General features: G+C 33.8%; 96 protein-coding genes and 2 riboswitches (1 of these 98 only partly in view). Of the genes, 41 read left to right on the plus strand and 55 right to left on the minus strand.

Annotated features, from left to right (window positions below):
* Both BB050_RS05345 and BB050_RS05350 read left to right on the plus strand, forming a co-directional pair.
* Positions 1-308: the 3' portion of a hypothetical protein gene (locus BB050_RS05345; RefSeq protein ID WP_066032868.1), read on the plus strand. It extends 481 nt beyond the left edge of the window; the window shows 308 of its 789 coding nt (coding positions 482-789); its start codon lies beyond the left edge, outside the window; it ends in the stop codon at positions 306-308.
* Between the two features lie 12 nt (positions 309-320).
* Positions 321-1,085, plus strand: a complete 765-nt coding sequence (locus BB050_RS05350; protein ID WP_066032869.1) for a hypothetical protein — start codon at positions 321-323, stop codon at positions 1,083-1,085.
* A 2-nt stretch (positions 1,086-1,087) separates the two neighbouring features.
* Here BB050_RS05350 and pbpC read toward each other — a convergent pair whose 3' ends face one another.
* The 4 genes from pbpC to BB050_RS05370 all read right to left on the minus strand — a co-directional run bounded on the left by pbpC (position 1,088) and on the right by BB050_RS05370 (position 10,664).
* The gene (gene pbpC / locus BB050_RS05355) at positions 1,088-3,463 is read right to left on the minus strand and encodes a penicillin-binding protein 1C (RefSeq protein WP_066032870.1); all 2,376 of its coding nucleotides are present in this window, start codon (positions 3,461-3,463) and stop codon (positions 1,088-1,090) included.
* Between the two features lie 249 nt (positions 3,464-3,712).
* Positions 3,713-9,400, minus strand: a complete 5,688-nt coding sequence (locus BB050_RS05360) for an alpha-2-macroglobulin family protein (protein WP_066032871.1) — start codon at positions 9,398-9,400, stop codon at positions 3,713-3,715.
* Positions 9,401-9,576: 176 nt separating this feature from the next.
* Positions 9,577-10,209 carry a hypothetical protein gene (locus BB050_RS05365; protein ID WP_066032872.1) on the minus strand — a complete coding sequence of 211 codons (633 nt, stop codon included), beginning with the start codon at positions 10,207-10,209 and terminating at the stop codon, positions 9,577-9,579.
* A gap of 11 nt (positions 10,210-10,220) precedes the next feature.
* Positions 10,221-10,664 (minus strand): nucleoside deaminase, encoded by a 444-nt coding sequence (locus BB050_RS05370; RefSeq protein ID WP_008466631.1) that lies wholly within the window; start codon positions 10,662-10,664, stop codon positions 10,221-10,223.
* Positions 10,665-10,725: 61 nt separating this feature from the next.
* Here BB050_RS05370 and BB050_RS05375 point away from each other — a divergent pair, with 61 nt between their 5' ends.
* The 3 genes from BB050_RS05375 to BB050_RS05385 are packed head-to-tail and all read left to right on the plus strand — an operon-like array spanning position 10,726 to position 14,234.
* Positions 10,726-11,361: an energy transducer TonB gene (locus BB050_RS05375; protein WP_066032873.1), complete on the plus strand. Its 636-nt coding sequence runs from the start codon at positions 10,726-10,728 to the stop codon at positions 11,359-11,361.
* A 51-nt stretch (positions 11,362-11,412) separates the two neighbouring features.
* Positions 11,413-13,200 (plus strand): 1-deoxy-D-xylulose-5-phosphate synthase, encoded by a 1,788-nt coding sequence (locus tag BB050_RS05380; protein WP_066032874.1) that lies wholly within the window; start codon positions 11,413-11,415, stop codon positions 13,198-13,200.
* A 32-nt stretch (positions 13,201-13,232) separates the two neighbouring features.
* Positions 13,233-14,234 (plus strand): DUF3078 domain-containing protein, encoded by a 1,002-nt coding sequence (locus BB050_RS05385; RefSeq protein ID WP_008466626.1) that lies wholly within the window; start codon positions 13,233-13,235, stop codon positions 14,232-14,234.
* Between the two features lie 75 nt (positions 14,235-14,309).
* Here the strand turns inward: BB050_RS05385 and BB050_RS05390 are convergent, their stop codons facing one another.
* The 3 genes from BB050_RS05390 to BB050_RS05400 form a co-directional block, all read right to left on the minus strand.
* Positions 14,310-15,656, minus strand: a complete 1,347-nt coding sequence (locus BB050_RS05390) for a deoxyguanosinetriphosphate triphosphohydrolase (protein WP_066032875.1) — start codon at positions 15,654-15,656, stop codon at positions 14,310-14,312.
* Between the two features lie 208 nt (positions 15,657-15,864).
* A complete protein-coding gene (locus tag BB050_RS05395; RefSeq protein WP_066032876.1) occupies positions 15,865-16,458 on the minus strand; it encodes an outer membrane beta-barrel protein in 594 nt (197 codons plus the stop codon).
* A 191-nt stretch (positions 16,459-16,649) separates the two neighbouring features.
* On the minus strand, positions 16,650-17,228 hold the full coding sequence (locus tag BB050_RS05400; protein WP_066032877.1) for an outer membrane beta-barrel protein: 579 nt from the start codon (positions 17,226-17,228) through the stop codon (positions 16,650-16,652).
* Between the two features lie 148 nt (positions 17,229-17,376).
* Between BB050_RS05400 and gldA the strand changes: the two genes are divergently transcribed.
* Positions 17,377-18,273 carry a gliding motility-associated ABC transporter ATP-binding subunit GldA gene (gene gldA, locus BB050_RS05405; RefSeq protein ID WP_066032878.1) on the plus strand — a complete coding sequence of 299 codons (897 nt, stop codon included), beginning with the start codon at positions 17,377-17,379 and terminating at the stop codon, positions 18,271-18,273.
* Positions 18,274-18,586: 313 nt separating this feature from the next.
* Here the strand turns inward: gldA and BB050_RS05410 are convergent, their stop codons facing one another.
* The 18 genes from BB050_RS05410 to BB050_RS05490 form a co-directional block, all read right to left on the minus strand.
* Entirely contained in the window at positions 18,587-19,987 is a 1,401-nt protein-coding gene (locus BB050_RS05410; RefSeq protein WP_066032879.1) for a pyridoxal phosphate-dependent decarboxylase family protein, read from the minus strand.
* A gap of 80 nt (positions 19,988-20,067) precedes the next feature.
* Positions 20,068-21,291 (minus strand): dicarboxylate/amino acid:cation symporter, encoded by a 1,224-nt coding sequence (locus BB050_RS05415; protein ID WP_066032880.1) that lies wholly within the window; start codon positions 21,289-21,291, stop codon positions 20,068-20,070.
* Between the two features lie 175 nt (positions 21,292-21,466).
* Positions 21,467-22,120: a class I SAM-dependent methyltransferase gene (locus BB050_RS05420; protein ID WP_066032881.1), complete on the minus strand. Its 654-nt coding sequence runs from the start codon at positions 22,118-22,120 to the stop codon at positions 21,467-21,469.
* A gap of 132 nt (positions 22,121-22,252) precedes the next feature.
* Positions 22,253-23,209, minus strand: coding sequence for a methylenetetrahydrofolate reductase [NAD(P)H] (metF, locus tag BB050_RS05425; protein ID WP_066032882.1), 957 nt, complete (start codon positions 23,207-23,209; stop codon positions 22,253-22,255).
* Between the two features lie 69 nt (positions 23,210-23,278).
* Positions 23,279-23,635, minus strand: coding sequence for a four helix bundle protein (locus BB050_RS05430; protein ID WP_066032883.1), 357 nt, complete (start codon positions 23,633-23,635; stop codon positions 23,279-23,281).
* Between the two features lie 87 nt (positions 23,636-23,722).
* Positions 23,723-26,398 carry a methionine synthase gene (gene metH, locus BB050_RS05435; RefSeq protein ID WP_083219810.1) on the minus strand — a complete coding sequence of 892 codons (2,676 nt, stop codon included), beginning with the start codon at positions 26,396-26,398 and terminating at the stop codon, positions 23,723-23,725.
* A 245-nt stretch (positions 26,399-26,643) separates the two neighbouring features.
* Positions 26,644-27,057, minus strand: a complete 414-nt coding sequence (locus BB050_RS05440) for a hypothetical protein (RefSeq protein ID WP_066032884.1) — start codon at positions 27,055-27,057, stop codon at positions 26,644-26,646.
* A 41-nt stretch (positions 27,058-27,098) separates the two neighbouring features.
* Positions 27,099-28,103, minus strand: a complete 1,005-nt coding sequence (locus tag BB050_RS05445; protein WP_066032885.1) for a homocysteine S-methyltransferase family protein — start codon at positions 28,101-28,103, stop codon at positions 27,099-27,101.
* A gap of 325 nt (positions 28,104-28,428) precedes the next feature.
* Positions 28,429-28,544, minus strand: a riboswitch (SAM riboswitch).
* Positions 28,545-28,677: 133 nt separating this feature from the next.
* On the minus strand, positions 28,678-28,803 hold the full coding sequence (locus BB050_RS22210; RefSeq protein WP_257784749.1) for a hypothetical protein: 126 nt from the start codon (positions 28,801-28,803) through the stop codon (positions 28,678-28,680).
* A 6-nt stretch (positions 28,804-28,809) separates the two neighbouring features.
* The gene (locus tag BB050_RS05450) at positions 28,810-29,628 is read right to left on the minus strand and encodes a hypothetical protein (protein ID WP_066032886.1); all 819 of its coding nucleotides are present in this window, start codon (positions 29,626-29,628) and stop codon (positions 28,810-28,812) included.
* 122 nt (positions 29,629-29,750) lie between these two features.
* Positions 29,751-30,803: an NAD(P)/FAD-dependent oxidoreductase gene (locus tag BB050_RS05455; protein ID WP_066032887.1), complete on the minus strand. Its 1,053-nt coding sequence runs from the start codon at positions 30,801-30,803 to the stop codon at positions 29,751-29,753.
* Positions 30,804-30,899: 96 nt separating this feature from the next.
* Complete coding sequence (locus BB050_RS05460; protein WP_066032888.1) at positions 30,900-31,481, minus strand: precorrin-2 dehydrogenase/sirohydrochlorin ferrochelatase family protein; 582 nt, start codon at positions 31,479-31,481, stop codon at positions 30,900-30,902.
* Between the two features lie 109 nt (positions 31,482-31,590).
* Entirely contained in the window at positions 31,591-32,364 is a 774-nt protein-coding gene (gene cobA / locus BB050_RS05465) for a uroporphyrinogen-III C-methyltransferase (protein WP_066032889.1), read from the minus strand.
* Positions 32,357-34,447, minus strand: coding sequence for a HEPN domain-containing protein (locus tag BB050_RS05470; RefSeq protein WP_066032890.1), 2,091 nt, complete (start codon positions 34,445-34,447; stop codon positions 32,357-32,359). Before BB050_RS05470 ends, cobA begins: the two co-directional genes overlap by 8 nt.
* Positions 34,448-34,527: 80 nt before the next feature.
* Positions 34,528-35,772 carry a sulfate adenylyltransferase subunit 1 gene (locus BB050_RS05475; RefSeq protein ID WP_066032891.1) on the minus strand — a complete coding sequence of 415 codons (1,245 nt, stop codon included), beginning with the start codon at positions 35,770-35,772 and terminating at the stop codon, positions 34,528-34,530.
* Positions 35,773-35,892: 120 nt separating this feature from the next.
* Positions 35,893-36,792 carry a sulfate adenylyltransferase subunit CysD gene (gene cysD, locus BB050_RS05480; RefSeq protein ID WP_008466601.1) on the minus strand — a complete coding sequence of 300 codons (900 nt, stop codon included), beginning with the start codon at positions 36,790-36,792 and terminating at the stop codon, positions 35,893-35,895.
* A gap of 163 nt (positions 36,793-36,955) precedes the next feature.
* The gene (locus BB050_RS05485) at positions 36,956-37,666 is read right to left on the minus strand and encodes a phosphoadenylyl-sulfate reductase (RefSeq protein ID WP_066032892.1); all 711 of its coding nucleotides are present in this window, start codon (positions 37,664-37,666) and stop codon (positions 36,956-36,958) included.
* 26 nt (positions 37,667-37,692) lie between these two features.
* Positions 37,693-38,580: a sulfite exporter TauE/SafE family protein gene (locus BB050_RS05490; RefSeq protein WP_123906987.1), complete on the minus strand. Its 888-nt coding sequence runs from the start codon at positions 38,578-38,580 to the stop codon at positions 37,693-37,695.
* 311 nt (positions 38,581-38,891) lie between these two features.
* On the opposite strand from BB050_RS05490, the gene BB050_RS05495 reads away from it, so the two are divergent.
* On the plus strand, positions 38,892-39,674 hold the full coding sequence (locus tag BB050_RS05495) for a sulfite exporter TauE/SafE family protein (RefSeq protein ID WP_066032893.1): 783 nt from the start codon (positions 38,892-38,894) through the stop codon (positions 39,672-39,674).
* Positions 39,675-39,766: 92 nt separating this feature from the next.
* Here the strand turns inward: BB050_RS05495 and BB050_RS05500 are convergent, their stop codons facing one another.
* The 12 genes from BB050_RS05500 to BB050_RS05550 all read right to left on the minus strand — a co-directional run bounded on the left by BB050_RS05500 (position 39,767) and on the right by BB050_RS05550 (position 53,994).
* The gene (locus tag BB050_RS05500) at positions 39,767-40,177 is read right to left on the minus strand and encodes an RrF2 family transcriptional regulator (protein ID WP_008466594.1); all 411 of its coding nucleotides are present in this window, start codon (positions 40,175-40,177) and stop codon (positions 39,767-39,769) included.
* Between the two features lie 134 nt (positions 40,178-40,311).
* The gene (locus BB050_RS05505) at positions 40,312-40,812 is read right to left on the minus strand and encodes an RDD family protein (protein ID WP_008466591.1); all 501 of its coding nucleotides are present in this window, start codon (positions 40,810-40,812) and stop codon (positions 40,312-40,314) included.
* Positions 40,813-40,839: 27 nt separating this feature from the next.
* Positions 40,840-41,343 carry an RDD family protein gene (locus BB050_RS05510; protein ID WP_066032894.1) on the minus strand — a complete coding sequence of 168 codons (504 nt, stop codon included), beginning with the start codon at positions 41,341-41,343 and terminating at the stop codon, positions 40,840-40,842.
* A gap of 159 nt (positions 41,344-41,502) precedes the next feature.
* Complete coding sequence (locus BB050_RS05515) at positions 41,503-42,675, minus strand: trans-sulfuration enzyme family protein (protein WP_066035102.1); 1,173 nt, start codon at positions 42,673-42,675, stop codon at positions 41,503-41,505.
* A gap of 164 nt (positions 42,676-42,839) precedes the next feature.
* Positions 42,840-43,265 (minus strand): OsmC family protein, encoded by a 426-nt coding sequence (locus BB050_RS05520; RefSeq protein WP_066035103.1) that lies wholly within the window; start codon positions 43,263-43,265, stop codon positions 42,840-42,842.
* Between the two features lie 76 nt (positions 43,266-43,341).
* On the minus strand, positions 43,342-45,756 hold the full coding sequence (gene thrA, locus BB050_RS05525) for a bifunctional aspartate kinase/homoserine dehydrogenase I (protein ID WP_066032895.1): 2,415 nt from the start codon (positions 45,754-45,756) through the stop codon (positions 43,342-43,344).
* Between the two features lie 2 nt (positions 45,757-45,758).
* Positions 45,759-46,748: an alpha/beta fold hydrolase gene (locus tag BB050_RS05530; protein WP_066032896.1), complete on the minus strand. Its 990-nt coding sequence runs from the start codon at positions 46,746-46,748 to the stop codon at positions 45,759-45,761.
* A gap of 72 nt (positions 46,749-46,820) precedes the next feature.
* A riboswitch (SAM riboswitch) is annotated at positions 46,821-46,928 on the minus strand.
* 190 nt (positions 46,929-47,118) lie between these two features.
* Positions 47,119-47,334, minus strand: a complete 216-nt coding sequence (locus tag BB050_RS05535) for a hypothetical protein (protein WP_066032897.1) — start codon at positions 47,332-47,334, stop codon at positions 47,119-47,121.
* A gap of 635 nt (positions 47,335-47,969) precedes the next feature.
* Complete coding sequence (locus BB050_RS05540; protein ID WP_066032898.1) at positions 47,970-49,058, minus strand: homoserine dehydrogenase family protein; 1,089 nt, start codon at positions 49,056-49,058, stop codon at positions 47,970-47,972.
* Between the two features lie 205 nt (positions 49,059-49,263).
* Entirely contained in the window at positions 49,264-50,568 is a 1,305-nt protein-coding gene (locus tag BB050_RS05545) for an O-acetylhomoserine aminocarboxypropyltransferase/cysteine synthase family protein (RefSeq protein ID WP_066032899.1), read from the minus strand.
* Between the two features lie 63 nt (positions 50,569-50,631).
* Positions 50,632-50,808: a hypothetical protein gene (locus BB050_RS21810; protein ID WP_164085576.1), complete on the minus strand. Its 177-nt coding sequence runs from the start codon at positions 50,806-50,808 to the stop codon at positions 50,632-50,634.
* Positions 50,809-51,147: 339 nt separating this feature from the next.
* On the minus strand, positions 51,148-53,994 hold the full coding sequence (locus tag BB050_RS05550; RefSeq protein ID WP_066032900.1) for a TonB-dependent receptor plug domain-containing protein: 2,847 nt from the start codon (positions 53,992-53,994) through the stop codon (positions 51,148-51,150).
* Positions 53,995-54,545: 551 nt separating this feature from the next.
* On the opposite strand from BB050_RS05550, the gene metK reads away from it, so the two are divergent.
* Positions 54,546-55,796, plus strand: coding sequence for a methionine adenosyltransferase (gene metK, locus BB050_RS05555; RefSeq protein WP_008466577.1), 1,251 nt, complete (start codon positions 54,546-54,548; stop codon positions 55,794-55,796).
* Positions 55,797-55,921: 125 nt separating this feature from the next.
* Here metK and BB050_RS05560 read toward each other — a convergent pair whose 3' ends face one another.
* From BB050_RS05560 to BB050_RS05570, 3 genes are all read right to left on the minus strand, one after another.
* Positions 55,922-58,189: a hypothetical protein gene (locus BB050_RS05560; protein ID WP_066032901.1), complete on the minus strand. Its 2,268-nt coding sequence runs from the start codon at positions 58,187-58,189 to the stop codon at positions 55,922-55,924.
* A gap of 93 nt (positions 58,190-58,282) precedes the next feature.
* Complete coding sequence (locus tag BB050_RS05565) at positions 58,283-60,970, minus strand: carboxypeptidase-like regulatory domain-containing protein (protein WP_066032902.1); 2,688 nt, start codon at positions 60,968-60,970, stop codon at positions 58,283-58,285.
* Positions 60,971-61,061: 91 nt separating this feature from the next.
* A complete protein-coding gene (locus BB050_RS05570; RefSeq protein WP_066032903.1) occupies positions 61,062-61,949 on the minus strand; it encodes a GLPGLI family protein in 888 nt (295 codons plus the stop codon).
* Between the two features lie 212 nt (positions 61,950-62,161).
* Between BB050_RS05570 and BB050_RS05575 the strand changes: the two genes are divergently transcribed.
* From BB050_RS05575 to BB050_RS05590, 4 genes are all read left to right on the plus strand, one after another.
* The gene (locus BB050_RS05575) at positions 62,162-62,977 is read left to right on the plus strand and encodes a hypothetical protein (RefSeq protein ID WP_066032904.1); all 816 of its coding nucleotides are present in this window, start codon (positions 62,162-62,164) and stop codon (positions 62,975-62,977) included.
* Entirely contained in the window at positions 62,977-63,591 is a 615-nt protein-coding gene (locus tag BB050_RS05580; protein ID WP_008466572.1) for a deoxynucleoside kinase, read from the plus strand. Before BB050_RS05575 ends, BB050_RS05580 begins: the two co-directional genes overlap by 1 nt.
* A 139-nt stretch (positions 63,592-63,730) precedes the next feature.
* Positions 63,731-64,027: a type II toxin-antitoxin system HigB family toxin gene (locus BB050_RS05585; protein ID WP_008466570.1), complete on the plus strand. Its 297-nt coding sequence runs from the start codon at positions 63,731-63,733 to the stop codon at positions 64,025-64,027.
* Between the two features lie 3 nt (positions 64,028-64,030).
* The gene (locus BB050_RS05590; protein ID WP_066032905.1) at positions 64,031-64,399 is read left to right on the plus strand and encodes a helix-turn-helix domain-containing protein; all 369 of its coding nucleotides are present in this window, start codon (positions 64,031-64,033) and stop codon (positions 64,397-64,399) included.
* Between the two features lie 54 nt (positions 64,400-64,453).
* Here the strand turns inward: BB050_RS05590 and BB050_RS05595 are convergent, their stop codons facing one another.
* The 5 genes from BB050_RS05595 to BB050_RS05620 form a co-directional block, all read right to left on the minus strand.
* A complete protein-coding gene (locus BB050_RS05595) occupies positions 64,454-66,973 on the minus strand; it encodes a sodium-translocating pyrophosphatase (RefSeq protein WP_066032906.1) in 2,520 nt (839 codons plus the stop codon).
* Between the two features lie 112 nt (positions 66,974-67,085).
* Positions 67,086-67,616 (minus strand): inorganic diphosphatase, encoded by a 531-nt coding sequence (locus BB050_RS05600; protein ID WP_066032907.1) that lies wholly within the window; start codon positions 67,614-67,616, stop codon positions 67,086-67,088.
* A gap of 111 nt (positions 67,617-67,727) precedes the next feature.
* Positions 67,728-68,327: a DNA-3-methyladenine glycosylase family protein gene (locus BB050_RS05605; protein WP_008466563.1), complete on the minus strand. Its 600-nt coding sequence runs from the start codon at positions 68,325-68,327 to the stop codon at positions 67,728-67,730.
* A 216-nt stretch (positions 68,328-68,543) separates the two neighbouring features.
* Positions 68,544-71,045, minus strand: coding sequence for a DUF5686 and carboxypeptidase-like regulatory domain-containing protein (locus BB050_RS05615; RefSeq protein WP_008466561.1), 2,502 nt, complete (start codon positions 71,043-71,045; stop codon positions 68,544-68,546).
* Between the two features lie 69 nt (positions 71,046-71,114).
* Positions 71,115-72,092 carry a pyruvate dehydrogenase complex E1 component subunit beta gene (locus BB050_RS05620; protein ID WP_008466560.1) on the minus strand — a complete coding sequence of 326 codons (978 nt, stop codon included), beginning with the start codon at positions 72,090-72,092 and terminating at the stop codon, positions 71,115-71,117.
* Positions 72,093-72,593: 501 nt separating this feature from the next.
* On the opposite strand from BB050_RS05620, the gene BB050_RS05625 reads away from it, so the two are divergent.
* From BB050_RS05625 to BB050_RS05640, 4 genes are all read left to right on the plus strand, one after another.
* Positions 72,594-73,340, plus strand: coding sequence for an electron transfer flavoprotein subunit beta/FixA family protein (locus BB050_RS05625; RefSeq protein WP_008466558.1), 747 nt, complete (start codon positions 72,594-72,596; stop codon positions 73,338-73,340).
* A gap of 74 nt (positions 73,341-73,414) precedes the next feature.
* Positions 73,415-74,383 (plus strand): electron transfer flavoprotein subunit alpha/FixB family protein, encoded by a 969-nt coding sequence (locus BB050_RS05630; protein ID WP_008466557.1) that lies wholly within the window; start codon positions 73,415-73,417, stop codon positions 74,381-74,383.
* A 165-nt stretch (positions 74,384-74,548) separates the two neighbouring features.
* Positions 74,549-75,172 carry a bifunctional nuclease family protein gene (locus BB050_RS05635; RefSeq protein ID WP_008466556.1) on the plus strand — a complete coding sequence of 208 codons (624 nt, stop codon included), beginning with the start codon at positions 74,549-74,551 and terminating at the stop codon, positions 75,170-75,172.
* 73 nt (positions 75,173-75,245) lie between these two features.
* On the plus strand, positions 75,246-76,097 hold the full coding sequence (locus tag BB050_RS05640) for a thymidylate synthase (RefSeq protein ID WP_008466555.1): 852 nt from the start codon (positions 75,246-75,248) through the stop codon (positions 76,095-76,097).
* A 38-nt stretch (positions 76,098-76,135) separates the two neighbouring features.
* Here BB050_RS05640 and BB050_RS05645 read toward each other — a convergent pair whose 3' ends face one another.
* Positions 76,136-76,432 carry an isoamylase early set domain-containing protein gene (locus BB050_RS05645; protein ID WP_008466554.1) on the minus strand — a complete coding sequence of 99 codons (297 nt, stop codon included), beginning with the start codon at positions 76,430-76,432 and terminating at the stop codon, positions 76,136-76,138.
* A gap of 239 nt (positions 76,433-76,671) precedes the next feature.
* On the opposite strand from BB050_RS05645, the gene BB050_RS05650 reads away from it, so the two are divergent.
* The 4 genes from BB050_RS05650 to porT all read left to right on the plus strand — a co-directional run bounded on the left by BB050_RS05650 (position 76,672) and on the right by porT (position 79,533).
* Complete coding sequence (locus BB050_RS05650; RefSeq protein WP_066032909.1) at positions 76,672-77,016, plus strand: 2TM domain-containing protein; 345 nt, start codon at positions 76,672-76,674, stop codon at positions 77,014-77,016.
* Between the two features lie 11 nt (positions 77,017-77,027).
* Positions 77,028-77,510: a dihydrofolate reductase gene (locus BB050_RS05655; protein WP_066032910.1), complete on the plus strand. Its 483-nt coding sequence runs from the start codon at positions 77,028-77,030 to the stop codon at positions 77,508-77,510.
* Between the two features lie 579 nt (positions 77,511-78,089).
* Positions 78,090-78,821, plus strand: a complete 732-nt coding sequence (gene ubiE / locus BB050_RS05660) for a bifunctional demethylmenaquinone methyltransferase/2-methoxy-6-polyprenyl-1,4-benzoquinol methylase UbiE (RefSeq protein ID WP_008466549.1) — start codon at positions 78,090-78,092, stop codon at positions 78,819-78,821.
* 1 nt (position 78,822) lies between these two features.
* Positions 78,823-79,533, plus strand: coding sequence for a type IX secretion/gliding motility protein PorT/SprT (gene porT, locus BB050_RS05665; RefSeq protein WP_008466547.1), 711 nt, complete (start codon positions 78,823-78,825; stop codon positions 79,531-79,533).
* Between the two features lie 9 nt (positions 79,534-79,542).
* Here porT and BB050_RS05670 read toward each other — a convergent pair whose 3' ends face one another.
* Positions 79,543-80,271 carry an RNA methyltransferase gene (locus tag BB050_RS05670; RefSeq protein ID WP_066032911.1) on the minus strand — a complete coding sequence of 243 codons (729 nt, stop codon included), beginning with the start codon at positions 80,269-80,271 and terminating at the stop codon, positions 79,543-79,545.
* A 37-nt stretch (positions 80,272-80,308) separates the two neighbouring features.
* Between BB050_RS05670 and tamL the strand changes: the two genes are divergently transcribed.
* The 3 genes from tamL (at position 80,309) to accD (ending at position 84,979) form a co-directional block, all read left to right on the plus strand.
* Positions 80,309-82,882 (plus strand): translocation and assembly module lipoprotein TamL, encoded by a 2,574-nt coding sequence (gene tamL / locus BB050_RS05675; protein ID WP_008466542.1) that lies wholly within the window; start codon positions 80,309-80,311, stop codon positions 82,880-82,882.
* 60 nt (positions 82,883-82,942) lie between these two features.
* The gene (fbaA, locus tag BB050_RS05680; RefSeq protein ID WP_008466540.1) at positions 82,943-84,010 is read left to right on the plus strand and encodes a class II fructose-bisphosphate aldolase; all 1,068 of its coding nucleotides are present in this window, start codon (positions 82,943-82,945) and stop codon (positions 84,008-84,010) included.
* A 111-nt stretch (positions 84,011-84,121) separates the two neighbouring features.
* Positions 84,122-84,979, plus strand: a complete 858-nt coding sequence (gene accD, locus BB050_RS05685) for an acetyl-CoA carboxylase, carboxyltransferase subunit beta (RefSeq protein ID WP_008466538.1) — start codon at positions 84,122-84,124, stop codon at positions 84,977-84,979.
* Between the two features lie 131 nt (positions 84,980-85,110).
* Here the strand turns inward: accD and BB050_RS05690 are convergent, their stop codons facing one another.
* Together BB050_RS05690 and BB050_RS05695 are read right to left on the minus strand one after the other, a co-directional pair.
* Positions 85,111-85,998, minus strand: coding sequence for a cupin-like domain-containing protein (locus BB050_RS05690; RefSeq protein WP_066032912.1), 888 nt, complete (start codon positions 85,996-85,998; stop codon positions 85,111-85,113).
* A gap of 90 nt (positions 85,999-86,088) precedes the next feature.
* The gene (locus BB050_RS05695) at positions 86,089-87,336 is read right to left on the minus strand and encodes an ABC transporter permease (RefSeq protein WP_066032913.1); all 1,248 of its coding nucleotides are present in this window, start codon (positions 87,334-87,336) and stop codon (positions 86,089-86,091) included.
* Between the two features lie 165 nt (positions 87,337-87,501).
* Between BB050_RS05695 and purH the strand changes: the two genes are divergently transcribed.
* The 6 genes from purH (at position 87,502) to rodA (ending at position 94,769) form a co-directional block, all read left to right on the plus strand.
* On the plus strand, positions 87,502-89,028 hold the full coding sequence (gene purH, locus BB050_RS05700; RefSeq protein ID WP_066032914.1) for a bifunctional phosphoribosylaminoimidazolecarboxamide formyltransferase/IMP cyclohydrolase: 1,527 nt from the start codon (positions 87,502-87,504) through the stop codon (positions 89,026-89,028).
* 56 nt (positions 89,029-89,084) lie between these two features.
* Positions 89,085-90,113 carry a rod shape-determining protein gene (locus tag BB050_RS05705; protein ID WP_008466528.1) on the plus strand — a complete coding sequence of 343 codons (1,029 nt, stop codon included), beginning with the start codon at positions 89,085-89,087 and terminating at the stop codon, positions 90,111-90,113.
* A gap of 111 nt (positions 90,114-90,224) precedes the next feature.
* Complete coding sequence (gene mreC / locus BB050_RS05710) at positions 90,225-91,049, plus strand: rod shape-determining protein MreC (protein WP_008466526.1); 825 nt, start codon at positions 90,225-90,227, stop codon at positions 91,047-91,049.
* The gene (locus tag BB050_RS22030) at positions 91,042-91,548 is read left to right on the plus strand and encodes a hypothetical protein (protein ID WP_008466524.1); all 507 of its coding nucleotides are present in this window, start codon (positions 91,042-91,044) and stop codon (positions 91,546-91,548) included. The genes mreC and BB050_RS22030 overlap by 8 nt, the downstream gene beginning before the upstream one ends.
* On the plus strand, positions 91,545-93,518 hold the full coding sequence (mrdA, locus tag BB050_RS05720; protein ID WP_066032915.1) for a penicillin-binding protein 2: 1,974 nt from the start codon (positions 91,545-91,547) through the stop codon (positions 93,516-93,518). The genes BB050_RS22030 and mrdA overlap by 4 nt, the downstream gene beginning before the upstream one ends.
* Positions 93,519-93,533: 15 nt before the next feature.
* Complete coding sequence (gene rodA / locus BB050_RS05725) at positions 93,534-94,769, plus strand: rod shape-determining protein RodA (protein WP_008466520.1); 1,236 nt, start codon at positions 93,534-93,536, stop codon at positions 94,767-94,769.
* 263 nt (positions 94,770-95,032) lie between these two features.
* On the opposite strand, the gene BB050_RS05730 is transcribed toward rodA, so the two are convergent.
* The 6 genes from BB050_RS05730 to xrtF all read right to left on the minus strand — a co-directional run bounded on the left by BB050_RS05730 (position 95,033) and on the right by xrtF (position 99,763).
* Positions 95,033-95,713, minus strand: a complete 681-nt coding sequence (locus BB050_RS05730) for a DedA family protein (protein ID WP_008466518.1) — start codon at positions 95,711-95,713, stop codon at positions 95,033-95,035.
* 133 nt (positions 95,714-95,846) lie between these two features.
* Complete coding sequence (locus BB050_RS05735; RefSeq protein WP_066032916.1) at positions 95,847-96,188, minus strand: heavy-metal-associated domain-containing protein; 342 nt, start codon at positions 96,186-96,188, stop codon at positions 95,847-95,849.
* A 30-nt stretch (positions 96,189-96,218) separates the two neighbouring features.
* Complete coding sequence (locus BB050_RS05740) at positions 96,219-98,225, minus strand: TonB-dependent receptor plug domain-containing protein (protein ID WP_066032917.1); 2,007 nt, start codon at positions 98,223-98,225, stop codon at positions 96,219-96,221.
* 120 nt (positions 98,226-98,345) lie between these two features.
* Positions 98,346-98,744 carry an HYC_CC_PP family protein gene (locus BB050_RS05745; RefSeq protein ID WP_066032918.1) on the minus strand — a complete coding sequence of 133 codons (399 nt, stop codon included), beginning with the start codon at positions 98,742-98,744 and terminating at the stop codon, positions 98,346-98,348.
* Between the two features lie 46 nt (positions 98,745-98,790).
* The gene (locus BB050_RS05750; RefSeq protein WP_066035104.1) at positions 98,791-99,237 is read right to left on the minus strand and encodes an exosortase F system-associated membrane protein; all 447 of its coding nucleotides are present in this window, start codon (positions 99,235-99,237) and stop codon (positions 98,791-98,793) included.
* Complete coding sequence (gene xrtF, locus BB050_RS05755; RefSeq protein ID WP_066032919.1) at positions 99,227-99,763, minus strand: exosortase family protein XrtF; 537 nt, start codon at positions 99,761-99,763, stop codon at positions 99,227-99,229. Before xrtF ends, BB050_RS05750 begins: the two co-directional genes overlap by 11 nt.
* A gap of 70 nt (positions 99,764-99,833) precedes the next feature.
* Here xrtF and BB050_RS05760 point away from each other — a divergent pair, with 70 nt between their 5' ends.
* From BB050_RS05760 to BB050_RS05815, 12 genes are all read left to right on the plus strand, one after another.
* A complete protein-coding gene (locus tag BB050_RS05760; protein ID WP_066032920.1) occupies positions 99,834-100,289 on the plus strand; it encodes a GAF domain-containing protein in 456 nt (151 codons plus the stop codon).
* Positions 100,290-100,320: 31 nt separating this feature from the next.
* Positions 100,321-101,016 carry a toxin-antitoxin system YwqK family antitoxin gene (locus BB050_RS05765; protein WP_066032921.1) on the plus strand — a complete coding sequence of 232 codons (696 nt, stop codon included), beginning with the start codon at positions 100,321-100,323 and terminating at the stop codon, positions 101,014-101,016.
* Between the two features lie 177 nt (positions 101,017-101,193).
* The gene (gene rpsO, locus BB050_RS05770; protein ID WP_008466503.1) at positions 101,194-101,460 is read left to right on the plus strand and encodes a 30S ribosomal protein S15; all 267 of its coding nucleotides are present in this window, start codon (positions 101,194-101,196) and stop codon (positions 101,458-101,460) included.
* Positions 101,461-101,638: 178 nt separating this feature from the next.
* Positions 101,639-103,783 carry a polyribonucleotide nucleotidyltransferase gene (locus BB050_RS05775; protein ID WP_066032922.1) on the plus strand — a complete coding sequence of 715 codons (2,145 nt, stop codon included), beginning with the start codon at positions 101,639-101,641 and terminating at the stop codon, positions 103,781-103,783.
* A 262-nt stretch (positions 103,784-104,045) separates the two neighbouring features.
* Positions 104,046-104,789, plus strand: coding sequence for a hypothetical protein (locus BB050_RS05780; protein ID WP_066032923.1), 744 nt, complete (start codon positions 104,046-104,048; stop codon positions 104,787-104,789).
* Positions 104,790-107,573 (plus strand): TonB-dependent receptor, encoded by a 2,784-nt coding sequence (locus tag BB050_RS05785; RefSeq protein WP_066032924.1) that lies wholly within the window; start codon positions 104,790-104,792, stop codon positions 107,571-107,573.
* A 4-nt stretch (positions 107,574-107,577) separates the two neighbouring features.
* On the plus strand, positions 107,578-108,804 hold the full coding sequence (locus BB050_RS05790; RefSeq protein WP_066032925.1) for a DUF4249 domain-containing protein: 1,227 nt from the start codon (positions 107,578-107,580) through the stop codon (positions 108,802-108,804).
* 81 nt (positions 108,805-108,885) lie between these two features.
* Positions 108,886-110,613, plus strand: a complete 1,728-nt coding sequence (locus tag BB050_RS05795) for a hypothetical protein (RefSeq protein ID WP_123906988.1) — start codon at positions 108,886-108,888, stop codon at positions 110,611-110,613.
* A 140-nt stretch (positions 110,614-110,753) separates the two neighbouring features.
* Complete coding sequence (locus tag BB050_RS05800) at positions 110,754-112,070, plus strand: Lcl C-terminal domain-containing protein (RefSeq protein WP_066032927.1); 1,317 nt, start codon at positions 110,754-110,756, stop codon at positions 112,068-112,070.
* A gap of 55 nt (positions 112,071-112,125) precedes the next feature.
* Positions 112,126-112,677, plus strand: coding sequence for an RNA polymerase sigma factor (locus tag BB050_RS05805; protein ID WP_066032928.1), 552 nt, complete (start codon positions 112,126-112,128; stop codon positions 112,675-112,677).
* Positions 112,667-114,241, plus strand: coding sequence for a porin family protein (locus BB050_RS05810; protein WP_066032929.1), 1,575 nt, complete (start codon positions 112,667-112,669; stop codon positions 114,239-114,241). Before BB050_RS05805 ends, BB050_RS05810 begins: the two co-directional genes overlap by 11 nt.
* Before the next feature lie 81 nt (positions 114,242-114,322).
* A complete protein-coding gene (locus BB050_RS05815) occupies positions 114,323-115,186 on the plus strand; it encodes a sigma-70 family RNA polymerase sigma factor (RefSeq protein WP_007804760.1) in 864 nt (287 codons plus the stop codon).
* Positions 115,187-115,343 lie beyond the last annotated feature (157 nt).

Below are 115,343 nucleotides of genomic sequence, written 5' to 3' on the forward strand. Positions count from 1 at the left end.
AAACCAACAATAAACTATTTTTAGGCATTGGATACGGTCTCACAAATAGTTACAATGGGCAATATTATGGTTTACCCGATCTGCATTTATCACAAAACATCTCCATATTATTTGCAAAAATTGGAACCACCCACAAAAATGGCTATATAATGGGCGGACTATCACTAATGAATTTCATAGATTTAGGGTTTGGATATTCCTTACCGTATAATTCAGATAAAGCTCCGGCTTTTGAAGGATTTACGATGAGTCTAAATTTAAGATTTACAAGAAATAGAAAAGCTTACAGCCAATTTATAGGCTACTAAATAATTTAAAAAATGAAAACCTGCATCACTATAATCTTCTTAATGTTACTTGCTCCATTGTCAGCTCAAAATGACACAATCTTTTTTGATAAAAACTGGAAAACAAGCAACAAGGAAATAGCTTTTTATTACCGAATTAAACCTTTAAAAGTAAAAACAAAAGATGCTATAGGTTATAAAATCAAAAACATCGATTCTCTTTTTATTATTAAGGATTATTATCTAATCAATAATCAATTGCAATTTCAAGGCTATTCAAGTGATTATAAAGCGGAACAATTATTTGGCAGAGCGGAATGGTTTAACAAGGATGGAAAAATGATTGACTCCAACAATTTCGATTACAAGAAAAACACCAATAACTCAAAATTTAAAATTCCAGAATGGCCAATTATATATCTGAATTATTCAATTGCCGATAAGAGTCTTTTTACAGGCGGTCTTGAATTCTGTCTAGATTGCAAAAACAAAAACAAACTCTTTTTGGGTGCGGGATATGGAATTACAAACAGCTATAATGGCAAATATTATGGGCTTCCCGATATTCATTTATCATACAATACAGACTATCTTCTATTTGTAAAAGCAGGCAGTTCCTCAAAAAATGCTTATGCAGTAGGCGGTTTAACTGTATTTAACATGATAGATTTAGGTTTAGGATATTCGTTTGCATACAACAAGGAAAAGATTCCAACTTATGAAGGATTTACTGCTTCAATCTCGTTTCGAATTTCTAAAAACAAAAACGTGTACACGAAACTCAACATCATACAATAAACCTATTCCCTCACAATTTCAATTTTTCTTCTAATTTCATTTCCGCTGGCATCCACAACTGTAATATAATGTGTTCCCGTTGTTGGAGCAATTGGCAATTCATGAAATGTTTTTGTTGTTGCTTTATAAACATCATCTACATACCAAAACAATTCTTTATCTTTTTCGGAATAAGCCACTTTTAAAATCACAGGCTGTACATTACTATTAAAATCTTTTGTCAAATAGATTTTACTATTCGCCTTTGGATAAATAAAATCCATTGTAGTAGTTTGCGTTCCTTCGCATCCTTCTTTGAATGGCGGTAAAGGCAAATATTCGATATGCTGGCTTTTGTAATACCATGCCATAACAGGAGGCAATACAAACCAGTTTTTAGTTACAATATTATCGATACTCTCGCAACTGCTGTTTACCTGAAACTGCTCTGTTTTGTCTAAATGAATTGTTCTGTGATAAGGACAAACTTTAGTCGATTTTCCTTTTTTAGTAACCCATTGCTTAATTTTCGGGCAATTATCCTTTGCCAGATAGCCACTTAAACGGCAAACCTCAACTTCGGCCAAATCATTATAAGGCGTATCAAACCATCTTTGTCTTGGCAGCAAATTAAAAACATCGAATAAAATTGGAGCCGCACTGGTTACTCCCGTCAAAGTTGGCCTTCCCTCACCTGTCGCATTCCCAACCCAAATTCCGACCACATATCTGGAATTGGTTCCAATTGCCCAAGCATCTCGGTTTCCGAAACTTGTTCCCGTTTTCCATGCAATTTTAAGCGAACTGTCGTAAAACTTCCAAGCTTCGTCTCCTTCGGGTCTATTAACCTCTTCCATTGCGTTGTAAGTCAACCAAATTGATCCTGCACCCAAAATATTCTTCTGATCAGTTTCTGAGCCAAGATCAGGCTTAAAATCGTTTTTATAGTTGAGTTCTGTAAATTCGTTAGTTCTGTATTTCGCTTGATGCTTTGTGTAATAATTTAACGTTGAAGATAAATTGGCGTATGTTCGGCATAAATCCCATAAGTTGCTTTCGGCACCTCCTAAAATTAGCGACAAACCATAATGATCAGGCGTTTTATTAATATTCTTTAATTTAAACTTTTGAAGCTCTTCGTAAAATTTATTTACAGTAAATTCCTGAAGCATTAAAACTGCGGGAATATTTAACGAACGGGACAAAGCACGATGTGCAGGCACAGCTCCGTCAAACGTTAAATTAAAATTCTGAGGCGTATATCCCGAAATCTGCGTTGGAATATCCGCCACTAAAGTATTCGGCAACAATTCGCCATCGTCAAGCATTGCGCCATACAAAAGCGGTTTTAAAATACTTCCTGTACTTCTTGGCGCATCAATAATATCAACATCTTTTTGATGGTCTTTATCCGTTGGAGAATTTCCAACATAGCTCATTACATTTCTATTCTGCACATCAATTACCAAAATGGCCAGATTATGAACTTCATTTTGTTTGTACTGATTATAATAATATCGTGCAATTTGATTAACTCTATTCTGCAAAGCATAATCAATTGTAGTTTTTACCCTTGTTCCTTCTTCATCTTTTGCCACTCTCTGCAATAAATGAGGCGCAATTTGAGGAAGATCATACGGTTTTTGAGGAAGAGGCTCTTCTACAGAAAGTTCATACGTCTGCTTGTCGATTATGCCTTCCTGATGAAGTTTTAGCAGAAGCCGGTTTCGTTTGTTTAATAATTTTATCTGATTCTTTCCTGGATAAATTAAACTTGGCGCATTGGGCAAAACGGCTAAAACTGCATTTTCCGCCCAAGATAATTGATTGGATTGTACGCCAAAGTAACGCCATGAAGCCATTTCTAATCCAACAACATTCCCTCCAAATGGTGCATGCGCTGCATACATTTCAAGAATTTCATTTTTAGAATAACCTAATTCTAATCTTGTAGCGAGAATAATTTCTATTATTTTTTCGAAATAGGTTCTGTTTTTTCCTTTTCGAGAAAGTCTGATTACTTGTTGCGTCAACGTACTTCCTCCTCTGACTACTTTTCCTGCTTTTCTATTTTGTTTAAAAGCATTTATCATCGCACCTGGATTAAATCCCGGATGTTTATAGAAATATTCGTCTTCAAAATAAACGATACATTTCTTGAATTTGTCAGGAACGCTATCCTGTGCAGGAAACCGCCATTGTCCGTCACGAGCAATTTTAGCTCCTAGAAGTTCGCCTTCTCTGCTTTCTATTACGGTTGAATACGGTTCTTTGAATAAAGTTCGAGGTATTGAAAAATAGTAAATCAGCAAAAGCAGAAATGCAATTGCTGATTTTAGTTTATTTTTTTCAATCCAGTTTATAATTCGCTGGAGGAATGCTTTTAATTTATTTTTCAATACTTATTTTTTTTTCACCGCAAAGGCGCAAAGATTTACGCAATCCCGATAGCTATCGGGACGCAAAATTTTTCTCTCGCAGATTGAGCAGATTTATTTTATCTGTTTGATCTGCAAAATCTGCGGGAGACTTTTTTTCTCAAAGCTCACAAAGTTTTTTTGCCACAGATTACGCGGATTAAAAGTTTTTTTTATTCGCCACGAATTTAAATTATGACAAATTAATTTGTGAATTCGTGGCTAACAACTTTACTTCACAACCTCAACCCAGAATCCTTTTGTTCTAGCTAAGAACGTATTATCATACATCGCTTCGCATTGCAATCCAGGTAAATAATAATTTCCTAAATACGATGCGTTCAATAGAATTTTGAAAACTTTGGTTTCTCTCGCTTTCATTCCGAAATAGAAATTCGTTCTGTCGTCACGAATGTCGATATAATCAGCAATATTATTTACAGCATCTCCATAATCTGTGAAACGAGTATTAACAATTTCGAATCCAGAAGGCAGAATTTGCGATAACGCTACGTTTTGAACACTTTCTCCTCTTTGGTTTTTAATTGTAACCTCCGCAACAAATTCAGTTCCTTGATTAATTTTTGAAACATTGATTACGCTTCCTTTTCTATTCTTAAAAACAATAGAAGCAGTGACATCACTTTGAACCGCATTTTCTTGTCCTATTGGCAATATTCCAGTATTCAATACACGAACATAAACTGTATTCGCCTTATTGTTTTTCAAGGCAATACTGTTTGTACCAGAAGCAACAGACAAACTGCGATCTGCAACCGATTTACCTGTATTTATCGTCTCTCCTTTTCCGTTTTTACTAAACTGAATATTGATTCCTTTTGGACCATTACTCACAGCAAATTTTGACATTGCATATAAACAATAAGCCGTTGTCTGGGTACTCATCCATTGGTTAGCTGACATTTCTTTGGCTAGTTTTGTGGCCGTTACAAATGCTTTCTGCTTTTGGTCTAATAAAAGCATGGTTTCTAAAGCCATTGCTCTATTTCTTTCGCTTGAACCATAATAGTAATAACTGTAGCCATCTGAACTTCCGTCGATACTCGTTCTTAAAAATAAACTCTGTCCAGCAGATTTTTGTCCTGCCAAAACATAAGCCGCAGCCAAACGAAGCATACTTTCATTCGAAATTCCTTTTGTCTCTCGAAGTCTATTCATTGATGATAAATCTGCATTTCCTGCTAAAGCTAAAGTGTACAAACGATATGCTTGCGCTAAGTCATTTCCGTATTTTGGTTCAAATCGCCATTGTTTTGCTTCTTTCTGCTGATAACCTAACCATTTCGATTTAAAGTTTATTGGCAGTACATATCCTTTTTTCTCTGCTTCAATCAAGAAATGTCCTGCGTAAGAAGTTCCCCAATCGTCTGCAATTGCATTTCCTTGCCAATACGGCATTCCGCCATTTGATAATTGGAAATTACCCAATCTCGCAATTCCTGCAGCAATATTTTTCTGAATCAGATCTTTGCGTTTCGCATCAATATCAGCCACATCACCCAAATACAATTGTGGGAAAACTGACGAAGTAGTCTGTTCTACACAGCCATGAGGATACTGAATTAAGAACTGTAATCTTCCGTTCAGATTCATAGATGGCATAGACGAAACTTCTAATCTTGCTTTGTTACTTCCTGCAATTCCGAAAGTTTTCCATGAAATTGTTTTAGTGCTATTTGGCGTTAAAACAACATCTGTAAAAGTACTCGTAACCGGATTCGGGTTCGTCATATCGATTTCAACATCATAAACTGATTTCTCGCTTCCAGAAGTTGCGATTACCTGAACTTTTGCAATTCCAGTCGCAGAACCAACAACCAAATTAAAATACGCCATTTTTTCATCAGGCTGTGCAAAATTTAGTTTTTGAACCGCACTTCCCGCAACTTTCAATCCGTTGCTTGTTTTTACCTGAACTGTTACGTTTTTAATCTTTTTTTCAGTTGCAAAAACCGTCACAGGCAATGTCACTTTTTCTGATGGCGAAATTTTTCTTGGCAGCGAAGCTAAAACCATCAACGGACTCTTAACTTGTGTTGCTTTTTCAACGCTTCCGTAAGCGCTTGTATTTGCATCTCCCGCCACAACCATTGTTCGAACTGAACCAATGTATTTTGGCAATTTTAACTGATGTGATTTTGTTTCGCCTTTTCCTAATTTGAATGGCCCGTAATACAGCACTACAGGTTTAAAACGGTTGGCTTTTTTAGCTTTTCCGCCTCCTAAATCCTGATCACCACCAATACTGAAAATCTGGTTTATTTTTCCGCCATAAGCGCCAATTACATCATCGTAAACGTCCCAAGTTTTTACTCCAAGTGCTTCACGAACATAGAAACTATCCCAAGCATTTGGTGTTTTAAAACGAGTTAAATCTAGAAGGCCTTCATCTACAACGGCAATTGTATACGTCATTTCTTTACCTGATTTCTCCCCTACTTTTACTGTAAATGGCTGTTCTGGTCTTAATACATCTGGCATATTAAGTGTTGGTGCCAAAATGGTATTTTTATCTACAACTTCAATTGGCACAATTCCGTACATACGAATTGGCGAATCGTTTTTAGTAGAAGCGTGAGGCTGTAATAATGTAATGTTGAAATATACATTGGGCGCCATTGCTCCTGTAATTGGAACCTCAACTTTAGTTTCTCCTTTTTTAGTCTCAGCCCAAATAGTCTGCACTACTCTTGAACCGTTTTCTACAGAAATTAAAGCACGTCCGCCTTCACTTGAAGGGAACGAAATCTGTGCTTTTTCTCCAACAGCATAATTCTTTTTATCTGTAGAAAAAACCAACATATTCGCTGTAGAAGCGTCTCTGTTGCGTGTTTTTCCAGACCAGATTGGCCAATCGATATTTACCGTTAAAGAAGTTGCATGTCCGCTTTCTCCGTCTTCAATACGAATTAAGTAACGCCCCCATTCCTCATCTGTTAAAGCAAACTGGAAACTTCCTTTTCCGCTTGAATCTGTATTGATTACAAAGGTTTTGTATGAAGTCGTTGCATTTGACGAATTATAATTGGACAAATTATCGCTTGAAGAATCCCACCACCATCTCCAGTCTACTTTATAAACTCTTACTTCAAGATTACGAACTGATTTTGGTCTTCCGTTTTCATCAACTGTAACTACATCAAAACGATTGTTTGCTCGCGTTTCAAGCATGCTGTACTTGTTCAGTTCTGGCGTTTTAAGTCCAACATAAGTTTTGTACGGAGAATAAGTTGTTGACATCACATCCGTACTAAAATCTCCGCCTTCTTCATATACTTTTGTAATGAATGAAGCGCGAAGCATTCCCGGTGCCTGACCTTGCAATCTTGGCTGAATGTTTACTGATGCTTTTCCATTTTCGTTTAATTTCCCAGAGAAAACATTGATTTCTTCTGTACTGAATTGACGTGCCAAATCATCAAAAGTATATTTTTCATAACCTTTAAAAGTAGTTGCCTGCTGAGAGAATTTCGCCTGCATCTCTACATTCAAATTCTTGGCAATTGCGCCGTGAAGCCACGTTACTTCAAGATTATCCGTGTTTGGATAAGAAGCCGAAAGTGTTTTTCTGCTAAAGGTATTTTTGATTTTTAAACGATTTGGTTTAATCGTTTCAATCTTAATGCTCTTATAGAATTTAGCTCCACCAACGCTCACCATCGCTTCCCAGTTTCCTGTTGGCGCATCCTGATTTGTTGGCACTATAAAGGCATAATGATTTAAATCATTTGTTTTTTGAACGGTTTGATAAACTGTTTTACCATTCGGATCGTTTAATCTGAATTTGATTGGATGCGATTTCGGAAGTTTATTAGCGGCATCATTCAAAATAAATGACAAATACAAATTATCTCCTGGACGCCAAACGCCTCTTTCTCCGTAAATAAATCCTTTTAAGCCTTTTTGTAAAGTCTCACCTGAAACATCAAAATTACTTACTGATAACGAAAGTCCGTCATCCAGCTTTACGTAAGTCGACTGATCGCCTAAAGTTACAATTGCGAAATAGGCAAATTTATCCAATTGGAAAGATGCAATACCTTCGCTGCTTGTTGCTTCTGTTGCAATTTTTTGTTGTTGGAAGTTGTATAAATCTACTCTTGCGTTTGAAACTGGCTCAGTTGTAACGATATTGTTTACAGCAAATAGATACGATTTATTTTCGCCTCTTTTTGCAATAACTCCTAAATCTGAAGCTAAAATATTAGTTGCAATTCTTGCATTGTAATAGTAAGAGCCTGTACAAGGATCTTGGCTTTCTCTCCAATCGTAATCATCATAATAGTAATAATCGTCGTAAGAGTTTCCGCTGTAATTCACGTCGTTTTCATCTACTTCTTCCTCCTCCGCTTCGTCGTCATTTCCTTCTGATGTTTCGCATTTATAAAGCGAATATTTCTTTTTATAAACAAATTCAACTCTGTAAATTGCGCCTGGTTCTGGCTTGATAATTTTAGATAAATCTAAGGCATATGTATTCCATTTAGAGAGATTTACGAGCGTGCTTTCCCTTAAATTCAGCGTAGTTTTGGCAATTGGCTGTGCTACTTTCTTTAGGTTTTGCCCTCCATTTAATTCGTTGTATTGAAGAAACTGCAAGATATTATTTTTGTAAATCTTATACACTTTTACATCAACAGCGCTTAAGTTTACAGCTTCGAAATTTAATTTTAAATTGTTTGAACTTGGCAGAATCGTTCCATTTTTTACAAAACGAACATTTGGTTTGATCTGATCAAAAGAGATTTTCTCACTATAATTGTTTTCCAGTTTTTTACCGTACTGGCTTTCTATTCCCTGAAAAACTTCCAACAATAATTCACCCGTTACAACTTGTTCTGGCTCTTCGTCTGGCACATATTCAACTACTTCTTCTGCAACTGTGGCAGCTGAATCTACAGCAACTGCGGCTGAATCAACCACAACAGCAGCCGAATCTACAGCGACGGCAGCTGGCTCTTCTGCAACTACTGCTACGGGTTCTTCTTTTTTAGGCGCGTTTTGATTCGTAAAATATACTTTAAGTAAATTCCCTTGTGTAGAAAATTTCAGATTATTAGTGTTTTGAATCGAAACCAATCCAGCAAAATCCTGTCCTTTTTCTAAAGGTTCTGAGAAATTAATTAAAACCTGCTGATTGTTTCCGTCTGGAACTTCAACTTTTATAACTTTAAATTCATTGATGCTTGTAATCGGGAAATCAATTTGTCCTTTCTGATCAATATCGAAATCACTTCCATCATAAATAATTTCCAAGTTTGAAGCTTCTGTTTGACGCTGAATACTATCAATTATAAAACGGAATTCTTTTGCCGGACCAGATACTTTCTCAAATTTAATTTTAAGATTATTTCCATTGTGTTTGGCTTCAACCAGTTTTTGAGCGGTTTCCAAATCAATATTATCAGCTGTTTTTAAAACGCAGTTTAAATATTGATATTCTTTGCTGTACGACTGAATATCGCCTGTATTAATGGTAAAATCCTGTTTTACTGTTTTGACTGTAAAATTGAATTTCGAAAGTTCCTTTTCTTTCTCTTTTGGAATCGCAGTCAGTTTATCTAAGTTTAAAGTAACCTGATATTCTGTTCCCATTTTAAGTTTTTTCTCTGGAATAAAAGCCAAAGTATTTGTCGAAAGTGCAATCACTTTTCCGCTTACACTGGGCGAAATATCAAACAAATCGCTGTCTAATTCCTGATTAGGTTTCCAATCGTTTTTATCGAAAGCCAAAACCACACGGATATCAGAATCTGCAGAAACGATACCGCCAGTAAAACTAGTAATGTAATCTTTGAATAACGAAAAATCAGAATTGAAATCTGCAGCTGATTTGCGTCCACAGGATTCAAATATAAAAACCACTAAAAATACGAGAAATAATCCTTTTGCCTTCACTTTTATTGAGAGTTAAATGGTTAACAAATTCAAAATTTAATAGATTTTACTGCTATAAGATGCAACAGAAAAATACAAATTAAATCACGATAAAAGTAAATTATTTCTTGATTTATTTAAGAAGAAAATTCTCTAATAATGATTATTTAACTTTTGTTGAAGTTTTATCATTGCTCTCAAAGCTCAGAACCTAATTTTGACAAAACTTTATCCATTTCAAGAAAGTGTACTTCGGTATTTGAGGAATAATGCATTTGATTGCCATTTATGACAACAATTACATCATCTGAATAATTTCCATAGAATTTTATTCCTTCAAGCCATTGCCTGAAAAAAACTCCTTTATTTGAAAAATTCTGAGTAATGAAATCTAATTCATTTGGTTCGATTTCATAAAATGTATCACAAGTAAAATCTAATGCAAAACTTGCTTGTAAATACGCCATTGCAGTGAAAAAATCTGTTAATGTTTCTGTTTCCAGACTCCATTCTTTTTCATCATAACTCATGTAAACTGGAGGATTAGATTTTGACAAATCCTCTTTGTGAATTCCCCAAACGCATGCCTTTTGATTTTCAGAATAAAATATCAAATAATCATCGTTTTTATAGTATTGAAAACGTTCTGGAACAATCAACAAATCCTGTGTATGATTTAAGTTTTGAATTTTACCTAATTCAGCATAATAATCAACAAAAACTTTAGGAAGCTGTCTGAATATATCTTTTACGACTTGAATTTCATCGTTTGTAAAACCATTTGGCTCTGCAATATGAAATAGCTTTTTTATTACTGAAAAATCTGTCATGTTATTTAGTATTATTTACGTCTTTCGAGAAAGAAACGTTTCATTAAATCGGCAGCTTCGTTTGCCATTACACCAGAAACAACAGTAGTTTTAGGATGCAGTTTTGTTCCCATATTAATAAAACCGCGTTGTTCATCTCGCGCACCAAAAACGATTTTAGAAATCTGGCTCCAATACAAAGCTCCTGCACACATTTGGCAAGGCTCGAGTGTTACATAAAGCGTACAGTCTTTTAAATATTTTCCGCCAAGAAAGTTTGCCGCTGCGGTAATGGACTGCATTTCGGCATGAGCCGTAACATCATTTAGCAATTCTGTCAAATTATGACTTCTTGCAATAACTTTATCGGCTACAACTATAACAGCACCAACAGGAATTTCGCCTTTTTCAAAAGCTGCTTCTGCTTCCTGCAAAGCTTTTTTCATGAAATATTCGTCAGTAAAAGGATTTTCCATAGATGCAAAAATAGGATTTTAGAACTTATTTTTTATTACTTTTAAATCGTGATAATAGAATATGGAAAGAAAACATAAAATAACTGTTCAGACAAACTGCAAATTGTTTTTGCCAATGCTGTCTGCGGTTATAACTGCACTTTTTTTCGGCTGTCAAAACAAAGAAGATAAAAAACAAGAAATTAAAAATGTTGAAGTTGTCACAAATATTTCAGCAACAAAATCACAAACTGTAGATACTACTATAAGCAGAAAGAAATTAGAACAAACGCAATCGCCTACACTAAAAGTTGAACAAGCTACATTAAAGAAAAATATACTAACAGTATCTGGAGAATCTACCAAAGATAAATCTTCTGAACCTGATAAAGTAAAAAAAGATGATCCAGCATCATCCCTAAAACCCTTTTCAAGTTCTAACGCTGAGTTCCCAGGCGGTATCGACCAATTTCATACTTTCTTCATGAAAGAATATAAAAAGCCAGAAAATGTAAATTACTGGAAACTTAATTTTACGCTTGCATTTGCTGTAGAAAAAAACGGAAGTGTTTCATTTCTTGAATGTTCTCCAGCAGTTGAAGAACCTTTAGAAAAAGAAATTATCAGAGTTTTAAGTTTATGCCCGAAATGGCAGCCGGGAGAATCAAATGGAAAAAAAGTCAGAATGCAATATTCTGTTCCTATTTTATTGAAGTAGACTCGGCAAGAAAATTAAATTTAAAACCGTAAATTTGCTTTTTACCATACAATGAAAAGCGATTTACTTTCTAACATATACAATCCTGCCGATTTGCGTCTTTTAAAAGAAGAACAGCTTGCTCAAGTTGCTCAAGAACTTCGTCAGTTTATTATTGATATTGTTTCTGTAAAAGAAGGTCATTTAGGAGCAAGTTTGGGCGTTGTAGAACTTACAATTGCTTTGCATTATGTTTTTAATACACCAGATGATTTATTGGTTTGGGATGTTGGGCATCAGGCGTACGGACATAAAATCCTGACCGAAAGAAGAGAAATTTTTCATACCAATAGACAGATTGGAGGAGTTTCGGGTTTTCCGAAAAGAAGCGAAAGTGTTTACGATACCTTTGGTGTTGGACATTCTTCCACTTCGATTTCTGCAGCACTCGGAATGGCGATTGCTTCTAAATTAAAAGGCGATTTCGATAAAGAACATATTGCAGTAATCGGCGATGCTTCTATTGCCAGCGGAATGGCTTTTGAAGGTTTAAATCATGCTGGAGTTACAGATGCCAATATTTTAGTGATTCTAAACGATAACGCCATCGGAATTGATCCGAGCGTTGGTGCTTTGAAAAAATATCTTACCTCGGTTAAAAACGGAAAAAATCCGCGACAAAATAATATTATTAAATCTTTGAATTTTGATTATTCAGGGCCAATAGACGGTCATGATCTTCCTAAATTGATCAAAGAATTAAATCGCCTTAAAAAGATAAAAGGTCCAAAATTCCTTCATATTGTAACTACCAAAGGAAAAGGATTGCAGCAGGCAGAAGAAAATCAGGTAAAATATCATGCGCCTGGAAAATTTGATGCCTCGACTGGAGAAATTCATTTAAAATCTGAAGAAAATCTTCCGCCCAAATTTCAAGATGTTTTTGGCTTGACTATTTTAGATTTAGCCAGAAAAAATGAAAAAATAATCGGAATCACACCTGCAATGCCATCTGGAAGTTCATTAAAATTTATGATGGACGAATTCCCAGAACGTGCTTTTGATGTAGGCATTGCCGAACAGCATGCAGTAACGCTTGCAGCAGGAATGGCCACTCAGGGTATGATTGTATATTGCAATATTTACTCCACATTTTTACAGCGCGCTTACGATCAGGTTATTCATGATGTAGCGTTGCAAAATTTACCTGTAATTTTTTGTTTGGATCGTGCCGGATTAGTCGGTGAAGATGGTGCAACACATCATGGTGTTTTTGATATCGCTTATCTGCGTTCAATCCCGAATATGGTGATCTACGCTCCGCTGAACGAAATTGAACTGCAAAACATTCTATATACGGTTCAATTTGGAATAGATCATCCTATTGCGATTCGATATCCAAGAGGTCGTGGAGTCTTACCAAATTGGGAAGTAGAAAATTTCGGACATTACAAAAAAATAAATTGGAACGAAGCAAAATGCTTGAAAGATGGTACGAAAGTTGCTGTGCTATCGGCCGGAACAATTGGAAATAATGTTATAGAAGCGCTAAAAGAATCAACCCATTCCAACGAAATTGCCCACTATAACTTTAGTTTTATTAAACCACTAGACATCAATACATTAAAAACCATTTTTTCAACTTTTGAACGTATAATTACTATTGAAGACGGGGTTAAAAATGGTGGTTTTGGAAGCGCAGTTTTAGAGTTTGCAGCATCACATAATTTTAAGAATTCTATTAAAATTTTGGGTGTTCCAGACGAGTTTATCGAACATGGAACCGTAAATCAACTGCAAGAATTGTGTAAAATTGACGTTAAAAGTTTAATAAATCTTTTTTCTAACGGTTCAAAATAATTATTTTGCGAAACCAAAAAAAAATTACCTAAATGAAATTATTGCGTTCTACCCTTTTGCTATTATTGCTTTTGTGTACTTCTAATAACTTTGCCCAGATTATACAAACCACTTTAAGCCCAAATCAAGCACCTAAACCGCCATCCAACTGGAGCAAAAAAAATCAATTAGGGTTTGACATTTCCGAAATTGCTTTTGTAAACTGGAGTGCTGGGGGAACAAGTTCTATTTCAGGTTTATTTAAAGGTGAATTTAATAGAACTTACACAAAGAAAAATCATAAATGGGTAAACGAGCTTATCGTAAAATATGGTTTAAACAAACAAGACGGAATTGAGTTAAGAAAAACAGACGATGCTTTTCAGTTCAACTCAACTTATGGTTTTAGAAAAGATACGGCTTCAAACTGGTATTACTCTTCTAAATTAAACTTCAACACACAATTTACAGACGGTTATAATTATCCAAACCGAGATGTCGCGATCTCTAGACCTTTTGCGCCAGCTTATATCTTTCTGGGAGCCGGAGCAGAGAATTCAAATAAAGAAAAAAACAGAGTATTTTACTTCTCTCCTATTACATTAAAAACTACTTTAGTACTTGATCAATATCTTGCCAATCAAGGTTCTTTCGGGGTTAAAAAAGCGGTTTATGCGCCAGACCCGCTAGATCCTACACAACAGATATTAATTGAAGAAGGCCAAAAAGTAAAAGCCGAATTTGGTATACTTTTTACAGCTTATATGAAAAACGAAATCTATAAAAACGTTTTTTATGAAAACAGATTAAGCTTGTATACCGATTACCTAAACAAATTCGGAAATGTCGATATTGATTATGATACACGCCTTGATCTTGTTGTCAACGCATATGTAAAAGCAAATATAGGCGTTCACTTAATTTATGACGACGATATTAAAACAAAAAAAGATGTGGTTGACCCAACTACAGGAGCAACGACTCAGGTAAATGACGGACCAAGAATGCAGCTAAGACAAGTTCTTGGCGTTGGTTTGGTTTACGCTTTCAAATAAATAAAATAAGAATTAAAAAAATGCCTCTTTCATGAAATCTTGGAAGAGGCATTTTTTATTTTAAATGAAAATCAATTAACGTTTTTTCTGTCCTTGAATGGTTTCATACAATTCAAGTGCATTTCCATCTGTAAGAAGCGAAACATAATGACAGATATGCAATAAACGTTCGTATAGATTGGTTTTCTCTAAATGATGTTTCTCTGGCAACATTTTCAAAATCAGTTTATCGTAGTTTGAAGCCGTTCCTTCATATTTATTATTGAATGCTGTTATGAATTTATCCAATAATGTTTGAATGATTTGATAACCGACAATTTCTTTTTCAATCACTTCACGGCTCTGATAGATTTTATCAACACTAAGTTTGATAATATCATTCATTTGTGCTTTGTACTTGCTTTTATCTGTTAATGCATACGGGAAGTTTCCAGCCAAAATTGCTTCTTCATTTTCAACAAAAACATTTACCGCATCATTAATTAAAGTACCAATTGCCAAAGCTCGCAAATAACTAATGCGATCTTCTTTTGTAGTTAAAGATTTATATTTAGAAACTCCAATATTGTCTTTTACCAAATTAATCAAATACTCTAAGGCAAAATCTTCAGAAACCAAACCTAAATTGATTCCGTCCTCAAAATCGATAATTGTGTAACAGATATCATCTGCTGCTTCGACCAAATAAGCCAATGGATGTCTTTCAAAACCAATATCTTCACCAGATTTATTGGCAATCATTCCCATATCTTTGGCCACTTCTTCAAAGAATAATTTATCCGACTGAAAGAATCCGTACTTTTTATCGGCAATATTATTGGTCGGTTTTTTTGGAAGACTTTCTTTTGGATACTTCATAAATGCGCCTAAGGTTGCATACGAAATACGAAGTCCTCCCTCAATTCCGGGGCGACTTGCTGTTAATACAGAAAATCCGTTAGCATTGCCTTCAAAATCAATCAAATCCTGCCATTGTTTATCGGTAAGCTGGTTTCTATATTTCTGACCATTTCCAATAGAAAAATATTCACCAATTGCTTTTTCTCCAGAATGTCCAAAAGGCGGATTCCCAATATCATGCGCCAATGACGCTGCGGCAACAATTGCTCCAAAATCATTCATGTGATAACCGTGAACTTCTTTTAGATAAGGATACTTTTCAATGATTTTTTTTCCAACCAAACGCCCAAGCGAACGTCCAACAACAGAAACTTCCAAACTATGCGTTAAACGCGTATGCACGAAATCTGTCTTAGAAAGCGGAATAACTTGTGTTTTATCTTGTAAACTTCTAAAAGCGGAAGAAAATATAATTCGGTCATAATCTACCTCAAATCCTAAACGAGTATCATCTTGTTCTACGCGTAATCTTTTGCTTGTATCTCCCTGACGTTTTAATGATAAAAGTTGTTCCCAGTTCATTGTTGAATTTTAGATATTAGATTGATGATTTTAGATTAATCATCGAGACTTCAAAAATACATTTTATTTTTAGGATAAAATATGGCTCAGATTAATTTGATTAGAAGATTAAATGTTTTCTTTGCCACGAATTTTAGTTTTCCATAATATCACCAAACAAAAAAAGCACTCCAAGTTGGAGTGCTTTCATATTATAAGAAATCAAAAATTAAAAGTTTTTAGAAATTCCGATGTTTACTGTTTTTCCAAAATTGACGAAGAATTTGCTATAATCAGAATCATATCCTTCATCATCAAGATCATAGCTTAATGTTTCATATCCTAAACCACCAATACTAAAGTTTAAACCAAAACCTTTTTTCATATTGATAAAAAGCGCAGGAGTTATACCAGTGTAAATCCCGTTACCCCCATTGGTAGAAGTAAGTGATCCATTATCATAATATTTATTTTTCTGATTTTGATAACCGATGCCTAAATCTGAAAAAACTGAAAAAGTTTCGTTTAACGGAACTGTGTAACGTACAAACGCACCTGCTTTATATGCAGTGTATTTTCCTTCTCCATCTTCAATACTAGATTTTGAATACGTTAAAGAAAGCTCAGCTCCAACTGTCCAGTTCTCATGAAATTGATACCCTACTTTTGGAGAAAAAGCAAGTGCATCTGTTTTGGTCGGCGAAATTTCGCGCTCATTTTTTTCAGAGTTATAACTAAAATTTCCACCAACTAAAATTGTTCCCTTTTGGGCATTTGCAAAGCTAACTATAGCTAATGCAAGAATAAGTAGCATTTTTTTCATATATGGTATTTATTAAGATTTCATACAGCAAACAATTAAAATACCAACATCGAATCGCAATAATTTTCTTAACGATTAATTAAAAAACACTCATTTCAAACAGATTAAAAATTAAAATAACACTAAGAAATGGTTATAAAAAAAGCGCCCCATTTGGAGCGCTTTCTGAAATTGAATATAAAAACTAAAGATTAGAAGTTTTTAGAGATTCCAATGCTTGCTGTTTTACCAAAATTGAAATTAAATCTGCTAACATCTGGACCGTTGTTATCATAATTTAATGTTTCGTAACCTAAACCACCAATGCTGAAGTTAAGACCGAAACCATTTTTCATGTTAATAAAAAGAGCTGGAGTTACACCAATATACATTCCATCTGCTTTATATTTTGTGTAGTTTGATCCAACGTAATCTTTTTCAGTTTGATTTTGGAAACCAGCTCCTAAATCTGCGAATACTGAGAAAGTTTGGCTTAATGGCATTGTGTAACGTACAAATGCACCAAATTTAGAACTGTTTGTTTTGTATTCATTTACACCTTGATCATCTTTTGAAGAAGCAACTGTAAACTCACCTCCAACTGTCCAGTTTTCGTGAAATTGGTAACCTACTTTTGGAGAAAAAGCAAATTCATTTGATTTTCTTTCTGCATTACCAAAATCTCTTGTTTCAGAAGAATAAGAGATGTTTCCACCTACTAATACTGTTCCTTTTTGTGCGTTTGCAAAACTGCAGATAGCTAAAGCAGCCATCACTAACATTTTTTTCATAATTTGGGTTTTATTTTAATTTTAGCATTCCCTTAACAATAACAATGCCGTGAATGCAGGGCTGCCCATTTTTTTTATGATTACTTTAAAAGATAAAATTTTAGCAATCGAGATTATTTCTGTTTACTTTTGTAGCAAATAAAAAGTCATGTCGATAGAAGTAAACAGCATATCAAAAAGTTACGGAGAGCAAAAAGCTTTAAATGAAATCTCTTTTAAAATTGAGAAAGGAGAAATCGTAGGATTTCTTGGTCCAAACGGAGCTGGAAAATCTACGTTGATGAAAATTTTGACCACTTATTTACTTGCCGATAGTGGCTCAGCCCTTGTAAATGGTCACGATGTCATGACAAACGCAAAAGAGGTGCAACGCTCGATTGGGTACTTACCAGAACATAATCCGTTGTATTTGGACTTGTATGTTCGTGAGTATTTGGCATTTAATGCCGATGTTTATAACGTGCCAAAATCAAGAATCGAAGAAGTAATTCAACTGACAGGACTGACACCAGAAAGCCATAAAAAGATTGGACAGCTTTCTAAAGGATACCGTCAGCGCGTCGGATTGGCAAATGCTTTGCTTCACGATCCAGAAGTTTTAATTTTGGACGAACCAACTACCGGGCTGGATCCGAATCAGTTAATGGAAATTCGTAATGTGATCAAAAATGCGGGAAAAAATAAAACAGTTTTTTTATCCACACACATTATGCAGGAAGTCGAAGCAATTTGCGATCGTGTCATAATTATAGACAAAGGACAAATTGTTGCAGACAATAAATTAGACCATTTGGTAACTGCCGACAAAGAGCAAGTTATTGAAGTAGAGTTTGATTACAAAGTTGAAGAACAGCTTTTGGCTAAACTAGAAAATATTTCCTCGTACATAAATACACATGACATGACATGGGAACTAACTTTTGTTACAGACAAAGATATGCGTCCTGCCATCTTTGACTTTGCCAACGAAAATGGATTAAAAACTTTACAATTGAATCAGAAAAATAAAAATCTGGAAGCTGTTTTTAGAGAAATTACTAAGTAAGTTTTCAGTCACAGTCACGATCTTCAGTTAGAAAAGCGGTTTGTTTTATAAAACAAACCGCTTTTTTATTCCTTACTATACCCTCTTCTCTACCAAATTAAGGATTTTTCAATAAATATTTACTATTTTTATTTAGACTTGTTATAAATAATATTATATTTGGCAAATCAAATTTAAATGTCATGTATAGCTCAATAGTGGTAATGCATTTATAACAAATTTAATTTCGTTCTTTAAATACCTTGTTTTTTGTTTTTTTTTGTGTTAGTCAAGAGCCTGTTCCTTCAAACAGGCTCTTCTACTTTTATAAGGTTTATATTTTTGAAAGCACTTCTCGCATTTCCTCAATTACAAGTTTCACATCATCTTCTGTAGTTCTCCAATTTACAAAAGAAGCGCGAATACCTTTTCTGTTTTGATAAACTGTAGGCGTCATAAATACTTTTCCTGTATCATTCAATACAGATAAAAACTGGCTCACTTTTTCCTGATTGTGTTCTCCTTTCAACGTAAAGCAGACATTATTCAAACGAATTGGTGCTAAAAGTTCAAAATCATTTTCTATTAAAGCATTTCCAAAATGCAAAGCCAATGCTGTGCTATCTTCAATAAGATTTCTAAAACCTTCTTTTCCGTAAGCCTTAAGCGAAAACCACACAGGGAGTGCACGCAAGCGGCGTGAATTTTCGGGAAGCACATTTAGATAATTAAAGTTCTCCAGTGCATTTCCTAAATAAGGCGCATTTGAATTCTGAAAAGTTTCAATCTGAAGATTAATGTGTTCTTTTTTAATCAAATAAAAAGCACTTTCATATGGCACATTCAGCCATTTATGACAATCAATAGTAATACTGTCAGCGCCCTCCCAGCCTTTTACATAGTGTTTGTATTTTTCCGAAACAGCAGCAAATCCGCCAAAAGCACCATCAATATGCCACCAGAAATTGTATTTTTCTTTTAGTGTTGCAATGGCTTCAAAATCATCAAAATCGGCAGTATTTACCGTTCCTGCACTCGAAATAAGGATAAAAGGTTTTCCGTTTAAAGCTTTGATTTTTTCTTCTAAATCAACAATATCCAAAGCCTCACGGTTCCCTTCAATTGTTTTTACAACCGTATAATTCTGGCTTCCAATTCCTAAAAGCGACAAACATTTTATAGAAGAAGAATGGGGTGTCGCTGTTAAGATATTGATTGGTTCTGAAACTCCGTTTTTAGCAAAATCTTTCCCTGACTGTTTCCCAAACCATTGTCGGGCAACTCCAAGAGAAGTGAAATTTGACATCGTCGCGCCTGTAACGAATCCGCCTAAAAATGAATCAGGAAGCTCTAATAATTGCAATAATAAATTAATAGTTTCAAATTCTATTAAAGCTGAATTCCCGCCTTGGGATGTAACTGACTGCGTGTTTTGATCGTAAACCGATGCCAGCCAGTCTCCTACTATAGAGGCTGGTGTTGAACCTCCTGTTACAAATCCCCAATATCTTGGACCTGGCGAAGAAACTATCAAAGGAGCCAATCTTTCATTAAATTCTTTTAAAGCTTCAATAGATCCCAAACCCAATTCGTTTAAGACTGTTTTAGGATCAATCGAATAAGTATTCGATGTGGGAATATTTTCGATATTATTGAGAAAATCAATTCCCTGCTGTTTTGTTTTTTCTAAAATATTCTCAAAATTATTGAGATCATGCTGTAATATTGAATTCATAAGTTTGTTGTATTAGTTATGTCGCACAGATTGCGCGGATGAGAAAGATTAATAAAAAATTGTGTGTTTTTAAAGAAAAGCTACCACTTCGTTTTCTCTGAGAATCTCGAAACCATCATCGAGCAGATTACATCTCCGTTTGCATTTAATAAAGTAGCAATTGGATCTACCAGTGTCCCTAGAATCATGGCAACTGGCAAAGCTTGTTCCATAGGAAAACCATAAACTGTTATCGCTAAAATTTCACCAATATAACCTCCGTTCGGGATTCCTCCTTCGACAATCGAAACGATAACTGTAATTCCGAGTGCCAAAAGAATCGTCATAGGGTCTGAAAAATCTTTACCAAACATGGCAAATAAAAAAGTTATTTTTAAGATAGATGACATGCTCGAACCGTCTTTATGCAAAGGCGCTCCAAGCGGAATCACTAAGTTTCTAACATGTGCTGGAATTTCCATTTTTTCTGCTGCAGCTAAATTGGCTGGAATCGTTGCGATACTACTGCAGGTTCCTACCGCTGTTAAAGAAGGCATTATATTGTTGCTCCAAAAAACTTTAAAAGCTCTCTTTCCGCCAGCAACAAGCGCATATAAACTGAAAAAAACAAAGAAATAGAAGACACAAGCCGCATAATAAACTGCCATAGGTTTTGCATAAACTCCTAGCAATTGTGGTCCGAAAACACCAACCTGATAAGCAAAATAAGCTCCTAAACCAATAGGCGCCAATTTCATGATAATATTCAAAAGCTGTTTCATTACTTCGTTTCCTGAATCTAGAAAACTTTTGAAGGAATTTCCTTTTTCTCCTGATTGTAATGTGGCAAATCCGACTAAAAAAGAGAAAATAATCAGTGCCAACATACTTTTTCGAGACAATAATTCGAAGAAATCATTGGCCGTAAGCAGTTTCGCAATTTGATCTCCTGCTGATCCCGATCCTACTTCTTCCAAGGGAACTTTTGCAATCGCAATATCTTCATGAATTGGAAAAAGATAAACCGCGCAAATCATCACAATTGCCGAAATCAAAATGGTAGCGAGAAAAACCAATAACATTATGACAAACAGTTTTCCAAGCTTTTCTGTTCTTTCCAGATTAGCGACCGAAGAACCAATCGTGAAAAAGATAAGCGGAATAATAGCTGTGAAAAGTAAATTCAGAAATATATCGCCAAGGGGTTTTATAATCAAAACATCTTCTCCAAATACTAACCCGAAAATGCTCCCGATTATGATTCCGCCAAGAAGCCATAAAATACTGCTGTAACTCTGCAAAAAATTGATTTTCTTAACTTCCATAATGATAAAAGGATTTAGAATTCAGCAAGCTTTATATTTCCAAACACATAGAAACATAGTTCTCTTTTCATTTGTTTAAACAAACATAGACTATGTGTGAAAAAATTTTTTTTCTTTTAATTCTTCTCAGTTAAAATTAAAAAAATCTATGTTTCTATGCTTTTAAAAATTTCATTTATTTCTCCAAAACAATAGTCGTAAAAGCCCTGTCAACCAATTCTCCGGTTTTGCTTTTTACTTTTTCGGTCTGTGTTTCTGTATAAACGATTTTAAATTCTGATTTTTTGATTAATTCCTGCGCTTTTTGTGTACTGTACAATTCAAATTCGTATTGTGTAAAAGGCAATGTTTTCATAAAATCTTCTTCGGCAAATGTCAAACAGAAAGTACCGTTCGATTTTAAAACTCTGTAAATTTCTGAAAGCAATTCTTCAGGCTTTTGCCAAAAATAAATCGTATTTACAGTGAAAATTTTATCGAATGATCCATCTTCAAATGGAATCGTATTTCCGTCATAAATTGAAAAAAAAGCCTGTTTTTGAGAAACAAAATTTCTATTGATCTGGCGTGCTTCCTGAAACATCAGTTCCGACATTTCCAGTCCGTAATATTTTGGTTTTTCGGCTTGTTCAAACAGAAATTCTACGTGACCTGCGTTTCCGTGGCCTAATTCCAAAATTCTGTTTTCGTTTGAAATATTTAGATTTTGGATGGAATGTTTGGTCATATTGATGTTCGTTTCGTTCATCATATTGGCCATTTCAATTCCTTTTTCTCCCGATGGATGTTTCAATTGAGAGGCTATGGCTTGTAATTCTTCTTGCTTCATGACTGTAAAAGTTAAATTCCAAAATTTAAAAATACAAAATTCCAAGCCTGTTGGTCATTGCGAGGAACGACAAATAGACCTCAACAACTTTGTCAAAGTTTTAAACTTTGACAAAGTTCTATGCGTGTGCAATTAAAAAACCTGACTTGCAATCTGGCGTATATTCTCAGATTTACCCATTGAATAATAATGTAAAAACGGAACTCCGGCGGCTTTTAATTCTAATGACTGCTGAACTGCCCATTCGATTCCGACTTGTTTGATTTCAGCGTTGTTTTTGCATTTGTCTACAGCATCAATTAAATCTTCTGGTAAATCGATTCTGAAAATCTGCGGTAAAACTTGTAAATGTCTTTGAACAGCAATTGGTTTAATTCCAGGAATAATTGGAATTGTGATACCCATTTCTCTTGCTTTTTCTACGAAAGCAAAATATTTAGCATTGTCAAAAAACATTTGTGTTACTACGTAATCAGCTCCTGCGTCTACCTTTTCTTTTAATCTTTTTAAGTCTGATTGTAAAGAAGGAGATTCTAAGTGCTTTTCTGGATAACCTGCAACTCCAATACAGAAATCGGCTTTATTATCAGTATCAATTACCTCATGCAGATATTGTCCGCAGTTTAAATCTTTGATTTGTTTTACCAAATCAACTGCATAATGATTTCCACCGTCTTTTGGTGTAAAAGATTGTTCATGTTTCATTGCATCGCCACGAAGCGCCATAACGTTATTGATTCCTAAATAATGACAGTCAACTAGCATGTATTCGGTTTCTTCCTTAGTAAAACCACCGCAAAGCAAATGCGGCACCGTATCAACATTGTATTTATGTTTTATAGAAGCGCAAATTCCAAGCGTTCCCGGACGCATACGAGTCAGTTTTTTATCCAAAAGTCCGTTACCGCGATCAATGTAAATGTACTCTTCACGAGATGTGGTTACATCAATAAACGGCGGATTAAACTCCATCAACGGATCAATATTATCGTATAATTCCTGAATGCTTTTCCCCTTTTGAGGCGGAATAATTTCAAATGAGAATAATGTTTTTCCTTTGGCTTTTTCTATATGTTCTGTTACTTTCATTAGTTTTTAGTTGATAGTTTTTGGTTGATAGTTGATGGTTCTTTCGGAACTCAACAATTACAATCTCAACTATATTAATTTTTTATAGTAGTTAATAAAACCGTTTAATAACTTTTTACAAATCTGAATCTGACTAAGCGCTATGTTAAAATTATTTTCTTCAATATATTTTTGATCTAATGCTATATAAAATTGAGTTTCTAATTCATATAATGATCCTCTAGATATATGAAGAAAATGTATTGTTTCTTTTGAAGTTTGCCTTCCACAACCTTCTGCTATATTTGAAGGTATTGAGATTGCTGCTCTCTTCATTTGATTTGTCAATCCAAATAATTCTTCTTTTGGAAACAATTTTGAAAAATCATACAACAAATTCACCAACTTCCGCGCTTCCATCCAAACTTCCAATTTACTGTATTCCATTCTTTTATAGTTGTTTGCTGATGGTTGATAGTTGTTGGCATTTTACGTTCAAATCTATCAACCAAAAACCATCAACCATCAACTATTCTAGTCTGCTATATTAGGGTTTAACCATTTCATTGCGTAATCAAGCGGTACATTTCGGCGTTTGGCGTAATCTGTCACCTGATCTTCTTTTATTTTTCCGAGTCCGAAATAGCGGCTTTTCGGATTTCCAAAATAATATCCTGAAACTGATGAAGCTGGCCACATCGCCATACTTTCTGTTAGTTTCACTCCAATTTGTTTTTCAACATCCAAAAGTTTCCAAATCGTTGGCTTCTCCAAGTGATCTGGACAAGCTGGGTAACCCGGAGCCGGACGGATTCCTTTATAACTTTCTTTAATCAATTCTTCGTTGGTTAAAGATTCTTCGCTATCATAACCCCAGAAATCTTTACGCACTCGCTCGTGAAGATATTCGGCGAAAGCCTCAGCAAAACGATCCGCAAGCGCTTTCACCATAATTGAATTATAATCGTCTAAATTCTTTTCGTATTCAGCAGCCCATTCATCAACACCAAAACCTGTGGTTACGCAAAACGCTCCCATATAATCTTCTATTCCACTTTCTTTTGGCAGAATAAAATCGGCCAAAGCAATATTTGGAGCACCTTTTGTTTTTTGCGACTGCTGACGAAGCGTTAAGAATTTCTCTAATACTTTTCCGTTTTCATCGCGCAATTCGATATCATCGTCATTTACCTGATTCGCAGGGAAAATTCCGTAAATACCTTTGGCTTTTAGTTTTTTCTCAGCCAAAATAACTTCCAGCATTGCCTGAGCATCTTTAAAAACAGAAGTAGCTTGTTCTCCCACAACCTCATCGGTTAAAATCGCTGGGTATTTACCATACAATTCCCAAGTCTGGAAAAATGGCGTCCAATCTATATACGGAACCAAAACATCCAATTCTACTTCAATGGTTTGTGCGCCGATTACTTTTGGTTTAGTCGGCGTATATTCAGACCAATCCAATTGCATTTTGTTTTTGCGGGCATCTTCAATCGTCAGGAAGTTTTTGTCTCTTGAACGATTTAAAAACGTTTCTCTAAACGAATCGTATTCTGCACGAATATCTGCTGCATATATTTTTCTATTATGATCCAAAAGATTTCCAGCAACAGTAACGGCTCTCGAAGCATCGTTTACGTGAATTACGGTTTCTCTGTATTGTGGCGCAATTTTCACGGCTGTATGCGCACGCGAAGTCGTTGCCCCACCAATCATAATTGGTATTTTAATATCTTGTTTGTCTAATTCTTTGGCCAAATACACCATTTCGTCAAGCGAAGGCGTGATCAGTCCGCTTAATCCAATGATATCAACATTATGTTCGATTGCAGCCGAAATAATTTTCTCTGGAGGAACCATAACACCAAGATCTACAATCTCATAATTGTTACAAGCCAAAACTACCGAAACGATGTTTTTTCCAATATCATGAACGTCTCCTTTTACGGTTGCCATCAGGATTTTTCCGTTTCCTTGTTTATCTCCGGCTTGTTTGCTTGCTTCAATAAAAGGCAATAAATAAGCAACTGCCTTTTTCATTACACGAGCCGACTTAACTACCTGAGGAAGGAACATTTTTCCACTTCCGAATAAATCTCCAACCACATTCATTCCGGCCATCAAATTGATTTCGATAACTTCAATTGGTTTTGTGGCAGCCAAACGAGCTTCTTCTACATCTTCTTCAATAAAAGTATCGATTCCTTTTACCAATGAATGTGTAATACGATCCTGAACCGATCCTAAACGCCATTCCTGAACGGCTTTTTCATCTGTTTTTGCTTCACCTTTTACACTTTCAGCAAAATCCAAAAGTCTTTCGGTTGCATCGTCGCGTCTGTCCAGAATTACGTCTTCAACGTATTCTAATAAGTCTTTCGGAATATCATCGTAAATTGTCAGCATTTCTGGATTTACGATTCCCATAGTCATTCCGTTTTTAATGGCATGGTATAAGAACACCGAGTGCATCGCTTCACGAACAACGTCATTTCCTCTAAAAGAGAACGAAACGTTACTTACTCCACCGCTGATATGTGCATGCGGCAAGTTTTCACGAACCCATTTTGTTCCTCTAAAGAAATCCAACGCGTTCAATCTATGTTCTTCCATTCCCGTTGCAACTGGGAAAATATTCAAATCGAAAATAATATCCTGTGGAGGGAAATTTACTTTGTTCACCAAAATATCATACGAACGCGCACAAATTTCCACTCGACGATCGTAATTATCGGCCTGACCTACTTCATCAAAAGCCATTACGATAGCAGCAGCACCATAACGTTTGATTAATTTGGCATGATGAATAAAGGCTTCTTCTCCTTCTTTTAACGAAATCGAGTTTACAACGCTTTTTCCTTGTACTACTTTCAGACCTGCTTCAATGATTTCCCATTTCGAGCTGTCGATCATAATCGGCACTCTCGAAATGTCTGGTTCTGCAGCAATTAAATTCAAAAATTTAGTCATTGCAGTAACACCGTCAAGCATTCCTTCATCCATATTAATATCGATGATCTGTGCCCCTCCTTCTACCTGCTGTCTTGCAATATCAAGTGCCTCGTCATATTTCTCTTCCTTGATTAATCTTAGGAATTTTCTTGAACCTGTTACATTCGTACGCTCGCCAACATTCACGAAAACACTTTCTGGCGTAATAATCAACGGTTCTAATCCTGATAATACAAGGTCTCTTCTTTTTTCTGTCATTTTTTTTAAAGTTACTAAGATCCTGAGATACTAAGGTTCTAAGTTTTTTATTCTATTTTTTTTAGGTCTTTAAACCTGTAATCTTTTTAATATTTTGGGCATGATTCGCCGCGGCGAACCGGGCTATCCGTTACAAGTCCTCGTCTCGTCAAAAGACGAGATCTCTTCTATCCCTCACGCAAACTCGGTTTCATAAAACGTTTATGTTTACCGAATTTTTCAATTTTATATTATATTTTTCGTTCCTATTGAACTTTTGTTTTATCAAAACCTACTAAATTTGAAATTGCTCTAAAAGTTGCCATTTCAAAACTTTTCCTATGTGAATCAACTACATGATAAGAACCACCAACAATTCTAAATTTGAAAGATTTTTTACTATCGTAAACTATAGTTTTTATCGTTGTAACAATTACATCTAGATATTCTACTGGAATTTCATCATCTGCAACTTCCCAACTAAATGTTTTAGCTCCGCCCCAATTTCCCTTATTTTCTAAAATAATTTTCACTTCGCCATATTTGCAATATCCAGAACTTTGTTGTTTTATTTTTCCTTCGCAATAATAAGATTCCTCAGAAAATTCAAAATCTGCAAAAGCTCGAATTAATTCTTCGTATGAAGAATCTAGAACAACTCTATGTAGCAGAAATTCCATACTTAATTTTATAAAAATTATTTTTAAAATTTACCAAATCATTACGATAAGACCGGCGCAACTCTCGGCTTATAATCCTTCGCCACCTCAGCCATTAATCGGATATGGTCCGGAGTTGTTCCGCAACAACCGCCAATGATATTGATTAAATTATCCTCTAAATATTCTTTAATGAATGCTTGTGTTTGTTCTGGCGTTTCATCGTACTGTCCGAAAGCATTTGGCAATCCTGCGTTTGGATGCGCTGAAACATTAAAGCTTGTATTATGTGCTAATGTTTTCAAATACGGTTTCAACAAATCGGCTCCAAGAGCGCAATTGAATCCTACACTTAATAACGGAATATGTGAAACTGAAATCAAAAACGCTTCAACAGTTTGTCCCGAAAGTGTTCGTCCTGAAGCATCGGTAATTGTTCCAGAAACCATGATTGGAATATCAAGATTGCGTTCTTCTTTTACTTCTTCGATTGCAAAAAGTGCCGCTTTTGCATTTAATGTATCGAAGATGGTTTCTACTAAAAGTAAATCACAGCCACCATCCATTAAAGCTTCTGCTTGTTGTTTGTACGCAATTCGTAAATCGTCGAACGTTACAGCTCTGTAACCTGGATCGTTTACGTCTGGTGACATACTTGCTGTACGGTTTGTCGGGCCAATTGAACCGGCTACGAAACGTGGTTTTTCTGGATTTTTTGCGGTAAACTCATCGGCAACCTCGCGTGCAAGTTTTGCCGATTCGTAGTTTAACTCGTAAACCAAATCTTCCATGTGATAATCGGCCATACCGATTGTCGTTCCGGAGAAGGTATTGGTTTCTACAATGTCAGCACCTGCTTGAAAATAAGCGGCATGTACATCGCGGATTGCTTGTGGTTGTGTTAGAGATAGTAAATCGTTGTTTCCTTTTAACGGATATGGGAAATCTTTGAAACGCTCTCCTCTGAAATCTTCTTCTGAGAAATTATAGCGTTGCAACATTGTTCCCATTGCTCCGTCAAGGATTAGGATATTTTTTTTTATTGCTTCTTGAATTGTTATTGCCATGGCTTCTTTTTTTAGCTTCTGAGATACTAAGGTTCTAAGATGCTAAGTTTTTTTATTATGATTGTGAAGTTTAAACCTAACAGGTTTTAAAAAACCTGTTAGCTTTGCTTCGGATACTTTTTTCACTTTATTTCCAAAAGTGCACTATTGCTGGCTCATTAGCCCCGATTGAGCCGGTATCCTCGCAATGAAATGGAGAGATATAGGCGAAAGCGGGAACTACTGACTGCAAAAATGCGCCAATGATTCGCTCCTTCTACTGAATTGCTTCGGTAAATATTGTACGTTGTCTGGAAAAGTTTTGAGAAATACTTGTAATGTATTTGTGTTATCTATCTTTAATACTTGAAAATTAGTAAAAAGTAGAATTTAGCACCTTCTTTATGGTAAAGGGTTGCTAAGGTTTCATTGGGTCTGTCCCTCCGCCTTTCGTGATAACTAACAATAATTTTAAGAACAGTGCAAAGGTATGAAATAGGGTTTCGATTTGCAAATGTTTTTTTTTTTAAGGTTCTGAGGGACTAAGATGCTAAGGTTCTAAGGTTTCTCCATTAAAACTTATTCCTTTTCGGTTTTATATTTTAAAGAACACTTTCATCACTTCTTCATGTTCTATGACTTCATTATTTTCTGCCTGAATAAGTCCAGTTTCGATTTCTTCTCTTTCTTCTTTCGATAGATTTTCAAACCAATCCTCCATAGTTTATTATTTGTAATATGTTATTTCGAAATTTTGAACCTGATTTAAATAGAAATAATTGGTAATCAATTTTTCTAAAATATCGATTTTCTCTTGAAGTCGTTTTCCTCTTTTACTTCCTTCTCCCTTGCCATCTCTAGGATCATCTTGATTGTATGGATCCTGACTTTCTTCATCTGAAACATATTGCATCAACGCTTTGATATACAAATCTTTTTGCTTTTTAAAATTGTATTTCTTTTCATAATATTCTTTCCTTAATTTTAATTTATAAATTGAATATTCTACAGATGCATTTAATCTTTTATGTTGATGGCCAAAATAAGTTCCTCCATAATTTAATCCTTCATAAAGTCCGTTTATTGCTCTATATAATTTAATTAATTTTTCTCTTTCTAGTTTGAATTTTGCTTCTCCATTTTTTTGCTTTAAATAATAGGCATAAATTAAACAAAAATCATCTCTGCCAACTTCACTGCCAAATGTAATAGATTCTTCTTTTCCATCCTGATTAATATAATTTTCCCATACTTTACCGGCATATGATTCATTTGGATCTGAAGGAAATTCGGCTTTAAATACAGGAAAAAGCTTTTCAATTTTGTTCAATTCATTTCTGGAAATTAATACTGAATCAATACCTTCTTCTGCATAAATAAGAACTTTTTCTTTTTCAAGTTTTGGATCGTCATACAAATGAGGCAGACATGTTGTATCCTTTTTTTCAGAAATGTTTACTTTAGCTTTAACTGGTTCTTTTTTTGTTTTTTGGCATCCTGTTGCAAAACTCGAAAAAACTAAGATCAGAAGTATTATGTTTCTCATTTACACCTTAAATAAATTTTTGATTAAAGATATAGATTAAGTCATTACATTTTAAAAAAGAAAAAGCCCAAACTATAAAGTTTGAGCTTTCTATATAAAAATCTTAACCTCAGCACCTCAGATTAAACAATCGCTTTCACAACAGCTTTTGGCGCTTCTTTACGAGTTCCGTCGAAACCATCAACTCCAGAAACTGTTGTATATTTCAATACATATTTTTTACCTGGATTGATGATTTGGTAAGCGGCCTGACACATTAAAGTGGCTTCGTGGAAACCGCAAAGGATTAACTTTAATTTTCCTGGGTATGTATTTACGTCTCCAATTGCGAAGATTCCCGGAATGTTAGTTTGGTAATCTAATGCATTGTTTACTTTGATAGCATTTTTCTCGATTTCTAATCCCCAGTCACCGATTGGACCTAATTTTGGTGTTAATCCGAAAAGTGGAATAAAATAATCCGTTTCGATTTTACGGTGTGCTCCATTTTCTTCGATGTCCAAAGATTCTACGTGCTCTGCACCGTTGATTCCAACAACTTCTGCTGGAGTGATTAATTTGATTTTTCCAGCTGATTTTAATTCCTGTACTTTTTCAACAGAATCTAAAGCTCCTCTGAATTCGTTTCTTCTGTGGATCAAAGTTACTTCTGAAGCTACATTTGCTAAGAAGATACTCCAGTCTAGTGCTGAATCTCCTCCTCCTGCAATTACAACTCTTTTATCTCTGAATTTCTCAGGATTTTTAATGAAGTATTTTACTCCTTTATCTTCATAAAACTCGATATCTTCAATAAGTGGCTTACGAGGTTCGAAACTTCCTAAACCTCCCGCGATTGCGATAACTGGCGCATGAAATTTAGTTCCTTTATTTGATGTTACAATGAAAGTTCCGTCTTCTTGCTTATCGATTGTTTCTGCACGTTCTCCTAAAGTAAAACCTGGCTCAAATTGCTTGATTTGCTCCATTAATCCGTCGATTAAGTCTCCGGCTAAAACTTCTGGGAATCCAGGAATATCATAAATTGGCTTTTTTGGATATAACTCTGATAGTTGCCCTCCTGCTTGTGGAAGCGCATCTAAAATGTGGCATTTTAATTTTAACAATCCTGCCTCAAAAACGGCAAATAAACCTGTTGGTCCTGCTCCAATTATAAGTATATCTGTTTTAATCATTATGTTGTTGTTTATAATCATTCTTAATAACGCAAAGAAACGAATAAATCCTTGTACTTTCAATGATTTTTATCATTAATTTCTTTCCGAAACTTTTTACTCTCTATTTTTTAATGAAGAGGTAATCTCGTTCATTCTTTTAACCTTTTCTTCAAAATTGCCTTTTAAGGTTTTTCGGTATTCATTCAGATTCTCAACCATTTGATTGATATCTTCTGGAATTACTTCTTCGAAAAACTCCCGAAGTCTTTTGGCTGTCGTCGGCGATTTTCCGTTTGTTGAAATGGCGATTTTGACATTTCCTTTTGTTACGATTCCGCCCAGATAATAATCGCATAAATCTGGCGTATCGGCGATATTGCAAATCAAATAGCGCTTTCTCGCTAAATCGTAAACTCTTTTATTCACTTTCAAATCGTCTGTACAGGCAATTACCATGTGACGTTTTTTGAGCATTTTCTTTTTAAACTTCGATCTTGTTAATGTTATCGAAGGATGTTTTTCGGCCAGAACTTTTATTTCTAAATGAAATTCTTTTGCCACTACCTCAACATTTGCATTCGGACTTGACTTGAGCAAGAAAGAAAGCTTTTCCAGACCTACATTTCCTCCACCAACAATCAATACATTTAAATTGTGAAGCTTTAGAAATATTGGATATAATTCGTTTTGTTCCATGTTACCAATATGTTGTTCCTAACGGAACAATTAATAATGCAAACTTCGGGTTAAAACCTGACGCTACAAAATCGGTTGTCAATCAAATGTTCCTGAGGAACATGCAATTTTAACGAATGGTTTCTTTTGATAGAAATTCTTCGTAAAATCCTTTTAGCTTATTGCTTTCACGGACAACTTCGCCTAAAACAATAATCGCTGGTGAACCTAATTCTTTTTGTTTTACAACTTCTAAAATCGAATCGACTGTGCCTACGCCAACTTTTTCTTCAGCTGTTGTTCCGTTTTGGATGATTGCAACGGGTAAGTTTCCTTTATCTTCTTTTTGAAACAAATCGGTAATTTGAGACAATTTGTGCATTCCCATCAAAATCACTACTGTGGCAGAGGATTGTGCTGCTAAAGCTACATCTGATGATAATTTTCTATCAGAAGTTGTTCCCGTAATTACCCAAAAGCTTTCTGAAACTCCTCTTTTTGTAATTGAAATTCCTTGGCTTGCAGGAACAGCAACTACTGATGATATTCCGGGAACCACGATTGTTTCGATTCCGAAACTTTCTGCAAAATCAACTTCTTCTCCGCCTCTTCCGAAAATAAATGGATCTCCACCTTTTAATCTCACCACGTTTCCGTATGTTAGTGCATTATCTACAATCAATTGATTGATTTGATCTTGCGTATAAGCATGATTCCCAATTCTTTTTCCAACAAAAATTCGGATGGCATTTTTTGGCGCGTAATCTAGAATTTCTTCGTTGGCCAAAGCGTCATATAAAACCACATTAGCTTCAGCCAATGCTTTTACAGCTTTGAGCGTCAGTAAATCGGGATCGCCCGGACCTGCACCGACTAAAGTTATTTTGGGTTTTATATTATGCATTTGCTAATTCCTGTGCTCTGAAAGTTTCGATTTTATCAAAGAAAACTGTTGCTTGTGCAATGTAATCTTTAGCGAAAGCTTCAGATGGTTCGTTTTTATTGATTTGGTAAACCAAGTCTTTAAAAGTTGAGTTTAATTCGATTTTATTAGTATCAATAAAAACAGTATCAAACAAATCCACGATTCCTGCGTGATTATTTGTTTTTTGGTTTTCTGCCAATAGTAAAGCTTTTGCACCGTTTACAAATCCGGCGTAAGCATGGTAAATCGCATCTGACCATTTTTTCTCATCGAAAGATTCCTGAGCCAAAATCAATTTTTCTTTAGCTTCAAACAATAATGTAGCTACTAAATCGATCACAACTCCGGCACATTCTCCAACTCCAACTGCTTTTACGTAATTGTCCGCGTTACCCCAATCTACAAAATCAGCTTCCGTTAAATTGGTAACATCAGATAATGGTTTTAAAATTTCGTAGAAGTATTTTTCTCCTTTGGAATCGTAATAATTCAGAAATTTTTCTCCATTTCCATTAGCATCAAAATCATTTAAAATAGTGCGTAATGCTTCTGGCCCTCTACGGCTAGGAATTTTAATTACTTTATCGGCAAAACGTCCTTCTCCGTTTCCTAATCTTCCTCCTCCTAACAAAACTTGTAAAGCTGGAGCTACTAATTTTCCTGAGTTGATAGACATTCCTTGGAATCCAATTGCAGACATATTATGCTGCCCGCAAGCATTCATACAGCCTGAAATTTTAATCTCGATTTCACGGTTGTTTAAATACTGAGGATATTCTGTTTTTAAAACTCTTTCTAATTCTTCTGCAATACCGGTACTACTTGCAATCCCCAAATTGCAAGTATCTGTACCCGGACATGCCGTAATATCTCCAACTGAATTATATCCTAAATGAACAAAGTCAAGTTTGGCTAATTCTTGATAAAAGAAAGGAAGATTCTCTTCTTTTACGTGACGTATTACAATATTTTGACGCAATGAAAAACGTAATTCGTTTGCTGCGTAATTTTTAATTAAATCGGCTAATAATCTTGCTTTATCAGTGTAAAAATCTCCCAATAAAACTTTGATTCCAATAGCGTAATAACCTTCTTGCTTTTGCTTAATTACATTCGATTTTTTCCACGCTTCATACGCTTCTGTATCTTCAATTGTAACTTGCGGAACTTCTAAAACTGGTTCTGCAATTGGCCCTTCAAAAGCAGTGGTGTCGATTTCATATGTTTCAAAAGCAATCGCTTTTTTCTCATTTTCAACCAACTCTAAAAAGGCATCTTTCCCGATTTCTTTGATTAAGAATTTCATACGTGCTTTCATTCTTTTAGCACGTTCTCCATATCTGTCAAAAATACGGATGATTCCTTCTGCCGTTGGTATAATTTGGTTAACTGGAACAAACTCTGAAAGCAATTCTGCATGTGCTGGCTGAGATCCTAAACCTCCTCCAAACATGATTTTGAAACCTTTTTGTCCGTCTTTAATTTTCGGTATAAATCCTAAATCGTGCAAATAGCTCAAAGCCGTATCTTCGTCTGAAGAAGAGAACGCAATTTTGAACTTACGTCCCATTTCCTGACAGATTGGGTTTCTTAATAAGTATTGGAACATTCCGTGTGCATAAGGCGTAACGTCAAATGGTTCGTTTACGTCAACTCCTGCCAATTCACTTCCTGTAATATTTCTAACTGTGTTACCACACGCTTCGCGCAGAGTGATATCATCTTTTGCTAATTCTGACCAAAGTTCAGGCGTTCTGTCCAAACTCACATAGTGAATCTGAATATCCTGACGTGTTGTAATATGCAGACGGCCTGTTGAATATTTATCTGAAACCTGTGTAATTCTTCTCAACTGCTCGCTGGTTACTTTACCATAAGGCAGTTTGATGCGAATCATCTGAACACCTTCCTGACGCTGACCGTAGATTCCACGAGCCAAACGAAGACTACGAAAACGCTCATCATCAATTTTTCCTCCGCGGAATAAGTGAATCTTTTTTTCTAATTCGATAATCTCCTTCTGAACTACCGGATTTTCTATTTCTGTTCTAAAACTTTCCATTTCTTTTTAGTTTTTGGTTGTCAGTTGCTGGTTGTTGGTTTGCTGGCAGATAACTATCAACCAAAACCATTTACGATCAATTATCGAATAAACCCTACTCCTGCTGTTGTGTTTGTTGCTGTATCAATTAAGATGAAAGCTCCGTTTGATTTGTTTTCGTTGTACGGATCAAAATATAACGGTTTGCTTAATTTGATGCTCACTTCTCCGATTTCGTTAATTGCTAATTGTGTTGCCGGAGTTGTTCCTGAATAATCTGTTGCAATAGTATTTTTAATGCTTTCTACTTTTGCTAAAACTCTGTTTGTATTATGTTGTACCAAGTATTTTGTTCCTGGAACGAGTTTTTTGCTGTCCATCCAGCAAACTGTTGTCGTAATATCTTTTTCAATTTTTGGGAGCTCATCTGATTTTACAATCATATCACCTCTCGTTACATTGATATCATTTTCTAATTCGATTGTAATTGAAGAACCTGCTGTAGCTTCATCAAATTGCTTATCGAAAAAGTGAATTTTAGATACTTTTGATTCTGTTAACGATGGAAGAACTGTTACAGCATCTCCAACTTTAATTGAGTTTCCGTACAATTTTCCTGCGTAACCTCTAAAATCGTGGTATTCTTCAGTTTTTGGACGAATAACGGTCTGAACTGGGAAACGCGCTTTTCCTGCTTCGTAAACATCATGAGAATGCAATCCTTCTAAATGCTCTAAAACCGTTTGTCCTTCGTACCAAGGCATATTTTCTGATTTATCAACCACGTTTCCACCATTGATCGCGCTTAACGGAATATAGCTTACGTTTTGCTCTTTGAAAGTACTTTTTGCATTTAAAGCCTCAAAATCAGCTTTGATTTTATTGAAAACGTCTTCTGAATAATCAACTAAATCCATTTTGTTGATGGCAACAATTACTTCTTTTACTCTCAATAAATTATTGATGAAAAAGTGACGGTATGTTTGCTCAATTACACCTTTTCTCGCATCAATCAAAATGATAGAAACCTGAGAAGTCGAAGCTCCTGTAACCATGTTTCTTGTATATTCTACATGACCTGGAGTATCGGCGATAATGTAACTTTTCTTTGCAGTCGAAAAATAAATGTGTGCAACATCAATCGTGATTCCTTGCTCTCTTTCTGCCACTAATCCGTCAGTTGCCAAAGAAAAATCAAGGTAATCGTATCCTTTTTGTTTACTGCTTTTTTCGATTGCTTCTATTTTATCAGTGGTCAATGATTTTGTATCGTACAATAATCTCCCGATCAAAGTACTTTTTCCGTCATCTACACTTCCTGCTGTTGCTATTTTTAAAACGTCCATTCTAATATTTTTGTTTCAGGTTTAAAGTTTCAGGTTTCATGTTCTATCGAAACTTAAATCTGTATGTTTTTGTTTTCTTGATTCTAACTTTTAATTTTTAATTCTCAATTTTTAATTGCATTAAAAGTATCCTTGTTGTTTTCTTTTCTCCATTGCAGCTTCAGAACGTTTATCATCGATTCTGGCTCCTCTTTCAGAAATGGTTGATGATCTGATTTCGCCCACAACCTCTTCGATTGTTGCTGCATAAGATTCAACAGCTGCTGTACAGCTCATATCTCCAACGGTTCTGAAGCGAACAATTCTTTCTTCGATTTGTTCGTCTTCTTCTTGGTACACAAAAGGAGAATGCGACCAGATTAAACCGTCTCTCAAAAAAACTTTTCTTTTATGTGAGAAATAGATTGATGGAATCTCGATTTTTTCTTTCTCGATATAACTCCAAACATCTAATTCTGTCCAGTTTGAAATTGGGAAAACACGAACGTTTTGTCCATTTTCAATTTTTCCATTTAAAATATCAAACAATTCAGGTCTTTGATTTTTCTCATCCCATTGTCCGAAATCATCACGAACAGAGAAAATACGTTCTTTAGCTCTCGCTTTCTCTTCATCACGACGCGCACCGCCAATACAAGCATCAAACTTAAATTCTTCAATTGCATCTAAAAGTGTTGTTGTCTGCAAACTGTTTCTACTAGAATATTTTCCAGTTTCTTCAACTACTTTTCCTTCATCAATAGCATCCTGAACATTACGAACGATCAACTCTAAACCTAATTCTTCTACCAATTTATCTCTGAAAGCGATTGTCTCAGGAAAATTGTGTCCCGTATCAACGTGCAAAAGAGGAAACGGAATCTTAGCAGGGAAAAATGCTTTTTGCGCCAAACGCACTAACGTAATAGAATCTTTTCCTCCTGAGAAAAGTAAAACCGGTTTGTCAAACTGTGAAATTACTTCTCTGAAAATGTATATCGCTTCACTCTCTAAAGCGTTTGTTTTTAATACTGAACTCATTGTTTTTTTGTTTGATATTTTTGTTGTGAAAATTTGTTTCAGGTTTCATGTTTAAAGTTTCAAGTTTGCCTGATCTAAAAATCTCCACTCTTTATTCTATAATCTATATTCTATTCTCTAAAAGAAAGTCTCGCCTCTTTCTTCTTGCTTCTAAAAGTCTTACCTACTCTTTCTTAGCACTATGCAACCCGCACTCTTTATGGCTTGATTCCCACCACCATCTTCCGGCTCTAATGTCTTCTCCAGGAAAAATCGCTCTGGTACAAGGCGCGCATCCAATACTTACGAAACCTTGTTTGTGCAATGCATTTTGAGGAACATTATTTTCTGAAAGATATATTTCAACTTCTTCTAAAGTCCATTTTAGCAAAGGATTGAATTTGATGATTTCGAAATTTCCGTCGTATTCAAACAAACTTAAATCTTGTCTGTTTTCTGATTGTTCGGCTCTTAATCCTGTAATCCAAACTGAATTTCCTGCCAAAGCTTTTCTCAACGGAACCACTTTTCGAATAAAACAGCATTCTTTTCTGTTTTCAACTGAATCGTAAAAGCTGTTTGGCCCTTTAGTCTGAAGCAGATTTTCTACTGAAGCTGCTTCTGGAAAATAAACTTCGATTGGTCTTTTGTATTTTTTTAATGTTTTATGAAAAACATCATACGTTTCCTGAAATAATCTTCCTGTATCTAAAGTAAATACCTTAATATCTGTGTTACTTTTTGCAATAAAATCGGTAATTACCTGATCTTCCTGACCGAAAGAAGTCGAAAAAATGACTTTTCCCGGAAATTCTTTTGCTAAAAAAACTAAGGTTTCGTCAAGCGAAAGATTTTTAGTTTTCTCTAATAATTCTTGTACAATAATCGCACTCATAAATCTTTTCCTTTCTAAAATTATCTTTACAATAATTTAGATAATGTTTTTAAACTCAATATTATAATTAGAATCCCAACGGCAACCATCATTGGTTTTCTTTTGATTTTATTTACTAAATAAGCTGCCAAAGGCGCTGAAACGACTCCTCCTAAAATCAATCCGATGATCACCTGCCAGCCGTGGATTCCTCCAAAAAGCATAAAGGTGATGCCGCTTGCAAATGAAATCGCAAATTCAGCAGCGTTTACTGAACCAATTGTATATCTTGGGTTTCTTCCTCTTCCTAATAAAGTAGAAGTTACGATTGGCCCCCAACCTCCGCCTCCAACAGAATCCATAAATCCGCCAAAAACAGCTAAAGCGCCCAATTTTTTAGTTTTCTTTTTTACTATACTCTTTTTCAAAGCCTTTCTGATAATAACAATTGCTAAAATCATCATATAAACTGCAATAAAAGGCTTAATAACGTCGCCATCAATTACATCAGACAATAAATAAGCTCCTGTAATCGAGCCTAAAACTCCGGGAATCAATAAATGTTTTACCAGCTTTTTATTAATGTTTCCGAAACGATGGTGAGAAAGTGCCGATGCTCCCGTTGTAAACATTTCTGAAACGTGAACTGCTGTACTACTTACAACTGGCGGCACTCCGTAAGCCAATAAAAATGACGTTGAAGTTGCTCCGTAACCCATTCCTAAAGTACCATCAACCAATTGAGCAAAAACTCCAATGGCCAAAAACACTAAAAACTCCGCATTAAAACCATTCACAAATCCATCCCACGTAAATTCTGCGTGATGATTATATATTAAAACAGATAATAAACCTACTAGTAAAACAACAGGAATTCCAATCCAAAGCTTTTCCTTAAAAGAATCAGCACTATTTATTTTCAGTTCTTTCTCCATATTTAACATGTTTAAATTTGTTTCAAACCTATTACCCTATCGGGTTAGTAGATTACTTTGCAAAAATACTACTTATTTCTAAATTACAAAGCAATATTATTATTTTTTTAAACCCTAAAACCTTCATTTATTATGTTCTAAAATAGAGTTTTAAGAATTTTGTAGTATAATTTCACAAATAAGGCCGTATTTCAAGATATTCCAACAATTTATGAGTCAAAAACATTTGTTTGTTAAATACATTTTTTAATCTCTATAAAATCGATAGGATTATTATAAAAATATTGTATTTTAGCGCCAAATTTTTTAGCATGGATTTTCAAATAGGTCTTGTAATTGCCGGATTAACTGTTGGTTTCATTGTAGGATTAACTGGAGTTGGCGGCGGTTCTTTAATGACCCCCATTTTATTATACTTTAATATCCCCCCAACAACAGCAGTAGGAACCGATTTACTTTATGCCGCTTTTACCAAAGCCGGAGGAATATTTGTACACAATAAAAAAGGCAACATCAACTGGAAAATTACAGGCTGGCTGACTTTAGGGAGTGTTCCCGCTGCATTGCTGACTTTGTGGATTTTAAACAGCATTAAAACCGACATCGAAACTATAAATCGCGTCATTAAATATAGTTTGGGCTGGGCATTACTATTTACCTCTGTGGCCATTATATTCAAAAAAAGGCTTTTGAAATTTTCTCAAAAACATGCTGGCGATAAATTCCACAGCGAAAGTACTACACAAAATATGCTGACTATTGGAATTGGCGTTTTATTAGGAGCAACTGTAACCTTAACCTCTATTGGAGCAGGCGCATTAGGAACCGTAACTTTATTTTTCTTATATCCTCTATTACCAACACCTCGATTGGTTGGAACTGAAATCGCACATGCTGTTCCGTTAACTTTAGTTGCCGGAATCGGACATGCTTCTATGGGAAATCTAGATTTAAGCTTACTAGGACAATTACTAATGGGATCGCTTCCAGGGATTTATATGGGAAGTATGCTTAGCGGGAAAGTGCCAGATCAGTTTCTTAGAAATGCCATTGCGGTAATGCTCTTCTTGGCTGGGTATAAATTAATATTTTAAATAAGCTTTTAAACCATATAAGAAATATAAGTTAATTTTAGACTTTGTGTAAAGTTTTTTTGCTGAACTTATATTCCTTATATAGTGAAAAATTAAAAAGCAATATCTGCCAAAGAATTGCTTTCTAATATTTTAAGTGTATTATCTCGAACTTCAGTCATTAATCGGCGTGCTGCGCAAGTTGATTCATCATCGCAATCATCGCATCTTTCGTAGAAATTATGACTTGCACATGGAAGCAATGCAATTGGCCCCTCCAAAATTCGATAAACCTTTGCCATACTGATATCTTTTGGATCTTTTATCAGATAATAGCCTCCGCCTTTTCCTTTTTTAGCCCCCAGAAAACCAGAATTTCTCAGAAGCAACAAAATACTTTCTAAAAATTTAATTGAAATATGCTCGCTTTTTGCAATTTCTGCAATTTGTACAGGCTCATTATTCTCACGTCTAGCTAAATAAGTTAAAGCTTTAATTCCGTATTTTGTTTTCTTTGAAAGCACTATTTTAGATTTTAGATTATAGAATCTTGATTTTAGATTTTCCTAAAATGAACAATTCCATATTATTCTGCAACAAAAATAGGCTTTTTAAATGAGAAAAATAATAGTTAGATAGTTAAATTCTACTAATTCTATCAAATTACTTCGTTAATTCCAATTAAATTGAATTCTTGAAACATTCTCATTTCTTCTTCCAAAGCTTTTTTGTTAACTACATAAGTGTGAGAAAGAGAATCATGCCATCCTCTTGATCCTCCTAAGAAAGTGAGTGCATCAAACGGAATAAAACGGCATAAGCTTCTCTTAAAAATAGTGGCAAAATCAGGTTTTTGTCCATTTTCATCAACTACTACAGTTCCAGTGATAAATTTTGCAATCGATCTTGCAAACAGTCCTTCCATTACCAGATAATACGTAAGCGAAATAACAATTGCAATAATATTCCATCCAAAATCTCCCAAATTGTCCATCCAAATTCCCAAATCTGTAAATCCTAAGCCAATTAAAATGCCTAGAAAAAAAATAATCATCATAAAGACAATGAAAAAAAATAATAGATCTAGAATATAATTTAAAAAACGTGCTCCACTAGAAGCTAATAATTTATCATCAAGAATGTAAGTAGAGTTGCTCATGATTGGTTTTATTAAGGCATTTTTGATTTAATATTCAGCATTAACGCCTATTGAATTTGAAAAATTAAAAATCTCCATATCACTCTCTAAGGCTTTTTTATTTACAACATAGGTTTTAGAAAAAGAGTCATGCCAAAACCTTCCCGATTTTCCTAAAAATGATAAAACATCGAAAGGAATTAAACGACATAAAGTTCGGAGAAGAATTTTAATAAAATTTGGTTTCACACCGTTCTCTGTTACGACTTTTATACCAGTAGCAAATTTACCCATAGTAGCTCCAAAAAAACTTTCCATAAATAAATAATTAAGCATTAAATAAGTGAAAAATGCCAAGTATGTATAATCTGTAATAAATTGATTCCAATAAGAGTATATATCCCAATTAAAAGTATTTCCAATTATCACAATTATAAGACCCGAAACAAAAATTGAAATAAAAACAAAGACAAAATCAACAATAACACTTTCAAAACGCCTTCTGTCTGAAGCAAGCAAATTCTTATGAAGAATGTAAGTAGAATTGATCATGTGATAATTGGTTATTATTATTTATGACAGTTTGTTGATTCACAACAAAAATATACTTTTTACATCAACAACCATTAAAAAGAACGACGATTTTTAACAGTAATAAATTTACAGTTAAAAATCGTCATTAATATAATTCAGGAATCTAAAAACCTTTAATTAAGAAAGTGCTTGTTTTAAATCAGCAATTACATCTTCAACCGTTTCTAAACCAACAGAAACACGAACTAAACCTTGTGTGATTCCAACCGCCAACTGATCTTCTTCGGATAATTTGCTGTGTGTTGTAGAAGCCGGGTGCGTAACAATGGTTCTTGTATCGCCAATATTTGCAGATAATGAGCAAAGTTTAATGCTGTTCAAGAATTTTCTTCCTGCTTCGATTCCGCCTTTAATTTCAAATGCGATGATGTTTCCACCTGCTTTCATCTGTTTTTTAGCAATTTCGTATTGCGGATGAGATTTCAAGAACGGATATTTTACACTGTTTACATTTGGATGGCTTTCTAAAAATTCAGCTACTTTTAAAGCATTTTCGCAATGTCTGTCTACTCGAACAGCCAAAGTTTCTAAACTTTTTGACAAAACCCAGGCATTAAACGGCGCTAAAGCTGGCCCAGTATTTCTAGAGAATAAATAAATCTGTCTAATTAATTCTGCATCTCCAACTGTAACCCCACCTAAAACTCTTCCTTGTCCATCGATTAATTTTGTTGCTGAATGGATAACCAAATGTGCTCCAAATTTAATTGGCTGCTGTAAATATGGTGTTGCAAAACAGTTGTCGATAATTAGAATCAAGTTGTGTTTTTTAGCGATATTTCCAAGCAATTCTAAATCGATAACATCTACTCCAGGATTTGTTGGGGATTCGGCATATAATATTTTGGTGTTTGGTTTAATAAAACTCTCAATTGTCTCAGGTTTATTGATTTCGAAATAAGAAGTTTCGATATTCCATTTTGGAAAATAAGTCATAAATAAAGCGTGAGTCGAGCCGAAAACACTGCTTGCAGAAACAATATGATCTCCAGAGTTTAACAAAGCGGCAAAAGTAGAATATACTGCTGCCATTCCAGTTGCGAAAGCATAACCAGAATCGGCACCTTCCATTTTGCAGATCTTGTCTACAAACTCTGATGTGTTTGGATTGCTAAAACGGCTGTAAATATTTCTCTCTTTTTCTTCGGTAAAAGAAGCTCTCATATCTTCCGCATCTTCAAAAACGAAGCTTGACGAAAGGTACAAAGGCACCGAATGTTCTAAATATTGAGATCTTTCTAATTGTGTTCTAATGGCTTGTGTTTCAAAACCAAATTCTTCTGTATTCATTGTGTTGTTTTTTTGTTTTTTTTGTTTGCTTCGCCAGTTCAGCTTCCAGCCTCGTGTCAAGTTTCAGGTTTCAAGTTTTAAAACTGAAATCTAAACTTAAACAAGTCAATTATTTATGTGCAATCTGAGCATTTTCTAATTCCCAAATTGACAATTTATCTAATTTACAAAGCTTCGTTATTCAAGACAACTTTGTAGCTAATTGTTGCTGTTGGTTCGACTGTTTTGGCCGCTGAGCAGTATTTCTCAAAAGAAAGCTGCGCTGCTTTTTTCGCTTTTTCAGGGTTGATTTCTCCTTCTAAATAGAAAACCACGTCGATTTCTTTAAAAGGTTTTGCTTCTTCGATTTGTACACGAGTTCCTTCAACCTCAGCATTAAAAGAATTGATTTCCTGACGCTGTTTTTTCAAGATAGAAATCATATCAATAGCGCTGCAACCCGCAACGCCCATTAATACCAATTCCATTGGGCTTGCACCTAAATCGCTTCCGCCAAATTCGGCTCTGCTGTCAACGTCAACTACGTGTCCGCGTTCATTTTTTACTTTAAAATGAAATGCGTCATTTACTCTGTTTAAAGTTACTTTCATTGTGTTGTTATTTTTTTGTTTTTGTGTCGTTTCAGATTTCAATCTAAAATCTAAAATCTGCAATCTAAAATCGTATTTACCCTTTATCAGACAATCTCAAAATATCTCCGAAAACTCCTCTCGCCGTTACTGCAGAACCTGCACCAGCTCCTTGAATAACGATTGGACGATCTCCGTAAGATTCTGTGTAAATTTCGAAGAAAGAATCAGAACCTTTTAATCCTCCTAATGCAGTATCTTTTGGCACTGAAACCAATTTAACTTCTAGATTTCCTTTGTCATTCTGCAAATCACCAGATAATTCACCAATATATCTTAAAACGTGATTTGGTTGTTGATCTGCTTTTATTTTAGCATAAATTGGATCGAATTCTTTTAATTTCGTCAAGAAATCGGCAGCGCTTCCTTCACGTAAGTGCTCTGGAATTAGGTTTTGAATTGAGATTTCTTCGAATTCATTTTGCAAATCTAATTCTCTAGCTAAAATTAATAATTTTCTACCAACGTCATTTCCGCATAAATCCTCACGCGGATCTGGTTCTGTATATCCGTTATCAATTGCTTCCTGCAAAATTTCGCTGAAAGGCGCATCTTTCGCAGAGAAATTATTGAATAAATAACTTAATGTTCCAGAGAAAACTCCTTTTATTTTTGTGATATTTTCTCCTGAAAGGTGCAATAATTTGATTGTATCAATTAACGGTAAACCTGCACCAACGTTAGTTTCGTATAAATAATTCTTTTGGTTTTCTGCCAAAGCTTTTCTCAATTCTTTGTAAAAACCGTAAGTCAAAGTATTAGCCACTTTATTAGAAGAAATCAAATCGAAACTGCTTTCTACTAACGGAATATAATTTTCAACGAAAGTCGCGCTTGCTGTATTGTCAATTGCAATTAAGTTTTCTAAATGATGTTCATTAGCGTAAGCAATAATATCTTTAATGGTATAAGCTTCTCCTTTAGTTTCAATTTCATTTTTCCAATTGCCATTAACTCCATATTTATTTAAAAGCAATTTTTTAGAATTCGCTATAGCAAAAACATTCAGCTTAATATCTTTACGTTTTTCAATTGCAGCAGCCGACTCTAAAATCTGGTTGATTAAAGTTCCTCCAACTAATCCGTGACCGAAAATTGCAATGTTGATTTTCTTTGAAACTCCAAAAATCTCTCCGTGAATTACATTTAAAGCTTTGTTTAATTCCTCTTTTTTAACAACCAAACTTACGTTTTTACCTGTTACGGTGTTGTTGAACAAAATCGGGACGATTTTATTTTTAATTAAAGCAGTATATGGTTTGTGGAAAGTGCTCAAATCCTGTCCGATAATCGAAATTACAGATACATTGTCTGTAACCGTAATCTGATTTACATCTTTAGAATAAAAGTCATTTTCGAATTCTTTTTCTAATTCTACAACTGCTGTTGTTGCTTTATCAGTTGCAACCACAAGTCCAATTCCTCTTTCTGAAGAACCTTGAGAAATGATGCTTACACTGATATTATTATCTCCCATTACTTTAAAAATTCGAGCGTCAACTCCAGCTTTTCCAAGCAATCCTCGTCCTTCAAGATTTACAAGAGAAACATTTTCTAAAACAGAAAGTGTTTTAATTCCTTCTTTTGAAGAATCTGAAGTAATTAAAGTTCCGCGATTTTCGTGGTTGAAAGTATTTAAAATTCGTAACGGAATATTTTTTTCTAATAATGGAATAATCGTTTTAGCATGCAAAATTGTAGCTCCAAAATTTGCCAGCTCATTTGCTTCATTAAACGATAAATATTCGATTTTCTTAGCATCTGCAACCAAATCAGGATTTGCAGTGTAGATTCCGTCTACGTGCGTGAAGTTCTGCAATTCTTCAGCATTTAAATAATTTGCGATTAACGAAGCGGTATAGTTACTGCCATTTCTACCTAAAGTAGTTGTGTCGTTGTTGTTATTAGATCCAATGAAACCTGTAACTATATTAACCGTTTCTCCGTTATGTTCTTTAAAATAATTGACTACGTTTTTCTTTGAAAGCTGTTCTAATGGCTGTGCATCACCAAATTTAGAATCTGTTTTCAATAATTCTCTTGTATCTACAAAATTGGCTGGAATTCCTTTTTCTAGTAAAATAGCCGTCAATAATTTAGCCGAAAGCAATTCGCCTTTTGACAAAATCTGATCTTTGATTTTTTTGCTGTAATCGCCAATTAAGCTAACACCTTCAAAAAGTTTATCTAAAACATTAAACTCTTCAGACAAATCAACTTGCGGATAATCTGATATTTGATATTTTTTAAAATTCTCTAATAATTCTTTATAACTGCCATTTTTAGCAGCAATGCTTAAGATAAATTCAAGCTCATCTGTCGCATTTCCACGTGCAGAAACGACAACGGCAATTTTTTCGCCTTGATTTACTTTATCTGAAATGATTGAAACAACTTTGTTAAGTCCTTCTCCGTTTGCTAATGATTTACCTCCAAATTTTAATACTTTCATTTTTATTTCTTTATTGTTTCTGCCTTAAAAATGTCGGCAAGTAAATGATCTAATTGTTTGTACTCGATTAAAAAAGCGTCATGTCCGTGAACCGAATCAATTTCGCTGTAGAAAACATTGTCTTTAAACTTCTTCAATTCTTCATAGGTTTCTACGTTTTCTTTTGCCGTAAAAAACAAATCTGAATTGATTCCGATAATATGAATTGAGGCTTTTGTTTTGGACAACAAGTTTTCAAAACTTTCACTATTTCTAGTAATATCAATTGTTTTAAGCAATTGATTCATTAATTTATAAGAAGACAATTGGAATCTTTTCTGCAATTTTTTACCATGATGAGCCAACCAGCTTTCGATATTAAAAATCAAAAGATCTTGATTGATTGTTCTTTGGAATTTCTCTTTGAATGATTCTGGCGAACGATAACAAAGCATGGCATGAATTCTGGCATCTTCGATTGGTTTTGAAGAATTGTTTAGAATTTGTTCTTGAAGAAAACAATTGGCAATAAGCCAGTCGGTAGATTTCCAGTCACTCGCGATCGGAATAAGGTTTTCTGTTATATTAGGTTCTAAAGCTAAGATTTCCCAAGCAATTCCTCCTCCTACAGAGCCTCCGATAACTGCAAAAAGCTTTTCAATATGTAAAGCTTTTACAGCTTCAATAAAGATTCTCGCGACATCTCTGGCTGTAAAGTCAAGATAATTTTCAATTAAAAAAGAATTGCTTCCATTTCCAGGAACATCAAAGGCTAAAATGGTATAAACAGCAGTATCTATGGTTTTACCTTCGCCAATTAAGTCATTCCACCAGCCGTTTTCTCCAGTTACTTGCGCATTTCCTGTTAAGGCGTGATTAACCAATACAATTGGCGCACTATGCAAAGGCTGTCCTGCCAATGTAAAGTGCAAAGGTATAGAACGGTAAGCTGCACCACTTTCTGTGATGAAATCTTTAATTATAATAGGGTTTGGTATATTTTCCAATTTCAAATCTATTGTATTATCTGATTTGTATATGGAAATATTAGAAAGAAAAACTAGGTTTAACTAGAAAAAATCTTGTTGTTATCTTTCCACGTTTGGCGTGGTAGAATGTAGCACCTTCTTCGTTTTACCGAAGGGTTGCTAAGGCTTCATCGGGTCTAATCCCTCGTCCTTTCTTTATAACATTTCAATACGTGTTTGAACTTAACGGTGCAAATTAACTACTAATTTCTCTAACAAACAAATTTTATCTAAAAGTGTTTGTTAAATTTCTGAAACTTACTTTAGCAAAAACTATTATACGCAAAAATTTACCGAACAAAAATGCCCAGTAAAATTAAGCAGGTTTTACCCTAAATTTATGATGCTTTTCTGTTTAGATAAAAAGCGTTTCATTTTCTTTTGAATACATCAAAAACAATAAAGAGTTCGGCGCTTTTTTTCCAGTTGCCTTACCTTCCTCTGCGATTCCAGACTCAGTTATTCCGAATCTTGGATGAGCCAATTCGTTTGTTGGCGGCGGATTATTTTTTCTCGTCCTTCTGTTTTTCAAATTTGAAATTTTTTCTGCTAAGTAGTTCAATGTGCTCATGATATTAAGTTTTAGTTAAGTTGTGTTTTATAATCTTTATTTCTCGTTTATCTTTTTGTTAAATCGCTTTCTGGAATAAAAAAACCCTTTTGGATTTTTCAGATACCAAAAGGGTTTAAGTTTTTACACTCACGTATACTTTTAGTATCAACAGACGTATGCGCAAATAAGCGCGACAGAAAACATCTTGTTCATCTGTAAGGATTTATTCATCTGTGATTTATATTGTTTATTTAAATTCTGCATTTGTATTAAATTAAAAAGCCTCCCAAAATTTCTCGGGAGGCTCTTACTATATTATTATTGTATTCTTACAATTTTTTAAGCAATAGACACCCCAGCCTCGGTCTTAACCGAAATGGCACAAAACATTTTGTTGACTTTTAAGTTCATTTGATTTCTAGTAGTTTTTGGGTATAACAAATATGCAATTATTTTTTTTATTACACAAATTAAATTCAAGAATTTAATTACAAAAATCGTTAAAAATCAATTTTTTAACGTCAAAAAACATCTTACAAAAACGAAAACGAAATAATACAGGTAAAAAACTTACAAAACAAACTCGTTTTTCTTAATAATTCCATTTGACAAATCAGTTTATCAAAGAACCTTTTTCTTTTTCGGCTAAAAAATTATAGCCAGACTGCTTCCTTAGTCCTAATTCGTTCCACTATTTTTAGGATATCAGTTATAATTCCTCTCGAAATTGCTTGTTTACATGGCGGAGCACTTTGAATTACGATTGGAATATCGGAGTAAGATTTGGTATAAATTTCAAAAATAGTGTCGGAACCTTTCAACTGCCCGATTGGAGAGGCTATTGGTTCCGAAATTAATTTGGCTTCTAATGTGCCTTTTTCTACATCAAACTCTCCTACATAACGGAGTACATGATTTTCTGCTTGAGTGATTTTGGCAATTTTAAATGATTTATCTACAGCCTCTTTATCGAGCACTCCATTTTTTTCCAAATGCTCTTCGGTTATAAAAGGTTTTATATTAATATCTGAGAGATCAAAATCTTTTCCTATTTCTCTGGCCAATATTAGAAGTTTTCTTGCAGTATCATTTCCAGACAAATCTTCTTTAAAATTTGATTTCATCAAACCTAAAAGACTCGCATCTTTTAAAACAGATGAAAACGAAACATCTTCAGATGAAAATCTATTAAAGACGTAACTCAGATTATCGGAAAAAACGCCTCGAATCTTTGTGATTTTTTCTCCCGAATAATACAAATCTCTTAAGGTCTGCAAAACAGGAATTCCAGCTTCAACCGATGTTTCATACAAAAATTCTTTGTCGTACTTTTTAAGATCTGCCCTTAACTCTTTATATAAGTCTATTGGGAGCGTATTGGCCTTTTTATTTACTGCTACAATATTAAATCCGTTTTTGATTAACGTATTATAATGTTTCACCAATTCATCGCTAGCTGTTGCATCGACAGCTATTAAGTTTTCAAATTCGTTTTCTTGTGCAAATTCGACAATATCTTCTACCTTAAAAGGAACTGCCAATTGTCTAAAATTGGTTTCCCAAGAATAACCCACGCCTTCTTTCTCAAAAAAAGCAACCGTCGAATTGGTTATAATTGGAAAATGAAAATCGACATTTTTGCTCTCGAGAAAAAAATCCTGACTTTCAATAATCTGATTAATCAAAGTACTTCCGATATTACCAATTCCGAAAAGGATAATGTTTATTTTAAGCTTTGACATAATTTCTATTTTTTAATTTTTGAAACCATATAAGTGATGTAAGTTTATTTCATGTTTTGCAGCAAAAAGCAGACGCATGTGGTGCGTCTCTAGAAAATGCACTTATATTCCTTATATGGTTTAAATTTTATAAAGATGCTTTTCATAAAAAATTACCTTTAGCACATAGGCTAAAGGCAATCTTTCAAACAAAAAACAAAAAAACCTAATTTTTATTGATGCTGAATTGAGAAAGCGAAACGCTCTCAAAAACAGTTTGCAGATCTGCAATTAAATCTTCGATATCTTCAATTCCCACAGATAGACGAATTAAATCTTTAGAAACCCCTGTTTCTATTTGCTCCGATTCTGTCAACTGCTGGTGTGTAGTGCTTGCAGGATGTATAATCAGTGATTTTGTGTCACCGATATTGGCTAATAAAGAGAATAACTTCGTGTCATCTACCACTTTTTTAGCCGCATCAAAACCTCCTCTTAATCCGAAAGTGATAATTCCGCTTTGTCCTTCTGGAAGATATTCTTTAGCCAAATCATAATATTTATTCGATTTTAAACCTGGATAATTTACCCAGACTACCTCATCTTGTTTTTCTAGCCATTCAGCCAAAGCCAAAGCATTTTCACTATGTTTTTTGATTCGGATTGGAAGTGTTTCTAGTCCCTGAATAATCTGAAAAGCGTTAAATGGACTTAAAGCAGCACCAAAATCACGTAAACCTTCAATTCGAGCTTTTGCTATAAAAGCCGCATTTCCTAAAGCTTCATGATATACTAATCCGTGGTATCCTGCAGATGGCTCAGTAAATTCAGGGAATTTTCCGTTTGCCCAATCAAAGTTTCCAGCATCAATGATAACACCTCCTAATGAAGTTCCGTTTCCTGCGATATATTTAGTTAAGGAATGAATTACAATATCGGCACCATATTTAATTGGGTTTAATAAATAAGGTGTCGCAACTGTATTATCTACTATAAATGGCACTTTGAATGCTTTGGCTTCTGCCGAAATTGCTTTTAAATCTAATACATCCAATTTTGGATTCCCAAGAGATTCAACAAAGAAAGCTCTTGTATTTTCTTTTGCTGCTTTTGTAAAATTTTCAGGCTTTGACGGATCTACAAATGTGGTTGTGATTCCTAATCTTGGCAGTGTAACTTTTAAAAGATTATACGTTCCGCCGTATAAACTGTTTGACGCTACGATATGATCTCCTGCTTTTAGCAAAGTCAATAAAGTTGTTGAAATTGCAGATGCTCCAGAAGCCGTCACAACAGCTCCAATTCCGCCTTCTAGTGCTGCCAAGCGCTGTTCTAGAATATCATTTGTTGGGTTGTTTAATCTTGTATATATGAATCCGGCTTCGGCAAGACCAAATAAATTGGCCGCATGATCTGCATTGTTAAATACGTATGATGATGTCTGGTAAATAGGCACGGCTCTAGTTCCTGCATTTTTTGTTACATCGTGTCCTGCGTGTAATGCGTTTGTTGCAAATTTTTGTGTACTCATGATTTCTTAGTTTTTTAGGTATTGTTAATACGTTTATATATTATAATTGATATTGTTATTGATTTAAGCTAAAATATCTTCAGCTTCTTCTTCAAGATCATATAGATGAAACAATAATGATTTCTGCGTTTTTATCTGTAGCGCAGGATCATATTTTAGAGTTTCAGCTGATGGTTCTTCCGTATTATTATTTCTTAATAAGTATTGAAATGCGATTGTATTTATATCTAGCGTATTCATGATTTTAAATTTAAAATGTTGGAAATAAAAAAAGCCCTTTCGGATGGCGACCAAAAGGGCTTATAGTTTAACTATAACAAAGATTGTCTCTTTCACTTTTGGCAACAGCAAATTGGGATGCACATTTGCATCATCTCACAACACATCATATTTTTTTTTGCTATTGTTTTCATTTTATTTAAAAATTGAATTTGACTATTTTTTAAACTCGACTAATTCGATAGAGTAAATGTAATAAGTATTTTTTTAACGACCAAATTAAAATTGAAGTTTTATATTATTTTTTTTTTAAATTTCTTTCAAACCTTTATTTAAAAGGCTTGAAAGAAATTATTTTAATTAAAATTTAAAGCTTAAACGAGCAAAACCAAATCTTCCGTTTAATCCAAATTGAGAAACTGCTCTTGAATAGGCAAACTGATTCGCATTTGTCAAATCTGTACTTGGCGCTGGCGATAAAGTTGGAGTTGTATTTGTAAAGGCTGGAGTTGCAGGATTATTTCTGTCTGGATAAACATCTCCTATATTATTAACTCCAATTGTTGCTCTCAAATGTTCGTTGATCTGATATCCCAAAGATAAATCGGTAACCAATTTTGCGCTGTATTCTGGATGTTCGTATACAGAAGAAAATCCGTCTAGATTAACATCTGTTGCTCCTGGATCGGTAACTTTTCCGAAATAGCTGTTTCTTAAATAAATATCCAGTTTTTTAATATTGAAAGTTGTCATCAAATTGGCTTTCAATTTCGGAATCGCTTCTTCTAAATATACTCGGCTTGATTCTGGAAAGAAAGAATAAATGTAAGGTTCTCCTCCAGCATTAACGATTGATTGCGGAATATGCAAATCTCCCACTCTTTTGGTTTCATTAAAACTAAATGCAAAATCATTTCTAATTGTGAAATCTTGAATTACATCATATTTCTGAGAAATTACCAAATCAATTCCTTTTGTTTCAGAATCGATTCCGTTTGTCCAGAATGAAGCCCTTTCTACTCCTTTCAAGTCAAATGCCTGTTGAAATAAAGTCAATGCCTCTGCCTGTTCTGGCGAAGTTGCCGCCGCAATCTGTGCATCTGTTGGTCTTGAATATTGTCCAGATAGTACAATTCTATCGTTGATTCTTGTAAAATAAGCATCAGTTGCAATGGTTATGTTAGCTTCAGGAATTTTGAATGTAAATCCTGTACTGATGCTTTTTGATTTTTCTGGTTTTAAACTTTCAATTCCAATGCTTTTTGCCGCTTGCGAATCGTTTGTAAAATATCCTACTTGGTAAGGAGCACCGTTTATAAACTGTGTTGAACTAGACTCAAAATATCTTTGCTGTAAAGATGGCGCTCTAAAACCTGTTTGTCCAGAAATTCTCCAATTGATATTTTCATTCAATTTTAAGAGAGAAGCCAATTTAAACGTAACCGTGTTTCCAAAATCTGAATAGTTTTCATAACGCGCTGCTCCATTTATAAGCCATTTTTCTGTAGCATTCAATTCTAAATCAACATAAGCCGCACCACTTTGTCTATCTTTTTCTTTAGCATCTGAAGGCTGGAATCCTGAAAATCCTTGCGCTCCTGCTCCACGTTTGTTTCCAAAAAAGTCAGTTACAATTAATGGTGAATTGCTTGGCAGAATTCCTGAAACTAAATTTCCGTTTACATCATATAATCCGTAAGAAGCTTCTTCACCGGCCTTAATTTGGTAGTTTTCATATCTAAATTCACCTCCAAAAGCAACATTCAACCCAGAAAGAACATCTAGTTTTTTACTAAAATCCAAATTGGTTGTACTTTGTAAAAACGAAACTTTTCCTGCATCAAAACTAAACGGAGAGTTTGTTCCTAAAGTTGCATTGATCGTATTATTTACATCATAATTAAAGGAGTTCGTTCCTAAATTGGTGCTTAAATCGGTATCAAACCCAAATAATTGCGTAGTTACACCAACTGCTCCAGAAGCATCTAAAATTTTCGATTCAATTTCTGGCAAGAATCCATTTTCATACACTTGCGTAAAAGTTCCAGAACCGTTTGGCAATCTGTTAAACGCATACGATTTACCGCCTCTATAAGAAACACCTCCAAAAGAATATAATGAAGTGATTTCGCTCAAAGGATATTTTGCATTAAAATACAATTGTCCTGCAGCCAATTCTGACTGCCCAACACTCATATTATAATCACTTCTCTGCTGACCTCTATAAGCCAGTTCATTATTAGTAACATCAAAATTTAAAGCCGTCTGCATCTGTGCAATTGTCGATGCTGATGCAATAGCGTTTTGCTGTGCCGTTGTAAAATAACTTACTTGTGGCGCATACTGTTTTAGAGAAGACAAAATCTGAGCTGAATTTGTAGTCGTATTAATGTTGCTAAATAGCGAGTTAATCTCTACTCCATCTTGCGCCGCTCTATTTTCGACCGCATTGTAAGCATTAAAAATGGCATTGCTTCTAATTCCTGCTCGACTTGTTGCTTGTCTAGTTACCGCAGTTCCTGTAATATTTAAGAAACTTCCTGGCTTGCCTAATGAAGTTCCGTAGTTTAAATCGATTTGGGCAGTTTGTCCGTCTGCTCCTCCTTCAAAATTATTTGATCCTGAAGATAGATTGGCTCCATACTGAATTCCCCCTGTTAGATAATTAGCATTCTTTTTCAGAACAATATTAATAACTCCTGCAATTGCATCAGAACCATATTGTGCTGCAGCTCCGTCTCTTAAAACTTCGATTCTTTCAATAGCAAAAGATGGAATTGCATTTAAATCTGTCCCGACAGATCCTCTTCCCGGCGATCCGTTTATGTTTACCAAAGCACTGGTATGTCTTCTTTTTCCGTTTACTAAAATTAAGACCTGATCTGGTCCTAATCCTCTTAATTGTGCGGGATCAACGTGGTCTGTTGCATCTGCTGTAGATGTTGGGTTACTCGTAAATGATGGAGCAACATAATTTAAAATCTGAGTTACGCTCGTTTGCGGTGCTCCTTTTGTTATTTCGGATACGTTAAAAACATCAACCGGAACTGGCACATCTGTTTTAACTCTGTTTTTACTTCTTGATCCAATAATAGTAACTTCAGACAGTTCGTTGTTTTTTAAACTATCTTGCTCTTTTATATTGTCCTGAGCATAAAGTCCTGAAAATGTCACAAGACCTAAAACGATTAGTACATTTTTCTTCATTTCTTCTTTACTGATTAATTAGTGTTTTTGGCTTAAAAAAAATCTTACAGCTTTTATTTTTTGAATAAAAAAACCTCTGCGGTTCGGCAGAGGTTCTATTTATATATTTTGAAAAATATTTTACAATAGTGTCTCTGCGGAGAATTCCGGCATCTTACAAGACATCATATTGCAAACTGTAAATTTCATTTGTTTCTTTTGTTTTAACGGGGCAAAGTTGCGAACTATTTTTTAATCGACCAAACAAAAAACAAAATATTTTCTATTACCCTATCAAAATAGTATGTTATTGTTAAATTTCTGCTAGAAAAAATAAAAAAAGTTGAACTTTAATTTGCAAATCAAAATGGTTTCATACCTTTGCACCCGAAATAGAGGAAAAATTTGAACTGATTGCAACCTCTTCATAATGAAATGGTTTCGTTATGAATGCTGAAAGATTCATTTCAGCAGTAAAAAATGCTAAAGCAGGAACCCTCCTTTAGCCCTTTTTAGCAATTACTTTCTCTGCTTAATTTTTAAAAAAACTAATATATTATTATTACATTATTATGGCTTATTTATTTACGTCAGAATCTGTTAGTGAAGGGCATCCAGACAAAGTTGCAGATCAAATTTCGGATGCATTAATTGACAACTTTTTGGCATTTGACGCTGACTCAAAAGTAGCTTGTGAAACATTAGTTACAACAGGTCAGGTGATTTTAGCAGGTGAAGTAAAATCGAATACTTATCTTGATGTTCAGCAAATCGCTCGCGATGTAATCAAAAGAATTGGATACACTAAAAGTGAATATATGTTTGAAGCGAATTCTTGTGGAATTCTTTCAGCTATTCACGAGCAATCTGCAGATATTAACCAAGGTGTTGACAGAGCTAAGCCAGAAGAACAAGGTGCTGGAGACCAAGGAATGATGTTTGGTTACGCTACAAACGAAACTGAAAACTTCATGCCATTGGCACTTGATCTATCTCATAAATTATTACAAGAGTTAGCAATCTTAAGACGCGAAAACAAAGAAATCACGTATTTACGCCCAGATGCTAAATCTCAGGTTACTTTAGAATATAGCGACGATAATAAACCAACTCGTATTGATGCGATTGTAATTTCAACTCAACACGATGATTTTGATACAGAAGCTGAAATGTTGGCTAAAATCAAAAAAGATATTATCGAAATCTTGATTCCTAGAATTATCGCTAAAAACCCAGAGCACGCTCACTTATTTAACGATAAAATTAACTACCATATCAACCCAACAGGAAAATTCGTTATTGGAGGACCTCACGGAGATACTGGTTTGACAGGAAGAAAAATCATCGTTGATACTTACGGCGGAAAAGGTGCTCACGGTGGTGGTGCATTCTCTGGAAAAGATCCAAGTAAAGTAGATAGAAGTGCTGCTTATGCAACTCGTCATATTGCTAAAAACCTAGTTGCTGCCGGTGTTGCTGACGAAATCTTAGTTCAGGTTTCTTACGCAATTGGTGTTGCTGAGCCAATGGGAATTTTTATTGAAACTTACGGAACTTCTAAAGTAAACTTAACTAACGGTGAAATCGCTAAAAAAGTAGAAGCTATCTTCGATATGCGTCCTTACTTCATCGAACAACGTTTGAAATTAAGAAACCCAATCTATAGCGAAACTGCTGCTTACGGACATATGGGACGTAAACCAGAAACTGTTACTAAAACTTTCTCTGCTCCAGGCGGAAACGAAAAAACAGTTACTGTTGAGTTGTTTACATGGGAAAAACTTGATTTTGTTGACCAAGTAAAAGCTGCATTTGGATTGTAATTCAGATCTATAGACTAACTTAGATTATCAGACATCTTAGATTATCAGACATCTTAGATTAGCCGAACATAAAAAAGCCGATTTCTAAAAATAGAAATCGGCTTTTATTTTATATGCTAGTTTTATTAATATGTTCCGTTACTCATTTTAGTTAAAACTTCCTTCATTTGATTTGCAGTTTCTTCATCAACGTCACTAGTAATAAACTTTACTGCTAAAACCTGTGTTTCGATAGCTTTTTGTGTCTGTCCATCTTTATAATACAATTGTGCTAAAGTGTCTAAATAATACGGATTGTTTTTAGATATCACCAAGCTATATTCAGACCATTTAACAGCGTTCTTTATAAAGTTTGAGTTCTGTGGTTTTAATACAACTGCCCATGCCGCGTTATTGCAAATATCTGAGTGGTAAAGTTTAAACGAACTCCATCCATCATAAGAATAACTTGAGCTAGAATCTAAACCTCCAAAAATAGCATCTAATTTTTCTATTGGGCTTGGTCCAGCTAATGTGTTATCAAAATAAGAGCTGAACTCTTTCAAGTAAGTCGTATTAGACCCATCTTGATCTTCAAGCTGGCTTAAATAATAAAAATAATTTCTGTAGGCATCAAAATTTCCTTTTCCAGATGCTATGATCTTTTTGTAAACAGAATTGATTTTCTCCTTATTCATTTCACCTGTAAGTCCATCCTGAGAAGCGTACAGATTTTGCTGTAATGCATTAGAAATTTCAGAAACAGCACTTCCTATATTATGAACTTCTGGCGCATTATTATTGAAAGCAACTTTATTATTCTCAATATCATCAGAATGTTTTAGCAAATAATCTATCGCTAGAAAATCAGTGTCATTGAGAATTCTTTCCTGATTAAAAAGCTGTTTTGTAAATCCTTGATTTTTGATTTCTTTTATAATAGTCTCAGCCAAATACATATTTACAGCCTTGTCTTTTTGGTGCGCTTCAATCAATTTTTTCCATGTTTGAGCTGCTTCTTTTTGGTCTAAAGCCGTTTTTGTAATTACAAAATCAGTAGAATTAGGGTCGCTTACTGAATAATCTGAATCGTAAAATATTTCTAACAATGCGGCTTTATTAAAAGCATTAATTAAATCTGCCTCTGAGGCTTTTTTGTTCTTTAAAACTTTATCTATAGAAAGGAAAGCATTTGCTTTTTGAAGTTTTCTATAAAAATCGCCATAATAGCTAAACTGATATTGCTGTGTTGTTAAATCTGATTTTGCAACAGCAAGTACATCGCCATTTCCGTTTAAAACCAATACGCTTGGATCATTAATTATTTTATTGTTTTTCAGCCATTTTTTATCATCGGCTCCAGCCAAATAATAATTGTATGTATCATAAAGTGCATTATACGAATCATACATATTATAGCCTGTCTGCGTTTCTTGCTCTTTTATAAAAGCATCAAAAGTTTCTTTTGTCGTTTTATTCTTGCTGTCAACCACAACAACTAAAAATTTATTGCTAGCTGTTTTGGTAGATTCTATTGCCTTTTTGAGATTGCCTTCTATTTTTAGCTTAAAATCATATTTGCTATAAGAAGCTGGAGGATCAAGAGGATATGCTGCTGCTGGTACCGCAGTTGTATCAACTGGCAGACTATTATATATACTATCTACTACTGCGCTTCCATAAGAACCGTAATCAGGATCTTTCCCCGGATAAGTCCAGTTTGTAACAGACTGTGTTTCTATCGGGACTACTGTTGGAGCTTTAGCCGGCTTCTCATCTTTTTCGTTCACAAACACTAAAGGATCTTTTCCTGCTTGATCAGAAATTTTTAATTCTTTTGTATTCTTATCAAAAGATCCTGCAAGATTTAGATCATTCAAAACAGCAAGATCATAATTGATTGTTATCTCTGAAACATCTTTTGGCAATGCATATTTATTGACATCACTTTTTCCGTTATAATCTTCGTAAACCAAATAAAGGAAATCCGTTTTTTCTATTTCAAAATCTAAATCTGTTTTGATATATTCAGGATCTACCTTCGTTTTTATATCTGAAAGTCTCTGGTATTGAACTGCTTCTGTTCCTTTTTGAGTTCCTATGTAAAAGGAATAATAAGACGGATTCAAAAACTTAATCTTAATTTTTTTTGCTTTTTTATCTTTAGCAAAAGAAAGATCAAATCTATTATCTACGGTATTTTTACTTTTTAAGAAAACCAAAGAATCGCCTTTAATTTCATATCCTCCCGAATAAAAAACCAATTCATACTTATTATCATCCAGTAAATTTAATTTGATTTTTCCTCCTTTATTTGTAGATAAATAAGTTCCTTTTTCTATTCCATTGGTTTGGGCGAAAGAGATAGAAATTCCGGCAAACAGGAGTGACAAACTCCAAATAAAATTGCGCATAACTACATATTTTGTTGTTAATAATATAGCGCAAAGATATCTGATTCTTCTTTAAACAAATCACAAAAAGTCACAATATTTGCAATTAAAATACTACAAATTGTATTTCATTGAAAATATGATATAACGCGGCTGCACAGTGTATTGCGAAACTCTTGTAGAGAATTGCGAGAAGCTGTCATCATTAAGATATTTTGTGTTCAACAAATTGGTTGCCGAAACTTTATATTCCCACTTGCTATTCTTTTTTTGATAAATTAAACTGGCGCTTAAAAAATCATACTCATTATCAACAGTTTTATCGCCATTATAATAATGGTAGAATTCGTATTCTGAAACAAAAGAGAAACTATCCAAGAAATAATAATCTAATCTTGCAAATGGTTTATCAGTGTAAAAGGTTGAACCACTATATTTATTTATCAAAAGATTGTAGCCAAATTCAATATTTGGAAGATTTTTATAATTTGTTGAAGCTCGAACGGTATAGCTTTGGCTGAAACTTTCTGTTGTTGACAATTGATTGTTCTGAATATTATTGAATTTCGACCAATTAAAACTAGCATTTGCAGAAGCTTTATAATTCTTTAAAAACGAACGCCCGTAATTTCCCATTCCCGTAAAAGTCTCATCAGCTAAATTGGAGTTGTAAGGAACTGATGATTGGTTAATTCCGTCAAAATCTGCTTTTGTTTTAATCGCATCAACTTTTCTGGTGTAAGTTGCATTGGCAAAAATGTTCTCAAAATTGAACATATTATACTTGAAATAACGTAACGAATGCACTTGTGAAGTCGCATTTTCTAAGAAACGATTTCCGCGAAACAAACTGCTATAATTAGACAAAACATAACCCGAAGCCAACTGATTGATATCTGTAAAATCGTTTGTTAGAGAAAAATTATACGTTAATGTTTCTGATTTTTTGATTTGATACAAAGCAAAGAAATCCGGAAGCACTTTCGTGAAATTCTGAGAATAATTGGTTCCTAATTGTCCGTTTGTCATTTGATACGTATGAAAGCTTACTCCGGGTGTGAACGTAAATTTTCCTGTGAGGATTTTATAATGAAAACCTAAAAAAGCATCACTAAAACGATAATCTACATCATTATTATTTTGAGCATTATTCAAATCGTTTCTAGTTCCATCATCTAACATTTGAAAAATGTGAGAATTAAAGTTCTGATACGAATACGTATTTCCTAAAGTAATATTGAAATTACTTTTTGGTGTAACCATATAATAATAATCCAGTTTTGCATCCAATTTATTGGTTTTCACAAATCGGTCTTGATTATAATCATTTCTGTTTTGTCCCGAAATATATCCCGATAAATCAAAAGGAAGTGTTTGCAAATTAGCATTATAAAAAGGATTTTCGTCCTGATATAAATGCTGCATTTCAAAAGCAAAGATATTTTTAGTGCTTTGCGTATAATACAAACTCAAATTCTGATTAATCGAAGTAGGATCTTGTTTTTTTGTTGTAAAAATATCTTCTGAAGTCGCAACGTTTTGAACAATCTGTTCTCTAAACAAATCTGAGTATTCTTCTTGTTTAGTAAGCTTGGTTAAAATATCATAATCAAACTGAAATTTGTCGCTTGGCTTATAAGTTGAGCTTAATTTAAAAAGTCCCAAATTATTTTTCTGATTGGTATTTTCGTTACTTTTCTGCTGATCTCCAGATTCTAAAATTGTTGTTTGCGATTTAGTTTCTAAGTCGGTTTTTGAAGTCGAAAGAATTCCAAAACCGCTTATATTCCACGATTTTGTAGCTGAATAAGCAAAGTTTGTTGCGCCAAATTTGGTTTCAATTTCTTTTGCACGATTATTACGCAATAACGAAATTCCCAAATCATTTGAAGAAACATTAAAACTGCTTCCGCCTTTTTTCATCATATTTTTAAATCCTCCAGTGAACTTAAAATAATCTTGAGCCGTAAGAGGCAATTCACCAATATTATTAAAATTGGTAATTAAATTGATACTGTATTTTGGGCTGTAATAGAACAGTTTTGGATTAATAATATATCGGCTGTCCAATTCTGCAACTCCAATTCCTGCGGTCACATCTCCAAACCAAAAGTTCTTTTTTCCTTCTTTCAGTTTAATGTTCATCGCCACATTTTCCTGATCATTTTCTAGACCTTTTAATTGGCTTATTTCGTTATAATTTCTTAAAACCTGAACTTTATCAATTGCATCGGCTGGAATATTTTTGACGCCCAATTTGGTATCTCCGTCAAAAAAATCTTTTCCCTCAACCATCAATTTGCTGACTTTTTTCCCTTCAACTTCAATTTCTCCATCGGCATTTACCTCAACTCCTGGAAGTTTCTTTAAGACATCTTCAAGCTTTTTTTCTGTTCCAGATTTAAAAGAATCAGCATTATAAACAATTGTGTCGCCTTTTATAGAAACTGGCATTTCGCGAACAATTTCTACGCCTTCCAATTCTATTCCAGCGCCATCCAAAACAATATTCTGGGTCATGTTTTCAGACTTCGTAGACACTGCGATTTCTTTAGACTTCATCCCTAAATAACTTATTTTAATAGTATAAGCTGTATTTGGTTTCAAAGTCAATTGAAACTTTCCTTTATCATTGGTTATTCCATAGGAATCCATTGCTTTTGTCCCATTATTGATAGCCATAATATTGGCCATTTCCAACGGATTTTTCTGCTCATCCTGAATCAAACCGTCAAAACGGACGCTTTGAGAAAAGCATATCGAAGTAAAAAGTAAGGCAAATACAAAGAGTGTCTTATTCATTATAAGAATATTGAAAGTTTGGACCCGAGCGATAGCGAACAGGCGAAGCAATTTGGATTTTGGATTTTGAAAAATTGGAATTTTAAAGATATTATCTTCCCATAGGAGGAGGTCCGCCAGCACGGCCGCGGTTCATCTCTCTAAATTCTTCCATTTTTTTAATTACCGTTTCGTCATATTCTTTCTGAGAAACTACTTTTCCTTTTTTAGAAGGTTTTATTTCCACTTTATCTTTAGCATTCAAAACAATTTTTGAACATAAAATAGTCGTTGTTCCATCATTGATTTCTAAAATTAATCCTGGAAGTCCCCAATAATTTTCTGGCCCTTGATTGATAGGAATTTCTGGCGTATACCAGGCTGTCACGACAATTTCTTTTGGCATTTCGAAATTATCTGCAAAATTCGTTTTGGTATCTCCAGAAGTCTTTTTCTCTTCATCCTTTTTGTCATCATTTTTTTTAGGTCTGAAGTTTCTAAAATCGGTTTTACTTGCCTGTTTTACAGCTGTCGCTTTGAAGCAATTGTAACCGCCAATTTGCTTGGTTTCTTGTTCTAATTTCCATTCTAATTTTGGAAGAGAATCTACAACAAGAAATTCCTTGCCCATAAATTCTTTATCGACAGTATACGTTTTTGCCTTTACATCCTTATAAAAAGTACCTCCACCGCCAGTAAGCGAACCAAACATAACTCGAAAACCTCCTTGCTGTTGGCCAGGCGTTTCTAATTTTTCTTCTTCTTTATAAATTGATGCTGCTTTATCAAAATTTAAAATGAATGTTTTTTCGAGCATTTTTTTCATACGCTCTTCCATATTTTTCTGCATTTCTGGCGTAATATCTCTATTACCGCGCATCCCCTCAAACTTTGGCGCTTGTGTTTTTGACTCGTAAACAGCCATTCCCTGGAAATCTTTTTGCGCCTGAATTTGGGTAGAAACAAGCATCAAAGTCATATAAAAAAATATCTTTTTCATTTCATTTTCTTTAAGTGAGTAAATCCGACAAAACTTACATTCAAATGTATTATTTATTTTAAAATTCAAAAAACTAAATATATAAACGGCATTAAGGCATAGACAGAACCGCTTATTTTTTAGACTATTAGATTTCAAAAAGGTTTAAGGCATAAATTTAAAATTTATAAGAAGAGTTTTTGTAATTTGGTACTCTTGTAAAATAATTTCTCATGCTTAAAATAGTGCAAAAAATTTTATTTGCTGTATTTCTTTTCTGCACTTTTCAGGCGCTTTCTGCTCAGGAATGGAGTATAAATCCAACCTTGATTTCGCAGTATAAAAATACCTCAGATACTTTTTTAGGATACGATACGTTTGGTTATTCATACCAGATAAAGAATAATGTTTTTAGCAAGATTAAAGGAAAAGAAATCTTTGAATATAAGAATGTTTCCTTGGGAAAAATCACAAAAGTCGATCTTCAGAATCCGCTAAAGATTGTTTTGTTTTATGAAGATTTCAATAGTGTTGTTCTATTGGACAATCAATTAAATAAAATGAGCGAAATTAATTTTTCGCAGAATGCCTCTCCAATTGTGGTGAGTGCCATTGGAATGTCCACACAAAATCAGTTATGGATTTACAATACCTTAAACCAGCAAATTGGTCTTTTTGATTATTTAAAAAATGAATACAAAACCGTTTCAATTCCACTTACAGAACCAATACAATATTATCAAACTGATTTTAATACTTTCTATTGGATTGACAAGAAAAACAATTTTTACGCTTGCGATATTTTCGGAAAGATAACATCATTGGGAAAGATTGCTGATTTTGATAGAATCGCAATAGTTAATACTTCACAATATCTTTTCAGCAAGGATAATTTATTGTATTTTAAAGGGTTCAACAAATTAAATCCTGAAGTACTTTCTGAGATTAAAATTTTAGAAAAAACCTTTGACAATTTTTATTACAAAGACCAAATTTTATCTATTTTTACAGCTACAGATATATCAAATTATAAAATCGTAACACCGTAATGCACATAGCAATAGCAGGAAACATAGGCGCAGGAAAAACAACTTTGACCAAATTATTGGCAAAACATTTCAAATGGGAACCTCATTATGAAGATGTAGTTGATAATCCGTATTTGGATGATTTCTACCATCAGATGGAGCGCTGGTCGTTTAACCTTCAGATTTATTTCCTAAATAGCCGTTTCCGTCAAGTGCAGCAAATTCGCGAAAGCGGAAAAAAAATCATTCAAGACAGAACGATTTATGAAGATGCGCATATTTTCGCTCCCAACTTATATGCAATGGGATTAATGACAAGCCGTGATTTTGAAAATTACACGTCTTTATTCGAATTGATGGAATCGTTGGTTAAAGCTCCAGATTTATTGATTTATTTAAGAAGTTCGATTCCGAATTTAGTTGGACAGATTCACAAACGCGGGCGCGAATACGAAAACTCTATTTCTATCGATTATTTAAGCCGTTTGAATGAAAGATATGAAGCTTGGATTCAAACTTATACTAAAGGAAAACTTTTAATTATTGATGTGGACAATATCAATTTTGTTGACAATCCCGAAGATCTAGGAGATATCATTAGTAGAATTGATGCTGAATTGAACGGATTGTTTTAAAACAGAAGTTCCTAATTTGCACAAAAAATAACCGCCTCTAAAATTAGAGGCATTTTTTATTATATATTTTCTTACATTTGTTTTGCTTTAATAAGATTTCCCTATTTGGGAAAAAATAAATATATTTGCAATGTAAGTTATGAGAATAATAGCGAAAAGAACCCTGCAAAATTTTTGGGAAAGATTTCCAAATTCAAAACAGCAATTATTATCCTGGTATCAGGTTTTTGATAAAAATAGTTTTTCTAATTCTAACGCTATAAAATCTTTTTTTGGGACTGCTGATTTTGTTGGTAATAATAAAGTAATCTTCAATATTTGTGGAAATCATTATCGTTTGATTGTAAAAATCAATTATGAAACTCAAATCGTTTATATTCTTTTTGTTGGAACACATAATGAATATGACGATTTAAAAGATATTAAAAATTTGTAAACTATGAATATAAAACCAATAAAAACAGAACATGACTATAGTTTAGCATTAGAAAGAGTTAATCTTCTTTTTGATGCCAAACCAGATACTGCTGAAGGAGATGAGTTGGATATTCTGGTGACACTAATAGAAAAATACGAACAAATTCATTATCCTATTCCTGAACCCGACCCTATTGAAGCCATTAAATTTATGATGGAGCAAAATGGATTAAGTGATGCCGACTTAGGAATTATTTTGAATAGCCGCTCAAGAGTATCTGAATTGTTTAATCGCAAAAGAGCATTAACAATAAAACAAATAAGAGTTTTAACCGAAGCTCTACATATTCCAGCTTCAACGTTGATTAAAGAATATGCTTTGAATCAATAAAAAATGCCTCTAAATTTAGAGGCATTTTCTATTTTTAAAACTTTGACAAAGCTATTATTTCGCAGCTTCTACTTTTGCTAAAACTTCTTCCTCAGTACCTTCAAAAACTTCAGTTGTAGTTTTTCCGTCCACTGTTTTGGTAACAGTTCCAGTAGTTTTTCCGTTGATATTTTTAACCTCAACACGAACTGATTGACTTTCTGCATGAGAGTATTTTCCGTTTGCATCAAAATGAGCTAAACATTTAGCTGTTTCTTCTTCAGAACAACCTTTTTCTTTACACATTTTAATACATTCTTCCTTCGTCATTCCAGACATATCGCCGCATTTAGACATTCCTGCATGCATTTCAGTTTTAGCACAGCAAGACGCTTTTCCAGCAATATCTGACGGAGAATGGCCTTCACCCAAAATTGGAGCAATTACCAATCCAATCAAACAAGTTAATTTGATTAAAATATTCATTGATGGCCCAGAAGTATCCTTAAACGGATCTCCAACTGTATCTCCTGTTACCGCGGCTTTATGTGCATCAGAACCTTTATAAGTCATTTCGCCATTAATCATAACTCCTGCCTCAAAAGATTTTTTAGCATTATCCCAAGCGCCACCGGCATTGTTTTGGAAAACAGCCCAAAGTACTCCAGAAACTGTAACTCCAGCCATATATCCTCCTAACATTTCAGCAATTAATTGATTGTTATCTGAATAAACTAATTTTCCAATTAGAACAATTGCAATCGGAAAACCAATCGTTAAAACTCCTGGAAGCATCATCTCACGTAAAGCGGCTTTTGTAGAAATTTCAACACATTTTCCATATTCTGGCTTTCCTGTCCCTTCCATAATTCCAGCAATTTCTTTAAACTGGCGACGAACTTCGTACACCATATCCATTGCTGCTTTTCCAACAGAATTCATTGCTAAAGCTGAGAAAACTACCGGAATCATTCCACCGACAAATAACATCGCTAAAACCGGTGCTTTAAAGATATTAATTCCGTCGATTCCTGTGAAGGTTACATAAGCTGCAAATAAGGCCAATGAAGTTAAGGCCGCAGAAGCAATAGCAAATCCTTTTCCTGTTGCTGCTGTTGTATTTCCAACTGAATCTAAAATATCGGTTCTAGTACGAACTTCTTTTGGCAATTCGCTCATTTCAGCAATCCCTCCAGCGTTATCAGAAATTGGTCCGAAAGCATCAATTGCCAATTGCATAGCCGTTGTAGCCATCATTGCTGAAGCAGCTAAAGCAACTCCATAAAATCCTGCTAGAACATACGAAATCCAAATTGCGATGGCAAATAACAATACGGTTGGAAAAGTAGAAATCATTCCGGTTGCCAAACCTGCAATTACGTTTGTCCCTGCACCTGTAGATGATTTTTGAACTATAGCCAATACTGGTTTTGTTCCTAATCCTGTATAATATTCTGTTACTGATGAAATAGCTCCGCCAACTACTAATCCGACTAAAGTGGCGTAGAAAACACGCATTGACGAAATAGCTTTAGAACCTTCTCCAAAGAAAGTCATTTGCATAGTTTCTGGCAACATGTGCTGTACCAAAAAGAAGCAAGCTACAGCTGTTAAAACGATAGAAACCCAGTTTCCTATATTTAATGCTTTCTGCACTTGTGCTTCTTTAGCATTATCATCTGATATTTTTACTAATGTTGTTCCGATAATCGAAAATAAAATTCCGAAACCGGCAATTGCCATTGGAAGCAAAATTGGTCCAATTCCGCCGAAAGCATCATTAATACTTCCGCCCATATCTTTTATCACATAGTTTCCTAGAACCATTGCCGCTAGAACAGTGGCAACATAAGATCCAAATAAATCGGCTCCCATACCTGCAACGTCTCCTACGTTATCTCCCACATTATCTGCAATTGTTGCTGGGTTACGAGGATCATCTTCCGGAATTCCCGCTTCAACTTTACCCACTAAATCGGCTCCAACATCGGCCGCTTTTGTGTAGATTCCACCACCTACTCTTGCAAATAAAGCGATAGATTCGGCTCCAAGTGAAAATCCTGCAAGAGTTTCTAAAACAACCGTCATAGTATCGGTGTCTTTCCAAACTCCTCCAGAAAACAAATGAAAGAAAATGATAAAAAAGGATGTTAAACCTAAAACAGCTAAACCCGCTACACCTAACCCCATTACAGTTCCTCCGCCAAAAGAAACTTTTAATGCTTGCGGAAGACTCGTACGAGCTGCCTGAGTAGTTCTAACGTTTGTTTTGGTTGCTATTTTCATTCCCATATTTCCTGCTAAAGCAGAGAAAAATGCACCAAAAATAAATGCTATTACGATTAATAAATGTGTTTTTACTCCCGGAATAAAAGTAATTCCTGCCAAAGCTAAACTGGCAATGATTACAAAGATGCTTAATAGTTTGTATTCGGCTTTTAGGAAGGCTAAGGCTCCTTCGTAGATGTAATCTGAAATCTCTTTCATCTTACCGTCTCCAGCGTCTTGTTTTAAAACCCAAGTCCTTTTTATTCCCATGAAAAGTAATCCTAAAACTGCCATTATAATTGGCAGGTAAATCATAAATGCATTCATAATATTTTATTGGTTTTGGTTAATAGTCAACAATCTAACTGAACGAATTTAAACAAAAAAGCAATACTCCTGACGGCAGTATTGCTTTTTTTATAATAGAATAAGGTTAAAATTATTTAATACTAAATAATCCAGCCGGTTTATTTTCAATGTCATCAAAACGTTTTGTGCACTCTGCGATGATATCGTAAGCTTCTTTTACGTCTCCCCATCCTTCTACGTCTACTTTTTTATGCTCAAGATCTTTGTAAACTTGGAAAAAGTGCTCGATTTCTTTTAATAAGTGTGGATTAATATCAGAAAGATCGTTTAATGAATTCCAGATTGGATCTGAAACTGGTACACAAATAATTTTTTCGTCTGGTCCTTTGTCATCTGCCATGTGGAAAACACCAATTGGTTTAACCTCCATTACACATCCAGGAAAAGTTGGTTCGTTTACCAAAACTAATACATCAAGAGGATCGCCATCTAAAGCTAAAGTTTCTGGAATAAATCCGTAATCTGCTGGGTACATCATAGAAGAGAATAACATTCTGTCGAAACGCATTCTTTTAATTTCAAAATCGTACTCATATTTATTTCTGCTTCCTCTTGGTATTTCGATCAATACATCGAAAGTCGTTAATTTGTCTGCGGTCATTTTTGTTTTTTATTGTTTCTATAATTTCGGTTGCAAAAATAACTAAAGAATCTAGTTTTACAATAAAAAACAAGGTTAAATTATCTTCATTAGAGTTTAAAAAACAAGCATTTAATAGCTAATTGTTCTATTTCTTTTTTTTAAGTAATAATGCCAGAGCAAATAGGTTGCATAAGAACGAAACGGGCTCCATTGTTCTGCATGAATTTCCATTTCTTGTTTGTCATGGATATTTAATAATTCTTTGATTGTATTTATGACAGCTATATCGCCTAATGGAATTAAATCGGGTTCTTCAAGACAGAACATTAAATAAATATCTATTGTCCAGTTTCCGATTCCTTTTAATTTAATAAGCTCTTCGCGAACTTGTTTTGCAGATTTTGAAGCTAAACTTTCAATATCCAACTCTTTGTTTAAAACTGCTTCTGCTAAAATCTTAATGTACTTTGTTTTCTGACGGCTTACTCCAAGGCTTCTAAATTCTTCGTCAGAAAGAAGAACCATATTTTCAGGATTACAAGTTGTAAAAGCTTTAATTTTTAAGAACGTGGCTTTCGCCGAATCTATAGAAACCTGCTGCTCGAGAATTAATAAAACCAAAGTTTCAAATCCAGGCGGGCGTCTCGGAATTGGCGGTAATCCATATTTTTCAATAATTTGTAGAAATATTGGATTTTTATTGGTTAGAAAGTCAATGGCTTCTTGCATGATGATTCTTTTATGTCTAATCTCAAAAATAAGTAAAAAATAATCTCGCGAAAACGCCAAGTTGCTAAGTTTTCTTTCTCTCGCGGATTTTGCAGATTAAGCGGATAAAAAATCTGCTCGATCTGCAAAATCTGCGTGAAACAAAAAAGTCGCAAAGATTTTAAACCTCTGCGACTCTGTAACTCTGTAACTTTGAACCTTTGTAACTTTTTAAAACTAGAAATAAAATCCAAATGATCCTTTAATTGCAAATTTATGTGCATCTGGCATATCTAGGTAATTTCCTCTCCAAGAGAAATCAAGACGGAAAACTTTAAAGATATTTCCAATTCCTGCATTATATTCCCAGTATACTTTTTCAGGAGCATTGTATGGCAATCCCGAAGCATTAATAGCGCGGTTGGCATCAGAAATAGTTCCATGAACCGCTCTAATTCCTATAAATTCTCTCCAGTTCAGCTTTCTCATGAATGGAATTCTAGCAAATAATCTACCTCCAAAATCATGATTCCACTGCAGGGTTGTATATTGATCGGTAACGAACTCGTAGAAATTTAAGTTACTGAATGTATTCTCAATCGTAAAATAAGTCTGGTTACCCGGAATTACACTCATTAAACCTAACGGAATTGTTCCGAATGTTTTTCCTGTTTCAACTGTAATATTTGTTCTTCCTAAAGGTCCAATAATAATGGGCTGTCTGTAGAAAACCTGAATTTTTTCGTAAGCAAAATCACTGTCAAAAACACCTTTCAATCCATAACTGAAATTGACAAAGAAATGACTGTAGGGACTATCTACTAAATCTCTTTCTACTCCATAACCAATGGTTTTTCTGTTTGGCATAAACTCAAACTGAATATTGGCTTCTGACTGTTTTACCATACTTTCCACAACACCGGCAGGATTTTCAGGAGTTGGCAAAGTAGTGTAATAATCTAAACTAAATGTTTTGGAAGCCGATTCTAATGTTCGATACGAAAGCCCTGCTGAGACAATAAAATTCTTTTTAGGCTCCATTTCTATAGAAATGTTACTTAGATTAATATTGGTCAGTTTTCCATTGCTTCCCGTCGTAAACAGAGCTGAAGAGGCGAAACTTCGTCCTAGAACGTCGTTTGTTGTGGTTAAACTCGCTCCAATCTGCTCAATGTCACGCCTATTTCCCCCAGAAATTATTAATCTATTTTTCTTGTCAAGCATCCATTTTCCAGAAACGCCGTATTTGAATTTATTATCATCAAATCCGTAAGCCGTGTAAGCTTGAATACGCCAAGGATCGTTTGGACCGAAATAGGTTCTTCCACCCACTCTTAGCCTTATACCTTCGACTTCATTATATCCAAAAGTTGAAAATATAGGTCCGTAATCGAAATTCTTAAATTCAATATAACCGCTTCCTAAAATGGAGACAAGGTTATACAATTGTTTAAATCGCTTGACAGTTTGCAATGTATCAAGCATTTTATAAATTCCCTGTTCGTCTTTATTTAGTTTTTCGAAACGATTTTCCTCCCAGAATTCTGGCGGTCGTTCGTAAACGGCATTATCAATAAAATTGACTTCTTCTTTATAGAATTTCTCTGGCTTCTGAATATTGAATTTATGATTGCGGTATAAAGTCGTTCTTTTACCGTAAACTCCTTTTGATTTTTCTTTTTTGTTTAAAGCAAAATCAGACATCATATAATCACGCGTCAAAAGGAAAACAGAATCATTTTCTACTTCAAATTCCTGTTCGATATAAATATCTTTTACCCAGTTAATATTGGCACTTTTTGTAACGCCCATATTAATTTTTTTGATGGCAAAAGTGGTATCATTTACCCAAAAATCTCCTTTAAACGTCAATTCGTTTTTACGTCTTGGGTAAAAAACAATATTGTAACACCATTTTTTATCGATATAAGCACTGTCTTTTAGAACGTAATTGTAAACATCAATTCCTGTTCTTGACAACGGACTTGTGAAACTTTTATCAAAAAACTTTAGGTGGTTGTCGTAAATATTGTAATCAGAATAAAGGTCTTTTACAAAAGATAAAATCTGCTGATTTCCGTTAAAACCAGACATTTTATTTCCCGTAAGATTTTCTTTTACTTTCTTTAATTTATTATCTCCATAAACATCATAAACCGATTCGTTGATGAAGATCGGCAAATAGGTTTTCCCTGTAACGTCAGAAGTATCAACGTGATTAAAGATAAACTCCATTCCTTTAAAAAGCTTGTTTTTCATGAATGCACTATCAATAGTGTTCATGTCAAATTCTACTTTTTCGTACTTCTGCATTTGATATTGATTAAATAGGTATAATCCGTTTTTACGTTTTCTTTCCCATATTTTTCTCAAAATATCCAAGGCTGGATTATTTTTTTTGGAAGTTTTCCCAGTGTAAATTACAACTTCATTCAATGCTTCAGCTTCGCCCAAAACAATCTTAAAATTGTAATTGACTGCTTTTTCTAAAGGAACTTCTTTATCCGAAAATCCTGCCGAAGTAACTATAAGTGCGGTATAAGTATTTGGCGATTCTAAATAAAAACGGCCGTCTTCATTAGAAACGATTCCAATATTAGAACCTTTAAAAACTACATTAGCAAAAGGTATTGGCTGGTTGGATTTGTCCAAAACAACTCCACTCACCTTAGTTTGTGCAGTAACAACATTCGCAAATGCAAATACAATATATAAGAGAAGTAGAGTTAATTTGTTCATTATAAAGTAAAAAAAAACTTCACCAATCCATTCTGCCTGATGAAGTTTTATGAGTATTTTGTATTTGTATTATTTGTATAATACTTTTTTAACCGCTTTTACTACATCACCTGCATTTGGCAACCAGTCTTTTAACAATACTGGAGAATAAGGTGCAGGAGTATCAGCAGTTGTAATACGTTGAATTGGCGCATCAAGGAAGTCAAAAGCTTGCTCTTGAACGATATAAGAAATCTCAGAAGAAAGGCTGGCAACTGGCCAAGCTTCCTCAAGAATTACTAAACGGTTTGTTTTTTTAACCGATTTTAAGATGGCGTCTTTGTCCATTGGACGAACTGTTCTTAAATCGATAATCTCACAAGAGATTCCTTCTTTTGCTAATTCATCAGCAGCGATAAAAGCTTCTTTGATGATTTTTCCAAAAGAAACAATTGTTACATCTGTTCCTTCACGTTTAACATCGGCAACACCTAGAGGAATTGTATATTCTCCGTCTGGCACTTCACCTTTGTCTCCGTACATCTGCTCAGATTCCATGAAAATAACTGGATCGTTATCACGGATAGCTGATTTTAAAAGTCCTTTTGCATCATAAGGAGTTGAAGGAACCACAACTTTAAGACCTGGAGTATTAGCAAACCAGTTTTCTAAAGCTTGAGAGTGAGTAGCTCCTAATTGACCAGCAGAAGCTGTTGGTCCGCGGAAAACGATAGGCACATTAAATTGTCCTCCTGTCATTTGACGCATTTTAGCAGCATTATTAATAATTTGATCAATACCAACTAAACAGAAGTTGAATGTCATATATTCTACAATAGGACGGTTTCCATTCATTGCAGAACCTACTGCAATTCCTGAAAATCCAAGCTCAGCAATCGGAGTATCAATTACTCTTTTTTCACCAAACTCAGCTAGCATTCCTTTAGAAGCTTTGTAAGCTCCATTGTATTCTGCAACCTCTTCTCCCATTAAATATATGGATTCATCGCGACGCATTTCTTCGCTCATTGCTTCACAAATGGCCTCTCTAAATTGTATTGTTCTCATATTTTATATTGTATGTTGAATTTTCTGAAGAGCAAAAATAAATATTTTAAATAACTTAAAAGCAAAAATTGAATTTAAAATCGCATGAACTTCTATCTGTTCTCAGGTTTTAACTTTTTAAACTTTATTGTGATAATTACGAAATCGATATAATAGCGTATTATCAACACTTAATTCTTTCTAAAATATTTTTCAGACAAACTTCTATCTATTTGTTTAATTCTTGTTTCTTCAAAATTCATTCATCCTAACGTAAAAAATCAAAAATTAGTATTTCTAAGACAAATTTAATTTGCTTTCCAGCTATCGGTTATTGCAAAATTCCTAACAATCAGACAAAATGAATATTATTTTATTTTTAGATTCCGATGAAAATCATCCAAAACTGAACAATCTGCGAAATCGTAATAGTTTTAAAAAATATTATGCATGCATAGTATAATTATTCCAAATTAAATTCTAAATTTGTAAAAGCATATTATAAATTCAAAATATATACTTATGAAAATACTAGTTTGCATCAGCCATGTGCCTGATACTACTTCAAAAATTAACTTTACCAACGGTGACTCAGAATTTGACACTAATGGTGTACAATATGTCATTAATCCTAACGACGAATTTGGTCTTACACGCGCTATATGGTTTCAAGAACAACAAGGTGCTAATGTAACGGTTGTAAATGTCGGAGGTCCTGATACTGAACCAACTTTACGTAAAGCATTGGCTATTGGAGCAAACGAAGCTATTCGCGTTAACGCAAATCCTACAGATGGTTTCTTCGTAGCAAAACAATTGGCGGAAGTAATTAAAAACGGTGGTTACGATCTTGTAATTGCTGGTAAAGAATCTTTAGATTATAACGGTGGAATGGTCCCTGGAATGATTGCCGGAATCTTAGGATACAACTTCCTAAACTCTTGTACAGCTTTAACTGTTGACGGAAACAATGTAAAAGCAGTTCGTGAAATTGATGGTGGAAAAGAAACCGTGAGCACTACTCTTCCTTTAATTATTGGAGGTCAAAAAGGTCTTGTTGAAGAGAAAGATTTACGTATCCCGAACATGAGAGGAATTATGACTGCAAGAACAAAAGCTCTTACTATTCTTGAGCCGGTTGATGCAGCTGTAAATACAAAAGCGGTGAAATTTGAAAAACCAGCTCCAAAATCAGCAGTAAAATTAGTTTCTGCAGATAATTTAGATGAATTAATCAATTTATTACACAACGAAGCGAAAGTAATCTAGTAATCAGTTTTCAGTCGCGGTTTTCAGTTTGAGAACTTGAAACCTGAAACTTTAAACTTCAAAACAAAAAAATTATGTCAATATTAATATATGCAGAATCTGCAGAAGGAAAATTTAAAAAAGTGGCTTTCGAATTAGCTTCTTATGCTAAGAAAGTAGCCGAATCATTAGGAACAACTGTTACTGCTTTAACAGTAAACATCAGCGATGTAAGCGAGTTAGGCAAATACGGAGTTGATAAAGTTTTAAAAGTAAGCAATGACAAATTAGCTGGTTTTAATGCAAAAGCTTACGCTGATGTAATTAAACAAGCTGCTGAAAAAGAAGGAACAAAAGTAGTTTTGCTTTCTTCTACAACAGATAGCATTTATCTTTCACCGCTAGTTGCTGTGGCTTTAAATGCTGGTTTTGCTTCAAATGTAGTTGGATTGCCAGTTAGCACTTCTCCATTTCAAGTAAAAAGAAATGCTTTTTCAAACAAAGCTTTCAACATTACACAAATCGATACAGATGTAAAAGTTCTTGGTTTAGCTAAAAACTCTTACGGACTTTTTGAAAGTGCAGGAGCTGCCGCTGCAGAAGATTTCAACCCAACTGTTGGAGATAATGACTTTGGAGTAAAAGTAGAATCTGTAGAAAAAGTTTCTGGAAAAGTTTCTATCGCTGATGCAGATATCGTAGTTTCTGGCGGACGCGGATTAAAAGGCCCAGAAAATTGGGGATTAGTAGAAGATCTTGCTGCTGTTCTTGGCGCTGCAACGGCTTGCTCTAAACCAGTTTCAGATTTAGGATGGAGACCTCACAGCGAGCACGTTGGACAAACAGGAAAACCAGTTGCAACAAACTTATATATTGCTATAGGTATTTCTGGAGCTATTCAGCACATTGCTGGTATTAACTCTTCTAAAGTAAAAGTAGTGATCAATAACGACCCAGAAGCTCCTTTCTTTAAAGTTGCTGACTATGGTGTTGTTGGAGATGCTTTTGAAATTGTACCACAATTAACAGAGAAATTAAAAGCTTTTAAAGCTCAGCATTCTTAATACAAAGAATTCTCTTTAAAAATATTGCTGCCTAAAAACAAGATGTTGTATCTTTGTTTATAGGCAGCTTTTTTGTTCCATATTTTTTGATTAAAATTGCAGCTTTATTTTCCAACCCAAAATAGTATTAAAATAAGGTACTAAGTGCCTTTTTTACAAATATATATGAGTCTAGTAAAATTATCCATAAAAGGAATTTCATACAGTCAAACTCAAAATGGCGCTTATGCCTTAATTTTGAATGAAGTCGACGGCGAAAGAAAATTACCTATTGTTATTGGCGCTTTTGAAGCCCAGTCAATCGCTATTGCTTTAGAGAAAGAAATAAAACCGCCACGCCCGTTAACACACGATTTATTTAAAAATTTTGCCGAAAGATTTGATATCGTGGTAAAACAAGTTATCATTCATAAATTAGTCGACGGTGTTTTTTATTCAAGTTTGATCTGCGAAAGAGATAAAATCGAAGAAATTATCGATGCACGAACTTCTGACGCTATCGCTTTGGCGCTTCGTTTCAACGCTCCTATTTTTACTTATAAAAACATTTTAGATAAAGCTGGAATTTATTTAAAATCGAATACTGCAGAAACAGATTCTGGCGCTCAAGAAATAGATGATGTTCTTTCAAACCCAGAAACTTTCGGGCATGAAGAAGAAAGCAACCAATCTGGAGACGTTTACGCAAAACATTCTTTACAAGAATTAAACGAGCTTTTAGACCAAGCCGTTTCTCAGGAAGATTACGAAAAAGCAGCAAAAATTAGAGACGAAATCTCTAGAAGATAAAAAATATGTTTAATCGTTGATTTGTTTATTCGTTATCGATTAAACAGTTAAACGAATAACCGAATAAACAATCATGAAACAATACTTAGATTTAGTAAAACACGTTTTAGAAAACGGCAATCAAAAAGGAGACCGTACCGGAACAGGAACTAAAAGCGTTTTTGGCTACCAAATGCGTTTTGATTTAAGTGAAGGTTTCCCAATGGTTACAACCAAAAAACTACATTTAAAATCCATCATTTACGAATTGCTTTGGTTTTTAAAAGGCGATACAAATATCAAATACCTTCAGGAAAACGGAGTGAAAATTTGGGATGAATGGGCAGATTCTAATGGCGATTTGGGTCCTGTATACGGACACCAGTGGCGTAACTGGAACAGCGAAGAAATTGATCAAATTTCTGAATTAATAACCGAATTAAAAACAAACCCAAACAGCCGAAGAATGTTGGTTTCTGCATGGAATCCTTCGGTTCTGCCAGACACTAAAAAATCTTTTGAAGAAAATGTAGCCAATAATAAAGCAGCATTGCCTCCTTGCCACGCATTTTTTCAATTTTACGTAGCAAGTCCAGATCCTGAAAAAGGTGAAACAAAAGGAAAACTTTCATGCCAATTGTATCAGCGAAGTGCCGATATCTTTTTAGGAGTTCCTTTTAACATTGCTTCTTATGCATTGCTGACTATGATGATTGCACAAGTATGCGACTTAGAACCAGGTGAATTTATTCACACTTTTGGTGACGCACATATTTACAATAATCATTTTGAGCAATTGGAACTGCAATTAACGCGTGAACCAAGACCATTACCAAAAATGATTTTAAATCCTGAGATTAAAAACATTTTTGATTTTGATTATAATGATTTTACACTTGTAGATTACGATCCGCATCCTGCCATTAAAGGAAGTGTTGCTGTATAAAAATAAAAAAATCCGCTTAAAAATTTAAGCGGATTTTTTTATACAACTAAAACTCCATTTTCACTCCCGGCATAGTCATTCCATTTGTAAAAATCGGCTTCAGGATCATTAACATAAGTTCCGTCGATTACATACTTAAATTCGTAAATCGCATCTTTCACCAAATCGTAAGTTGCTTTAAACGTTCCATTTTTCAACTTGCTTAAAGTTCCTTCTGAGGCATTCCAGTTATTAAAATCTCCAACCACCGCTGCCGAATCAGCATCTTTGGCATCTATTGAAAATGTAACTTTAACAACCGGCTTCGTTTTGATAAATTGTTTTTTCAAAGACATAACTATTTCGTTTTTAGATTTATACACCTAAAATTAGTTAAATTCAACGAAACACTAACTACCGTCAGAGCCGATTTATGATAATGCCAAAAACAGCATATTTTTTTCGCTTTATTGGTAATTTAAAGCAGTTAAAATTTTGTTTTTCAAATTATTGAGTCATTAAAAAGCAAATATTATATACCCAAAATATTGTCTTTCGAAAATAAATTTTAACTTTATAATCTCATTTTTATCTTATGGAAAAAGAAGTGCACGAACAATACGAATATGCTAGACGCCGATTAAGACAAAAAAAGGTCTTATATTTTCATTTTGTACTTTTCCTGTTTGGAAGCTTATTTTTATTTATTGCCAATAGATTTTTTGGTTTCGGACAAGGCACAAACCAAAATTGGTGTATCTGGGGTATTACCATCTGGCTTTTCCTTTTTATTCTTCATTTTATAAAAGTGTACATAACCGACCGTTTTATGAATAAAAAATGGGAAAGAGAACAAATCGACCGATTAGTTGCTTTACAGCAAAAAAGAATCAGTCAACTTGAATCTTCTATCAACGAAGAGAATGAAAATAAAATTTAGTTAAGCATACCATGATTATAATGATAGCGGCTGCGGCCGAAAATAATGCGCTTGGAAAAAACAATGAATTAGTATGGCATTTGCCAAATGATTTTAAAAGATTTAAATCGCTTACTACTGGCCATCATATCATTATGGGAAGAAAAACCTTTGAAAGTTTTCCGAAACCGCTACCAGACCGTGTTCATATTGTAATTTCTCGTCAAGAAAATTATAAACCAGAAGGATGCATTGTAGTTGATAGCATTGAAAAAGCGATCGCCCTGTGTCCTGAAAACGATGACAGTTATGTTATAGGCGGTGGTGAAATTTACAATCTTGCTCTTCCATTTACTGATATTATTGAATTGACCAAAGTTCATCATTCTTTTGATGCAGATGCTTTTTTTCCTAAAATCAATAAAAGCGAATGGGTTTTGGTAGAATCTGAAGAAAATTATAAAGATGAAAAACACCTTTATGATTATACTTACGAAACTTACATTAGGAAATAAATAAAAAACATCCTCTTTTTAGGGAGGATGTTTTTAAATAATTGATTTTTGAAGCTTGACTTGCTCAAGAAAAAATTTTTGTTTAAAAAAATCACAAATGTCGAGAAACATTTGTAAAACTGAATAACATTTAATGTTATTTGAGACCTAAGTCTCAAACGCCTCTAATAACAAATACCACTAAGATATTAAAGGCAGAAAATTAAAATTTCCAAAAACAAATTTAATCCTAAGAACGTACTTTGCGCTTAAATATAGTATTTCCCCCCAAGAACAATACTTACAAAACTCTTTCATGAACAAATGAATTACCAGCACAAAAAAAGTAATCATCTGTTTAAGTCATAGCGACAGTATCAATCATTAAAACTTTAATCATTTTTACTTGAACAAAGTTGCTCATAATAGCGCTATTAGACAATACCAAGATTTAGGGATTTTGGCAAAATACCAAGATTTAGGGATGGCAAAAAACCTCTATAATCAGTTTTAAAATAAATCTTCCAAAACATTTATTTTACAATTAAAAAACTCAATTACAGTTAAACTAGATTGTTTATATTTGCCTAAATAAAAAAAATGTCTGAAAAAATAACTCCGTATAAAGACTCTTCTTTAGGTAAAAAAGAGCAAGTAACCCAAATGTTTGATACCATTTCTGGGAATTACGACAATTTGAATCGTGTAATTTCTTTTGGAATCGATGTTAAATGGCGTAAAAAAGTATTAAAAATAGTATCAGACAAAAAACCAAAAGTTATTCTTGATATCGCAACTGGAACTGGCGACTTGGCCATTTTGCTTGCGCAAACTAATGCTGAAAAAATTATTGGACTAGATATTTCTGCCGGAATGCTAGAAGTAGGAAAAAAGAAAGTGGAAGAAAAGAAACTTTCAAATGTCATTGAACTAGTTTTAGGCGATTCTGAAAACATGCCGTTTGAAGACAATTATTTCGATGCGATCACAGTTGGTTTTGGCGTAAGAAATTTTGAAAACCTAGAAAAAGGTTTTGCAGAAATCTTAAGAGTTTTAAAACCAAATGGTGTATTTGTTATATTAGAAACTTCTGTCCCAGATAAATTCCCTTATAAACAAGGCTACAATTTCTACAGCAAAAACATACTTCCATTAATCGGAAAATTGTTTTCTAAAGATAATGACGCTTATGGCTATTTGTCTGAATCGGCTGCTGCTTTTCCTTATGGAGAGGCCTTAAACAATATTTTAAGAAAAACTGGGTTTATAGATGTTGTGGCAATGCCTCAAACTTTTGGTGTCGCAACAATTTATTCTGCATCTAAAAAATAGTATGAAAAAAGTTGTAATCTTATTTTTATTGGTCTTAACGACAAAAGGACATTCGCAATTTGCTAAAAATATGTTTAGCAAAGATCCTATTATTAATCTTGAAAACTGGCAAAAGCAGCGTATCTACTTTGGCTATTATTTAGGCTTTAATAGTTTTGACTTTAAATTTGATTACAAAACTCCTGTGCAGGAAGATATTCAAGTTAAAAAAACAACTGGTTTTAACGTAGGGGTTGTGGCTGATTTAAGGCTTCAGGAATATATTAATCTGCGTTTTGAACCAGGTTTGTATTATACGAAACGTGATCTTTATTTCCCAGGCATAAGCAACAAAGAAAGTGATTATTTAAGAGAAGTAAACAGCACTTATATTCACTTTCCTTTATTATTGAAATTTTCTGCTAAACGTACAGGAAACATACGTCCTTATTTAGTTGGCGGAATGTCTACAACTTTAAATTTATCGAGTAACTCCAAATCTAAAGACGACAACTTCGAGCAAAAATTTAGAGTAAAACAATGGACAGCCGCTTATGAATTAGGTTTAGGAATTGATATTTTTACAGAATACTTTATTTTCTCTCCTTCTGTTAGAGGAATGTTCGGCATAACGGATGAGCTTATTAGAGATAATACTCCAGACAGTCCATGGACAGGAAACATTGATTCGATGAAATCTAGAGCACTTTTAATAAATTTCACTTTTCATTAAAACAAAATCTCAACTATTTCGTTTAAATTCACTAAGAATAATTGCTGTTGCAGTAGCTACATTTAGACTTTCCGTTTTTTGTAGCTCTCCAAATCTAGGAATTGTGAGACGGCTGGTTATGATTTTTTCAATCTCTTCTGAAATTCCGTTGGCTTCATTACCCATAATAATGATTCCGTCCTGAGGCAGTTTTGATTGGTAAATATTTTCTCCGTCCATAAAAGTTCCAAAAACCGGCAGTTTAGTTTGAGCAAGAAAAAGTTTTAAATCAACATAGTTTACATTTACTCTGGTAATAGATCCCATTGTAGCTTGTACCACTTTCGGATTATATATATCCACTGTTTCTTTAGAACAGATAATCTGCTTAATGCCAAACCAATCGCATAGACGTAAAATAGTGCCTAGATTTCCTGGGTCTCTAATGTCGTCTAAAGCTAAAATCAAGCCTGAATCGATTATTTCTTTTTCGGCTGGAATTTTAAAAACTGCCAAACAAGAATTTGGAGTCGACAAAGCACTTATTTTTTTCAGTTCTTGTTCATTAATAAGAGTGCGTTTTGATGCATGAACCGTTTGAAAATCATTCAACGTGGTGTATAAATGTTCTAATTCAAAATTGGATTGCAGCAATTCTTGAATTACTTTTACTCCTTCAGCAAAAAATAATTGATTAGCAAAACGCTGCTTTTTTTGATGCAAGCCTGATATTAGTTTTATTTGGTTTTTACTAACCATAAAATAATGTACTTTTGAATTAAATATTAAAAAACACTTGAAAAATAATTCCACAAAAATAATAGCATTTCTTCTAATTGCAATATTAATTTGCGCTTGTAATGCCGTAAAAAGAGTTCCCGATGGAAAAAACCTTCTTGTAAAAAATAATATTCTAGTTAACGGAAAATCGACAAACGATGAGATAGCTTCAAATCAGATGTACCAAAAACCAAATGGTAAATTATTAGGCTATAAACTTCGATTAAATTTATACAATTTAGCCAATTTAAATCCAGATTCTACTTATCAGGCAAAATTTAAAAACAATCCAGGAAAATATGAGCGTATGTCTAAGATATTTTCTGCAAAACAAGTGGACCGTCTAGGGCAATCTTTCTATTATAAAGGAATTCATGAATTTCTAAAAAGCACTGGTGAACCGCCAGTAATAATTGATACTTCTAAAACTAAAAAATCATTGCTTCGATTAAAATACTATTATTTCAATAATGGTTTTTTTAATGTTCAAACCGATTATACTATTGATACGGTTGGAAAAAAGAGAGCTGCCATTAATTATAACATTACCACAGGACCGGCTTACAAGTTAGATACTATTAGAACCAAAATAATGACTCCTGCATTAGATTCATTATACAGAACTAATAACGAGCCCTCTTTATTAAAATCTGGAAATCAATACAAAACCACAGATTTTGAAGAAGAAAAAAACCGCATCACAACCTACTTTAGAAATCACGGCGCTTACTACTTTCAGCCAACCTATGTAACTTTTGATATTGATACCATTGGCAAAAAAGCAAAAGCTGATGTGACTTTAATCATAAACAATAATACCATTCAAGAAAGAGATTCAAGCCGTACAGAGCCTTTTAAATTGTATAAAATTAGCGATGTAAACATTTACACTGATTATTCTGCTGCAAATGCCAAGAAAAAACCAACAGATAGTGTAACGTACAACAACTTTAATTTATATAGCTACAAGACTTTAAAATATAAACCGCGTGCGATTACCGATGCGATTTTCATCACAAAAGGAAGTACTTTTGCTGATTTTAGAACAACTCTTTCGTCTCGATATTTGAATAACTTAAGGATTTTCAACTATCCGTCAATACAATATGAAGTGGACAAAAGAGATTCTACAGCTCAATCTCTTATTGCCAATGTTTATTTGACTCCGAGAAAAAAATACAGTTTTGGAGCCACTCTTGACTTAACGCATTCTAACATTCAGGACTTTGGAATTGGAGCCAGTGTTTCGGAAACTATTCGAAATGTATTTAACCGCGCTGAGACCCTTGAAATTTCTGCCCGTTTAAATGTGGGATCATCTAGAGATATGGCCAATCCGAACAATAATTTCTTTAATGTTTCTGAATATGGTCTGGATATGAAATTGAACTTTCCGAGAATTCTACTCCCTTTTGGAACAGAAAAAATCATTCCTAAAAGCATGATTCCCTACACCTCTATTACTTCTGGTTTTTCCAAGCAGCGAAATATTGGTTTGGACAAAGAAAACTTTACAGGAGGTATCTCGTACAACTGGACACCAAAACGTCATAATACAGCAAAATTCGAATTGTTGAATGCACAGTTTGTCCGTAATTTAAATCCAGACAATTACTTTAATGTATACACTTCTTCTTATGATGATTTAAATTATATCGGGAAAGATTACAATACCAATGTCAACAACTGGGGAGATACACCTGAGGAACAAGCTCGAAAAGATCTTACGATACCCCAAGGAACCACTGGTTTTACAAATGATGTATTGACTGGAAAAACAGCCTTGACTCCAGGCAATTCGCAATATCAGGAAGTTGAAAGCATTGAAGAAAGAAGAGTTCGTTTGACCGAAAATGATTTTATTCTGGCAACCAGTTTTTCTTTTACCAAAACAACCAAAAAAGATCTGGCCGACAATAATTTCTATCAGTTTAGAACTAAAATTGAATCGGCAGGAACTTTATTATCAGCTATTTCAGAGATTGGAAATTTACCTAAGAATTCTAAAGGAAACTACGAGATTTTTAATCTAGAATATTCAGAATATATAAAAACCGAATTTGACTATATCAAACACTGGGATTTTGGAAAAGAGAAAGTTTTGGCAGTTAGAAGTTTCTTTGGAATTGCAATTCCGTTTGGAAATTCAAACTACATTCCGTTTTCGCGAAGTTATTATGGCGGAGGTTCCAATGACAACAGAGCTTGGCAACCTTATGCTTTAGGACCTGGAAGCACCAATGCCGTAAACGACTTTAACGAGGCTAATATGAAATTTGCCGCTAGCGCAGAATTTCGTTTCAAAATTTTTGGAGATGTGAAAGGAGCTCTCTTTGCAGACGCCGGAAATATCTGGAATGTGCTCGATAATGTGATAGATCCAAAAGCAAGATTTGACAACTTAAACGATTTAGAAGAAATTGCTTTAGGAACAGGATTTGGTTTGAGATACGATTTGAGCTTTTTTGTGATACGTTTAGATTTAGGCTTTAAGACTTATAATCCGGCACATGAGAAGGGAGACCGATGGTTTAAAGAATACAATTTTGGACACTCGGTTTTAAATTTTGGTATAAATTATCCGTTCTAATGCTAATTAATTCTTATTTTTGCAACCTAAAAACTAAAAACAACTATAAAAAAAATTAAAATGGCACACAACATTAAACCAGGAGTAGCTACAGGAGATCAAGTACAAGAGATCTTTAATTATGCGAAAGAGAAGGGTTTTGCTCTTCCAGCAGTAAACGTTACTGGATCAAGCACAATTAATGGAGTTCTTGAAACTGCAGCGAAACTTAACGCGCCAGTTATCATTCAATTTTCTAACGGTGGAGCGCAATTCAACGCTGGAAAAGGATTATCAAATGCAGGTGAAAAAGCAGCAATCGCGGGAGGAATCGCAGGAGCAAAACATATTCATACTTTGGCAGAAGCTTACGGTGCAACTGTAATCTTACACACTGACCACTGTGCAAAAAAACTTTTACCTTGGATCGATGGTTTATTAGATGCTTCTGAAAAACACTTCGCAGAAACAGGAAAACCATTATTCAGTTCTCACATGATCGATTTGTCTGAGGAGCCAATCGAAGAGAACATCGAAATCTGCAAAGAATATTTAGCTAGAATGAGCAAAATGGGAATGACATTGGAAATCGAGCTTGGTATTACAGGTGGTGAAGAAGATGGCGTTGACAACTCAGACGTAGATAGCTCAAAATTATACACTCAACCAGAAGAAGTAGCTTACGCTTACGAAGAATTATCTAAAGTAAGCCCTAAATTTACAATTGCTGCTGCTTTCGGAAACGTTCACGGTGTTTACAAACCAGGAAACGTAAAATTAACTCCAAAAATCTTAAAAAATTCTCAAGATTTCGTACAAAGCAAATTCAACACTGGACACAACCCAGTTGATTTCGTTTTCCACGGAGGTTCAGGCTCTACACTTGAAGAAATTAGAGAAGCTATCGGTTACGGAGTTATCAAAATGAACATTGATACAGATTTACAATTTGCATACACTGAAGGAATCCGTGATTATATGGTAAACAATATTGAGTACTTAAAAACTCAAATTGGTAACCCAGAAGGTCCAGATGCTCCAAACAAAAAATACTACGATCCAAGAAAATGGGTTCGTGAAAGCGAAGTGACATTCAACGCGAGACTTGAACAAGCTTTTGCTGATTTAAATAACGTAAACACACTTTAAATTTTAGATTTTTGAATTTAGATTTCAGATTTCTAATGAAGCCTGAAATTTAAATTTTGAATTCAGATTGAAAAATCTAAAATTTAAAATCTACATTCTAAAATTAAAAAAATGGCTTGGTTTAAAAGACAAGAAAAAGGGATTACGACCGCTACTGAAGATAAGATGGACGTTCCGAAAGGATTGTGGTACAAATCTCCTACTGGAAAAATTATTGATGCTGACGAATTGGCGAGAAATTTGTTCGTTAGCCCTGAAGATGATTTTCATGTTCGAATTGGAAGCGCAACCTATTTTGAAATTTTATTCGACAACAACGAATTTGTTGAGTTAGATAAAAACATGACTTCTAAAGATCCTTTGCACTTTGTTGATACAAAGAAATATGCAGACAGATTGAAAGACGTAATGGAAAAAACTCATCTTAAAGACGCTGTACGTACGGGAGTTGGAAAATCTAAAGGAAGAGAACTTGTAATCTGCTGTATGGATTTTGCATTCATCGGTGGATCTATGGGAGCTGTTGTGGGTGAGAAAATCGCGAGAGGTATTGATCACGCCATTAAAAACAAACTTCCTTTTGTAATGATTTCTAAATCTGGTGGAGCTCGTATGATGGAAGCTGCTTATTCTTTAATGCAATTAGCAAAAACTTCTGTAAAATTAGCTCAATTAGCTGAAGCTAAATTACCCTACATCTCTCTTTGTACAGACCCGACAACAGGAGGAACAACTGCATCTTACGCTATGTTAGGAGACATCAACATCTCTGAGCCAGGCGCTTTGATTGGTTTTGCTGGTCCACGTGTTGTACGTGACACTACAGGAAAAGATTTGCCAGAAGGTTTCCAAACTGCTGAGTTCTTATTAGAGCACGGTTTCTTAGACTTTATCACGCCAAGAAAAGAATTGAAAGATAAGATCAACTTATATATCGATTTGATTCAAAATAATGATATTAGAAAATAGTTTTAAAACTATTTAAAATAGAAAATCCCAAGAAATTATTTCTTGGGATTTTTTTATATTAAACATGGACATATCAAACATTCAACGGAATAAATTCCGTTGCTACCAATATTTCTCCTAAGGAATTTTTCTTAGCTAGCCTTTCTCAAATCCTTCTTTAATTCTTTCTCAGCAATTTTAAAAGCCAGTTTCTCACGCCATACAGCATAACGTTCTCTAAAAACTACTTTTATACCACTATCTACTGCTCCGTGCATAAATAAACTCCAAACGCTGGCTATTTTTCGAGACCAAGATGCGTCCCACGCTCGAAGCGTAAGAGAAAAAGAACCATCTATATAACGCATCCAATGCCACATTCCCGTTGGCATGAATAAAGTATCGCCATGTTCCAAGAAAACTTCATATCCTTCTACTCCTTTTAGAGCTGGGAATTTTTCAAAATCAGGATTAGCAACATCATAGTCTTCTAAAGCATAAGTAGTATTAGGAATGCAATAGAGTCTTTTTTTCCATTTATAATCAAACAATATGATGTGCTTTCTCCCTCCAAAATGGGTATGAAAAAGATGAGGCAAATCTATATCGTAATGCAAAAATGTAACGGCTTTAGAACCTCCAAAAAACATGGCTGGCATACTTTCTATAAAGCCTCCCATTAATTCTTTTGGGACTTTTACATCATTAACCAATTCTGGTCTATGCTTGAAAAGATTGAAGAAAAAGATACGCAATTGTGTAGGCTCTCTTTTTATGAGATCCAAGTAATCGCCAAATTTCATAGTGGCAATAGAAGCATTAATTACTTTTGAAGGATCTGCTTTAGAATTATCGACTAATTTTACCTCAATATCACCAGCAATCTCCTTAAAATATTCTGTCGACCATTTCTCCTTTGCAGGCCAATCATTTGTGAGTCCTTTTATAATCAAGGGCTTTTTTTTATCCAAATAATTCTTCTTGAAATCTTCTCTAGAAATAGACTCAACAGTATCGACAGATCTAAGATTAAAGCTCATTGTGTTAAGGATTTAGTTCTTGGTTCTATCAAAAATATCTAATTATTTCGAGCCATCAAAATTTACAGTAAAATAATACAAAAGCAACATTTACATTCCAGTTCGAATAGCTTCAACAGGATCTAAATTTGCCGCCGAAACTGCTGGAAGGATACCAGAAATTAGTCCAATAAAGGCTGCCAAACTTGTTCCTAAAATAATATTTCCAAGACTTAAAACAAATTCAAAATCTAGCATTTTTGTCAAAACAAGTGCAATTCCCCAAACCATCAGAAGCCCAATGATTCCACCAATAACTGACAGAATGATAGCTTCAAACAAAAATTGGAATAAGATAAATTTATTTTTTGCTCCTAATGATTTTTGAATTCCGATAAGATTTGTTCTTTCTTTAACCGAAACAAACATAATATTGGCAATTCCGAAACCTCCAACCAGAAGAGAAAATCCGCTGATGATCCAGCCGACAAAATTCATCTGACCTAAAATTCCATCAATAAAATCGGTAAATCCAGAAAGGACATTGATAAAGAAATTATCCATTTCTCCCGCTTTCATTCCGCGAATTGCTCGTAGTTTTTGCGCAATTTCTGCTTTATAAGCATCCATATCGACACCTTTCACTGGTTTCAACACAATAACTGGAGTCATAGAATCGCTATCTCCATACATTCTTCTTAAAAAATTAGCAGGAAGATAAACCGAAGTATCATTGCTGTCTCCAAAAAAACCGGCTCCTTGTTTGGCAATTACACCAATTACGGTGAAACGTTGCCCATATAGACGAATATTTTTCCCGATTGGATCGCTTGATCCAAAAAGTCCTTCAGCGATATCATATCCAAGAACAATAACAGGAGTTCCAGAATTCGATTCAGATTCATTATAAAATCTTCCTTTATCAAAACTCAACCCATCAATATCAACCATTTCGCTTGACGACGGAATAATATTTACATCGCTGACTGTTTTAGAATCGTATTTTAAACTTTCCCTGTTTACAAAAAGCTGGTATCCGACTTGATCAGTATTATTCATTGAGTTTTTTAGGCCAATGTACTCGTCATATTTTACATTTGGAAACTGCTCTCTCTTCCATTGCGGAATTTCAGATGGCCCAAAGCAATATTTCATTAAATAAATTGTATTTTTATCTAAGCTGCTCAAATCTTTAGAGATTTTTTTATCTAAAGAGTCAACGGCAGCCAAAACAGCGATAATCGAAAAAATACCAATCGTAACACCTAAAAGCGACAACAGAGTGCGTAATTTATTATTTCGCAAAGCATTGATGGCAAAGCTCAGACTTTCTTTTAATAATCTTAGATAAACGATCATATTTTTGTATTTTTCAATAAAGTAAAATTCAATAATTTAAATTCAAAAACCTAATAAAAGTTAACTTACTCATCAGTAGATTTTTTTAGCATTTTGTTACACTAATTTTTTTTAATATAATATATAAAAAAACTACTTTTGCAGTCTCAAAATCATAACTACACAATGAGCACAACTAAAAAAATACAATCGGCATTAATTTCTGTTTTTTCTAAAGATGGATTAGAACCAATTGTTAGAAAATTACACGAGCAAAATGTAACACTTTATTCAACTGGAGGAACTGAAGATTTCATCAAAAACCTTGGCATTCCAGTAGTTCCTGTTGAAGACATTACTTCTTTCCCAGAAATTCTTGGCGGAAGAGTAAAAACTCTACATCCAAAAATTTTTGGTGGTATCTTGAATCGTCAAGACAACGAAAGCGATGTGCAGCAAATGAAGGAATTTGATATTCCTCAAATCGATTTAGTAATTGTTGATTTGTATCCTTTTGAAAAAACTGTTGCTTCTGGAGCTAGCGAACAAGATATTATTGAAAAAATTGATATCGGGGGTATTTCATTAATTCGTGCTGGTGCAAAAAATTTCAAAGACACTGTAATTGTTGCTTCTGTTAACGAGTACAGCTTACTTTTGGATTTGATTACTGAGCAAGACGGAGCAACAACTCTAGAAAACAGAAGATTGTTTGCTACTAAAGCATTTCATGTTTCATCTCATTATGATGGAGCTATTTTTAACTATTTCAATACAGACGAGACTATTTACAAAGAAAGCATTGCAAATGGTCAAGTTTTAAGATATGGTGAAAATCCTCACCAAAAAGGATTTTTCTTCGGAGATTTTGATGCAATGTTCAAAAAACTTCACGGAAAAGAATTATCATACAACAATTTACTAGATGTTGATGCTGCGGTAAATTTAATTGCCGAATTTAAGAATGACGGACCTACGTTCGCCATTTTAAAACATAACAACGCTTGCGGATTGGCTTCAAGAAAAACGATCAGCGAAGCTTATTTAGCAGCTTTGGCTTGTGATCCTACTTCAGCTTTTGGAGGAGTGTTAATTTCTAATACAAAAATTGATTTGGAAACTGCACAGGAAATCAACAAACTATTCTGTGAAGTTGTAATCGCTCCAACGTATGATGATGAGGCAGTTACAGTTTTACAAGAGAAGAAAAACAGAATCATATTAGTACAAAACGACGTTGAATTACCAGCTCGTCAAGTAAGAACTTGTCTTAACGGATTGTTAATTCAGGACAGAAATAATATTACGGATAATAAAGAGCATTTAAAAACCGTTACCATTACAGAACCTACTGCTCAAGAAATCGAAGATTTGATCTTTGCTTCTAAAATCTGCAAGAATACAAAATCAAACACAATTGTATTTGCTAAAAACGGAACATTGATTTCATCAGGTACAGGTCAGACTTCAAGAGTTGACGCTTTAATTCAAGCAGTTGACAAAGCAAAAGCTTTTGGATTTGATCTAAATGGAGCTTCGATGGCAAGTGATGCATTTTTCCCATTTCCGGATTGTGTAGAATTAGCTAAAAAAGCAGGAATAACTGCTGTAATTCAGCCAGGAGGTTCGATAAAAGACGAATTAAGTATAAATTATTGCAATGAAAATAATCTTGCAATGGTATTTACAGGAACTCGTCATTTTAAACATTAATTTGTTTAACTTTGTTCGATAAATAATTTATAACATTTTAAACCCCTAAAAAACTTATGGGATTTTTTGATTTCATGACCGAGGATATTGCGATAGACCTTGGAACCGCAAACACTTTAATCATTCATAATGATAAAGTTGTCATTGATAGTCCATCTATCGTTGCACGTGATAGAGTATCAGGCAAAATCATTGCTGTTGGTAAAGAAGCCAACATGATGCAAGGTAAAACACATGAAAACATCAAAACTATAAGGCCTTTGAAAGATGGTGTAATCGCTGATTTTGATGCTTCGGAAAAAATGATCAATATGTTCATTAAAAGTATTCCTGCATTGAAAAAAAGAATGTTTACTCCAGCTTTACGTATGGTTGTATGTATTCCTTCTGGTATTACTGAAGTGGAGATGAGAGCGGTGAAGGAATCTTGTGAGAGAGTAAACGGAAAAGAAGTTTATTTGATTCATGAACCAATGGCGGCGGCAATTGGTATTGGTATTGACATTATGCAACCAAAAGGAAACATGATTGTCGATATCGGAGGTGGTACAACAGAAATTGCTGTTATCGCATTAGGCGGAATTGTATGTGACAAATCTGTAAAAATCGCAGGTGACGTTTTCACAAACGATATCGTGTATTACATGCGTACACAGCACAACTTATTTGTTGGAGAAAGTACTGCCGAAAAAATTAAAATTCAAATTGGTGCGGCAATCGAAGATTTAGATGGTCCGCCAGAAGACATGTCAGTTCAAGGTAGAGATTTGCTTACTGGTAAACCAAAACAAGTAGATGTTTCTTACCGTGAAATTGCAAAAGCATTAGACAAATCTATTCAGCGTATTGAAGATGCGGTAATGGAAACATTATCTCAGACTCCCCCTGAGTTAGCGGCAGATATCTACAATACGGGTATCTATTTAGCTGGTGGAGGATCTATGTTAAGAGGTCTTGACAAACGTATCTCCCAAAAAACAGATTTACCAGTTTATATTGCTGAAGATCCTTTGAGAGCTGTTGTTCGCGGTACAGGAATGGCTCTTAAAAACATTGCAAAATTCAAAAGCATCTTAATCAAATAAGATTCAAAATAACAATCAATTTACTTTTATAAGGGTCAAATTTCTATTATTTGACCCTTGTAAAAACTGAAACCTTTAAGCATATCCTGAAACAAAATAACCAGACAAGAAATGCAGCAAATATTTAATTTCATTATAAGAAACAGTAATCGATTGCTGTTTTTGCTGCTTTTAGGTATTTCGTTAGGACTCACGATTCAATCTCATTCTTACCACAGAAGTAAAATAATCAGCTCTGCAAATTTCTTAAGCGGAGGTGTTTATGAAAAAATCAATCGTGTTAATGAATACATGAATTTAAGAGCTGAAAACGACGAACTTGTACTTGAGAACGCAAGATTAAAAAGTCTTTTATTCAACAAAGAAGACACATCAAAAATACCTTTACCTGACACCATTAAAGGGGTAAAACCTGCTGATATCATTGTATCAAAAGTAATTCATAACACATACAGTACACACGAAAACTTCCTTACTTTAAATTCTGGATCTAACGAAGGCGTTAAACCAGATATGGGAGTAATAAATAGTTTGGGGATTGTGGGTGTTATAGATGATACATCTCCAAGATATTCTACTGTTGTGAGCATTCTGAACATGAAATCTAGAATTAATGCCAAGTTAAAAAAATCAAACCATTTTGGTTCTTTAACATGGGATGGAAAAAGCACAGGATTCGTGCAGCTAAGAGATGTTCCGAGGCTAGCTTCAGTTAAAAAAGGAGATACCATTGTAACAGGAGGACAATCAGTGATTTTCCCTGAAGGAATCAATATTGGTACTGTTGAAACGGTTTATAAAGAAGAACAAACCAGTTTTTATGTTATAAAAGTTAAGCTATTTAACGACATGACAAACTTAGGGCACGTCTATATTATCAAAAGCAAAGACAGAGAGGAACTTATTAATTTAGAAAACAAAGAAAAAAATGAATAGCGCTCTGTTAGTCAATATTTTTCGATTTATTATGTTACTGGCAATTCAGATTGTTATCTTCAACAATATGAATTTCTTAGGATATATAAGTCCGTTCCCTTATATCTTGTATATTATTCTTTACCCAGTAAACAGCAATAAAGCTGGATTAATTATTTCAAGCTTTTTCTTAGGTCTGATCATGGATATGTTCTGTAACTCTGGCGGAATACACGCCACTGCTTGTGTTATTTTAGCCTATTACAGACCTTACATTTTTAAATTTTCTTTTGGTTTAAGTTATGAATATCAAACTATTAAACTAAACGAATCTTTAACACCCGAACGATTTTCATTCATATTGGTTTCGGTCTTAATGCATCACATTGTACTATTTGTTCTGGAAGCATTTCAATTCAAATTTATCTGGGACATTTTGCTCCGAACCTTATTTAGTTCTATCTTTACTATAATCACCTCAATAATAATAATTTATCTTATTAAGCCCAATAAACGATGAGAAAAGTCTTGCTGCCCACTATAATTATTATTGCAGCGTCTTTGCTAGTGATTAGGATTTTTTACCTGCAGATTATTGATGATTCTTTTAAGCTGAAATCAGAAAATAATGCAATAAAAAAAGTATATGACTACCCTGAAAGAGGTTATATTTATGATCGTAACGGAAAACTTCTGGTTGCGAATCAGGCTTCTTATGACATCATGGTTATTCCAAGAGACATAAAAAAAGACCTAAATATTGCCGAATTTTGTGCTCTTCTGAATATTACACAAGAGGAATACCATAAGCGTATTGAAAAAGCAAAAGTTTACAGTCCAAGACTTCCTTCTGTTTTTTTATCACAGCTGAATAAAAATGAATTTGCTGCTTTTCAGGAAAAAATCAGAAAATATGATGGTTTTTATTTTCAGAAAAGATCACTTCGCGATTATGAGGTTGATTACGGTGCCAATATATTTGGTTTTATAACTCAAGTAAATGAAAAACAAATTGCTAAAAATCCTTACTATAACAGTGGAGATTTAATTGGAAAGCAAGGTGTAGAAGAAAGCTATGAAGAAATTTTACGCGGTATAAAGGGAGTAAAATATATTCAAAAAGACAAATACAACCGAGAAATTGGTCCTTATAAAGAAGGAAAATACGATACCATCGCCGTTGCTGGAGAAGACATTAATTTAACGATCGATGCTGAACTTCAAAAATATGGAGAAGAATTAATGATTAATAAACGAGGAGGAATTGTTGCTATTGAACCTAAATCTGGAGAAATTCTAGCATTGGTTACCGCTCCTTCTTATGATCCAGGTATTTTAGTAGGACGTCAGAGATCTAAAAATTATACACTTTTATATCACGATTCTATTGCAAAACCTTTATACGACAGAGGACTTTTAGCAGAGTATCCTCCAGGTTCTCCATTCAAAATCCTGACTGGTTTAGTTGCACTTCAAGAAGGTGTAGTAAATGAGCAGACTACTTTTATGTGTCATCACGGATTTAGTTATGGTGGAGGACGTTTTATGAAGTGTCACGGTTTTGGGCCACACCAATTACATAATGGAATTTACAATTCTTGCAATACCTATTTTGGACAAGCCTATATGCTTACCATCAACAAGTACAAAGACCCTGGCCACGCTGTTGATGTTTGGAGCAGCCATGTAAAAAGTTTTGGATTAGGCCAGTTCATGGGTTATGATTTGCCAACTGGTAAAAGAGGAAATATTCCAACTTCAAAAACGTATAAAAGAATTTATCCTAACGGAGGTTGGAGAAGCTCTACTATTGTATCAAATGCAATTGGACAGGGAGAGGTTTTAATGACGCCTATTCAATTGGCAAATATGATGGCTACAGTTGCTAATCAAGGATATTATTACACACCTCACATCATTAAAAAAATTGAGGGAGAAAAAATAGACGAAAAGTTCACTACAAAACACGTGACCACGATTGATCAAAAATATTTCCCGCCAGTCATCAGCGGATTATTTGATGTATATAATAAAGGTACAGCTTATGCTCTTAGAGTTGAAGGAATAGATATTTGTGGAAAAACAGGTACTGCTGAGAACTTTGCCAAAATAAACGGCAAAAGAACACAGCTTAAAGACCACTCTATATTTGTTGCTTTTGCCCCAAAAGACAATCCAAAAATTGCTATCGCCGTTATGATTGAAAATGGAGGTTTCGGAGCAACAGTTGCAGGTCCGATTGCGAGTTTAATGATTGAGAAATATCTAAGAAAGAAAATTACAAGAACCGATCTAGAAGTAAGAGTATTAAACAAAAGCTTACTTTCAGAATATGCTAAAGTAGGCGGAATAAGCGATGCTCTTAAAATCGAATCTGTTCCAAAAGATTCTGTTTTGCAAGCAAAAATTGTAAAACCAAAAGCACCGGCCGCAACAGCGCCAAAAACTGAAGTTAAAAAAACAGCCGTAGACACAACAAAGAAAAACTAAGAAAGATTATTTCAAATGAAAAATCAAAGTGTAAAAAATAATATTGATTGGATAAGTGTCTTTATCTACATTGCGCTGGTAACTTTAGGTTGGCTTAATATTTACTCGTCTTCTTTGTTATCTACCGATGGAACGTATCAAAAACAACTGATATTTATCTGTTGTACTATTCCATTGATATTTGTTGTGCTTTTTGTTGATGGTAAATTTTACGAAAAATATGCAAGTATCATCTTTGGAGTTTCCTTATTGTCTCTTGCAGGATTATTCCTTTTCGGGAAAACTATAGCAGGACAGCGTTGCTGGTATGCCATTGGAAGTTTCACTTTACAGCCATCAGAGTTTGCAAAAGCTGCAACTTCTCTTGCATTAGCCAAATACTTGAGCGACACGCAAATTAACTTAAAAGAAACCAACAGACAAATCCAAGCTTTGGCCATTATGCTATTGCCTGTAATATTGATTTTGCCACAACCAGATCCTGGAAGTGCTTTAATTTATAGTGCGTTCATACTTGTTTTATATAGAGAAGGTTTGCCTTCTTGGTATGTCTGGACCGCATTTATAACCATTGTTCTTTTCGTTCTTACTTTAGTTTTAGAACCATATGCAGTAATTGCAATGGCTTTTGTTGTGTTAGCAATTATACACTTTAAAGGAAGAGTCGTAGATAGAAATATCATTTTGAGCGGTATCTTATTAGTTCTAATCTCAGGATTTGTTTTCTCTGTTGATTATGTATTTGACAATGTTTTTAAACAACACCACAGAGACCGTTTCAATATTTTATTAGGCAAAACTGTAGATATGAAAGGTATTGGATACAATACCAACCAATCTGAAATTGCAATTGGTTCTGGAGGATGGCTTGGAAAAGGTTTTCTTGAAGGCACGCAAACCAAAGGAGGGTTTGTACCGGAGCAGCACACCGATTATATCTTTACAACTGTTGGTGAAGAATGGGGTTTTGTAGGTTCATTGGTCGTTATTTTACTGTTCACAGGCCTGCTTCTTAGAATTATTTATTTAGCAGAAAGACAGAAAACCAAATTCAGCCGTGTATACGGATATTGTGTTGCCGCAATTCTCTTTATCCATTTCTTTGTTAACATTGCGATGGTAATTGGAATTTTCCCAACAATTGGGGTTCCTCTACCTTTCTTTTCATATGGAGGTTCTGGACTCTGGGGATTCACTATTTTATTGTTTATTTTCCTTAAAATGGATGCCAATAAGGTGAATGAATGGTAGAATACAAATATTCTCAATCCTTAAAATTCAAATCCAATTAAAGATATCTTTTAATTAACCTATAAATAATTTAAAAGCTGTAATTAAGTTTTAAAAAAACTAATTACAGCTTTTTGATTTTATATTTTGCTTTATTATTTCTTTTAATGCTGAAGAAAATTAATTATCTATACAATTAGAAATATTATTGGCAATAAGCTTAATGACAAAGCATAAAAAAATCCGAAGCTGAAAAACTTCGGATTTTTTTGTTTTTTATTTGATTATATCTCTTCGTGCGGTCTCTTTTTCAAAAGTTTCAGCAGAACTGGGAATGTTGAAATAATGATGATTATAATAATGATATATTCAATGTGTTTCTTCAAATCTATGCCTTGTTTTAAGAAAACGCCGTATAAATAATGTCCAGCGAAAATTAAAATAAACGACCAAAGAAAAGAACTTAGAATATTATAAAACATAAATTTCTTTTTGTCCATCGAAACGATTCCGGCAACAATTGGAGCAAACGTTCTAAAAATTGGTAAGAAACGAGCATAAATAATTGCTTTACCCCCATATTTTTCAAAAAAATCTTTTGATTGAAGCAAGTACTTTTTCTTAAACCAGAATGTATCTTCTTTTTTGAATAAATAATAACCACTTTTTGCACCAAACCAATAACCAGTCATATTCCCTAAAACTCCCATTACAGCAACTGCTGTAGCAAGCAGAAATACATTTATAAAGTCATTTGGGATGTAAGCTACATTTTCAATTAGATCACGACTGTAAATACCTGCTAAGAAAAGTAAACTATCTCCAGGCAGAAAAAAGCCTGCAAAAAGTCCTGTCTCAGCAAAAACTATAAACAGAACGATAAACAACCCAATCTGAAAACCTCCGACGCTTAAAGTAATATAAAATTCAGGGTTTAGTAACTGAGTCCATTCAAAATTATTCATAAATGTGATTGGTTATTTTTTATAGTTCGTGAAAGTAACAATAATTTACCTTAACCACAATAAAATGCGGTATTTTAAACATAAATTAACTATTAAAAAAAGCCCAAACTAATTGTTTGGGCTCCTCTATTTCTTATTCTCTTACATACTTGCAACAGCTGTGAAGGTTTTCATAATCTTCGGTTGTTGCTTTAACTTCCTTAGTATCATGACCCGCCTTTGCAATTGCTTTATTCAAATCTGTAGGAGAACATTTCTCTTCGTTTAAAATAACCGAAAGCTGATGAGAGTTTACATCCCAGCTTGCTGTTTTTACTCCTGGAACACCGTAAGCCGCTTTTTCAATTCGCTTCTTACATTGTTCACAGTTACCGTTTACTTCTGTTGTGTATTTTAAATTCTTATTTTTTTTAGTTTGAGCCTGAGCTGAAAAACCTAAAAAAACCATCATTGCTATTAAAACTATTTTATTCATTGTATTTAATTTTATTATTTATTGAAATTGCTATTTAATTTTAAATCTAAGCCCTGCATAATACATCTGTCCGAAAATTGGAGCATATGCAATAGACGCATCAAAATTAGGTCCAAAAGGATCATTTGCCCCTAAAATTGCTTTTTCTTGTCTATAATTTCCAATATTTTCTCCCCCAACATACACTTCAAAAACTGGAGAAAAAACTCGGGTCACTTGCGCATTCATTACAGCATAAGCAGGTGAAAAATCAGGAAACTGATCTTCCGCAGGATTTGAAGCTGTATAAGGCAATTGTTGTTTTCCTGACCAATTATAAGTAAAATCAAACCTCCATTGCTTGTCATTATTCATCGTTGTTTCATATTCTAAATTTCCTAAGAAACGATGTTTTGCCTGAAGCGGGCGTTGGAAAGTTCCTCTTAGATAATCGGTTTGAATGTCATAATATTTATAAGCTGTTCTTAAATTCAAATTATGGATTAATTCGTAATTGAACTCAACCTGAAGACTGTTTGCAAAAGAACTTCCTTTCAAATCATAAAACAACACTTGCTGCGGACTTTGCATCACATCTACAATGGCCTGATTTTGGAAATCTGTTCTATAAAGATCAAAGCCGGCATCGGCATTTCTGTTGAAAAGACGGAATTTCTGAGAAAAACTCACTCCATAATTCCATGCAATTTCTGGGTTTAAGCCGTATACTTTTCCGTTGGAATCTAAAATTGAAAAAGTTCTAGAACTAGCAAAAAGCTGTTGATTTTCAGCAAAAATGTTTGCAGAACGTTTTCCTCTTCCAGCAGAAAAACGAATTACACCATTTTTCCATGGATTATATCTCATGTGCAACCTTGGCGTAACAAAAACTCCCAATCGATTATGGTTATCAACTCTTCCACCTAAAATCAGACTAAAATTATCTGTATTGTCATAAGTATATTCAAAGAAAGCACCAACCGAGTTATCAATTCTGCTGACATCTGCTAAGTTTACAAATTCCTGATATTGGTCATAAGTAAAATTCAGACCTGTTGAAAATTTATGCATCGTATTATTGATAATCGAATTGAAAATCAAATTAGAATAAAAACTATTCTGTTTGATATCATATTGATTTAAACCATAATAAGAGTCTTGTTTATGGCTATTAAAAGCATTTTGAAAGCCAATACTTTGATATGGCATATCTTTAAATACATATCCAATTTTTGTCGAAACATCAAAGCGTTCAGTATTAATTTCTGAACCCCAATAATTGGTTGTGCCACGATCACGATCTTTATCAAAATTTACTTCTCCGGTTTGTTTTTTATCATTCATATATCTGAAATTGATAAAACTCACCAAACCACTTTCTGGATTATAATATTGATAACGGTTTAAAACATTGATTTGTTTTCCTAACGGATTATCGAGAAAACCGTCTTTGTTCATATCGTTTTTGGCTACACGCGCATTTCCGTGAACAAATAAGCTAGTCGCCCATTTGTCTGATAATTTTTTATTGAAATGGGTGTTTAATTCAAAACGAGAATCTGTCGATCCGTAAGCATTCAAGAAGAAAGGAATATCATTTAATGGCTTTAAAAGCTCTGTATTAATCTGGCCAGAAATGCTTTCGTAACCATTTATAACGCTTCCCGCTCCTTTCGTAATTTGGACACTTTCAATCCAAGTTCCAGGCGTAAAGGATAAACCATAGGCTTGAGACGCTCCTCGAACAGATGGAATATTTTCTTCTGTAATCATTAAATATGGACTAGTCAGACCCAGCATTTTAATTTGCTTAGTGCCTGTTAAAGCATCAGAAAAATTAACATCGATTGACGGATTGGTTTCAAAACTTTCAGCCAAATTACAACAAGCTGCTTTAAGTAATTCTTTGCTGGTAATTACAGAAGTGTTGGCTGTTACTGTAAAGGATTTTTTAATTCCTTTTTGCTTTTTAGTGATTTTTACTTCTTGAAGATCTTCTTGTGAAAAAGCAGAAAAAGAAAGCAAAATCATTGCAAAAAGCATTATATTTTTTTGCATAAAAAATTGATTTTAATGTTGAAATAGAATTACATTCTTGATGTTTTTGCAAAAACAAAAACTATCAAAATGTAAATACAAAGCCTTGACTAGGACTTGCATTGCATCTTAACATTAAAATCAGGAATAGAAAATATACTGATGGTATAATTTAAATAAAGGAGGTGCATTCGCATCAGCATAATACGAAAGAACTTCTTTCTTTTTAAAAGTTGGAACTTCTAAAAAAACTAGAGGTTTGTAATCTTGTGCAACTGCTGGGAAAGCAAATTGAAAAAAGAAAAATTTGATAGTTGCGTTGTCTGATTTTTTTTCGAAATGAACAACTTTATCTTTGCAGCAAGAATTCTTTTTCTCTTTAGAACCACAGCATTTCTTCTCAACAACAGGTTCTGCTGTAGTTTTTAAAGAAACCGAAGCAATTTCTCCACCACAATAGTGCACATCAAAAGCAAACCCTATATTGGAAATCAATAGAAGGAGCGCTAAAAACAGACCCGTGCACTTTTTCAAATTCATACTGCAAAGCTATTTAAAAACTATCGAAAAAAAACTAAAACAAATGTTATTTTTTAGTTTTTTGAAGCTGATAATAAAATCCCGGAATAAATAATAATATCAAAATAGGCTGAATTAAAAATCGCCTAACATAAAACAGAAGCCAGCTTCCATCTGGAAAATATTCGAGTATGATGTAAAACATCAATAGAAAAACAACTAAAAACACACTATAAATCAGAAGACTAAATTTAAGAATATCACGATCCTGAAATAAAGCGTAAATCAAAGCCAAAGACAAAATTGAATTTAAAAAATAACGAAAAAAAAGTCCCGCAAAAAGCTTAAGATTCTCTACTGGCGGATAAGGAATAGACTGAAAATCGGCATTAAAATATACCGAAAAAGGATCATAAAACAGTTTTCGCTCAAATGTTCTTATCAAAGCAAAACCTATTACTACAGCAATTGCCGCAAAGATTTTAAATTTCTTCTCTTTTAATTTACTTAGCATACTTTGAAAATCTATTAATCCAGAAAATCCATAAAACAAAAACATATCCGTAAATCATCAAAGGAAAAAATGTTCCATGCAGGAAATGGCTATATTGCGGAAATTGATAGATAAGCACTATCAAAAGTGAAATCCTAATAACATTCAGGATATAAATAGATATTAGTCCAAAGAATATAAATAATAATGTCTTTTTTAAATTTCCTGAAAAAGCAGCAACAAAAGATACAAAAAGAATCATTACACTTACAGCATTACATCCTTCAACTATTCTCGCTATAAATCTTCCGTTTAAAATAATCTCTTGCCAAGGATTTTGCGAGCTTTTCTGAATAATTGCGTCATAGTTTAAGAGCCTTAACAATTGCTCTGAGTTTCTTCCAGAAACCATCGTTATAGCATCAAGATCTTCTGCTTGATAACTATTTAAATAAAATTTGTAAAGCAATGTAAGGACAATATATGTCAGAAAAAAAATGCTTATAAAAATCAGGAATGGCTTAAACTGTACTAAATATTTTTTCAAGAGATTTTTTTTTCAAATTTATATATTTTTTGAGTTCAGCTTTAAATACTTTTGTATAAAATTTAATATCATGACATTTCAAGAATTACAACCACAAATAAGCAGTATTATTACTGACAGTCAAAAAAATAGAGACGAAAAATTATTAGCAGTCTGTAAACTTTTAAACGAAAATGTAGAGTATTACAATTGGGTTGGTTTTTATTTTGCAAATCACGACACTAAAACTTTACATTTAGGCCCTTACGTTGGTGCAGAAACAGATCACACTGTTATTCCGTTTGGAAAAGGAATTTGTGGTCAGGTTGCAGAAAGCAATGCCAATTTTGTAGTGCCAGATGTTAAAGCTCAAGACAATTATATTGCCTGCAGTTTAACAGTTAAGTCTGAAATCGTAGTGCCACTTTTTGTTAATGGAGTAAATATTGGCCAAATCGACATTGACAGCCATGTAATTGATCCGTTTACAGAAGCTGACGAAAGATTTTTAGAATTTGTAAATCAAGAAGTTGCTAAATTATTCTAGAAGAACTATTTTTAAGATAAAAATAGACTGAATGAAAAGAAACATCTTACTCTTATTGCTTCTGATAATTTCAGTTAATCTGTCTGCGCAAATTAGCATGATGTCTAAAAAAATCTTTTTAGACTCCTTAAATCGTGAATGTACACCCGAAAATCATGCTTACACAAGAGTAATTACCAATTATTCTCAGAAAAGCATCCGTTATGTTGTGACTGACTTCTACAAAAATGGAAGAAAGAAAATGACGGGATCGACCTTAGATCGAGATGTTCTAAAAAAAGACGGGGAATTTATTTACTATTATAAAAATGGTGCAAAAGAATCTGTTATAAATTATTCTGAAGACCATAAAACTGGCAAAGAAATTAGCTGGTACGAAGATCAGAGTAAAAAATGCGAAAAACAGAACATTTGGGATCCGAAAACAAAAAAGCTCCAGACTTTGATTCTAAATTGCTGGGATGTAAATAAAAATCAAACCGTTACGAATGGAAATGGAGATTACGAAGAAACAGATCAGTTTGTTACTCAAAAAGGAACAATCAAAGGCGGATTGAAACAAGGTTACTGGGAAGGGAATGACATTTTACGAAAGATTACGTTTGTTGACAATTATGATCAAGGAGTTTTAATTTCGGGCGTAAGTACTGATGCAAACAATGTCAAATTTTCTTATTCGTCTTTGAGCGAAAAGCTATCTGGTAAAAAAAATCAGAAGTTAAAATAGAAAACGACTTAAATTAAGCAGAAAAAAAGTGGATCTAAATATTTAAAAACAAAAATCTTATATCCATTTTTTAGATTCTTTTATTTTTTTTGATTTTTCTGTTTTTTTAATCTAATTTTGCACCCGTCTTACAAAAGTTGTATGACATACATAAAAATCATTTAAAACAATATTGGAATGTATTTAACTAAAGAAAAGAAAGAAGAAATCTTCGCACAACATGGTGGTGCAACAAACACAGGAAGTGCAGAAGGTCAAATCGCGTTGTTCACTTACAGAATTTCTCACTTAACTGAACACTTGAAAAAAAATCGTCACGATTACAACACTGAGCGTTCTCTTGTACTATTAGTAGGTAAAAGAAGAGCTTTGTTGGACTACTTGAAAAAGAAAGATATCAACAGATATCGTGAGATTATCAAAGTATTGAATATCAGAAAATAATCAATATAGAAAAGAGGTGCGAGAGTGCCTCTTTTTGTTTTTACATTACAGCTGTTTATAATAAGCAGATTACAAGAAAAAAAGTTTGGTTTTTCATTGGGTTTTAGATAACAACAACTACACACAACAACAACTACAACACAACTAAAACCCATTGTATAATCAAAAAGGAAAATTTATGATTCCACAAGTTTCACAAGAAATTATCGATTTAGGAGATGGAAGAAGCATCTCAATCGAAACTGGTAAATTAGCAAAACAAGCCGATGGTTCAGTTGTTGTACGTTTAGGAAACTGTATGCTTTTAGCAACTGCAGTTTCTGCAAGAACATCTAACCCAGGTGTTGACTTTTTACCATTAACGGTAGATTACCGCGAAAAATTTGCTGCTGCAGGACGTTTCCCAGGAGGATTTTTCAAAAGAGAAGCTAGACCAAGCGACAGTGAGGTATTAACAATGAGATTAGTAGACCGTGTATTGCGTCCGCTTTTCCCAGATGATTACCATGCCGAAACTCAGGTTATGATCCAATTAATGTCTCATGATGATAATGTTATGCCAGATGCATTAGCTGGTTTAGCAGCATCTGCAGCATTAGCTGTTTCTGACATTCCATTTTACAACTTAATTTCTGAAGTGCGTGTTGCTCGTATCGACGGAAAGTTAGTAATCAACCCAAGCCGAGAAGAATTAGAAAAATCTGATATCGACATGATGATTGGAGCTTCTATGGATTCTGTTGCCATGGTTGAAGGTGAGATGAAAGAAATTTCAGAAGCTGAAATGGTTGAAGCAATTAAATTTGCACACGAAGCTATTAAAGTTCAAATTGTTGCTCAACAAAAATTAAGAGCAAAATTAAGCTCTCAAGAATACAGAACTTACGAAGGTGAAGTTGAAGACGAAGCTGTTTACGCAAAAGTAAAAGCTGCCGCTTACGATAAATGCTATGCAATTGCACAAGAAGCTTCTGGAAAAGCAGAAAGAGGTGAAAAATTTGCAGCTGTAAAAGAAGAAGCAAAAGCTTTATTTACTGAAGAAGAATACGCTGAAAATGCAGATCTTGCTGGTTTAGTTGGAAAATATTTCTACAAAACAAATAAAGAAGCTGTTCGTAATGTAATTCTTGAAAAAGGAATTCGTCTAGACGGTAGAAAAACAACAGAAATCAGACCAATTTGGTGCGAGACTGATTATTTGCCATCTGTACATGGATCTTCTTTATTTACACGTGGAGAAACTCAAGCTTTGGCAACGGTAACTTTAGGAACTTCTAAAGAAGCTAACCAAATCGATTCTCCATCTGAACAAGGCGAAGAGAAATTCTACTTACACTATAACTTCCCTCCTTTCTCTACTGGTGAAGCAAAACCATTAAGAGGAACTTCAAGAAGAGAAGTTGGTCACGGTAACTTAGCTCAAAGAGCTCTTAAAAACATGATTCCTGCAGATTGTCCTTACACTATTCGTGTTGTTTCTGAAGTATTAGAATCTAACGGTTCTTCTTCTATGGCAACAGTTTGCGCTGGAACAATGGCTCTTATGGATGCTGGAGTTCAAATGACAAAACCAGTTTCTGGTATCGCTATGGGATTAATTACCGATGGTGAGAAATTTGCTGTATTATCTGATATCTTAGGAGACGAAGATCACCTAGGAGATATGGACTTTAAAGTAACTGGAACTGCTGACGGCATCACGGCTTGCCAAATGGATATCAAAATCGAAGGATTGCGTTATGACATTATGGAACAAGCTTTAGCACAGGCTCGTGATGGACGTTTGCATATTTTAGGGAAATTAACAGAAACAATTGCTTCTCCAAGACCAGAAGTTAAAGATCATGCACCGAAGATCATCACAAGAACTATTCCTGGAAACTTTATTGGAGCGTTAATCGGACCTGGAGGAAAAGTAATTCAAGAATTACAAAAAGCTACAGGAACTACTATTGTAATCAACGAAGTTGACGAGCAAGGGGTTGTTGAAATCTTAGGAACTGATCCAGAAGGAATCAAAACAGTATTGGCTAAAATTGATGCCCTAACTTTCAAACCTCAAGTTGGAGAAGCATACGAAGTGAAGGTAATTAAAATGCTTGATTTTGGAGCTGTAGTGGAATATACTGCTGCACCTGGAAATGAAGTATTGCTTCACGTATCTGAGCTAGCTTGGGAACGTACAGAAAATGTTGCCGACGTAGTCAAAATGGGCGATGTTTTCCAAGTGAAATACTTAGGAGTTGATCCTAAAACTAAAAAAGAAAAAGTGTCTAAAAAAGCACTTGTTCCAAGACCTCCGCGTGAGGAGAAAAAAGAGTAATCAGATCTTAGTTTACTAAAGGTTTATTTATAGAAAACCCCAATTCTTTATTGAATTGGGGTTTTTCAGTTTAAAGAAATCATAAAAATGAGGGTTTAACTAATCAATCTTATTATAAAATATATCATAAGTATACTTTTTACCTGTTTTAAGGTAATTTCATAACACTTTTATTACATTTTAACACTATAACGTGATTTTTATAACATTTTTTTAATACTTTTGAAAATCAATCAATCCAAAAACAAAAATTACGTTTCCTTTGAAAAATTATCAAAAAAAAACCATTTATCTCTCGATATTTGCAAGCTTATTAAACATATCGTATACGCACTCTCAATCTGCTGAAAAATCCTCACTATACGATTTCTTCGACGAAACGGTCGGAAAAGACAATTTAAATATCAATAACGGAATAGTTCATAGCGAACCTTTTCGTCCAATCGCAGGAAAAAGCAGATATTATACTGAAGAATTTAATATTGGCGATATCAGTTTTGAGAAACAGATTTATTCTAATGTCAATCTTAAATATGACATTCTAACCGATCAAGTTGTTTACAAGCAAAATGGTTCGTCAGAAAACTTACCGATTAATTTGATCAGTGAAAAAGTTGATTATTTCTTTATTAAAAACAAAAAGTTCGTAAACATAAAACCTAATGAAGGCAAAACCTCTGTGATTGTTAAAGGTTTTTATGAAGAAAGTTACTCTGGCGATAACGTTTCTCTTTATATTAAACATTCTAAAGAAAAAGTAAAGGTATTCCAGTCTGATGGTGTCTATTACAATTTTATTTATAAAATCAATTATTTCTTAGAATATAACAACTATTTCTACAAAGTAGAATCGGAAAAAGATTTTAAGAAAATCTTCCCTGACTATAAAAAAGAAATCAGCAACATTTACAATACTGACAAAAAATTAGAGCGCTCCGACAAGATGAAATTCATGGAAAATCTAACAAAACAAATCAATGGTCTTTTAAAAAAAAGTTCTAATTAAATGAAAAAAATTACTCTTATTCTATTTTTAATCGCCTTTCAACACATAATATATTCTCAAGTAATCAGCGACAAAATATCAGTTGAATTTAAAAATGCAAATATAAAAACTGCTATTCAAGACATCGAGAAAGTATCTTATTTCAAATTTTATTTTGACGAAAAATGGCTTGAAAATGACAGCACTTCAATATCACAACAGTATAAAGAAGTTAAAATTGGTGAAGTTCTAGAAGATGTTTTGAAGAACACGAGCTTCAACTTTTACATTTCCGAGAACAAAGTTATTATTACGAACAACAGTATCATCTACAGCCAATTACCAGATGATTATTTTGGAATCCCCCTTGAAAGAGATGAAAATGGGCAAATAACCAGTCCCATTTTTTATCAGCAATATGATTCAATTAAAAAAACCAATTCAAGAAACCCAAATAAAAACATACGAGATATTGTACTAATTGGTAAAGAAACAAAAAAAGAAAAAAAGAAAACCTATACGGTTTCTGGTTTTATTCGTGGCGGAAAAAATAATGCTGGAATTGCTAATGTTTTAGTTAAAATTCCAAACACAGAGTTTATTGCTACTACAGACAAAAAAGGCTTTTACAGCTTACAGGTTCCCGGAGGATTGAATGTTATAGAAACAGAAACATTCTCTTACAACAAGGTTAGAAAAAACATTATGGTCTATAACGATGGAACACTAAACTTTTCATTGACCGAAGATATAAATCAGCTCGATGAAGTTTTAATTAAAACAAACAAAAACAAAACTGCAAAAGCGGCAATTACTGGTATAACTACTATTGATGCCGAAGGAATTAAAAATGTTCCTTTGGTACTTGGTGAGCGTGACATTCTTAAAGTTGCTTTGACAATGCCCGGAATAAAAACTGCCGGAGAAGGTTCTGCTGGCTATAATGTTAGAGGTGGCAAAGAAGATCAAAACTTATTCTTGCTAGATCACGCAACCTTGTACAATCCATCACATTTCTTTGGATTTTTTACAGCTTTAAATCCTTACACGACTAAAAAGGTTGATATTTACAAAGGAAGTATTCCTGCCGAATTTGGGGGAAGATTATCTTCTGTTTTTGACATCACTTCTAAAACTGGAAGCGTAAACGAATTTCAAGGAGAAGGTGGTATTGGTCCTGTAACCAGCAATTTAATGCTTTCTACTCCTATAGTAAAGGAAAAATCAAGTTTAGTTGTTGGAGGAAGAGCCACATATTCTGACTGGATTTTAAAAAGCCTGGACGATGAAAATCTAAAAAATAGTCAAGCTTCTTTTTACGATTTTATTTTGAAATATAATCATAAAATGAACAACAATAACGACATTGAGTCCACTCTTTATTATAGCCATGACAAATTTAGCGTATCTTCAGATTCACTATATAAGTACAGTAACAGATTAGCAACTTTAAAATGGAACCATACTTTCAACGAGAAAAATAAAGGTTCTATGATTTTTACTAACAGTGAATACAAATTCAATATTGACTATCAGTCTGAAGGCGTGAATAATTTTGATTTTGGCTATAAAATCAATGAAACTCAGGCAATGATCAAAATGAATTATTTATACAGCGAAAAGCACAAATTTACCTATGGTCTTTCGACAAAATTATACACTGTTGATCCTGGATATCTAAGTCCGACAAATCCTGAAACTACTTTGGTTCCCATTGATGTTGAAACAGAAAAAGGCTTAGAATCTGCAGCGTACATTGGCGACAATTTTAAAATAAACGATAAATTCCTCATTGACTTTGGTTTACGTTATTCGACTTTTGCTGCTTTAGGAAAATCCACACAGAGAATTTATCAAGACAATGCTCCTATTAGTGATGCAACTGTAATTGAAACAAAAACTTATGGCAATAACGAGGTAATTAAAAGGTATGGTGGGCTAGAGCCTAGAGTTGCAGCAAGATATTTCCTTGCAGATGATTTTTCTATAAGGGCGAGTTACGACAAAACTTACCAATACATTCATTTATTATCTAACAATACAACACAATCTCCAACTGATATCTGGAAACTTTCTGATTTAAATGTTAAACCAGAGAGTGCCCAGCAAGTCTCTTTAGGACTTTACAAAAATCTAAAAGGAGGTGATATCGAATTAAGTTTAGAAGGATATTACAAAAAGTCTAAAAACATATTAGACTATAAAGTAGGTGCTGAACTGTTGTTAAATGAAAACATCGAAACTGAACTTTTACAAGGAGAAGGAAAAGCCTATGGTGTAGAGTTTTTAGTTAAAAAACAAGTTGGAAAACTTAATGGATGGCTTGGATATACTTATTCAAGATCTTTGATAAAATTAGATAGCCAGTTTAATGAAGAAAAAGTAAACGATGGAAAATATTTTGCTTCAAACTTTGATAAGCCGCACGATTTTAGTGCTGTTTTAAACTATAAGATTACAAAGCGTTACAGCTTTTCAAGTAATTTCACATATCAAACAGGGAGACCAATTACCTATCCAATAGGAAAATACGATTATGGAAACGAACAATATACTCTATATAGCGATCGTAATAAATTTAGAATTCCAGATTATTTCAGACTTGACATTGGTTTGAATATAGAAGGAAATCACAAAATCAAAAAGTTAGCGCATAGTTTTTGGAATATCTCTGTATATAATGTTTTAGGACGTAACAACCCTTATTCTGTGTTTTTTGTTACAAAAGAAGGACAAATAAAAGCGTACAAAACATCTATTTTTTCTATTCCAATTCCAAGTATTACTTATAATTTCAAGTTCTAAAATCATGAAAAATTTCACATATAAAATCTCTCTTTTCTTAATTTTGGCATTTACAGTGAGCAGCTGTACAGAACAATACGTTTTTCAGAATACAGATTTTGAAAGTGCTCTCGTTGTTGAGGGAACTATTACAAATGAACTTAAAAATCAAACCATTAAACTTTCCAAAGTCTATGAATTAGAAGAAAGCGGCCCCAAATTGGAAAAAGGAGCAAACGTATTTATTACCGACGACCAAGGAAATCAATATCAGTTTGAAGAAAAAGATACTCTATATGCTTCCATAACACCATTTAAAGCTGAACCTGGAAGAAAATATCAATTAAAAATCAGAACCAATACAGGAAAAAATTACACTTCTGACGAACAAGTTTTGACAACAGAGACCAAAATTGACAACCTAACAGCAACTGTTGCAAATGTAAATGGACAAAAAGGCGTGCAGATAAAGGTAAATGGCTATGACCCAAACAATACTTCAAAATACTATCGATATGAATACGTAGAAACATATAAAATTGAAGCTCCATTATGGAGTCCTTTTGAAACATCTATTGTAAATGTCCCTGCCGTTCCAGCAAACCCCGAATTAGGAACACCTGCAGAACCGGCAAGAGAAGACATCCTTGTAAGCCTTAGAACAAAAGAAACCAAAACCTGTTTCTCCTCAAAAAAATCCAATGAAATAATTTTGAACAATACTAATAGCCTTAGCGAAGACAGAGTAAATTTCCCTATACGATTTATCAGCAATCAAAACTATATCATCTCGTATCGCTATAGTATTTTTGTAAAACAATATATTCAAAATTTAGCTGCGTATACTTACTACAAAACCTTAAAAGATTTATCAAGTTCAGGAGGTGTCCTTTCCCCAAAACAACCTGGTTTTTTCTACGGGAACATTCAATCTGTAGAAAATCCGTCTGAAAAAGTAATTGGCTTTTTTGAAGTTTCTGCTGTTTCATCTGAAAGATTATTTTTTAATTATTCTGATTTATTTCCTGGCGAACCACTTCCTCCCTATTATGAAAGTGATTGCGAAGTAAGACAATTTGTAGACTGTATTGGAGATCCGCCATGTAGTGGAGCTCAACTACGTTCCGGTATTTTAAGCCGTTATTTAGTTCACTTATCTTCTAGTGGCACATCATATTCTATGGTTAAAGCTGCATGTGGAGACTGCACTTCTTTTTCATCTAATATCGTTCCTCCTTTTTGGGTAGATTAATCTTTTATCACGTTCATGAAACACTTTTCAATATATAATCAGAGTAATATTCTAGGCAGAATTAAAAATTGGATGCTTTTGATGATTTTATTTATTCAAAGCCTATTTATCTATGGTCAAAATTCACAAAACAAAAATGGCATACCAACCATTTCAACGCAAGAAACTATTTTTCTTTATTCGAACACAACTAGTTTTTTGACTGGAGAAACCTTGTATTTTAAATTATATTGCTTAAATCCTTTAAACAATACAATCAGCCAAATCAGTAAAATTGCTTATGTTGAATTAATTGACAGCGAGAAAAAATCGCTTCAAAAGAATAAAATTTACCTTGATAACGGAATTGGAACTGGAGAATATTTTATTCCAACAACTTTAAAAACTGGAAATTACAAAGTCGTTGCTTATACAAAATGGATGCTAAACAATCCTAATTCACAAAAGCATGAAATAGATATTTTTATTATTAATCCGTTTCAAACTCAAGAACCGAATGACAATATCACATTTGACCTTGTTAACTCGCAAAATACTGCAACAACTGTTCAAACTATAAATACGAATGCAGTAAATGACAAAAGAATTGATCTTGAATTTGACAAAGAAAGCTATTACACTAGAGAAAAAGTCAATTTAAAAGTAAAGTCCTTAACTAAAACTATTGAGAAGGGAAATTACTCGGTTTCTATTAGAAAAACAGATCAAATTCCAACTTTAAAACAGCTTACTCCAGCAGAATTTGCTATGAAATCTAGAGAAATTTATGTTAATTTTATACCAAACACGTTTACTTATATTCCCGAAGTAAGGTCAGAACTTATTACAGGTTATATAACATCAAGCAGTAATCAAAATCTGGGTAACAAATCGATTGCTTTATCTCTACCTGGAAAAGAATATGTCTTAAAAATTGTAAAGACAAATTCTCAAGGAAAATTTGCGTTTTTAATGGATCAATTTCCTAATTTCTCTAATGCGATTTTACAAGTAATTGATGAGAAAAGAGCTGATTATACAATTAATTTAGATGCTTTTCCAAAATTTGATACATCTTCTTTACGATTCACTTCAAAACTTAATTTATCGCCAGAACTTAAAAAAGACATTGAAGAAAGGTCTACAGCAAGTCAAATTCAAAATGCTTATTATCAAATTAAAAAAGATAGTTTGGTTACAGAGGCCGTTATGAATCCTTTTTTTACTACAATTGAAAAATCATATGTTTTAGACGATTACACTCGATTTCCAACTTTAAAAGAAAATATTGTAGAAGTTCTTGTTGAACTTTATTACAGAAGAAATAACGGAAAATATGAACTTCATATTAGAAATGACCAAAAAGACCTCGAAATGTATGGCCCGCCGATGGTACTTGTTGATGGTTTGTTAATTCAGGATCCAAGTGATCTTTTTGAATACAATATGGGGAATGTAAACAGAGTAAGTCTAATTTCTGAACCTTACGTTTATGGTCCAAATCTCTATGGAGGCTTGATTAGTTTCGAAACTAAAAACAATGAATTTTCAGAGAATTATGCGAAAAAGTATTTAAAAACTATGGAAATTCAACGTCCAAATCCTCAGAAAGTATACAACAATCCAGATTATGCCGCTGGAAATAAATTACAACGAATTCCAGATTACAGATATCAATTGTTATGGAAACCAGATATAAAACTTAGCACGGGAGAAGATAATTTGTCGTTTTATACTTCTGACCTTAAAGGAAATTTTGAAGTCATTTTAGAAGGCTTTACTGACAATGGACAGCCAATTTATGTTTCTAAAAATATTGCGGTAAAATAATTATTCTTCATTTATAACAATTCTAAGCCTTGATCAAATTATTTTTTGAGTCAAGGCTTAATTTTTTTATTGAATTTGTACGCAACCTTTTTAACTTCTTGTGACTATTATTTAGAACCGAATTTAAAAAGTCAGATACAATGGAAAACTTTTCGAAAATAGCCACAGCACTTCTACTATTCATTTTTATTGTTTACGGATGTGAGTTTCAAGATAATCCACATGAAGCAACTAATCTAGAAACTGGAGAATTTGGAAAATTAATTAAAAAAGATTCCGAATTATACAATACATTAGAAAACACAACTTCTGACAAGGCACTTGAAGAAGGAGAAACACCTCCATGTGTAGAATTTATTTATCCTTTAGCCTTAAAGGTTTATGACAGCAATAGGAATCCTATTGGCGTACAATATATAATGAGCGATAATCAATTCAGTAAAATTTTAGAGAATCTTTCTTCTGATCAATCTTTAAGCATAAGCTATCCTATTTCAACAACTTTAGCAGATAGTACCGTATATTCTGTAAATAACAATTCTGAACTGGACATTGCTCTCAAAAACTGCACTAGAGAAGACATTATAGTATATTGTAACGGAATTATTGCTCCGCCTCTGGATAAACCATTAGATTATTATTGGAGAGTATCTTACTCTCAAATCAATGAAAACACTTATTTAAGTGGTCGATTTTTGATAAGCTCAGATGGAACTTTAGTTTTTTATTTTAATAATCAAGAATACAACGGAACATGGTTCTTCTTATTTGTCGATGATAAATTACATCTAAATATAAAGCTGGATGGCGAATCTGAATTAGCTAAATCTTGGAGCATTGATGGCGAAGTTGAAATGGGAGGCACAAACATGACCATAAAAATTTTGAATAAAAAAATAAAACTAGAACTCCTCTATGAGACTAAATATCCATACAAAATTGGCAGTGCTGGACCAGCAAATGGAATTGTTTTTTATGACAAAGGTCAGTATAGTTTTGGGTGGCGTTATATAGAGGTTGCAACAAAAGATTTAAAAGATTTAGAATGGGGGTGCGTGGCTTCATCTATATCAAAAGCGAGAAATAACGAAATTGGAAGTGGTTATTACAATACAGCACAAATTGTAATTTATCATGATAATTTAACCAATTATTACGCAAATCCAATGGTTTGCAGCAATTTAAATAACGGAACTCTTTTGGCTAAAGATGCTCTACTATTTAATCAAGGTATTTATAATGATTGGTTTTTACCATCATATAATGAATTAGAACTAATATATAAAAACCTACATATAAAAAACTTAGGCAACCTTACAGAGTCAATTTATTGGAGTTCTACAGAAATTGATCAAAACACAGTTGCGACAATTAATTTTAAAACAGGAGAAAAAACTTTTACATCAAAAATTCCTGGAAAAAGCAATACCAAAGCTAGAGTTATAAGATATTTTTAGTTTATCTAAAAGGATTTTGATTCTTATATTTAAAACAATATAAAACGTTTCATTTTTGAATTTAGACCAAATCATAAAAGGCTGCATTAAGCAAAACCGAAAATCACAAGAAGAACTTTATAATCTCTATTATAAAAGTCTTTTTTTGATCAGTCTAAAATACTGCCAAAATGATTCTGAAGCTGAAGACAATCTCCACGATGCTTTTATTGAGATATACACCAATATTAAAAACTTTAAAGCAACAGGAAGTTTTGAAGGATGGATGAAACGGATTTTAATAAATAAGGCAATCAGCAGATATAAAAAATCCTTTTTCCTCACATCAATTAAAGATGATAATATTCCTGAGATAATGATAACTGATACTGAAATGGATTATCCTATTGATTATTTATTGTCATTAATACAAGAGTTACCACATCAATATCGGCTGATTTTTAACCTCTATGAACTTGATGAATACAGCCACAAAGAAATTGCCGAAATGCTTTCTATAAGCGAAAGCACATCAAAATCGAATTTGCATAGGGCAAAATCAATTCTAAAGGAAAAGATCACTTCAAAAAAGTCATTCCATAATTATAAAGGAAGCCATGGAAAATAGAAAAGAAATAGGTAAAATATTTAAAGACAAATTAGAGCTTTTGGACAAAAGTCCGAGCAATAATTTATGGGCCTCAATTGAAAGTGATTTAAATAAAAAAAGAAAAAGACGCCTTTTATTCTGGCTTATTCCAAGTTTAGTATTAATGGGGCTTGCAAGCTCAGTTTTCATTTTAGAAGTAAAGCCAAATCAAAATAAACCATTAGATATTGAAAAAGATAAAGCCGTTATCAATAAATTAGAGACAACAAATGATCCAAAACAACCTTTGGTAATTAAAAACAATACATTGCAAGATTCTGTAAACAAAACAATTTATACAACGAAACCAATCGCAAAAAAAACAGTTGAAAACTCAAGTGAAACCAAAACAACTATTAAAAAAAACAGGACAGAAAAACTAATCAAACAATCTTCAAAATTGGTGGCCACTACAGACGAATATGAAGAATATGAAGTGGTGAAAAAATATAAAGTAATAATTAGAAAAAATAAAACTGTTACAACTTCTAAAAAATCTAATTCTCTTTTGGAAAAATCAGAAAGGAAACTAAAGAAATCAGATACTCTTATCAAAAAGGCACCTATAATTTCTGAAAAAACAAGCTCTAAAACTACTTCAAAAAAACCAAAAAATAGTATTTCTAAAAATAACATTTCACAAAATAAAATTAAAAACAAGAAACATGTAATTCAAAAAAGAGAGGATGATTCTATTATTTCCAAACAAAATCAGCCAATAAAAACTGAAGGTTCAGAAGAAAGCAATACAAAAACCAGCAAAGAAAATTTAGAAGATTCAGACAATCCGAAAACAATTAAACAAGACAGCATTATTTCTAAACAGAAAAAAAATACAACTCCTAAAAGAGAATATGTTAAGAGAGAATATCCTGAACAAAAAAGTGAAAACGAACCTGAATTTTCAGTTTCTGTTTTTTACGGCCCAGCAATTTTTGGTTCATCATCAGGAAAATCAACAATAAATGAATCTTTAAATGATGTATCAAAAAGCCATCCGATAACTTCTCATTACGGGGTTTACTTCAAAACTATGCATGGAAAATATGGTTTCAAAGCTGGTATTTCTAAAATAAATTTGAAAATATCTAATCATCTAAATAATCAATCGGAAATTAATTATGAGAATATGGTTTTGGCTAATAACGATATTTATGAAGTTATGGGTAATGATGAGGATATTCAGCTAGTACAAAAAATATCCTATTATGAAATTCCTTTAGAATTCAATTATGCCATTAAAAAAGATGGAACTCCATATGGAATCGAAGCTTTTAGCGGATTCAGCGTATTGTTTTCTGATGTAAATCAGCTTTATCTTTCTTCAAATAATTTGAAAACCAAAGAAATTGGCTCCACTAAAAACTTAAATAAAATGAATTTATCATTTAATTTAGGAATGGGGTTTTATTATAAATTAAATGATAAATTTCAATTGGATCTAAATCCGATTTTTAAATATTATTTAAAAACTTTTAAAGATTACAGCGCGCCAAAACCTTATAGTTTGTCAATTCAATCTGGGGCTACATATAAATTTTAAAAAAATAAAAAATTTTGTAACTTTTTCGATACTCCTTACGTATAACCATTTGTACACTTTAAAAAATAGGGAGACAACAACATGAGACAACTTAAAATCACCAAGCAGGTAACTAATCGTGAAACTGCATCGTTAGATAAATATCTACAAGAAATTGGAAAAGTTGACCTAATTACCGCTGATGAAGAGGTAGAATTAGCACAAAGAATAAAGGCTGGTGATCAAAGAGCTTTAGAAAAACTAACAAAAGCCAACCTACGTTTCGTAGTATCTGTGGCTAAACAATATCAAAATCAAGGATTAACTCTTCCTGACTTAATTAATGAAGGAAACTTAGGTTTAATTAAAGCCGCTCAACGTTTTGATGAAACTCGTGGTTTTAAATTCATTTCTTACGCTGTATGGTGGATTCGTCAATCGATTCTTCAAGCTTTAGCTGAACAATCTCGTATTGTACGTTTACCATTAAATAAAATTGGTTCTATCAATAAAATCAACAAAATGTACGCATTATTAGAACAATCTAACGAGCGTCCGCCTTCTGCTGAGGAAATTGCAAAAGAACTTGACATGACTGTAAACGACGTAAAAGAGTCTATGAAAAACTCTGGACGTCACCTATCAATGGATGCTCCACTTGTGGAAGGAGAAGATTCTAACCTTTATGACGTATTACGTTCTGGCGAATCTCCAAATCCAGACAGAGAATTAATTCACGAATCTCTTCGTACTGAAATCGAACGTTCTTTAGAAACATTAACTCCAAGAGAGGCAGATGTTGTTCGTTTATATTTCGGTCTTGGCGACCAACACCCGATGACTCTTGAAGAAATTGGAGAAACTTTCGACCTTACTCGTGAGCGTGTTCGTCAAATTAAAGAAAAAGCAATCCGTAGATTGAAACACACTTCTAGAAGTAAAATCCTTAAAACTTACTTAGGATAAGACAATATTTGTTTCAAGTTTAAAGTTTCAGGTTGCTTTGTAACTTGAAACATAAAACATGAAACCTTTGTACCGCAAACAACAGTTTGATTGACTGTTCGTTTTTTGATTGATGATTGAAACTCCGGCTGATTACCGGAGTTTTTTATTTTTTCTT

Origin of the sequence: Flavobacterium anhuiense (assembly GCF_001705175.1) — a bacterium.
Lineage (GTDB): Bacteria > Bacteroidota > Bacteroidia > Flavobacteriales > Flavobacteriaceae > Flavobacterium > Flavobacterium anhuiense.

What these genes read in the sequence shown, in the direction of transcription:
- BB050_RS05350 (WP_066032869.1), top strand. Translation starts at nt 321, where the DNA reads ATGAAAACCTGCATCACTATAATCTTCTTAATGTTACTTGCTCCATTG.
- BB050_RS05365 (WP_066032872.1), bottom strand. Translation starts at nt 10,209, where the DNA reads ATGACAGATTTTTCAGTAATAAAAAAGCTATTTCATATTGCAGAGCCA.
- BB050_RS05370 (WP_008466631.1), bottom strand. Translation starts at nt 10,664, where the DNA reads ATGGAAAATCCTTTTACTGACGAATATTTCATGAAAAAAGCTTTGCAG.
- BB050_RS05375 (WP_066032873.1), top strand. Translation starts at nt 10,726, where the DNA reads ATGGAAAGAAAACATAAAATAACTGTTCAGACAAACTGCAAATTGTTT.
- BB050_RS05380 (WP_066032874.1), top strand. Translation starts at nt 11,413, where the DNA reads ATGAAAAGCGATTTACTTTCTAACATATACAATCCTGCCGATTTGCGT.
- BB050_RS05385 (WP_008466626.1), top strand. Translation starts at nt 13,233, where the DNA reads ATGAAATTATTGCGTTCTACCCTTTTGCTATTATTGCTTTTGTGTACT.
- BB050_RS05390 (WP_066032875.1), bottom strand. Translation starts at nt 15,656, where the DNA reads ATGAACTGGGAACAACTTTTATCATTAAAACGTCAGGGAGATACAAGC.
- BB050_RS05395 (WP_066032876.1), bottom strand. Translation starts at nt 16,458, where the DNA reads ATGAAAAAAATGCTACTTATTCTTGCATTAGCTATAGTTAGCTTTGCA.
- BB050_RS05400 (WP_066032877.1), bottom strand. Translation starts at nt 17,228, where the DNA reads ATGAAAAAAATGTTAGTGATGGCTGCTTTAGCTATCTGCAGTTTTGCA.
- gldA (WP_066032878.1), top strand. Translation starts at nt 17,377, where the DNA reads ATGTCGATAGAAGTAAACAGCATATCAAAAAGTTACGGAGAGCAAAAA.
- BB050_RS05410 (WP_066032879.1), bottom strand. Translation starts at nt 19,987, where the DNA reads ATGAATTCAATATTACAGCATGATCTCAATAATTTTGAGAATATTTTA.
- BB050_RS05415 (WP_066032880.1), bottom strand. Translation starts at nt 21,291, where the DNA reads ATGGAAGTTAAGAAAATCAATTTTTTGCAGAGTTACAGCAGTATTTTA.
- BB050_RS05420 (WP_066032881.1), bottom strand. Translation starts at nt 22,120, where the DNA reads ATGAAGCAAGAAGAATTACAAGCCATAGCCTCTCAATTGAAACATCCA.
- metF (WP_066032882.1), bottom strand. Translation starts at nt 23,209, where the DNA reads ATGAAAGTAACAGAACATATAGAAAAAGCCAAAGGAAAAACATTATTC.
- BB050_RS05430 (WP_066032883.1), bottom strand. Translation starts at nt 23,635, where the DNA reads ATGGAATACAGTAAATTGGAAGTTTGGATGGAAGCGCGGAAGTTGGTG.
- metH (WP_083219810.1), bottom strand. Translation starts at nt 26,398, where the DNA reads ATGACAGAAAAAAGAAGAGACCTTGTATTATCAGGATTAGAACCGTTG.
- BB050_RS05440 (WP_066032884.1), bottom strand. Translation starts at nt 27,057, where the DNA reads ATGGAATTTCTGCTACATAGAGTTGTTCTAGATTCTTCATACGAAGAA.
- BB050_RS05445 (WP_066032885.1), bottom strand. Translation starts at nt 28,103, where the DNA reads ATGGCAATAACAATTCAAGAAGCAATAAAAAAAAATATCCTAATCCTT.
- BB050_RS22210 (WP_257784749.1), bottom strand. Translation starts at nt 28,803, where the DNA reads ATGGAGGATTGGTTTGAAAATCTATCGAAAGAAGAAAGAGAAGAAATC.
- BB050_RS05450 (WP_066032886.1), bottom strand. Translation starts at nt 29,628, where the DNA reads ATGAGAAACATAATACTTCTGATCTTAGTTTTTTCGAGTTTTGCAACA.
- BB050_RS05455 (WP_066032887.1), bottom strand. Translation starts at nt 30,803, where the DNA reads ATGATTAAAACAGATATACTTATAATTGGAGCAGGACCAACAGGTTTA.
- BB050_RS05460 (WP_066032888.1), bottom strand. Translation starts at nt 31,481, where the DNA reads ATGGAACAAAACGAATTATATCCAATATTTCTAAAGCTTCACAATTTA.
- cobA (WP_066032889.1), bottom strand. Translation starts at nt 32,364, where the DNA reads ATGCATAATATAAAACCCAAAATAACTTTAGTCGGTGCAGGTCCGGGC.
- BB050_RS05470 (WP_066032890.1), bottom strand. Translation starts at nt 34,447, where the DNA reads ATGGAAAGTTTTAGAACAGAAATAGAAAATCCGGTAGTTCAGAAGGAG.
- BB050_RS05475 (WP_066032891.1), bottom strand. Translation starts at nt 35,772, where the DNA reads ATGGACGTTTTAAAAATAGCAACAGCAGGAAGTGTAGATGACGGAAAA.
- cysD (WP_008466601.1), bottom strand. Translation starts at nt 36,792, where the DNA reads ATGAGTTCAGTATTAAAAACAAACGCTTTAGAGAGTGAAGCGATATAC.
- BB050_RS05485 (WP_066032892.1), bottom strand. Translation starts at nt 37,666, where the DNA reads ATGAGTGCGATTATTGTACAAGAATTATTAGAGAAAACTAAAAATCTT.
- BB050_RS05490 (WP_123906987.1), bottom strand. Translation starts at nt 38,580, where the DNA reads ATGGAGAAAGAACTGAAAATAAATAGTGCTGATTCTTTTAAGGAAAAG.
- BB050_RS05495 (WP_066032893.1), top strand. Translation starts at nt 38,892, where the DNA reads ATGGATTTTCAAATAGGTCTTGTAATTGCCGGATTAACTGTTGGTTTC.
- BB050_RS05505 (WP_008466591.1), bottom strand. Translation starts at nt 40,812, where the DNA reads ATGAGCAACTCTACTTACATTCTTGATGATAAATTATTAGCTTCTAGT.
- BB050_RS05510 (WP_066032894.1), bottom strand. Translation starts at nt 41,343, where the DNA reads ATGATCAATTCTACTTACATTCTTCATAAGAATTTGCTTGCTTCAGAC.
- BB050_RS05515 (WP_066035102.1), bottom strand. Translation starts at nt 42,675, where the DNA reads ATGAATACAGAAGAATTTGGTTTTGAAACACAAGCCATTAGAACACAA.
- BB050_RS05520 (WP_066035103.1), bottom strand. Translation starts at nt 43,265, where the DNA reads ATGAAAGTAACTTTAAACAGAGTAAATGACGCATTTCATTTTAAAGTA.
- thrA (WP_066032895.1), bottom strand. Translation starts at nt 45,756, where the DNA reads ATGAAAGTATTAAAATTTGGAGGTAAATCATTAGCAAACGGAGAAGGA.
- BB050_RS05535 (WP_066032897.1), bottom strand. Translation starts at nt 47,334, where the DNA reads ATGAGCACATTGAACTACTTAGCAGAAAAAATTTCAAATTTGAAAAAC.
- BB050_RS05540 (WP_066032898.1), bottom strand. Translation starts at nt 49,058, where the DNA reads ATGTCAAAGCTTAAAATAAACATTATCCTTTTCGGAATTGGTAATATC.
- BB050_RS05545 (WP_066032899.1), bottom strand. Translation starts at nt 50,568, where the DNA reads ATGAGTACACAAAAATTTGCAACAAACGCATTACACGCAGGACACGAT.
- BB050_RS21810 (WP_164085576.1), bottom strand. Translation starts at nt 50,808, where the DNA reads ATGAATACGCTAGATATAAATACAATCGCATTTCAATACTTATTAAGA.
- BB050_RS05550 (WP_066032900.1), bottom strand. Translation starts at nt 53,994, where the DNA reads ATGAAGAAAAATGTACTAATCGTTTTAGGTCTTGTGACATTTTCAGGA.
- metK (WP_008466577.1), top strand. Translation starts at nt 54,546, where the DNA reads ATGGCTTATTTATTTACGTCAGAATCTGTTAGTGAAGGGCATCCAGAC.
- BB050_RS05560 (WP_066032901.1), bottom strand. Translation starts at nt 58,189, where the DNA reads ATGCGCAATTTTATTTGGAGTTTGTCACTCCTGTTTGCCGGAATTTCT.
- BB050_RS05565 (WP_066032902.1), bottom strand. Translation starts at nt 60,970, where the DNA reads ATGAATAAGACACTCTTTGTATTTGCCTTACTTTTTACTTCGATATGC.
- BB050_RS05570 (WP_066032903.1), bottom strand. Translation starts at nt 61,949, where the DNA reads ATGAAAAAGATATTTTTTTATATGACTTTGATGCTTGTTTCTACCCAA.
- BB050_RS05575 (WP_066032904.1), top strand. Translation starts at nt 62,162, where the DNA reads ATGCTTAAAATAGTGCAAAAAATTTTATTTGCTGTATTTCTTTTCTGC.
- BB050_RS05580 (WP_008466572.1), top strand. Translation starts at nt 62,977, where the DNA reads ATGCACATAGCAATAGCAGGAAACATAGGCGCAGGAAAAACAACTTTG.
- BB050_RS05585 (WP_008466570.1), top strand. Translation starts at nt 63,731, where the DNA reads ATGAGAATAATAGCGAAAAGAACCCTGCAAAATTTTTGGGAAAGATTT.
- BB050_RS05590 (WP_066032905.1), top strand. Translation starts at nt 64,031, where the DNA reads ATGAATATAAAACCAATAAAAACAGAACATGACTATAGTTTAGCATTA.
- BB050_RS05595 (WP_066032906.1), bottom strand. Translation starts at nt 66,973, where the DNA reads ATGAATGCATTTATGATTTACCTGCCAATTATAATGGCAGTTTTAGGA.
- BB050_RS05600 (WP_066032907.1), bottom strand. Translation starts at nt 67,616, where the DNA reads ATGACCGCAGACAAATTAACGACTTTCGATGTATTGATCGAAATACCA.
- BB050_RS05605 (WP_008466563.1), bottom strand. Translation starts at nt 68,327, where the DNA reads ATGCAAGAAGCCATTGACTTTCTAACCAATAAAAATCCAATATTTCTA.
- BB050_RS05615 (WP_008466561.1), bottom strand. Translation starts at nt 71,045, where the DNA reads ATGAACAAATTAACTCTACTTCTCTTATATATTGTATTTGCATTTGCG.
- BB050_RS05620 (WP_008466560.1), bottom strand. Translation starts at nt 72,092, where the DNA reads ATGAGAACAATACAATTTAGAGAGGCCATTTGTGAAGCAATGAGCGAA.
- BB050_RS05625 (WP_008466558.1), top strand. Translation starts at nt 72,594, where the DNA reads ATGAAAATACTAGTTTGCATCAGCCATGTGCCTGATACTACTTCAAAA.
- BB050_RS05630 (WP_008466557.1), top strand. Translation starts at nt 73,415, where the DNA reads ATGTCAATATTAATATATGCAGAATCTGCAGAAGGAAAATTTAAAAAA.
- BB050_RS05635 (WP_008466556.1), top strand. Translation starts at nt 74,549, where the DNA reads ATGAGTCTAGTAAAATTATCCATAAAAGGAATTTCATACAGTCAAACT.
- BB050_RS05640 (WP_008466555.1), top strand. Translation starts at nt 75,246, where the DNA reads ATGAAACAATACTTAGATTTAGTAAAACACGTTTTAGAAAACGGCAAT.
- BB050_RS05645 (WP_008466554.1), bottom strand. Translation starts at nt 76,432, where the DNA reads ATGTCTTTGAAAAAACAATTTATCAAAACGAAGCCGGTTGTTAAAGTT.
- BB050_RS05650 (WP_066032909.1), top strand. Translation starts at nt 76,672, where the DNA reads ATGGAAAAAGAAGTGCACGAACAATACGAATATGCTAGACGCCGATTA.
- BB050_RS05655 (WP_066032910.1), top strand. Translation starts at nt 77,028, where the DNA reads ATGATTATAATGATAGCGGCTGCGGCCGAAAATAATGCGCTTGGAAAA.
- ubiE (WP_008466549.1), top strand. Translation starts at nt 78,090, where the DNA reads ATGTCTGAAAAAATAACTCCGTATAAAGACTCTTCTTTAGGTAAAAAA.
- porT (WP_008466547.1), top strand. Translation starts at nt 78,823, where the DNA reads ATGAAAAAAGTTGTAATCTTATTTTTATTGGTCTTAACGACAAAAGGA.
- BB050_RS05670 (WP_066032911.1), bottom strand. Translation starts at nt 80,271, where the DNA reads ATGGTTAGTAAAAACCAAATAAAACTAATATCAGGCTTGCATCAAAAA.
- fbaA (WP_008466540.1), top strand. Translation starts at nt 82,943, where the DNA reads ATGGCACACAACATTAAACCAGGAGTAGCTACAGGAGATCAAGTACAA.
- accD (WP_008466538.1), top strand. Translation starts at nt 84,122, where the DNA reads ATGGCTTGGTTTAAAAGACAAGAAAAAGGGATTACGACCGCTACTGAA.
- BB050_RS05690 (WP_066032912.1), bottom strand. Translation starts at nt 85,998, where the DNA reads ATGAGCTTTAATCTTAGATCTGTCGATACTGTTGAGTCTATTTCTAGA.
- BB050_RS05695 (WP_066032913.1), bottom strand. Translation starts at nt 87,336, where the DNA reads ATGATCGTTTATCTAAGATTATTAAAAGAAAGTCTGAGCTTTGCCATC.
- purH (WP_066032914.1), top strand. Translation starts at nt 87,502, where the DNA reads ATGAGCACAACTAAAAAAATACAATCGGCATTAATTTCTGTTTTTTCT.
- BB050_RS05705 (WP_008466528.1), top strand. Translation starts at nt 89,085, where the DNA reads ATGGGATTTTTTGATTTCATGACCGAGGATATTGCGATAGACCTTGGA.
- mreC (WP_008466526.1), top strand. Translation starts at nt 90,225, where the DNA reads ATGCAGCAAATATTTAATTTCATTATAAGAAACAGTAATCGATTGCTG.
- BB050_RS22030 (WP_008466524.1), top strand. Translation starts at nt 91,042, where the DNA reads ATGAATAGCGCTCTGTTAGTCAATATTTTTCGATTTATTATGTTACTG.
- mrdA (WP_066032915.1), top strand. Translation starts at nt 91,545, where the DNA reads ATGAGAAAAGTCTTGCTGCCCACTATAATTATTATTGCAGCGTCTTTG.
- rodA (WP_008466520.1), top strand. Translation starts at nt 93,534, where the DNA reads ATGAAAAATCAAAGTGTAAAAAATAATATTGATTGGATAAGTGTCTTT.
- BB050_RS05730 (WP_008466518.1), bottom strand. Translation starts at nt 95,713, where the DNA reads ATGAATAATTTTGAATGGACTCAGTTACTAAACCCTGAATTTTATATT.
- BB050_RS05735 (WP_066032916.1), bottom strand. Translation starts at nt 96,188, where the DNA reads ATGAATAAAATAGTTTTAATAGCAATGATGGTTTTTTTAGGTTTTTCA.
- BB050_RS05740 (WP_066032917.1), bottom strand. Translation starts at nt 98,225, where the DNA reads ATGCAAAAAAATATAATGCTTTTTGCAATGATTTTGCTTTCTTTTTCT.
- BB050_RS05745 (WP_066032918.1), bottom strand. Translation starts at nt 98,744, where the DNA reads ATGAATTTGAAAAAGTGCACGGGTCTGTTTTTAGCGCTCCTTCTATTG.
- BB050_RS05750 (WP_066035104.1), bottom strand. Translation starts at nt 99,237, where the DNA reads ATGCTAAGTAAATTAAAAGAGAAGAAATTTAAAATCTTTGCGGCAATT.
- BB050_RS05760 (WP_066032920.1), top strand. Translation starts at nt 99,834, where the DNA reads ATGACATTTCAAGAATTACAACCACAAATAAGCAGTATTATTACTGAC.
- BB050_RS05765 (WP_066032921.1), top strand. Translation starts at nt 100,321, where the DNA reads ATGAAAAGAAACATCTTACTCTTATTGCTTCTGATAATTTCAGTTAAT.
- rpsO (WP_008466503.1), top strand. Translation starts at nt 101,194, where the DNA reads ATGTATTTAACTAAAGAAAAGAAAGAAGAAATCTTCGCACAACATGGT.
- BB050_RS05775 (WP_066032922.1), top strand. Translation starts at nt 101,639, where the DNA reads ATGATTCCACAAGTTTCACAAGAAATTATCGATTTAGGAGATGGAAGA.
- BB050_RS05785 (WP_066032924.1), top strand. Translation starts at nt 104,790, where the DNA reads ATGAAAAAAATTACTCTTATTCTATTTTTAATCGCCTTTCAACACATA.
- BB050_RS05790 (WP_066032925.1), top strand. Translation starts at nt 107,578, where the DNA reads ATGAAAAATTTCACATATAAAATCTCTCTTTTCTTAATTTTGGCATTT.
- BB050_RS05795 (WP_123906988.1), top strand. Translation starts at nt 108,886, where the DNA reads ATGATTTTATTTATTCAAAGCCTATTTATCTATGGTCAAAATTCACAA.
- BB050_RS05800 (WP_066032927.1), top strand. Translation starts at nt 110,754, where the DNA reads ATGGAAAACTTTTCGAAAATAGCCACAGCACTTCTACTATTCATTTTT.
- BB050_RS05810 (WP_066032929.1), top strand. Translation starts at nt 112,667, where the DNA reads ATGGAAAATAGAAAAGAAATAGGTAAAATATTTAAAGACAAATTAGAG.
- BB050_RS05815 (WP_007804760.1), top strand. Translation starts at nt 114,323, where the DNA reads ATGAGACAACTTAAAATCACCAAGCAGGTAACTAATCGTGAAACTGCA.